We start from the raw sequence: 101,320 nt of genomic DNA on the forward strand, positions 1-101,320 counted from the left end.
GGGAGACGTGGGCCTCTCTGTGGGAGTTTGTCCCGCCTTGTATTCCGTGCCAGGGATCACGCCACGCCGGTACGGCCGTCCCCGCACCTCCGGCCGGGCCGAGGTTCACCCGAATACGAGCGCGGGCGGGGCGGGCCCCCACTGAGACACCCCCTAAGCCTTCGGGACCTGGGTGTTCTGGCAGACGGTCAGGAGCCAGCGGCCGTCGTCCTCCTTGGTCATCACGTACGTCGGGACGCCCTCGTCCCCGGGGCCGTCGGCCGAGTGGTAGAGCTGGCTGACCTTGACCGCGGCCACGTCCGGGCGGAGGAACCGGAGGTGGGTGACGGTGTAACTGACCTGGCCGTCCCAGCTCGCGCCGGGGAGGACCGCGCGGGTGAACTCGGAGATGGCGTCCAGGCCGATGAGGACCTTGCCGCCGCCGGTTGTCCACAGGGCGTCGGGGTGGAAGAGGGAGAGGAAGGCCTCGGGGTCCTTGGCCTGCTGCGAGGCCTCGACGGCGGCCACCACCTGGTGAATGGCTTCGATGTCAGCGGTCCGGGCTGCGCTTTCGGTCGTCATGTGGACCATCCTTGAACCTCAAGGAGACTTGAGGTCAAGGCCCGGCCCGGCCCGGCCCGTCACGCCGGGACGATCTCGGCGCGGTCCTCGACCGGGGCGTAACCCAGGCGCAGGTAGACGCCGTTGCTGGTGGGGTTGGCCAGGTCCGTGAAGAGCAGGACCTCGGTGGCGCCGGCCGCGTACGCCGCTTCGCTCATCGCGTGCGTGACCCCGGCGGCGTAGCCGCGGCCGCGGCGCCCGGGCGGGGTGTAGACGGGGCCGACGCGGGAGGCCCGGCCGATCGGGCGGGAGAAGCCGGCCAGCGAGACGGGAGTCCCGGCGTGCTCCCACAGCCGGATCCCGCCGTAGGAGATCCGGTCGCGCAGCACGGCCTCGGAGGCGCTGCCCGGAACGCCCGCCTCCGCCTTGAAGGCCGCGATCCACTCCAGCAGCAGCGGGACGTCCGCCGCGGTGGCGGGCCGGGCCCGCCCGGCCGGGGCGACCAGGCCGGCCAGCCGGTACGACGTCCCCCCGGCCGGTCACGGTTGCGCGAAGCGCTCCCCGGCATCGCGCAGCCGCTCGTGCAGCTCGGCGAAGACCGCCGCCGCCCGGTCGCCCGGCCAGTCCGCGGGCAGCAGATCCCGCGGCAGGCCCGGGTCGGCGTACGGGAGGCGGCGCCAGGTGTCCAGGGCGAGGAGGTAGCCCCGGTAGGCCTCCTCCGGGGTCGGCTCCGGGCCCGGCCGGAGCGCGCGCAGGACGGGTTCGTGCAGGTCGAGGAACTCCTCGTGCTGTTTGGCCAGGGCCGCCAGGTCCCACCAGCGGGCCACCGCCTCGGCGGTCGGGGCGAAACCGAGGTGGGTGCCGCGGAAGAGTTCCACGTACGGGGTCAGGTGCAGCCGCTCCAGGGTGTGCGCGGTCTCCTCGGACAGCCGGGCCGGGGCGATCCACACGCCCGGCGCCACCGCGCCGAAGCCGAGCCGGGCCAGCCGCGAGCGGAGCAGGTGCCGCTTGTCCCGCTCCTGCTCCGGGACCGAGAACACCGCCACCAGCCACTCCTCCGACAGCCGCGGGCTGCCGTAGATCCGGCGGTCGCCGTCGTCCAGCAGCTGCCGCGCCTCCTCGGAGAGCCCGTACGCCGCCGAGCCGTCCGCCGCCCGCTCGGGCAGCAGGAAGCCGCGCCGCTTCAGCCGGGACACCGACGAGCGGACCGACGGGGCGTCCACGCCGGCCGCGCCCAGCAGGCGGATCAGCGCGGCCACCGGGACCGGGCCCTCGAAGGCCCGCCCGTAGGCTCCGTAGAACGTGACGATCAGGGATCGCGGAGTGTGCTGCTCGACCACGGGTTCACTCTAGATCCTGTCGGGCGGATCGGGCCGGGCGCCGGGATCACGCAACCGGAAGCGCTGCAGTTTGCCCGTCGCGGTACGGGGGAGGGCGGGGAGGAAGACGAAGGAGCGCGGGCACTTGTGCGGGGCCAGTTCCGCCCGCATGAAGGTGCGCAGGACCTCCTCCGTCAGCACCGCGCCGTCGCGTGCCACGGTGTACGCCACCACGATCTGCCCGCGCCGCTCGTCCGGGAGGCCCACCACCGCCGCCTCCACCACGTCCGGGTGGCGCAGCAGGGCTTCCTCCACCTCGGGGCCCGCGATGTTGTAGCCCGCCGAGACGATCATGTCGTCCGCCCGGGCGACGTAGCGGAAGTAGCCCTCCGGATCGCGGACGTAGGTGTCACCGGTCAGGTTCCACCCGCCCTGTACGTACTCCCCCTGCCGGGGATCGGCCAGGTAGCGGCAGCCCACCGGGCCGCGCACGGCCAGCAGCCCCGGCTCGTTGTCCGGGACCGGGCGGCCGGCCCGGTCCACCACCCGGGCCTCCCAGCCCGGGACCACCCGGCCCGTCGTCCCGGGCCGGATGTCCTCGTCGGCGGCGGAGATGAAGATGTGCAGCAGCTCGGTCGCCCCGATGCCGTTGATGATCCGCAGGCCGGTGCGCTCGTACCAGGCCTGCCAGGTGGCGGCGGGCAGGTTTTCCCCGGCCGAGACGCAGCGGCGCAGCGCCGACAGGTCGTACATGCCCACGTCGTACGGGCCCAGCGCGTCCAGCATCGTCCGGTACGCGGTGGGCGCGGTGAACAGCACCGTCACCCGGTGCTCCGCGAGCGCGGGCAGCAGCCGGCGCGGCACCGCCTCCTCCAGCAGCAGCGCCGAGGCCCCGGCGCGCAGCGGGAAGACGACCAGTCCGCCGAGGCCGAAGGTGAAGCCGAGCGGCGGGCTGCCCGCGAAGACGTCGTCCGGGCGGGGCCGCAGCACGCTGCGGGAGAAGGTGTCGGCGACGGCGAGCAGATCGCGGTGGAAGTGCATGCAGCCCTTGGGCCGCCCGGTGGTCCCGGAGGTGAAGGCGATCAGGGCGACGTCGTCCGCGGAGGTCGGGGCGGCCGGGAACGGGTCGGGATGTCTCTCGGCCAGCCGGAGCAGGTCCCCCGGGTCCCCGCCCCCGTACACGGTGATCCGCAGCCCCGGCACCTCGGCCTTGACCAGGTCGTCCAGCACGTCCGCATGGCACAGGGCGTGCCCCACCCGGGCCATCGCGCACACCGTGGCCAGCTCCTGCGCGCGCTGCTGGGGCAGTACGGTGACGGCCACCGCTCCCGCCTTCATCACCGCGAGCCAGCAGGCGGCGAGCCAGGGGCCGGTGGGCCCGCGCAGGAGCACCCGGTTGCCGGGGACCACGCCGAGGTCGGCGGTGAGCGTGTGGGCCAGGCGGTCCACGCGCTCGCGCAGACCGCCGTACGTCCACACCTCGCCCGCGGCGCTGCGGAAGGCCGGGCGGTCGGCGCCCGCGGGACCGAACCGGGCGATGGTGGCGTCGAGCAGCTCGGCTCCGCAGTTCAGGCGGTCCGGGTAGGCCAGTTCGGGCAGATCGAAGAGGAGCTCCGGCCAGGTGTCCGCCGGTGGCAGATGGTCACGGGCGAAGGTGTCGGTGTGAGCCGAAGGCTTGAGGTCCAAGGCGGGTCGCCCCCCTTGCAGCGGTCCGGGGTGGGGTGGAGCCGGCCGTGCGGTGGTTCCTCCGGCCACGGCCGGAAGCTCCTTCCAGGAGCGTATCGTGATGGTGACGGCAGTCAACAGGACGCGATAGATGCGGGGATATTCGGATGACCGGATTCGCGCTCGGGGTGGACCAGGAGGAGTGGTGCGGGCAGTTGCGCGCACTGGCGGTGCAGCGGCTGCGGCCGCTGGCCGAGAAGGGGGAGCCGGGGCGGGTCAACCGGCCGCTGCTGGCGGCGCTGGGGGAGCTGGGCCTGCTGGAGCGGGTGTTCGCCTCGGGCGCGCTGGAACTGTGCCTGCTGCGGGAATCCCTCGCCTACGGTTGCACGGAGGCCGAGACGGCGCTCGCCCTGCAGGGGCTCGGTGCGTACCCGGTCCTGCGGGCGGGGAGCGAGGAGCAGCGGGAGCGCTGGCTGCCGCAGGTGCGCGCCGGGCGGGCGGTGGCGGCCTTCGCGCTGAGCGAGCCGGGGGCGGGCTCGGACGCGGCGGCGCTGACGCTGGCGGCGACGCCCGACCCGGCCGGCGGGGGCGGCTGGCGGCTCGGCGGTGAGAAGTGCTGGATCTCCAACGCCCCCGAGGCGGATTTCTACACCGTGTTCGCCCGAACGGGCGAGGGGCCGGGGGCGAAGGGGGTCTCGGCCTTCCTGGTCCCGGCCGACCGCCCCGGACTCTCCGGCGCACCCCTGGACATGCTCTCCCCGCACCCGATCGGCACGCTCACCTTCGACGGGGTGCCGGTCGGCCCGCGGGACCTGCTCGGCGAACCCGGGCGGGGCTTCCGCGTCGCGATGGACACCCTGAACCTCTTCCGGCCGAGCGTCGGCGCCTTCGCGGTGGGCATGGCCCGGGCCGCGCTGGACGCGACGCTCGCGTACACGGCGGACCGGACCGCGTTCGGCGGAACGCTGAGCGATCTCCAGGCGGTGGCGCACCGGGTGGCCGAGATGGCCACCCGCACGGAGGCGGCCCGGCTGCTGGTGTACGCGGCGGCCGGGGCCTACGACCGGGGCGCCGGTGACGTCCCGCGCCGGGCGGCGATGGCGAAACTGCTGGCCACAGAGACGGCCCAGTACGTGGTCGACCACGCGGTCCAGCTGCACGGCGCGGTTGCCCTCCAGCGCGGCCACCTGCTCGAACACCTCTACCGGGAGGTGCGGGCACCGCGGATCTACGAGGGGGCGAGCGAGGTGCAGCGCACGATCATCGCGAAGGAGCTGTACGGGGCGGTGACGGCGCGATGAGCCTGGACCGGATCAACCCGGCGGAGCTGTCGCCCGCGACGGGTTTCTCGCACGCGGTCGCGGCGACCGGCACCCGGCTGGTGTTCCTGGCGGGCCAGACCGCCCTGGACGGCGGGGGCAAGGTGGTGGGCGAGAGCCTGCCGGAGCAGTTCGAGGTCGCCCTCGCCAACCTCCTGGCGGCCCTCGCCGCGGCGGGTGGCACCCCGGCGGACCTGGCCCGGGTGACGGTGTACGCGGTGGACGTGGCGGCGTACCGGACCCACGCGGCCGAACTGGGCCGCATCTGGCGGCGGTCGGCGGGCCGCGACTATCCGGCGATGGCCGTCATCGGCGTGGTCCGCCTCTGGGACGACCAGGCCCTGGTGGAGCTCGACGGCGTGGCGGTCCTCCCGTAACGGCGGGGCGGCCCGGCCGTGCCGGTCCGTGGTTGCGCGCTCGTCCCGCGGGGACACCCCGCCGTGTCCCCGCCCCGGACCCCGCCCGCAGACGGCCGGCCGTCTCTTTCCGTCAGCATCCGGAAGAGACGGCCTGGTTCCGTGCGCGGATACGGCGGTACTCGTCCGTCCGGACGCCGCCCACGCCCCAGTCCTCCAGCTCCACCTCGTCGATGAGGACGAAGGTGGTGGCCGGGTCCTTGTCGAGGACCTGGACCAGCAGGTCGGTCACACCAGCGATGATCTCGGCCTTCTGGGCGGCGGTGGCGCCTTCACGGGTGATCCTGACGTTGACGTACGGCATGGTGAGGGATGTCCTTCCGGTGGGCAGGGGGGAGAGGGGCGTGCGGCTCAGGCGCGACCGGTGACGTGGCCGCCGTCCACGCGCAGGGCGTGGCCGGTGACGAAGGTGGCGCCCGCGAGGTAGAGCACCGCCTCGGAGATCTCCGCGACCTCGCCGACCCGGTTCAGCAGGGCGAGCCCGCCGAAGGAATCCACGTCGGAACCCGCGTGCAGCGGGGTGCGGATGATGCCGGGGGACACGAGGTTCACGCGGATGCCGTCGGCGGCGAGTTCGGCGGCCAGGCTGGTCGTCAGCGCGTGCACCCCCGCCTTGCTGACCACCGGTGCGGAGGACGGGAAGCCCGCCAGCGCGTGGTCCACCAGGACGGTGCCGATGTTGACGATGCTGCCGCCCCGGCCCTGCGCGCGCAGCGCCCGTACGACGGCCTGGGTGGTGAGGTAGGTGCCCTTGAGGTTGCCGGTCAGGAAGCCGTCGAGTTCTTCCTCGGTGACCTCGGTGAAGGGCTTGGGGGCGAAGGTGCCCGCGTTGTTGACCAGGACGTCGATGCGGCCGAACCGGTCGAGCGCGGTACGGACGAGGGCCTCGCCCGTCGTCGGCTCGGCGATGGCACCCGCGACCCACGCGATCCGCCCGGGGTGACCGAGGGTGGCCGCCGCCTTGGCGAGGCGGTCGGCGTCCCGGCCGTTCAGGACGACATTGGCGCCGCTCGCCAGGAAGGCGCGGGCGATGTCCAGGCCGATGCCGCTGGAGGAGCCGGTGACCAGAGCGGTGGTGGCGGTGTCGTTGATGTCCGTGTGCGTGTCGGTCATGGCGCTGTGCCTTTCGTCGGTGTCGTCCGTCGGGGTTCCGACCGGCTGACACCACGAACCTAGGAGCACCCAACTCATAACACCACGACGAAGATTGGAGCGTGTGATAATCCCTGGTTATGGATGTGGATCTGCGTGACCTGGAGCTCCTGGCCGCCACCGCCGAGGCCGGCTCGCTGACCGCCGCCGCCGAGCGGCTCTACGTGAGCCAGCCCGCCCTCAGCCAGCGGCTCACCCGGCTGGAGGCCCGCCTGGGTATGACCCTCTTCGACCGCAAGGGCCGCCTGGTCCCCAACGCCGCGGGCCGCCGACTGCTGGTCGCGGCCCACCACGTCCTCGGCGAACTGGACTCGGCGGCCCGGGACCTGCGCGAGATCCGTGACGGGCGCGACCGGCGGGTCCGCTTCACGGCGCAGTGCAGCACGACCTTCCCGTGGCTGCCGCCCGTGCTCCGCGCCTTCCGCGAGCGCGCGCCGGACATCGACGTGCGCATCGAGACCGTTGCCGACGACGCGCCGATTCCGGCACTGCTCGCCGACCTCGTCGACGTCGCGCTGGTCACCAAGCCGGACCTGCAGATGGACCGGGTCTCGCTGACCAGACTGTTCGAGGACGAGATGGTGGCGGTGGTGCCCGCCGGCCACCCGTGGGCCTCGCGCGCGCACCTGACCGCCCGTGACTTCGACGGCGCCGACCTCGTCCTCTACGACTTCTACGACCAGAAGCGGATCCCGTCGATGCCGCTGCCGATCCCCGTCGGGGCCCGGCCGGCCCGGATCACCACGATGCCGGTGGTGACCGACCTGGTGATCGAGATGGTGGCCGGCGGCCAGGGCGTGACCGTGCTGCCCAACTGGGTGGCCGCCCCCTACGCGGCCTCGCACGGCCTCGCCCTCGTCGGCATCGGCGCGCAGCCACTGACCCGTACCTGGTTCTGTGCCACCCGCACCGGACCGCGCCCACCCCACCTGGAGGCCTTCGTCGAGGAGCTGACCGCCCGGCTCACCACCCCGCACAGCGTCTAGTGCCGTGCCGGGCGTCGCAACCCGGTGAACCTTGCCGGTCGCAGCCCTACGGGACAGCCCTTAGGGGGTGTCCAGGAGCCGGCCCATCCACTCCTCGATCCCGGCCACCGTGCGTGGCAGCGCACCCGACATCAGGCGTGCGCCGTTCGCCGTGATGACCAGGTCGTCCTCGATGCGGACGCCGATGCCCCGCAGCTCCGCCGGGAGGGTCTCGTCGTCGGGCTGGAGGTAGAGGCCCGGCTCCACCGTCAGGACCTGTCCCTCCTCCAGCACGCCGTCCAGATAGGTCTCCGCCCGGGCCTTCGCGCAGTCGTGCACGTCGAGCCCCAGCATGTGGCCGCTGCTGCACAGCGTGTACCGCCGGTGCAGGTCGCCCTCCGCGTCCTTCAGGACGCCCCACTCCGCCAGGCCCTCCGCTATCACCCGCATCCCGGCCCGGTGGAAGTCCCCGAAGCTCGCCCCCGGGCGCAGTGCCGCGATGCCCGCCTCCTGGGCGGCCAGGACCAGCTCGTACACCTGGCGCTGGACGGGGGAGAAGCGGCCCGACAGCGGCAGGGTGCGGGTGATGTCGGCCGTGTAGAGGGTGTCCGTCTCCACGCCCGCGTCCAGGAGCAGCAGTTCCGCCCCGTTCAGCCGGCCGTCGTTGCGGATCCAGTGCAGGGTGCAGGCGTGGGCGCCGGACGCCGCGATCGTCTCGTACCCGGTGCCGTTGCCCTCCGCCCGGGCGCGCAGGCCGAAGACCCCCTCGATCCACCGCTCCCCGCGCGGATGCGCCAGCGCGCGCGGCAGGGCCCGTACGACGTCCTCGAAGCCCGCCGTCGTGTGGTCGACGGCCAGTTGGAGCTGCTCGACCTCCCACGCGTCCTTCACCAGGCGCAGCTCCGAGAGCGCGGAGGCGAGTCCGGCGTCGGAGGCCGCGTTGCGGCCGGCCGGTGAGCCGAGTGCGTCCAGGTGCGCGCAGCGGATGCCGGTGAGGCGCTCGGCCTCCGCGAGGTCCGGCCGGCGGCCCACCCAGAACTCCCCGTACCGGCGGTCCCGGTAGAACTCCCCGTCCCCGTGCGCGCGCGGCGAGCGCGGCCGCAGGTACAGCACGGCTTCGTGGGCGTGCGGGCCCGACGGCTCCATGACCAGGACGTGGCCCGCCTGGTCCTCGCCGGTGAGGCCGGTCAGCCAGGCGTACGCGCTGTGCGGGCGGAAGCGGTGGTCGCAGTCGTTGGAGCGGACCTTCAGCTCCCCGGCCGGGACGATCAGCCGCTCGCCCGGGAAGCGGGCCGAGAGCCGCGCCCGGCGGGCCGGGGTGACGGCGTGGCCGGGGACCCGGTCGGAGTCGGGCAGCGGGGTCGCGGCCCAATTGCCCGCCATGTACCGGGACAACTCCGGGGACACCGGGCGGTCGTGACTGCCCGTGTTGAGGCGGGCGGACGCGTCGGTCACGAGGACTCCCTCAAGAAAGATGCGAACTGGTGGGCGCACAGGTCTTGTCAGTGCAATTTCACATTACTATGTTACAGCTCACATCGCGGCACGTTGCCCCCCGTCAAACGCCGTGTGACGCAGGGCAGTTCACGCACCACCCCCCACCTCACCCTCTCCAATCAGGAGTTCTCGGTGCTCAAGCACAGAGCTGTGCGCTCTTCCCTTCTCGCCTCCGCCGTAGCCGTGACCCTCCTCGCCACCGCGGGACAGGCCACCACGCAGGCCGCCGAGTTCACGGCCCCGGCCCCGGCCACCTTCACCGGCGCACAGGCCGCCCCCGCCCCCGCCCCCGGCCCCACGGGGAACCCGTTCGACGAGGTCGACCGCCTGGCCGACGCGAAGGACAACACCCCGGCGCCGGCGCCGGCCCCCGGCGGGCAGAACATCGCCGGACAGGTCCCCGGCGCGGCCACGCCCGCCGCCGCGCCCGCCGACGACCTGCAGAAGCGCGGCAAGGCGGTCAAGGCGGCCCCCACCGCGAAGAGCGTCGCCGCGGGCGTCCCCTGCACCCTCGACGGGATCACCGGTCTCACCCCGGAGCAGTTCGCCGACTTCCTCGGCGACCAGGCCGTCCTCGCCGACGGCTGTCTGCGCGGGCTCATCTGGACCTGGGACGCCCGCCTGGCCCCGGTCATGTCGGACGCGCACGTCCAGGCCGTCTCCCGCCGGATATCCGGCCTGGCCGCCGCCCACGACGGCCGTAACTCCTCCCATCTGGAGGAGATGTTCACCTATCTGCACGCGGTCGCCTACCACGACTACTCGCGCTCCGAGATCGACGTCACCGACGCCCCCACCGTCGACGCCATGCGCCGTGCCATCGCCGACTTCGGCGCCGCCGCCCACACCTTCGACGCGACGCCCGCCAACGCCCGCACCCTGCGCGAGGCCCTCTACGCCGGCAGCGCGCCCGGCCTGCGCCAGCACCAGCTCGGCCTGATCAAGAAGGTCCTGGCCACCATGGACCCGGCCCACCCGGCCACCCACCTCGACGCCGGCTGGGCGGGCGCCGCACTGGCCGCCCTCTCCGTCACCTACCTGGGCGTCTACCCGGGCAACCAGGACGCCGCCTTCCACTCCGCGGTGGCCGCCGACGCCTCCTACCGCGACGCCTTCAAGGCCTTCTCCACCTACACGCACCTCAAGGACACGGGCAACGCCTGGGTGGTGCGCGACGCGCTGAGCGAGTACGCCCGCTTCGGCCAGGTCGAGGGCCTGCGCGACCGGGTCGTCGCCGACCTCGGCGCGATGCTCGGCCCCGTCCGCACCGCCTTCGGCGACGGCAGCGAGCCGTGGGCCAAGGTCGTCTCCTGGCTCAACTTCTACGAGGCCTGCAAGCCGTACGGGGTGTGCAAGGAGGACATCGAGAAGCAGCTCTTCCCCTACACCTACTCCTACGACAACGGCGCCATCAAGGTCCGCACCGCGCTGGACCGGGCCACCGTCGACCAGCTGTACTACGCGAGCAAGCAGGTGAAGTCCCAGTACCACCGCGTGCTCGGCACCGACCAGCCGCTCGCGGGCGACCCCAACTCCACGCTGAACATCGTGCTCTACGCCTCCCGCGCCGACTACGTGAACTACCACCCGATCCTGACCGGCTACGGCACCAACAACGGCGGCATCTACATCGAGAACGGCGCCACCTTCTACACCTACCAGCGCCGCGTCCCGCAGGACTCCTCCCTCACCCTCGAGGAGCTCTTCCGCCACGAGTACACGCACTACCTCAACGGCCGCTTCGCCGTCCCCGGCTTCTTCGGCCAGGGCCCCTGGTACGAGAGCGACCGGACGACCGCCATGGACGAGGGCACGGCCGAGTTCTTCGACGGCGCCACCCGCGACAACGGCATCGCCGTCCGCAAGTCCCTCGTCAAGAGCATCATCAGCGACACGGCCGGCGGCGGCCCGCGCATGAGCGTCGAGCAGCTGCTGAACGCCACCTACGACGGCGACGGCTTCCGCTTCTACAGCTACGCGGGCACCTTCTTCGAGTTCCTGTGGACCGAGAAGCCCACGCTGCTGCGCGAGATGTACACGCACCTGCGGGCCGACGACGTGGCGGCGTACGACGCCTGGCGCCACCGGATGGGGGCGGATACCTACCTCCAGCGCGACTACGACCGCTTCCTGGACGCGCAGATCGCCAAGGTCGACCAGCTCTACGTGCCGAACACCTCCTTCACCCCGAACGACCGGCTGCGCGACGCCGCGCTCGCCTCGGTGAAGTCCTCCTTCGCCACGGCCACCTACAACACGCCCGACTGCGTGGAGAACGGAGACCCGGGCAAGCGCCGCTTCACCTGCACCGGCCGGATCACCGCGAACCTGAAGAACTGGCGCAACGACGACCAGAACTTCAAGGACATGTCCGAGACGGTCGACTACTTCATCCTCGACCGGGCGGGCGCGGCCTCCAACAACCTCGCCGACATGAACTGTTCCTTCGGCCCGGTGGAGATCTGGACCAACAAGGTGGCGGGCAGCTCCAGTTACAGCTGTGAGGGCCCCCTCCGCAGCTGACCGGCACCGGCCCGGCACCGGCCCGGTCCCGCATCCGAGGGGGGTGCGGGACCGGGCCGGGCATCTGGGCAGGCCCTAAAGAATGTGACATATTACTGCCGTGCTCAAGAGACACTCCCTGGACGCCGTGATCATCGGCGCCGGCGTCGTCGGGGCGGCCTGCGCCTACTACGCGGCCCGCGCCGGACTCTCCGTGGCCGTGGTCGACCGGGGCCCCGTGGCGGGCGGCACCACCGGTGCCGGCGAAGGCAACCTGCTCGTCTCCGACAAGGAGGCGGGACCCGAACTCGGCCTCGCCCTGCTGTCCACCCGCCTGTGGACCGAACTCGCCGCGGTCCTCCCGCCGGACATCGAGTACGAGCCCAAGGGCGGGCTCGTCGTCGCCCCCGACGAGAGGACCGTGAAGGCCCTGCGGCACTTCGCGGAAGGCCAGCGCGCGGTCGGCGTCGACGCGGTCGAGGTGGCGGCGGACACCCTGCGCGACCTGGAGCCGCACCTGGCCCCGGGCCTGGCGGGCGGCTTCCACTATCCGCAGGACGCCCAGGTCCAGCCCGCCCAGGCGGCGGCCCGGCTCCTGGCCGCGGCGCGCGCCCCGGGTGCGGCCGGAGCCCGGGCCGCCGAGGTGTACCTCGGTGAGGAGGTGACGGAGATACTGCTGGACCGGGGAGCCGTACGCGGGGTGCGCACGCCGCACCGCGAACTCCTGGCCCCGGCCGTGGTGAACGCGGCCGGCACCTGGGGCGGCCACATCGCCTCGCTGGCCGGGGTCACCCTGCCCGTCCTCCCGCGGCGCGGCTTCGTCCTGGTGACCGAACCCCTGCCGCGGGTGGTCCGGCACAAGGTCTACGCCGCCGACTACATCGCGGACGTCGCAAGCGGCTCCGCCGCCCTGCAGTCCTCGGCGGTGGTCGAGGGCACCCCCTCCGGCCCGGTCCTCATCGGCGCCACCCGGGAGCGGGTCGGCTTCGACCGCACCCTCTCGACGGAGGCCCTGCGCCGCCTGGCCGCCCAGGCCGCGGCGCTCTTCCCCGTCCTGGCCGACGTCCGGGTGATGCGCGCCTACCACGGCTTCCGCCCCTACCTGCCCGACCACCTCCCGGCGATCGGCCCGGACCCGCGGCGCCCCGGGCTGCTGCACGCCTGCGGCCACGAGGGCGCGGGCATCGGCCTGGCGCCCGCCACCGGAGCGCTGATCGCCGCCGCCCTGACGGGGGCCGAACCGCCGCTCCCCGCCCACCCGTTCCGACCGGGCCGCTTCGCCGCGGACCCGGCCGCCACCGACACCCCCGAGGAGCGGCACTGATGCGCAGCCCCCGTTCGCTGGTCGGCGGCAGCCCGGCAGCCGCGCACGAGATCACCTTCGACGGCCGGGAACTGCCCGCCCTGCCCGGCCAGAGCATCGCCGCCGTGCTCTGGGGCGCGGGCATCCTCGCCTGGCGGACCACCCGGGAGGGCGGCGCCCCGCGCGGCGCGTTCTGCGGGATCGGCAGCTGCTACGACTGCCTCGTCACCGTCAACGGCCGGCCGAACCAGCGCGCCTGCCTGGTCCCGGCCCGGCCTGGGGACGCCGTCACCACCCAGGAGGGAACCGGCCATGCCGACCTCGCCGTCTGAGCCCGCCGGTCGCGCGGGCCGCGCGGATCCCGCAGGTCCGCCGGGTCCTGCCGCCGTGCCGGCACCGGCGTCCGCTTCCGTGCCGGCGCCGGCGTCCGCTTCCGTGCCGGCCGTCGGCCCCGCTTCCGCGCCCGCCGCCGGGCTCGCTTCCGCTTTCGCGTCCGTTTCCGGGGCCGCGCCGGCCCGTGCCGATCTCGCGATCGTCGGGGCCGGTCCGGCCGGACTGGCCGCCGCCGTCACCGCCGCCCGCCTCGGGCTGCGGGTCACGCTCCTCGACGCGGGCGACCGCCCCGGCGGGCAGTTCTACCGTCACCCCGCCCCCGGCCTGGGCGCGGCCCGCCCCGAGGCGCTGCACCACGGCTGGGCCCAGTTCGCGACCCGCGAAGCCGCCCTGCGCGCCCACGAGTCGGCCGGCCGGATCACGTACCTCCCGCTCCACCACGTGTGGACGGTCGTCCCGGGCGGGGCGGCCGGGGCCGCCGAGGTGCGCCGCGGGCCCGCCGCGCCCGCCACGCCCGCCACGGAGTGGATCCTGCACGCCGTCGCCGGTCACGCCCCCGAGGAGCGGGCCACCGTCGTCACGGCCCGGGCCGTGCTCATCGCCACCGGCGCCTACGAGCGGCAACTGCCCTTCCCCGGCTGGACCCTGCCGGGAGTGGTCGGGGCCGGCGGGGCGCAGGCCATGCTCAAGGGCGGGCTGGTGCTGCCGGGCCGGCGGGTGGTCGTCGCCGGGAGCGGGCCGCTGCTGCTGGCCGTGGCCGGGTCGCTCGCCGCCGCGGGAGCCACCGTGCCCGCCGTGGTGGAGGCCGCCGCCTACACCGCGTACGCGGGCCAGGTCCCCGCCCTGCTGCGCAACCCCGGCAAGCTCGTCGAGGCCGCCACCTACGGCGGGGCGCTGGCCCGTCACCACGTCCGGCTCCTCACCCGGCACGCCGTCACCGAGGCGCACGGCACCGACCGGGTCGAGGCCGTCACCGTGGCCCGGCTCGACGGCAACTGGCGGCCGCTGCCCGGCAGCGCCCGCCGGATCCCCTGCGACGCCCTGGCCGTCGGCCACGGACTGGTGCCCCAGCTGGAGTTGGCCACCGGCCTCGGCTGCGAGACCCGCCCCGGCCCGGACGGCACCGTCGCCCTCGTCCTCGACGCCGGGCAGCGGACCTCCGTCCCCGGCATCTGGTCGGCGGGCGAGACCGGCGGCATCGGCGGGGCCCAACTGGCCATGACCGAGGGCGAACTGGCCGCGCACTCCGTCGCGGGTACGCCGCCCGGAGCCCGCCTCACCCGCCGCCGCGCCCGGCTGCGCGCCTTCGCCGACGCGATGGCCGCGGCCCACCGCCCCGGCGAGGGGTGGACCGGCTGGCTCCGGGACGACGCCGTCGTCTGCCGCTGCGAGGAGGTGCCGGCCGGGCGGATCCGCGAGGCCGCAGGCGACCTCGGCGCGCGGGACGCCCGTACGGTCAAACTCCTCACCCGGGCCGGCATGGGCTGGTGCCAGGGCCGGATGTGCGGCCCGGCCGTCGCGGCCCTGGCCGGGGAGGAGCCCGCGCCCGACCGGCGGCCGCTGTCCTGTCCGGTTCCGCTGCGCCACCTCGCCGAACTTCCGCCCGCCGGGCACTGATCGGGGTGCCGGGGCCCTTGTGGCCACGCCGCACCCGCTAGTAAAATGTCACACACCACTCTAGGGAGCTCTCACATGACCTACGCGCACACCCCCGCGCCCCGCACCCGCCCCTGGCACGGAATCATGGTCGCCACCGCGCTCCCGCTGCGCGAGGACCTCACCGTCGACCACGACGCATACGCCGAGCACGTGGCCTGGCTGATCGCCGGCGGCTGCGACGGCGTGGTCCCCAACGGCTCCCTCGGGGAGTACCAGACCCTCACCGACGAGGAGCGGGCGCGCGTCGTGCGGACCGCCGTCGAAGCGGCGGGCGACGGCGCCCGCGTGATGCCCGGCGTCGCCGCCTACGGCAGCGCCGAGGCCCGCCGCTGGGCCGACCAGGCCGCCGAGGCCGGCGCCGGCTCCGTACTCCTGCTGCCCCCCAACGCCTTCCGGGCCGACGAGGACGCCGTACGCGCCCACTACGCCGAGGTCGCCCGCGCCGGGCTGCCCGTCGTCGCGTACAACAACCCCATCGACACCAAGGTGGACCTGACCCCGGACCTGCTCGCCCGGCTGTACGCCGACGGCTCCATCGTCGCCGTCAAGGAGTTCAGCGGCGACGTGCGCCGGGCCTACGAGATCGCCGAGCTCGCCCCCGGCCTCGACCTGCTCATCGGCGCCGACGACGTCCTCCTCGAACTCGCCCTCGCGGGCGCCGTCGGCTGGATCGCCGGCTACCCCAACGCCCTGCCGCGCTCGTGCGCCCAGCTCTACCGGGCCGCCGTCGCCGGGGACCTCGACACCGCCCTGCCGCTCTACAAGTCCCTGCACTCGCTGCTGCGCTGGGACTCCAAGACCGAGTTCGTCCAGGCCATCAAGCTCTCCATGGACCTGGCCGGGCGCCCCGGCGGCGCCACCCGGCCGCCGCGCTTCCCGCTCACCGGCGAGACCGAGGCCGCCGTCCGCGCCGCCACCGAGAAGGCCCTCGCCGAGGGCCTCAACTAGCCGTCCGGGGGACCGCACATGCGTACGCGCCACGTCTACCACGCGGTGGACTCGCACACCGAGGGCATGCCGACCCGGGTCATCACCGGGGGAGTCGGGGTGATCCCCGGCACCACCATGGCCGAGAAGCGGCTCCACTTCATCGAGCACATGGACCACGTCAGGACCCTGCTCGTGTACGAGCCGCGCGGACACTCCGCGATGAGCGGCGCCATCCTGCAGCCCCCGACCCGCCCGGACGCCGACTACGGCGTCCTCTACATCGAGGTGTCGGGCCTGCTCCCCATGTGCGGGCACGGCACCATCGGGGTCGCCACCGTCCTCGTCGAGACCGGCATGGTGCCGGTCGTCGAGCCGGTCACCACCGTCCGGCTCGACACCCCGGCCGGGCTGGTGAGCGTCGACGTCCGGGTCGAGGACGGGGCGGCCACCGCCGTCACCCTCACCAACGTGCCCTCCTTCAGCGTCGGGCTCGACCTCAAGGCCGAGGTCCCCGGCTTCGGCACCCTCACCTACGACCTGGCCTACGGCGGCAACTTCTGCGCCTTCGTCGAACTCGACGCTCTCGGCCTGCCCTTCGACCGCTCCCGCAAGGACGACCTGATCACCGCCGGGCTGGCGGTGATGGACGCGGTCAACGCCGGCCCGGACCGGCCCGTCCATCCCGAGAACGCCTCCATCGCCGGGGTCAAGCACGTCTACCTCGCCGCCCCCGGCTCCGACGCCCACCGCTCCCGGCACGCCATGGCCATCCACCCCGGCTGGTTCGACCGCTCGCCCTGCGGTACGGGAACCAGCGCGCGGATGGCCCAGCTGCACGCCCGCGGCCTGCTGGAACTCGGCACGGACTTCGTCAACGAGTCCTTCATCGGCACCGAGTTCACCGGCCGGCTGGTCGGGGAGACCACCGTCGGCGGCCTCCCGGCCGTGGTCCCCACCGTCACCGGCCGGGCCTGGATCACCGGCACCGCCCAGTACTTCCTCGACCCGACCGACCCCTTCCCCGGAGGCTTCCTCCTTTGAACACCGTCCGCACGGTGGACTACCACACCGCAGGCGAGCCCTTCCGGATCGTGGACGTCGCCGCCGAAGGCATGCCGCCGGTCCCCGGGGACACCGTCGCCGAGTGCTGCGCCACCGTCATCGGCCCGGGAGGCTCCGGAACCGCCCCGCGCCGGGGCGCGCTGGACGACGTACGGCGCCTGCTCGTGCAGGAGCCGCGCGGGCACGCCGGGATGTACGGGGGGTTCGTGGTCCCGGCCGACGACGAAGGGGCCCACTTCGGCGTGCTGTTCTGGCACAAGGACGGCTACTCCACCGCCTGCGGCCACGGCACCATGGCCCTCGGGGTCTGGGCCGTGGACACCGGCCGGGTCGCCGCCCCGGACGACGGGGACGCCCCGGTGCGCATCGACGTACCGTCCGGGCGGGTCACCGCCACCGTCCACCGCGGCGGGGGCCGCACCACCGGGGTCACCTTCCGCAACGTCCCGGCCCGGGTCGGCGCCCGCAAGGTGCCCGTCGCCACCTCGTTCGGGCTGGCCGAGGCGGACATCGCGCACGCCGGGGCCTGTTACGCCGCCGTCAGCGCGCGCGACCTCGGCCTGGACGTCTCCCGGGCGGCGCTGCCGGCCCTGGTCCGGGCCGGACAGGAGATCCGGGCGGCGCTGGCCACCCACCCCGCCACCTGGCACCCCGACGGCCCGCTGCTCTCCGGGGTCTACGGGGTGATCCTGTACGAGGAGCTGCCCGACACCCCCTTCGGGCCGCACCAGCGCAACGTCACCGTCTTCGCCGACGGGCAGATCGACCGCTCGCCCTGCGGCTCCGGAACCTCGGCGCGGCTCGCGCTGCTCGCCGAGGACGGGCGGCTCGGCGCGGGGGAGGACCTGCTGCACGAGTCGGTCACGGGCACGGTGTTCACCGGGCGGATGCTGGGCGACGGGGTCACCGAGGTCACCGGCACCGCCCACCGCACCGGCGAACACGCCTTCGTGGTGGACCCGCACGACGCGCTCGGTACCGGATTCCTCCTTTGAATCCTCCCGCTCAACGAGGAGTGGGATTCCTGGCTCACGCTGCTCCATCGCTCAGCGAACGATCGAGTCTTCTGCGATCAGCACCAGCCGGGTTGAAACCAGCCCGGATGAGACGACAAGCCTTGGGACTTCACAATGCGCGCTTGGTTCTCGCTACGCAGTCGGGAGCTTACCATCCGTCACGTTGGTTGGCTCTGCGATGCCTGAACTCCCGCAATTGTCCGGAGAGGACATGGCTGGTCTGCTCGCCCCGGCCGCGGCGGCCGATGCGCTGGCCGCCGCCTTGCTCAGCGGCCTCGACCCCGAGAATTCCCCGCAGCGTACGGCGCTCGCCGTACCCGGGGGCGAACTGCTGCTGATGCCGGCCGCGTCCGGCTCGTACGCCGGGGTGAAGATCGCCGGGGTCGCGCCCGGGAATCCCGCCCGCGGGCTGCCCCGGATCACAGGCTCCTACCTCCTCCTGGACGGGCCCACCCTGCGCCCGCTGGCCCTGCTCGACGGCGCGGCGCTGACCACCCTGCGCACCCCGGCGGTCTCCGCCCTCGCGCTGCGCCACCTGGCACCTGCCGGGAGGCCGCTGCGCCTGGTGCTCTTCGGCTCGGGGCCGCAGGCGTACGGGCATCTGCAGGCGGCCCTGGCCGTACGGGAGTTGGCCGAGGTCGTGGTGGTCGCCCGCGATCCCGGGGGCGCGGAGCGGCTCGCCGCGTACGCCCGGACCCTGGGCCCGGCCGCCCGGACCGGCACGCCGAAGGAGGTGGCCGACGCCGATCTGGTGATCTGCTGCACCACGGCCCGGGAACCCCTCTTCGACGGGCGCCTCGTCGGGCCGGGCGCCACCGTCGTCGCCGTCGGCTCGCACGAGCCGACGGCCCGGGAGACGGACACCGCCCTTGTGCGACGGGCGGCGGTGTACGTGGAGTCCCGGGCGGCGGCCCTGCGCGAGGCGGGGGACCTCCTGGTCCCGGAGGCCGAGGGGGCCATCGGGCCCGGTCATATCGCCGGCACCCTTGCCGACCTGGTGGGCGGCCGGACGCCGGCGGCCGGGCCGCGGAGTTGTCCACAGCTCTTCAAGAGTGTGGGCATGGCCTGGGAAGATCTCGCTGTGGCGGTCGCGCTGTTCGAGGCCGCCGGAGTGTGAGCAGCGCAACGTGACATTGTACGCTGTTCCCCTCCTCGTCGGTGGTGTCGGGGGTCTCGGAGGAAAAGCAATGGGTGACCTGAAGCAGCACAGTCTCATCAAGGCCCAGGAGCGCCTCCGCGACCAGGTCGGCCACGCACTCCGGGCCGCGCTGATAGCGGGTGAGCTGCGCCCCGGCAGCGTCTACTCCGCACCGGGCCTCGCGGCCGAACTCGGCGTCTCGGCCACACCCGTCCGCGAGGCCATGCTCGACCTGGCCCGGGAAGGACTGGTCGAGCCGGTCCGCAACAAGGGCTTCCGGATCACCGAGGTCAGCGAGCGCGACCTGGACCAGTTCACCGAGCTGCGCACGATGATCGAGGTACCGACCATCGGGCGGATCACGAAGATCGCCACGGCCGAGCAGCTGGAGGCGCTGCGTCCCGTCGCCGAGGAGATCGTCACCAGCGCGCGCGAGCACAACCTCATCGGCTACCTGGAGGCCGACCGCCGCTTCCACCTCTCCCTGCTGGCCCTCGCGGGCAACGACCGGCTGGTGGAGACGGTCGGCGACCTGCGCAAGCGGTCCCGGCTCTACGGCCTCACCGGCCTGGACGAGGCCGGCAAGCTGGTCTCCTCGGCGGAGGAGCACATCGAGCTGCTCGACCTGATGCTGAGCGGCGACGCCGAGGCGGCGCAGGAGTGCATGCTCCGCCACCTCGGCCACGTCCGCTCGCTGTGGGCCCAGGGCCGCGACGAACCGGTCGGCCGCGTCCCCGGAGGCCTCGGCTCCGGCCTCCAGTAGCCCCCCGGCAGCAGGCGGCCGGCAGCCGATGGCCGACGGCGGATCAGCAGGGCGGGCGCCCGCCGCCACGGGCCGGCAGCGGCCGGTCCGCCGAGATGATCGCCGCCTCCGGGCGCGGTACCGGCGTGCCGTCGGGCAGGAGCAGTACCGGCGGTTCCACCACGGCGCCCACCTCGGCCGCCCCGCTGCTCGCGTTCGCCGCCGTGACCCGCCCCCTGGGCTGCGGGGTCAGCACCGCCGTCTCCCGCACGTACGCCACGAAGCTCTCGAAGTCCCGCTGGTGCCGGTAGGGCTCCTGGAACTCGGAGAGGGCCGGATAGCCGTCGCTCGCGAGGAGCGTGTACGAGGGTGCCGCGAGCCGGTAACTGCGGCCGAGGTCCAGCGGGACGCCGTCGACGAAGACCTCCGCGGGGTCCACCCTGTCTCCGACCGGACCCCGCGCGTCGAAGCTGTAGCGGACGTTGCGGGAGACGGCGAGGGGAGCGAAGCGCAGTTCGCCGCTCTCCGTCGTCGTCCACTGCTCCTCCAGCGCGTCGTGGATCCGCTGTCCGGTCACCCACGCGCTGACGATCGGATCGCCGAACCCGATGGCCCGCCAGGCGCTGCCGAAGGTGACGGTGCCGCCCGAGGCCCGGTCGAGGACGAGGTCCCCCGCGATGACCGCCTGGCCGACCCGGGGCGCCACGGCGACCACGGCGAGCTGGGCCGGGACGTTGGGGTGGATGTTGGCGTCGTTCTCGGGATCGGTGGGCCTGCTGCCCGCCCACAGCGCCCAGTCGGCGGCCAGGTTGCCCATGGTGCTCTCGCCCGCCGTGTTCCGGGCGCGCAGGAACGAGCCGCTCTGCCGCCCGACCGCGCTCCGGTCGCGCGCGGCCGCCTGCCCCGCCCAGTAGGTGACGACCTCCTGCAGCTCCGGATGAGGGGCGATGTCACGGGTGTTGGGGTGGTTGGTGGACACGGTCAGTTCCCGGATCACCCGGCCGGTGAGCGGGTCGAGCCGCAGGTTGATCTCGTTGATGACCTGGCCGTAGCAGCCGGCCTCGACGAACGGGCGGGGGACGCCGTTCGGGTCGGGGACCATCATGTTGAACCGGGTGTGCCAGTGCCCGGTGACGATCGCGTCGATGTCCGGGGAGACCCGCAGCGCGAGGTCGAGGGCCGGCCCCGAGGGGTCGGCGCCGCCGTTGAAGTCGGCTCCCGCCACCGCCCCGTCGTGCAGGCTGAGCACGATCGCGTTCACACCCTGGCTCTTGAGCAGTGCCGCGTAGCGGTCGGCGGTGGCGACCTCGTCGAGGGTGGCGAGGCCCGGCTGGTAGGAGCCGGGGAACAGTTCGCTGCCCACGGCGGTGAGGTGGATGAACCCGATGGGCAGCTCCCGGCCGTCCGCGGTGCGTACCCGCTCGATGTTGTAGGCGGGCAGGACCGTCCGCCCGTCCTGGCCCCGGACGAGGTTGGCGCTGTAGTAGCGGAAGTCGGCGCCGTGGAAGCGCAGGCCGGAGGAGTCGGTGAAGGAGGCGTCGCGGCCCTCCACCGGGAACGGGATGCCCTGCTCCATGTGGCGCTGGAGCATGGCGGGCGATTTGTCGAACTCGTGGTTGCCGGCCGTCGCGAAGTCGAGCCCCATGCGGTTGAGGGCTTCGATCGTCGGCTCGTCGGCGAAGGCCGCGGCGTCGAACTCCCAGCCGGAGAAGGCGTCTCCCGGGGTGAAGAACAGGGAGTTGGGGTGCCCGTCGCGGAGCCGTTCGAGGTGCGCGGCCATGTACGCGACACCGCCGACGGTGTAGCTGCGGCCGCCGTTGCCGACGATGACGGAGTTGCTGCCGGGTGCACCCTGCAGATAGCCGTGCAGGTCGGTGATGTCGAGGAGCTGGACGTCGACGTACTCGGCGGCGGTGGCGGCGTCCCGGGCACCGGCGGTGGCCCGCGCGGGGACCCCGAGCGCGAAGGTCGCCGCCACAGCCCCCACCGCGGTGAGGAAGTCCCGCCGCCCCGGCTCGCGTCGTCGTCCCGGCTCCAGCGGTCCTGGCTCGCGGCGCCGTGAACTCCTGCGCGGCTGCGTGGCCTTGGCCTGCGTGATCACACCCGGCATGTTCCCGCCCGCCGGGCCGGCTGTCGCGCCGACGCGCCGCCCGGCCGTTTGGGACACGGCTGGATAACGGCGGCGCCAACCCCTTGTCAGTGCAATTTCACATTACTATGTTACCGGTCACATCCTAGAGCGCGGCCCTTCACTGGAGTGACCATGACCAAGCGCACCCAACTCGCCCTCGCCACCGCCCTGGTGGCAGCTCTCGCACTCGGCGCCTCGGGCTGCTCCGACACCAGGAAGGGCAAGGAGGGCGCCGCTTCCGGGGTGAACCCCGCCGCCGCCAACGACGGCAAGATCCTCGGCGGGACCCCGGTCAAGGGCGGCACCCTCACCGTCCTGTCCAACCAGGACTTCGCGCACCTCGACCCCGCCCGCAACTGGACCATGCCGACCATGGACTTCGGCACCCGGCTGCTCTACCGCACGCTCGTCACCTTCAAGGCCGAGCCCGGCAAGGCCGGCAGCGAGCTGGTCCCCGACCTCGCGACCGACCTCGGTACCTCCTCCAACGGCGGCCGCACCTGGACCTTCACCCTCAAGGAGGGCGTGAAGTACGAGGACGGCACGCCGGTCAAGGCCCAGGACGTCAAGTACAACGTCGAGCGCTCCTTCAGCCCCGACCTCACCGGCGGCCCCGACTACGCCGCCCAGTACCTCGCCGGGACCGAGGGCTACAAGGGCCCGCTCCAGGGGCAGCACCTGGACTCCGTCAAGACGCCCGACGACCGCACGATCGTCTTCGAACTGAAGCGCCCGGTCGCCGAGTTCTCCGCGACCGCCACCCTGCCGACCTTCGCCCCCGTGCCCCAGTCCCAGGAGAAGGGCACCCAGTACGACGCCCGCCCGTTCTCCTCCGGCCCGTACAAGATCGAGTCGTACGACCGCGACAAGAAGCTGGTCCTGGTCCGCAACGAGCACTGGGACCCGGGCACCGACACCGTCCGCAAGGCCTACCCGGACCGCTTCGTGGTGGTCATGGGCCTCAAGGGCGGCCAGATCGACGACCGGATCATCGCCGGCGAGGGCGCCGACGCCTCCACCGTCCAGTACGCCGACATGCGCCCCGAGAGCGCCCCCAAGGTGCTGCCCAAGCCGGAGATCAAGGCCCGGCTGCTCGCCGAGTCCCAGGGCTGTACGGAGATGCTCCACCTGAACAACTCCCGCGCCCCCTTCGACGACCCGAAGGTCCGCGAGGCCATGCAGTACGCCGTCGACAAGGAGGCCGTCATCACCGCGGGCGGCGGCCCGGCCCTCAACGAGATCGCCACCGCCTACCTGCCCCCGGCCCTCTCCGGCGGCAAGCAGGCCGACGTCCTGAAGATCGCCCCGGCCGGCGACCCGGCCAAGGCCAAGGAACTCCTCAAGGCCGCCGGCAAGGAGACCCTGAAGGTCTCCCTCGCCGTCTCCACGGGCGACAAGGGCAAGGCGGAGGCCATCCAGCAGGGCCTGTCCCGCGCCGGCATCGAGGTCGTCATCGACACCGTCGACCCGGGCGCCTACTACGACGTCATCGGCGACCTCTCCACCACCCCCGACATGACCCTCACCGGCTGGTGCCCCGACTACCCCTCCGGCTCCACCTGGATCCCGTTCGTCTTCGACGGACGCACCATCAAGGAGAAGGGCAACCAGGGCAACTACAGCCAGTTCCGCGACGAGGCGACCATGAAGCGGATCGACGAGATCAACGCCATGGCCGACGCCAAGGAGGCCAACCAGGCCTGGATCGACCTCGACGCCGCCCTGATGGCCAAGTCCCCGAACGTTCCGCTCCTCCTGGAGCGCAAGCCGCTCCTCGTCGGCACCAACATCGCGGGCGCCTTCGGCCACCCGGTGTGGACCGGCACCATCGACTACGGCACCGTCGGCCTCAAGGACCCCTCGAAGAGCCAGGGCTGAGGAATCCGGAGCCCTCGACACCATGACCACCACAGCGCCGGTCCCGGACGACCGGGCACCCGTGGGCCCCGACGGCCCCCCGGCCCCAGGTGCCCCCCGCGCCCCCGGCAGCGCACCGGCCCCCGGCACGGCCCCGGCCCCCGATGCCGCCACGGTCCCGCCCGCCACGGTCCTGCCCGCCACGGTCCCGCCCGCGGCAGCCCCCGGCAGCAGCCCCTGGCAGCTCGCCCGGCGGGAACTCCGCCGCCGCCCCGCCGTCCGCGTCAGCCTCTGCGTCGTCCTCCTCTTCGTCCTCATGGCCGTGACCGCCCCCTGGCTGGGCGCCCTCGGCGGCTGGTCCCCGAACGAGTTCGACAAGACCGCCATCGACCCCTACCTCGGGGGACAGCCGCTCGGCACCCTCGGCGGGATCAGCCCCGAGCACTGGCTCGGAGTCGAACCCGTCACCGGCCGCGACCTGTTCGCCCGCGTGATCAACGGCGCGCAGGTCTCCCTCCTGATCGCCTTCGCCGCCACCGCCATCGTGGTGGTCGCCGGCACCGCCGCCGGGATCGCCGCCGGCTACTTCGGCGGCCGCACCGACACGATCCTGTCCCGGCTCATGGACCTGACCATGTCCTTCCCCTCGCTGATCTTCATGATCGCGATGCTGTCCGTGGCCAAGGACGTCAACCGGATCGTCCTGATGACCACCGTCATCGGGGTCTTCGGCTGGCCCGGCGTCGCCCGCGTGGTCCGCGGCCAGACCCTCTCCCTCAAACACCGCGAGTACGTCGACGCCGCCCGCGTCGGCGGCTCCGGCCCCTGGCGGATCCTGACCCGCGACATCCTGCCGGGCGTCTCGGGCCCGGTCATCGCCTACACCACCCTGCTGATCCCCGGAATGATCAGCACCGAGGCCGCCCTCAGCTACCTCGGCGTCGGCGTCCGCCCACCCACCCCCTCCTGGGGCCAGATGATCGCCGAGTCCGTGGCCTACTACGAGACCGACCCCATGTACTTCGTCATCCCCAGCGTCTTCCTCTTCCTCGCGGTGCTCGCCTTCACCCTGCTCGGCGACGCCCTGCGCGACATCCTCGACCCGAGGGGCGGCCGCAGTTGATCCTCTACCTCGGCCGCCGGCTGCTCGCCCTCGCCGGCGTGCTCCTCGCCATCGCCGCCGTCACCTTCCTCATCTTCTACGTCCTGCCCGCCGACCCGGCCGCGGCCGCCTGCGGCAAGACCTGCAGCGCCGAACGCCTGGCCGACGTACGCACGTACCTGGGCCTCGACCAGCCCCTGTGGCGGCAGTTCACCGACTTCCTCACCGGCATCTTCACCGGCCGCACCCTCGGCACCGGCCAGTACGCCGTCGCCTGCGACTTCCCCTGCCTCGGCTACAGCTACGAGAACTCGCTGCCCGTGTGGGACCTGCTGATGGACCGGCTCCCGGTCTCCGCCTCCCTCGCCCTGGGCGCCGCCGCGCTGTGGCTGCTCCTCGGCCTCGGCGCCGGGGTCACCGCCGCCCTGCGCAAGGACACCGCCACCGACAAGGCCCTGATGGTCGGCGCCGTCGCCGCCGCCTCCCTGCCCGTGTACTTCACCTCCGTGATGCTCATCTACGGCGTCATCCGCGTCGCCGGCCTCCTGCCCTACCCCACCTACCAGGCCTTCACCGACAACCCCCTGGCCTGGGCCTCGAACCTGGCCCTGCCCTGGATCGCACTCGCCCTGCTCTACGCCGCCATGTACGCGCGCCAGAGCCGCGGCTCGATGATCGAGGCGATGGCCGAGCCGTACATCCGCACCGCCCGCGCCAAGGGCATGCCCGAGCGCACGGTCGTCGTCAAACACGGACTGCGCTCCGGCATGACCCCCATCCTCACCATCTTCGGCATGGACCTCGGCGGACTGCTCGCCGGAGCCGTCATCACCGAGTCCATCTTCGGACTCCCCGGCATCGGGCGGCTGTTCTACGGCGCCCTGGTCAACTCCGACCAGCCCGTGGTCCTCGGCGTCACCCTCCTCGCCGCCTTCTTCATCGTCGTCGCCAACCTCCTCGTCGACCTCCTGTACGCCGTCATCGACCCGAGGGTGAGGTACTGAATGGCCGCGGCCGCTCCGCTTCTCGAAGTACGCGACCTGCACGTCACCTTCACCACCGGGCGCGGGACCGTGCGGGCCGTCGACTCGATCGGCTTCACCGTCGAGGCCGGACGCACCCTCGGCATCGTCGGCGAGTCCGGCTCCGGCAAGTCCGTCACCTCGCTCGCCGTCATGGGCCTGCACCGGGGCCCGGTCGAGGTCGGCGGATCCGTCGCCCTCGCCGGACGGGAGCTGACCGGGCTGCCGGAAAGGGAACTGTCCAAGGTCCGAGGCCGCCGGATGGCCATGATCTTCCAGGACCCGCTCTCCAGCCTGCACCCCTACTACACGGTCGGCGAGCAGATCGCCGAGCACTTCCGGGTGCACTTCAAGGCCGGCCGGGCCGCCGCCCGCAGACGCGCCGTCGACATGCTCGGCGAGGTCGGCATCCCGGAACCGGCCCGCCGCGCCGGGGAGTACCCGCACCAGTTCTCCGGCGGCATGCGCCAGCGCGCCATGATCGCCATGGCCCTGGCCTGCGAGCCCGACCTGCTGATCGCCGACGAGCCGACCACCGCCCTGGACGTCACGGTCCAGGCGCAGATCCTGGAACTGATCGCCCGGCTCCAGCAGGAACGCGGACTCGGCGTCGTGATGATCACCCACGACCTGGGCGTCGTCGCCCGCGTCGCCCACGAGGTGCTCGTCATGTACGGCGGCCGGGCCGCCGAACAGGCCCCGGCGGACGAGCTGTTCGCCGACCCCGCCCACCCCTACACCCGGGGCCTGCTCGACTCGCTGCCCCGCCTCGACACCGCCGACGACGTCCCCCTGCCCTTCATCCCCGGCTCCCCGCCCTCCCTGCTCGCGCCCGCCCCCGGCTGCGCCTTCGCCCCGCGCTGCCCGGTGGCCGCCGCCGGCCCGGACGACCGCAGCGCGCGCTGCTCGGGCGAGAGGCCCGTACTCGGCCCGTACGGTGCAGCGGGCCGGCTGGCCGCGTGCCACTTCGCGGGATCCGCCGCGTCCTCACCGGGCGGCTTCGCGCCCGGATTCCCTTCGACCGCCCCGGGGGTGTCCCGATGACCGCCGGAGCCGAGCCTTCCACGAACGCCGCAGCCGAAGCGGCGGCCCGGCCGGACGCGGCCGCACCGCTGCTGTCCGTACAGGACCTCACCATGACCTTCCCCGGCCGGCGATCCGTGACCGGGCGCCGGGGGGCGCCCGTGCGCGCCGTCGACGGGGTCTCCTTCGACCTGGCGGCCGGCCAGACCCTCGGCCTCGTCGGGGAGTCGGGCTGCGGGAAGTCCACCACCGGCCGGATGCTGGTGCGGCTGCTGGAGCCCACCTCGGGCCGGGTCGCCTTCGAGGGCAAGGACATCAGCCGCCTCTCCCCGTCCGCCATGCGCCCGCTGCGCAAGCACATCCAGATGGTCTTCCAGGACCCGCACTCCTCCCTCAACCCGCGCCAGACCGTGGCCCGGATCATCTCGGACCCACTGCTGGTGCAGGGCTGGAGCGCGGGGGACGCACGGCGCCGCGCCGCCGAGCTGATGGAGCTCGTCGGCCTGATCCCCGAGCACATCGACCGCTACCCGCACGAGTTCTCCGGCGGCCAGGCCCAGCGCATCGGCATCGCCCGCTCGCTGTCCACCAGCCCCCGGCTGATCGTCGCCGACGAGCCGGTCTCCGCGCTGGACGTCTCCGTCCAGGCTCAGATCGTCAACCTGATGGAACGGCTGCGCGCGGAGCTCGGCCTCGCCTACGTGTTCATCGCGCACGACCTGTCGGTGGTCAAACGGGTCAGCGACCGGGTCGCCGTCATGTACCTCGGCAGGATCGTCGAGATCGGGGACAAGAAGTCCCTCTACGAGGACCCGCAGCACCCGTACACCCGGGCGCTGCTGTCCGCCGTACCGCTGCCCGACCCGGCGGCGGAACGGCGGCGGGAGCGGATCGTGCTGCTCGGCGACCCGCCGAGCCCGGCCGCTCCACCCCCGGGCTGCACCTTCCACCCGCGCTGCCCCAAGGCGCAGCAGATCTGCCGCACCGACCGCCCGCCGCTGCGGCCCGCCGCCGCGCGCGAGGTGGCCTGCCACTTCCCCGGTGACTGACGGGGGTCAAGGGGAGGAAAGAGGAGGACCCGGGGCCGACACGATCGGCCCCGGGTCCTTCCGTTGCCCGGGTGTTCGCACAGCGTCCCGTAGCATCATTCACCGCAAATGATCTAGGGGCGGACATGACATCGAGTAGCGACGGATATGTGGCGAACGCCGCGTCCATCAACGGAAATTCGCATCTTCTCGTGGAACTGGCGGGGCTCTTGTACGCGGGGAGGCCCGACGGCGAGATGACGGTCATGGCCCGGGTGCCCCGCTCGCACCAGGCGCTGAATGACTGAGCGGCAAGTACCGGGGCTCACCCGACGCCATCGGGTGGCGACGGCCGCGGGGGCTGTCGTCCTGCTGGCGCTGCACACCGTGGCGGGCTTCTTCCTTCTCAACGCGCTGCTCACCAAGTCCGAGGGGCCCTGGGACCGGTCGGTGACGCAGACCGTCCGTCTGATGGCCGTGCTCGGCCTGTCGGTGGAGCTCCTGGCCGTCGCGGTCACGGCGGTCTGCGTGAACACGGGCCGGCTCGGTCGCTGGTGGTACGCGCCCGTGACGGCTCTGGTCCTCACCGCGCTGATCCGGATGGTCTTCGCCCCGCAGCCCTGACCGCCCGGCCCGGCACGCCCCCGCCGGGAACGCCCCGCCGGGCACGCCCCGCCGGTGCCGAGGCCGGCGGGGCGCAGGGGACGGTGCTCAGGCCAGTTCGCGGCGGAAGAACTCCAGCTCCAGCGCCATCAGCTTCTCCCGGGTGCCGCCCGGGGTCATGTGGGTGACGCCGGGGAGGGCCAGCAGCTGGTGCGGGCGGCCCGCGTCCGTCAGTGCCTGGGAGAGGCGCAGGGTGTGGGACGGGTGGACGTTGTCGTCGGCCAGGCCCGTGATCAGCAGCAGGGGGCGGGACAGTTTCGGGGCGTCGGGGATGAGGGAGTCCCGCTCGTACGCGTCGGCAGATGGGGGCTGGTCCTGCGGGAGGCCCAGGTACCGCTCGGTGTACGCCGTGTCGTAGTGCCGGAAGTCGGTCGGCGCGGCCCCGGCGGCCGCCGCGTGGAAGACGTCCGGGCGGCGCAGCACCGCCATGGCCGAGAGGTAGCCGCCGTAGGACCAGCCGCGCACCCCGACCCGGCCGAGGTCGAGGTCGGGGTGGCGGGCGGCGAGCGCGTGGAGCGCCGCGACCTGGTCGTCGAGGGTGACCTCGGAGAAGCCGCGGTACATGGCGTGCGTGTAGGCGGGGGAGACGTACGGGGTCCCGCGGTTGTCGATGGTGACCACCGCGAAGCCCTGGTCGGCCCACCACTGGCGGTGCTGGCGGCGGCGCTGGTCGGCGGTGACGTCCTGCATGCCGGGGCCGCCGTAGCCGTCGACCAGGACGGGCAGCCGCCGGCCGGGGACGTGGTCGCGGGGCAGTACGAGGGCGGTGGGGATGCCGCGCTCGGTGACCCGCTCCAGGACGGCGTCCACCCGGTAGGGCAGCGGCTCGGACAGGTCGGCGGGGGTGAACTCCCGCCCGTCGGGGGTGCGTACGGTGCGCCGTACCCCGTCGGCGTCGGCGGTGGTCAGCAGCAGGGTCCCGGCGGACGCGGACACGGTGTGCACGCCGGGCCCGTCGGCGACCGGGGTCAGCTCCCCGGTGGCCGGGTCCAGCAGCAGCACCTGCTGCTCGGACGGGTCGCGCAGGCCCGCCTCGATCAGCAGCAGGCCCTCGTGGACCCCGGCCACCGCGCGGACCTGGATCCCGTCCCCGGTGAGCAGCTCGCCGTCCACCGCGAGGGCGCGGGCGGTGCCGCCCGGGGTGTCGGCGGAGGTCAGCATCCGCCCGTCGGCGAGGCGGGCCGGGGTGCCGGGGACCAGCGGGTCCACCCACTGCGGGTGCGTGGTGCGGGACAGCTCCCGGGTGCGGCCGGTGGCCGGGTCTGCGGAGAGCAGCAGGACGCATCGCTGGAGCCGGTCCTGGACGGTCAGCAGGATCTCGGTGTCGGACTCCCAGCCCGCGTCGGAGACGTACGGGTAGGTGCCGGCGTCCCAGTCGAGCCGTATCCGGGTCCCGCCGTCGCCGAGCACCCACAGCTGGACGTCGGCGTTGGGTCCGCCCGCCTCGGGGTAGGCGAAGTCCTCGGCCGGCCGCTCCGGGTGCGCCGGGTCGGCGAACCAGCGCCGCTGGAGGGCGGATTCGTCGACACGGGCGGCCAGCAGGGTGACCCCGTCCGGGGACCACCAGTGGCCCCGGTGTCGGCCCAGCTCCTCGGCGGCGGCGAATTCGGCGAGGCCCCAGCGGGCCCCGTCGTCCGGGCTGATCCGGCCGCCCGGGGCGACGTACAGGACGTCTTCGGCGACGTACGCGGTGCGCGAGCCGTCGGCGTTCGGCCGCGGGTCCAGCGCGGGTCCGGCGGCCGGGATCTCCTTGGGTGTTCCGGCCCCGCCCGCGGCGACCTCGAAGGCGACCTCGAAGAGCCGCCCGTACAGCGCGAAGACGGCGTGCCGGCCGTCGGCGGAGAGGGCGTACGAGCCGATGCCGGCGGCGACGAGCCGGGACCGCTCGCGCAGTCGGCGTTCGGCCGCCGGGAGGGGGCCGGGCTCAGGGCACAGTTCGCGGGGATCGGCGAGCCGGGTCTCGGCGCCGGTGGTGGTGTCGAGCACCCAGAGCGAGTCGAAGGCGTCGGTGGGGCCCGTCGACCGGAGGAACCAGAGCAGCCGGCCGTCGTCCCCGAAGGCGAAGGCGCGCGGGGCGCCGTACGTGAAGCGGGCCGTGCTCGCGGAGAGCCTGAGGAAGTCATCCATGATCGTAGTGTGACATGTGAAATGTCACCATTGCTAGGCTGTTCGAGTGGTGACCCCAGAGGCGCGGGCTTAGCGTCGAAAAGGTGGATCCGAACGCATCGCCGAGCAACAGCGGGACCGAAGGCAAGGTCCGGGGAAGCGGCAGCGGACTCGCCCTGTTCGTCATCGCCTCCTGCCAACTCATGGTGGTTCTCGACATCACGATCGTGAACATCGCGCTGCCGCACATCCAGACCGCCCTCGGCTTCTCGACCGAGAGCCTTTCCTGGGTCGTCAACGCCTACACCCTCGCCTTCGGCGGACTTCTGCTCCTCGGCGGACGCACCGGCGACATCCTCGGCCGCAAACGCGTCTTCATCTTCGGCGTCCTGCTCTTCGGGCTCGCCTCGCTGCTCGGCGGACTCGCCCAGAACGAGGGCCAGCTGATGGCCGCACGCGCCCTCCAGGGCGTCGGCGGCGCCATCGCCTCACCGACCTCCCTCGCGCTGATCACCACCACCTTCCGCGAAGGCCCGGCCCGCAACCGGGCGTTCGGCGTGTTCGCCGGCGTCTCGGCCGCCGGCGGCGCGATCGGACTCCTCGCGGGCGGCATCCTCGTCGAATGGCTCGACTGGCGCTGGGTGCTCTTCGTCAACGTCCCCATCGCCATCGTGATCGCCGTGCTGGCCTCGAAGGTCCTGCACGAGTCCGAACGCCACCCGGGACACTTCGACTTCGCGGGCGCGCTGCTGTCCACCCTGGGCATGGTCTCGCTCGTCTACGGCTTCATCAGGGCATCCCAGGAAGGCTGGCGCGACCCGGTCACCCTCGGCTCCTTCGGCGCCGCCGTGGTCCTGCTGACCCTCTTCATCCTCAACGAACGGCGCTCGCCGCAGCCGATCACCCCGCTGCACATGTTCGCCGACCGCAACCGGGCCGGGACCTACGGCATCATGCTCATGCTCGCCTGTGCGATCTTCGGCATGTTCTTCTTCCTGACCCTCTTCGTGCAGATCGTGCTGGGCTTCAGCCCGATCCAGGCCGGCCTCGCCTTCCTGCCGGTCAGCGCGGTGATCGCCGTGGGCGCCGCGATCACCGCGAAACTGCTGCCGAAGTTCGGTCCCAAGCCCTTCATGGTCACCGGCGCGCTGTCCTCGGCGGCCGGACTCGCCTGGCTGACACAGACCGACGTCAACTCGACGTACCTCGGCAGCATCCTGGGCCCGATGCTGCTCTTCGCCCTCGGCATGGGCCTGCAGTTCGTCTCGCTGACGCTGATGGCCCTGTCCAACGTCCCCGACCGGGAGTCGGGAGCGGCCTCCGGACTGCTGAACACGATGCAGCAGGTGGGCGGCTCGCTGGGCCTGTCGATCCTGGTGACCGTCTACGGCACGGCGAGCCGCAACGAGGCCAAGCAGCAGATCCCGGAGTTCCTCAGCACGGCCGGCCCGGTGCAGAAGGCCTTCTTCCAGCGCACCGGGCAGCTCCCGAAACCATGGGGAGACCAGGTCCTCACCTCGGGCATCAGCGCGGCCTTCGTCGTGGCGTCCCTGTTCACCCTGGTCGGAGCGCTGATCGCGCTGTTCGTCATCCAGGTCCGCCCCTCGGACCTGGCACGCCTGCAGGGCAACCACAAGCCGGCGGCCGACCGGACCTGAGGTCCGCGGGGCCTTCGGCCCTGCTACGCCGCGGTGACGCGGGCCGCGAAGGCGTCCAGGTTGTCGGACATACGGGCGAGCCGTTCGTCCAGCGTCAGGGACTCCTCGTACCGCCCGGCGCGCAGCTTCGGCTGGCGCTTGCCGCGTACGTACAGGGGGCAGGCGAGGTCCGCGCAGATGTACGTGCCGACCGTGTTGCCCTCGCGGCCGCGGGCGCCCGCCAGCGGCGCGGCCAGCAGGGTGACCCCGGAGGAGGCGTGACCGGTCAGGCAGATCTGGCACAGACTGGACTTCACCACGCTGGTGCGGCCGACGGCCGGTACGCGCAGCGAGATCCCCAGCGGACCGTCACCGCCCTCCCGGGGCAGCACGAGGTGGGCCCGCAGGGGCGCTCCCGGGTCCACCCACCCCAGGAAGTCCAGGTCCTTCCAGGGCAGTTCGGCGAAGTCGAGCGGCAGCCGCAGCCGCGCCGCCTCGCCCTTCGTGCAGTTCACGAAGGACGAGCGGATCTGTTTCTCGGTGAGTGGTTCCACGGGCATCGACCCTACGACCCGCCCTGACCTGCCCGCATCTCAATATCCGGCCCGGAGCGCGGCGCGCAGCCGGGCCGCGTCCGGACGGCCGTCACCCGTCCAGGCGACGGATCCGGCAGCGCGCCGGGCCGTTCGTCCGCAGGGTGATCCCGGCGCCGACCGGGATCTCGGTGTCCACGGCCTCGAACTCGTAGGCCCGCAGGATCATCGCCAGCGCCATCACCGACTCCAGCATCGAGAAATGCTGCCCGATGCAGGCGCGCGGACCGCCGCCGAAGGGGAACCAGGCGTAGCGCGGCCGCCCCGCCTCCGCCTCGGGCGTGAAGCGCTCGGGGTCGAAGCGGTCCGGGTCCGGCCAGTAGGCGGGGTGGCGGTGCGTCACCCAGGGCGCCAGGATCACGTCCGCGCCCGCGGGGACGGTGTGCTCCCCGATCCGGGTGGCGGCGACGGCCTTGCGCCCGATGACCGGCGCGGCCGGATAGAGCCGCATGGCCTCCTTGAGGACCTGGGTGAGGTACGGAAGCCGGTCCAGGTCGGCGGCTCCGGGCGTACGGCCGCCCAGCACGCGGGAGACCTCCTCGCGGGCCCGGGACTGCTCGTCGGGGTGGCGGGCCAGCAGGTGCAGGGCGAAGCAGAGGGAGGTGGCGGTCGTCTCGTGCCCGGCGAGGAGGAAGATCAGCACCTGGTCGCGCAGCTCGGCGGCGTCGAACTCCCCGTCGTCCGAGCTCCGGGCGGCGGCGAGCAGCGTCAGCAGGTCCTCGCCGGGAGTTCCGGTCCCGGCTTCGGCCCCGGCCCCGGCCCCGGCGCGCCGGCGCTCCGCGATGATCCTGTCGCACACCCCGTAGAGCTCGTCCATCGCGGCGGCCGCGCGCCGGTTGCCGGGGGTGGGCCATTCGCGCGGGACGTTGGCGGGCGAGTAGCCGCGGCGCAGCACGTAGTCGGTGATGACCGGGAAGCATTCGGTCACGACATCGGCGGTGGCCTCGACGTCGGTGCCGAAGAGGATGCGGGCGACGGCGCGCAGGGCGAGGTGCGTCATCTCGTCGGAGACGTCCACGATGCCGCCCGGGGCCTCGCCCCAGGCGGCGATCACCGATGCGGTCTCGGCGGCGATCACCTCGGCGTAGCCGTCCACCCGGCGCCGGGTGAACAGCGGCTGCACGAGCCGGCGCTGGCGCAGGTAGTCCTCGTCCTGACTGGTCAGCAGCCCGTTGCCGAAGGACTCCCGGACCTCCTGGTAGAAGTGGTTGTCCTTGCGGAAGCGGGCCGCGTCGGAGGCGAGCACCTGCTGGGCGCCCGCGGGGGAGAAGACGCAGTACAACTCGGCACGCATCCCGGGCGGACCGGCCGTGATGCGTACCAGGTCACCGTGCTGGTGCTGGGCCCGCAGATAGGTACCGAGGGAGTCGGACTTCAGGTCGAGGAGCGACCCGAGCAACGGCACCCCGGCAAGCCCGGGCACCGCCCTCCCCGTGTCCGCTCCGGAGTTCGTTCCCACTGTCATGGCCGCCCCTTCGTCCTACGGAAGGCCGATTCTGCCGCGCCCGCGCGCACCTGGCGAGGACGGCGTCCCACCAGGCCGACGAGTGGCCGGATGCCCTCCACCCCTCACCCCGCAGGCGGCGTAGGGCCCTGGGGGGCGGGCCCCGCGACGGCCGATCGGACCGTGGGCGGTCAGTAGCCCCAGCGCTGGCCCACGCTGTCGTCGTCACGGCAGTGGATCGTGCGCCCGTTGGCGTCCCGGCCGGACGTACCGACATCGGCCTTCCGGCATATCTGACCGGCCTTGTAGCAGTTGCCGGCGTTGGAGCGGGGATAGCAGTCGGTGCTCGCCTTGGTGGGCTCCGGCGCGGGTGCCTGGGTGCGGGTACGGGTGGGAGCCGGCGGGGCGGGGGCGGCCTTGGTGGGTGCCGGCGCCTGGGTGGTGGCCTCGGCGACCGGGGCCTGAGGAGTCGGTGCCGCCGTGGTGGGGTCGGCGGTCGGGGTGGCACTGGCGCTCGCACTCGGGTCGGCCGGCACCACGGAGGGGCTGGGGCTCGCACTGACGGTGACGGCGGCGCTGGTGCTCGGGGTGGTGGCCGGCGTGGCCGGGTCGCAGGCGGCGAGCGAAAGAACGGCGGCCAAGACGGTGAGGGCGCCTCTGTAGCGCTTCTTCAGCGTCATCGACGTGCTGCGGGGCGGCATGGTCATCGGGAACTCCTGGGTCGTAAGCGCTCGTTGAGCGGCGTTCAAGATACCCAGAAGGTTGAATTCGCTACTAGCGTTGACGAGGGGTGAGATGGAGGCGCGAGCGGTTCGGTGCGTCGGCTTCCGTCGCGTCGCTTCAACTCGGTTGATGGCGCGCAGGTCTCTGTAAGACGCTGGTTCACCGGCGTTCGCACGAGGCCGCGGATGCGTTCCCGCCTGCGCAACTCGACTGTCGAACGCCACGGAGCGAAGAGAGAGTGCCGCCGATGACCGACCCCCAACTGGTCCGCCCTGTTCCTGTCAGCGGATTTCCCGAATGGCTGCCTGAAATCCGTTTGGTGGAGCAGAAGTGGCTCGATCTCATTCGGTCGGGTTTCGAGAGATACGGATTCTGCTCGATCGAGACGCCCTCGGTGGAGCCCCTTTCCGTACTCACCGCCAAGGGCGAAACCTCCAACGAGGTGTATGCGCTACGGAGACTGCAGGAAGACGCTGATGACGCCAGTGACTCCCGGATCGGCCTTCACTTCGATCTGACCGTGCCGTTCGCGCGCTACACGGCCCAGCACTTCAACGAGCTCGTGTTCCCGTTCAAGCGCTATCAGATGCAGCGAGTATGGCGCGGCGAGCGGGCTCAGGACGGGCGATTCCGTGAATTCACTCAGTGTGACATCGACGTGATCAATGTCGACCAGCTGCCGCTGTACTTCGATGCCGAGCTGCCGCGCTTGATCCACGAGGTCATGACCAGCCTGGATCTGCCCGCCTGGACGATCAACATCAACAACCGGAAGGTCCTTCAGGGCTTCTACGAGGGGCTCGGCATCAGTGATCCATTGGCCGTGATCCGTGCTGTCGACAAGCTGGACAAGGTCGGTCCTGAGGGCGTTGCGAAGATCCTCTCCGGCGAAGTCGGCCTGTCCGCACGGACCGTCGATTCCTGCCTCGCGCTCGCTCGGATGCGCGGCACCGGCCCGGCCGTCGTGGACGGCATCAAGGGCCTGGGCGTGACGTCCGATCTGCTCACCGAAGGCCTCGGCGAGCTGAGCTACGTACTGGATTCCCTCGGCAACCTGCCGGCCGGAAGCGTCGTCGCCGACCTGTCGATCGCTCGCGGGCTCGACTATTACACGGGAACGGTCTACGAAGGAAAGTTCGTCGACTGGCCGGACTACGGCAGTATTTGCTCCGGCGGCCGCTACGAGAACCTGACCGGATCCTTCATCCGGCGCAGCCTTCCGGGCGTGGGAATGTCGATCGGACTGACGCGCATCTTCGCCAAGCTCCTGGCGGAGGGGCTCCTGGAGACCCGCGCGAAATGCCCGAGCGACGTTCTCGTGGTCATCCCGCGGGCCGATCGCCGGAACGAAGCCGAAACCACGGCCGCGCGCCTCCGCGGGCGGGGGATGAACGTCGAGCTCTACCACCAGGCCGACAAGGTGGCCAAGCAGGTCCGCTACGCATCCCGGAAGGGCATCCCGTTCGTCTGGTTCCCGCCTTTCGAGGAGGGGGCGGCGCACGAGGTGAAGAATCTGGCAACGGGCGAGCAGACGGCGTCAGACCCCACGACCTGGGTTCCGGCCCCGCGCTAGAGACACGCCGGTCGGCGGTGTGGGCGGAGGCACCGACGACGTCCCACGGACGGCCCGGGCGGACGGGAGACGCCCCGCCGGGTTCAGGGCCGGGGCTTGCGGTGGCGTCCGGTGCCCGGAGCCAACGGGTTGCGTCCGGTAATGGGCCCGGTCGTCTCGGGCTGGTCGGCGGGTGCGGCTTCGGGTGGGGGGCTGAGAGCCCGGCAGGCCGCCGCGTAGTCCTCCACCGTCGTCAACGCCCGCCAGGCGAAGCCGTCCCACTCCAGGATCAGATGCGGGGCCTGTGGGTCGAGGTGGGCGGCACGCTGCGGGCCGGTGCCGAGGGCGATGGCCTTCTTCTCGCCGGGCTTGCGCAGGCGGCGGCCTTCACGGCGGGCTCCCACACCGTCTCGAAGGCTGACGCGCACAGCTTCACCACGGCCGGGTCCTCGCTCCGCACCTTCGGCTCATCAGGGTGCCAGTCGCCGGTACCGAGTTGTCCAGCTGGACCAGGCGGCCGTCGAACAGCCAGAAGTCCGTGCCCGGCAACGCGATGTCGAAGGCGTGGCGGCGGGGGAGCCAGCGGACCTGTTCCCCCGCGTCGATGTTCATCTGGGTGCCGGCGTGCTCGTAGCGGATGTAGTCGCTCACCGGCTCGGAAACGATGCGGGCGCGGCGCATGACGACGCCCCGGGCGGTCGCGGCCGAGACCATGTTCAGCCAGTTGGAGCGCTCTGCCCGCTGGGCTTCCTCGCTCCACTCCCCGCGCAGGAAGGCCGCGAAGGTGTCGGCCTCGCTGGCCACCCCGTAGCTGTCACGCATCTCCAGATGGACTGCTGATGTCTGAGTCTGCTCAATGTCTGGCTGCGCCAAGGAGCCCTTTGGTCAAGCCTGTTGGCGGGGCCGCAAACGACGAAGGCCCCCGCTTGCCGGCTCGGTGCCGGGACGGGGGCGGACGCGTCCGGCGCGAGGGCCTGAATCCCTTTGAGATCCGGAAACGCGGCGGTCTAGTCTCGCCGCGTGAACCTGCACAACGCGTACCCGTCCGGCTTCCGGTAGGTACCCCAGGAAGGCCCTGGGGCGCCGCTGGAGGCTTTCATGTCCCGCACCGCCCACCACACCCCCGACAAACGCACCCCGTACAGCCGTCAGCGCCGCGAGGAGTACGACCGGCTGCCCTGGCACCGGATCCGGCACACCGGCCCCTGGCGTCGGGTCGACATCCGCACCCTGCGGTACTCCGCCGCCGAACTCCGCGCCGCCGAGAAGGAAGGCCGGCGGCCTCGGCCGCAGGAGGTCCGCCGCGCGTTCGACATCTGGCGGTACTGCTGCGCCTTCACCGGCTCCCTGTCCGAGGCGGCCAACCTGGAGGAGCGCACCGCCAGGGCCGGGCTCCGCGTCGCGGCACGGAAGGCGCTGTTCGACCCCAAGACGGTCATCGAGCCCTACCGCACCCGCTACCAGGCCCACTGGGACTCCTGGTGACACTGCTTCCGTCTTCGGAGGCCCGGACACGACGAAGCCCCCGCCTGGTCCGGATCACTCCGTTGGCGGGGGCTTCCTCGTTACGCCAATAGATCACTCAGACGATGCGAACGCGGTGCCAGGGACTTTTCCGGTCAGCTCGATGTCGTCCACGCCCAGGCTGGTCAGTATCCGCATGATCAGAGACAGGGACAGCGGGGTCCGTCCCTCGCTGGCCGCCTGAGAGCGGAGGACCGATGGCCTACCAGCAGCCGCAGATCGTCAACTGCCCTCGCTGCGGGCAAAAGATCCAGTACTGGGGCTCCTCGGTGGATCTCATGTGCAGGCGCTGCGGGCTGTGGGTGGGCTACGCGCTCGCGGCGAAGCCCAAAGGGGCGCCGTTGGACGAAGCTGAGCGGGGCTGTGTGGGGATCATCGTCGCCGTGGTCATCATCGCGTTTCTCATTGCGGTACTGCTGGCCGGGCTGGGCGGCTCCTAGCTCCGCGCCACCACAGCACTGCGCCCCGCTCTCCGGTGCTGCGGGAGGCGGGGCGCGGTGGTGCGGATCAAGGCGTGGTGGTCAGAGCGCTCGCATCCGGTGGTCGCTTTCGGCGGCCGTGTCCAACCCCATGGCGGCGCGGCGTTCGTCGAGCCGTTCGGGATTGGTGACCGGCTGGCGGCGCAGGGTCTCGCGGTCGCCTGTGTACTGGGTGCCGTAGAGCTGGGGCTGGCCCTGGGCGACCAGGACACGGTCGGTGAGGTAGGCGAGGTGTCGGGATGGTGCGTCGCCGGAGCTGACGGCGGCCTCCAGGAGTTCGAGGGCTTCGCGCTGGAAGGCGGGGTCGCGGTCGGCGTGCTGGACGAGGAGCCACGCATCATCGGCGCCCCGCTCGCCGACCAGTGCAATGCCGGGCCAGCCGTGCTCTGCGATGACCGCCTTGAGCCACACGGTGTTTTCGGCGTCGATTCGTAGGAGGTCTCCGGCCTCACCGCTGTTGAGAAGCTGCTGACGTGCTGCCTGATCAGTCGTGGCACGCCGGTGGAGCTCGGCGGCGAGGTCCCGTGAGGAGAGCTGTGCGCCCGGGCTCATGCCGTGGCCTCCACGATCATCGTTCCGATCGTCTCCTTGTCGGGCGGGCACGGTAGCCGGCGCCCGCTCGCCGCGGTAAATCCGGCGTCCAGCAGCTTCTTCTCCCACATGTACGGCCGGTAGCACCAGCGAGTGATCGGCAGCAGTTCCTCGTTGTCGGGCCCGTACATGTCGTATTCGTGCGGGCCGGGGCACTCTCCCGACGGCGGCAGGTGGGAGAAGGCGAACCGGCCGCCCGGCTTGAGCGCTCGGCGGATCAGCGGGAGCAGCACGGCCGGGTCCGTGAACCACACCGCGCCGAATACGGAGTACACGGAATCGAACTCCCCCGCACACTCGGCGAGGTACTCCTCTGCCTTGGCGTGCCGGACCTCGATCTGGTCACCGAAGCGCTCCCGGGCCGCTTCGACCTGCACGGCGGAGATGTCCACGCCGACCGCCACGGCTCCCGTACGGGCCACCTGGGCGAGATTGTCGCCCTTGCCGAAGCCCAGCTCCAGCACACGCTTGCCGGGCCCAGTGTGGAGGAGTTCCAGCCCCGGGCCGTGCTCGGAGTACTGCGTCCAGGCGAAGCGCTGCCAGGGCTCCTTGGACGCCGGCCGCAGACCGAACTTGTCCCAGGAGTCGGAGGGGACGGAGGGTAAGTCAGGCATGAAGCTCCTCAAGGGGTGAGGGGTTCAGACGAGTGAGGGCAGTGTGCCGCAGGCCCATCGCCCGAGCCAGAACGCAGCAGCTGAGGGCTGGTCTTGGCCCTCCGTGGAACCGTCGTGCAGCAGGTACTCGGTGGGGGCCATGTAGCCCTCCCCGGGCGTGAGGAGCATTCGGACGATGCGGATGGGTCGGCCGCTCGCCGCGTAGGTGCGGTAGTCGTTGGTGTGGGGGAAGCGGTGGGCTTAGTCCTCCGGGTGGACGGCCCGGCAAACCGTCTGGGCGTCGACCAGGCCCAGGATGATGTACCTGCTGCCGGGTCCGAGATTCAGACACAGCCTGCGCCGGCCGGTGTGCTTGTCTGCGTACTTGAGTTTGTCCCAGTTGTCGAGGTGCAGCCCGAGCAGCCGGCGCTGGGCATCGTTCTCCTCTCGATCGGGTTCGAGTGGTGCCCCACCCGGGGCGGTGACGCTGAACGAGGTGTCGGGCGGGGAGTCTGGGGCCGCCTACGCGGGCGGTTCGACGTCCGGGGCTGTGGCCGGAGGAGGTGAGCTCACCGGCTGGGCCAGGTCGAGGACGTGACCGCTGAGGACGACGGCGGGACCAGCGAGGCCAATGGTGAGGAGAGCGCCGATCATGCCCCAGCCGGGCTCAGGTAAGTGGCTCCGGCTCCGGTCGGTCATCGGGTATCCGCCTCGCGCAGCGCCTGGTGGTCGGCGACGACCCATTCCCGGCCCCCGCCTTCGGGGCGGAGGAACACGGCTTCGGCGATCTTCCGGCGGGTGGCGGGGTCTTCCCACTCGCCGATGAACTGGACGATCGCTTCCCGGTCGTTCGCGTCGAGGACTCGGGCACCTTCGTGCAGCCATGCGGGGAGGCTCTTCCGGCTCACCGCAGCTCACACTCGCCAGCCGACCCGAGGAAGCGCGCCATACCCCGCTCGGCGCGGGCCTGGAGGGACGGACTCGGGTCCGGGCTGTCGGCCCAGGGCGCGTACTCGGGCTGCTGTCCGGCTGCGCCGCTGGGGACGTCCTCGGGGGGCATCAGCGTGTCGACGGAGGCGTTCCACCCCTCCTCGCCGCCGCCTTCGGGCGTGAGTCGGTAGAAGGTGATCCCCGTGTCCTCGGGGACTTCTATGACCACGCCCGTACGGGAGGTGGCGGTGTCGTAGGCGAGGTCACCGCGCAGGGGCCAGCGGGGGTCACAGTCGTCCGCCTGCTGTCGTACGCGGTCATGGTCAGTGCGACGCGTCGAGGTCATGTAGCGGAACGTATGCGCCCCGCTACATACGAATATGATTCCGTGGAATACCCGCAGATCAGGCCAGCGAAAAACGTCCGGTCATGCCCCGCAGACGCTGGCGGGTGGCGACCCTCTCGGCGTAGACGATCTTCCGCAGAGTCGCCCGAGCGACGGGGTGATTGCGGACCAGTTGCGGGGCGATGCGTTCGGCGGTCTCCAGCTCGGTCAGGGCCTGGTCGCGATTGCCGTCCCACAGCCACGCGCGGGCGAGGTCCATGTGGTGGTGACCGAGCCGGGAGTTCGGCAGTACCGCGATGTGCGCCGGGTCCGCCTCCCGGTTGAGCCGGAGAGCCTTCGTCTGGTCGCTCATCTCCAGGGCGGCGCTGACGCTGTGGATGATGACGTTGCCGAGGGAGAAGGTGACGGAGTGCCGGTCATGGATCTCTGGACCGACATAGGCGTTGACCCGCTCACCCGCTGTACGGGCCAGTGCCAGCCGCTCGTCCGACGCCGCCGCGTTTCCGCTCCGCGCGCACGAGATCGCGGCCCGCAGGTGGAGGGCGCCCCACATCCGCAGTGCGAGCGGGTCACCGGCTTCATATTCCGTCTCGATGCCGGCGAGGGCCTTGTCCCCGAGGGCGAGGGCATCGTCCCAGTCGGCGGAGGCCCATGTATCCCACATCCGCATCCACAGCGCCATCGCGGGCATCACCGGGTCGCCGGAGAGCTGCGCCGACCACGTGGCCCGCTCGCACGCCATGGCCACGAGTTCGGGATGTCCGAGGGCGTGGGCGGCGGTGTGGGCGAACTTGCACGCCACCGCGTAGATCGCGAACGCCTCTTCACGCTCGTGGCCGGTGGAGACCTCGGCGAGGGCGCGGGCCTCCCTCAGCATGTCCGGCAGCTCGCTCAGCACGGCGCCGTTCGACGCCGCATCGCGCAGGCGGAGCAGGCGCTTCATGTCGTGCCACAGCACTTCGGACGGGCGCGGGGTGCCGTCGAAGACGGGGGCCAGGTCGTAGCGGCGCAACTCCCGCAGGATGGAGGCTGCGGAGACCTGCCACTTGGTCTCGGCGCCGCCGCCTGTGTACGGACGCTCGATCAGGGTGTTCGGGTGGCAGTGCAGGGCAGCGGCCACCGCGTTGATCAGCCCGGCCCGGTCCAGCTCGATCCGGCCCTTCTCCAGCTTCGACACCCAGCCCTGCGTCCGACCCAGTGCCGCGGCGAGATCGGCTTGAGTCATCCCCACAGAGAGCCTCTGTCGCCGGACTCGCTGCCCGATCCGCTCTTGCTCCTCGACGTACCCGCTCACACCCACCACCCCGATCTGCGACCGCTTCTGACGCGAAGGTACCGCCGGGACACGGTGAGGGGCGGCCTTTGGCCAATGGATCCCACACAGCGAGAAGTCAGGCTGGCATCGCCCAATAGACGGCGCCCGTCCGGCAGCGAGGACGTCGCAGCCCGTACTCCGGCTCGTCTCCGGTCCCGGCGGGATGCAGGTGCTGCCGGTTACACCAGGGGCAGCGGGCCGCGATGGTCCAGACACCACAAGCGTCTCGGTAGGCGAAGGTGAGGGCCTCGGGGGTCTCGGTCCGGCGACGTCGGCGGAAGAGGCGCTGCACGCTTCACCACCCGCCCAGCATCGACTTGATGCGGTCGTCCGCCGCGATGTAGGCGACGAATTGTTCAGCCGCCGACTTCGCACCTTCGGGCGACGTGGTGGGCATGGTTTTGGTCACGGCACCGTGGGGGTTTTGCTGCGGCCCGGTGGGCCCGTTGGGCGTGGTCACGAGCTTCGTCTCCTGGCGTTGGCATCTCGGCGCAGGACCCGGTGACAGGAGACGAATTTGGGATGATTACTGATCAAAGCCTGCTGATCAGATTCTAGTTGGTGCGGCCGGCCGTCGCCTGTGCCCGGAACGCAGAGACCCCCGCCGAGTCCGGGCTGCTGCCGGGGCGGGGGCTTCGTGTCTACAGTTACTTCGCGCGGGCCACTCGGCGGCAGGCGACCTCAAAGGCGGCGCGCTCGGCCTTCTCCGTGTAACCGTGGCCCGTCTCGCACCAGGGGTTCACATCGCCCGAACCGCTAAACGCGGCACCCTTCTTCTCACCCGACACCCGAGCGCGGAACACCGCCTCGGAGACGTCTTTTGCCGGGTCGAAGTCTCCGCCGGCGCAGCCCTGCCCGACCCCGTGATTGTGGGGTCACGAACCCCGCCACTACGGGGATGGGCAGGGTCTCTTGCGTTCCCTGCGGCCTTGAAGTTGTTGGTGACGCCGAGCCACCCGAAGGCAGGTGTGGGCATCGTGCAGCAACTCAGGTACCCCGTCTGGGGGACGCCCGTGCGGCCACGCAGGCGAACGTAAGACACACGGCGAGTGACCGTCAAACACCCTGTCAGATCCCAGGCCACAGCTCTGGCCTGGACTTTCATGGGCAAATACCCATGAAACGACTGAGGCCCCATCACCCTCCGTGAAGGATGACAGGGCCTCAGGTCGGTACTCAGAGGCTGATGAAGCGTCAGCCAATCGCCCTTCCGTTGCACATTTCTTGCACAAGGTGATGGAAAACGCTGGAAGACGTCGAGAGGTGTCGAACGGTATTTCCGCAGGTCAAGGGCCAGTTTTCAGGGCTTGAAGCTATGCCCCGAGGGTCCCCATATGCCCGACTCCCTAGATGTCGCGGAAGATCTCGATCTGGGCGCCCACCGAGTTGAGGCGCTCGGCCAGTTCCTCGTAGCCGCGGTTGATCACGTAGACGTTGCGCAGCACCGAGGTGCCCTCGGCCGCCATCATCGCCAGGAGGACGACCACCGCCGGGCGCAGGGCCGGCGGGCACATCATTTCCGCCGCGCGCCAGCGCGTGGGGCCCTCGACCAGGACGCGGTGGGGGTCGAGGAGCTGGAGGCGGCCGCCGAGGCGGTTCAGGTCCGTCAGGTAGATGGCCCGGTTGTCGTACACCCAGTCGTGGATCAGGGTCTGGCCCTGCGCCACGGCGGCGATGGCCGCGAAGAAGGGGACGTTGTCGATGTTCAGCCCGGGGAACGGCATGGGGTGGATCTTGTCGATCGGGGCTTCGAGCTTCGAGGGGCGGACCGTGAGGTCGACCAGGCGGGTGCGGCCGTTGTCGGCGGTGTACTCCGCCGAGCGGTCGTGGTCCAGGCCCATCTCCTCCAGGACCGCGAGCTCGATCTCCATGAACTCGATCGGCACCCGGCGGATGGTGAGTTCCGACTCCGTGACGACCGCGGCGGCGAGCAGGCTCATCGCCTCGACCGGGTCCTCGGAGGGGGAGTAGTCCACGTCCACGTCGATGCTCGGGACGCCGTGCACGGTGAGCGTGGTGGTGCCGACGCCGTCGACCCGGACGCCCAGGGCCTCCAGGAAGAAGCACAGGTCCTGGACCATGTAGTTGGAGGAGGCGTTGCGGATGACGGTCACGCCGTCGTAGCGGGCAGCGGCCAGCAGCGCGTTCTCGGTGACGGTGTCCCCGCGCTCGGTCAGCACGATGGGGCGGTCCGGGGAGATCCCGGGTACGACCTTCGCGTGGTAGATGCCCTCGGTCGCGGTGATGTCCAGGCCGAAGCGGCGCAGGGCGATCATGTGCGGCTCGATGGTGCGGGTGCCGAGGTCGCAGCCGCCCGCGTAGGGCAGGCGGAACGTTTCCATCCGGTGCAGCAGCGGGCCCAGGAACATGATGATGCTCCGGGTCCGGCGGGCCGCGTCCGCGTCCATGGCCTCCATGTCGAGGCGGGCCGGCGGGATCAGCTCCAGGTCCACGCCGTCGTTGATCCAGCGGGTGCGCACGCCGATGGAGTTGAGGACCTCCAGGAGGCGGTAGACCTCCTCGATGCGGGCCACCCGCCTCAGCACCGTACGGCCCTTGTTGAGCAGCGAGGCGCAGAGCAGGGCGACGCACGCGTTCTTGCTCGTCTTGACGTCGATGGCGCCGGACAGACGGCGGCCGCCCACCACGCGCAGGTGCATCGGGCCGGCGTAGCCCAGGGAGACGATCTCGCTGTCGAGCGCTTCGCCGATTCGGGCGATCATCTCAAGGCTGATGTTCTGGTTGCCGCGCTCGATCCGGTTCACTGCACTCTGGCTGGTGCCGAGGGCATCGGCGAGCTGACTCTGTGTCCAGCCCCGGTGCTGCCGGGCGTCACGGATGAGCTTGCCGATGCGTACGAGGTAGTCGTCTGCCATGGGGGCACGGTATCTCAGATATGAGATGACCCCTGCGCCGGGTGCGGCAAATGGGTGAATTGAGTGGAAGTTACCGGCCATCAGATCCCATGACGGGGTCTCCGTACGCGTGATGGTCGACGATGCGGCCCAGCAGGCGGGTGAGCTGCTCCCGTTCCCGGGTGGACAGCGGGGCCAGCAGTTCCTCCTGGGCCGCGGTGAGGATCTGTTCCAGTTTGTGCAGTTGCCGCCGGCCGGGCGGTGTGAGGGTGATGACGTTGCGCCTGCGGTCCTCGGGGTCCGGGGTCCGCTCCACCAGTCCGCGTGCGGCGAGTTCGTTGATGACGGCGACCAGGTCGCTGCGGTGGATGCCGGTGCGGGCACTGAGGGTGGCCTGGCTCGCCGGGCCGGACTCCTCCAGGGCGACCAGGGCCGCGTAGTGCCATGTGCGGGCATCCGCCCCGCTCAGGCCCTCGGTCACGAGCCGCTGCGCGTGGGTGGAGGCCTGCCCCAGCAGCCGGCTGGGCAGTTCGCGCAGTCGTGCGGGGACGAGGGGTCCGTTCTCTTCCGTGGTCATGGGGCGATGTTACCCATTGCGTTAGTCGCACTAACGATATAATTTCGTTCGTGTCGCCAACGTTAGTCAGGCCAACGACTTCCGGAAGGGGCCTCCCATGCCCACGATCGACGTACTCGACTCGACGATGTACTACGAGGACCACGGTGACGCCGGCGCCCGGTCGGGCGGTGTCCCCTTCGTGTTCCTGCACGGCAACCCGACCTCCTCCCACCTCTGGCGGGGCGTCCTGCCCCGGATCGAGGGCGGCGTCCGCGTCCTGGCCCCGGACCTCATCGGGATGGGCCGCTCCGGAAAGCCGGGCGGGGAGTACCGCTTCGAGGACCACGCCCGCTACCTGGACGCGTGGTTCGACGCCCTCGGGCTCGACGAGGTGGTGCTGGTCGGCCAGGACTGGGGCGGGGCGCTCGCCTTCGACCGGGCCGCCCGCCACCCCGGGCGGGTCCGCGGCATCGCCTTCATGGAGACGATCGTGCGGCCGCTGAGCTGGGCGCAGTACCCGCCCGCGGCGCGGGCCCGGTTCGAGGCGATCCGCACCCCGGGCGTGGGGGAGGAGATGGTCCTGGACCGGAACATCTTCATCGAGGACAGCATCCGGCAGACGGTGCTGAACCCGATGGGCGAGGCGGACCACGCCGTCTACGCCGCCCCCTACCCGACCCGCGAGAGCCGGCTGCCCATGCTGCGGTGGGCCCGCTCGCTGCCGATCGACGGCGATCCGGCCGATGTGCACGCCGTCGTCGAGCAGTACGACGCCTGGCTGTCCGACAGCCCGGACGTGCCCAAGCTGCTGCTCACCTTCGACGGCTCGCCGGCCCTGATGGCCGGCCCCGAGACGGTCGCCTGGTGCGAGGAGAACGTCTCGGCGCTGGAGACCGAGTACTGCGGCCCGGCCGCCCACCTCTGCCCAGAGGACCGGCCCGAGGAGATCGCCGCCGCCGTCAACTCCTGGGCCGCCCGCCACGGCCTCGCGGCGGGCTGAGCCCGGCCGCGGCGCCCCGCCGGCGGCGCCCGGCCGCTGAGCCCCACGGCGGCGCCCCACGGCCGCGCCCGGCCGCGGCGCCCCGCTCAGTGCTTGCAGGCGTGGTGCCGCCCCCCGGCGTGCACCGCCGTGTACGAGGCCGGGGGCGGGCCCGAGGCGGCGCCCGCCACCCGCGCCGAGGCCGCCCTGCCCGACGCCGAATCCGCGTCGTGCACCACACGGCCGCCGACCAGGGTCATCCGTACCCCCGTTCCGCTGATGTCGGCCACCGGGCAGCGCGTCACGTCCCGGTCCAGCACCACCAGGTCCGCCGCCCTGCCCGGCTCCACCGTGCCCGTCAGCCCCTCCTGGCGCAGCTGCCAGGCCGTTCCCGACGTGTGCATCCGCAGGACCGCGTCCCGGCCGAGCCCCTCCAGTTCGCGGTACAGCGGGCCCGCCCCGAAAGCGCCCTGGCGGTCGATCGCCGTCCGCAGCTGGTTCCACACCTGGAGGGCGTCCACCGGCCAGTCGGAGCCGCCCGACAGCCGCGCCCCCGCCTTCTCCAGGCTCCGCGCCGGGTACATCCACCGGTGCCGCTCGGGTCCGATGTAGGGAAGGAGCGCCTCCATCGTCCAGGTGTCCTTCGCCGCCCACTGGAGCTGCATGCACGCCGTGACCCCCAGCTGCGCGAAACGCCGCAGGTCCGCCGGGTCCACGAGCTGCAGGTGCGCCACGGCGTTGCGGGCGTCCCGCAGGCCCGTCACCCGCTTGGCGTACGCGTATCCGTCCAGAGCGGTGCGTACCGCACGGTCGCCGAGTCCGTGCGCGTGCATCTGCCAGCCCGCCTGGTTGAAGGCGGCGCTGAGCCGGCCGTAGTCCGCCGCCGAGGTGTACAGCTCGCCCCGGTTGCCGGTCGGCCGGCCCTGCCCGTCGAGGTAGGGCCTCAGCAGCGCGGCGGTCTGCGCCGGGTATTCGATGACCCCGTCCAGGAACACCTTGACCATCCCGAACCGCAGCCCCCGTACGCCCGCGAACTCCCGCCGCAGGCCCCGCGCGTACGCCAGCGACCCCGCCGGGTCCTTGGTCTGCTCCGCCTCCAGCCGGATCGCCGGGACGATCCGCTGCGGCAGCTTCCCCGCCGCCGACAGCGCCTGGTACAGCTCCAGTTCGTGCCGTCCCACCAGCGCGTCCATCATCGTCGTGACCCCGGACGCGGCCGCCAGCTCCAGCACCTTGGCGCAGGCCGCGACCAGGTCGGCCCGGGCGGGCTCCGGTATGTGCCGCCGGACCAGGCCCTGGGCGTCGTCCTTGAGTACGCCCGTCGGCCGCCCGTCCGCGCCCTTCACCACCTTGCCGCCGACCGGGTCGGGCGTGGCCGCCGTGATCCCGGCGATGTCCAGGGCCCGCTGGTTGGCCCACAGGTTGTGCCCGTCGCCGCCGACGAGGGCGATCGGCCGCCGGGTCGGGAGCGCGTCCAGCATCGTGTGGTGGGGGTTGGTGCCCACGGGGAGCAGCCCGACCGGGTTCCAGTCCTCGGCCACCAGCCAGCCGTCGGGCTCCGCGCCCGCGCCGCCCGTCTCGGCGAGGAAGCCGGTCAGGATCTCCTGGAGCTCGGCCAGGGTGGTCTCCGCGCCCTCCAGCGAGGGGGACAGAGAGCGTTCGCCCGCGCCGAGCGGGTGGACGTGGCCGTCGTGGATGCCGCTCATGACCGTGTTGCCCCGGGCGTCGACGACCTCGGTGTCCCGGCCCACGTACCGGCGCAGCGCCGCGTTCGTCCCGGTGGCCAGGATCTTGCCGTCCCGGCCGACCGCGACGGCCTCGACGGGAGCCCGGCCGCCGGTCCCGGTGAACACCGCGGCGTTGCGGACCACCAGGGCCGCCGAACCGCGCCCGCCGGAGGAAGGGGCCGAGGGCGCCGGGGAGGCCGCGGCCGGAACGGCCCCCAGCAGGCCAGCGGCCCCGGTGATCCCCGCGGCGGCGAGGAGTCCCCGGCGGGAAAGGTGCGAAGAAGACGTCATGCCCACTCCAAACGTTGGTGTGGCCAGGACACTCTTTGATTAACCGCTTAACCAGAAGCCGCCTCCGGCGACGAAATCCGTACGATGGCCGCGTGCCAGAGCACCCACCCGCGCCGGGACCGACCCTCGCCGACGTCGCGCGCGCCGCCGAGGTCTCCACCGCGACCGTCTCGCACGCGCTCAACGGCACCGGCCGCCTCGGCGCGTCCACCCGGCGACGGGTCCGCGAGGTGGCGGGCGCGCTCGGCTACGGAGCCCGCCGCGGCCCGCGCACCCGCAGCCTCGGTGTCGCGGTGACCACGTACGCGGGGGACGCCTGGGACTTCGTGCGGATCGCCTACTTCTCCCGCTGGCTCACCGCCGCGACCTCGGCCGCGCACGCGCACGGGTACGCCCTGACCACCCTGCCCGCCGACCGGGGCGCCGAGCCGCTGTGGCACACCCTCGCCGTGGACGGGATGCTGCTGCTCGACAGCCCGGCCGACGACCCGGTGCTGCGGGCCCTGCGGGCGCGGGGTCTGCCGGTGGTCTTCGACGGGCGGCCGCCCGACCCCTGGCCGGGGGACGTGTGGGTGGACAACGACCACACCGCCACCACCCGGGAGGTGCTCGACCACCTCGCGGCGTCCGGGGCCCGGCGGATCGCACTGCATTCGGGCTACGGCCGGGAGTTCTACACCGGGGCCGTCACCTCGGCCTACGAACAGTGGTGCGCGGAGCGCGGCCTGGCTCCCCTCCTGGTCCCCTTCGACCCGGACGACGCGGCGGGGCACGCCTTCGACTCCGCCTTCACCGGGCCGGACCGCCCCGACGCCGTCTACTGCGTGTACGACCCGGGGGGCCGGCAGGTGCTGGCCGCCGCCGCACGCCACGGTCTTCGTACACCCGGCGTACCTGGAGTTCCCGGAGTGCCTGGCATACCCGGCGCACCCGGCAGCCCGGGGCACGACGGGCTGCTGCTGGTCTGCGCGAGCGAGGATCCCGCGTACGCCGAGACCGAACCCGCCGTGACCACCGTCACCCTGAATCCGGAGCGGATCGCCGCTTCGGCGGTGTCTGTCCTGGTCAACCTGATCGAATCCGGGCATGCGGAATCGCCTGGTCAGCTGACGGTCCCGGCGGGACTGCGGGTGCGCGCCTCGTCCCTCCCCCCGGACATGTACTAGAGTTATCTCGACATCGAGATATCTGCCGAAGGCGTACCGCAGCCGCCCCCGCTGGTAAGGGTTACCTAACTTAGCCCTACCTTAGCGGATTGGCCAAGGGGCGTGGCGGCAGGATTGCGGTAATACGCGCGAATTCATGCATGAAGGAGACTGTCGTGTCGGCGAACAGCTTCGACGCCCGCAGCACGCTGCAGGTGGGCGACGAGTCGTACGAGATCTTCAAGCTGGACAAGGTCGAGGGCTCCGCCCGCCTTCCCTACAGCCTGAAGGTCCTGCTGGAGAACCTGCTCCGTACCGAGGACGGCGCGAACATCACCGCCGACCACATCCGGTCGCTCGGTAACTGGGACTCGCAGGCCCAGCCCAGCGAGGAGATCCAGTTCACGCCGGCCCGCGTGATCATGCAGGACTTCACCGGCGTCCCCTGCGTCGTGGACCTCGCCACCATGCGTGAGGCCGTGAAGGCCCTCGGCGGCGACCCGGCGAAGATCAACCCGCTCTCGCCCGCCGAGATGGTCATCGACCACTCGGTCATCGCCGACAAGTTCGGCACGGCCGACGCGTTCGCCCAGAACGTGGAGCTGGAGTACGGCCGCAACAAGGAGCGCTACCAGTTCCTGCGCTGGGGCCAGACCGCCTTCGACGACTTCAAGGTCGTCCCCCCGGGCACCGGCATCGTCCACCAGGTCAACATCGAGCACCTGGCCCGCACGGTCATGGTCCGTAATGGCCAGGCGTACCCCGACACCCTCGTCGGCACCGACTCGCACACCACCATGGTCAACGGCCTGGGCGTGCTGGGCTGGGGCGTCGGCGGCATCGAGGCCGAGGCCGCGATGCTCGGCCAGCCGGTCTCCATGCTGATCCCGCGCGTCGTCGGCTTCAAGCTGACCGGCGAGCTGCCCACCGGCACCACCGCCACCGACCTGGTGCTCACCATCACCGAGATGCTGCGCAAGCACGGTGTCGTCGGCAAGTTCGTCGAGTTCTACGGTGAGGGCGTCGCCGCCACCTCCCTCGCGAACCGCGCCACCATCGGCAACATGTCGCCGGAGTTCGGCTCCACCGCCGCGATCTTCCCGATCGACGACGAGACGCTGAAGTACCTGCGCCTGACCGGCCGCGACGCCCAGCAGGTCGCGCTCGTCGAGGCGTACGCCAAGGAGCAGGGTCTGTGGCTGGACCCGGCCGCCGAGCCGGACTTCTCCGAGAAGCTGGAGCTCGACCTCTCCACGGTCGTCCCCTCCATCGCCGGCCCGAAGCGCCCGCAGGACCGCATCGTCCTCGCCAACGCCGCCGAGCAGTTCGCCCAGGACGTCCGCAACTACGTCGAGGACGACGACGAGGCGGGCAAGGAGTCCTTCCCGGCCTCCGACGCCCCGGCCGCCACCGACGGCGTGCCGACCCGCCCGACCCAGGTCACCCTGGCCGACGGCACCTCCTTCGAGATCGACCACGGCGCCGTCACCGTCGCCGCGATCACCTCCTGCACCAACACCTCGAACCCCTACGTCATGGTCGCCGCGGCGCTCGTGGCCAAGAAGGCGGTCGAGAAGGGCCTGACCCGCAAGCCGTGGGTCAAGACCACCCTGGCCCCGGGCTCGAAGGTCGTCACCGACTACTTCGACAAGGCCGGCCTGACCCCGTACCTCGACAAGATGGGCTTCAACCTCGTCGGGTACGGCTGCACCACCTGCATCGGCAACTCCGGTCCGCTGGACGAGGAGATCTCGAAGGCGATCAACGAGCACGACCTCGCGGTCACCTCGGTGCTCTCCGGCAACCGCAACTTCGAGGGCCGGATCAACCCCGACGTCAAGATGAACTACCTGGCCTCCCCGCCGCTGGTCGTCGCGTACGCCATCGCGGGCTCCATGAAGGTGGACGTCACCACCGAGGCCATCGGCATCGACACCGAGGGCAACCCGGTCTTCCTCAAGGACATCTGGCCCTCCGAGGCCGAGGTCAACGACGTCGTGGCGAACGCCATCGGCGAGGACATGTTCAGCAAGTCCTACCAGGACGTCTTCGCGGGCGACGCCCAGTGGCAGGCGCTGTCGATCCCGACCGGCAACACCTTCGAGTGGGACCCGCAGTCCACCTACGTCCGCAAGCCCCCTTACTTCGAGGGCATGACGATGGAGACCACCCCGGTCTCCGACATCGCCGGCGCCCGCGTGCTGGCGAAGCTGGGCGACTCGGTCACCACCGACCACATCTCCCCGGCCGGTGCGATCAAGGCCGACACCCCGGCCGGCAAGTACCTCACCGAGCACGGCGTCGAGCGCCGCGACTTCAACTCGTACGGTTCCCGCCGTGGCAACCACGAGGTCATGATCCGCGGTACCTTCGCCAACATCCGCCTGCGCAACCAGATCGCGCCGGGCACCGAGGGCGGCTTCACCCGCGACTTCACCGTCCCGGACGCGCCGGTCTCCTTCATCTACGACGCCTCGCAGAACTACCAGGCCGCCGGCATCCCGCTGGTCATCCTGGCGGGCAAGGAGTACGGCTCCGGCTCGTCCCGTGACTGGGCCGCCAAGGGCACCGCGCTGCTCGGCGTCAAGGCCGTCATCGCCGAGTCCTACGAGCGCATCCACCGCTCCAACCTGATCGGCATGGGCGTCCTGCCGCTGCAGTTCCCGGAGGGTGCCACCGCGGCCTCCCTGGGGCTGACCGGCGAGGAGACCTTCTCCTTCACCGGTGTGGAGGAGCTGAACAACGGCACCACCCCGCGCACGGTCAAGGTGACCACCGACACCGGTGTGGAGTTCGACGCGGTCGTCCGCATCGACACGCCGGGCGAGGCGGACTACTACCGCAACGGCGGAATCATGCAGTTCGTGCTCCGGAACCTCATCCGGGGTTAAGGGCGCGCCAAGCGGAGCCCTTCTCCGCTGAATCGGCACCATAGGGCCGTATCCCCGTCAGGGGGATACGGCCCTTCCGCATTTTCGTCACGGCGGTGCCAGATGACGGAGAGGTCTCAACTCGGAAAAACTGGTGGCCATAAATGTGCATGATCTTGCTCACACGAGCGGAAGTGGACTATACCTGTGCCCGTCCGGATCACCGCGAGACAAGTGGCTCCGGGCCGGGGGACGGGCGGGGACCTGTGGTGATGTCCGCATGCACGGCGACCACCGTGAATCTCCGGCCTCCTTCCCACTTCTGACGAAGGCGAGGACATGAGCATGGGATCCACTGGTGAGGGCCTCGGACGCCGCGACCTGATCAAGCGCTCCGCCGCACTCGGACTGATCACGGTGCCGACGATGAGCTTCCTGTCCGCCTGCGCCTCCGGCGGTGCGGAGAACTCCACGAAGGGCCCGGCCAAGGCCCCGGTGACCAAGGAGAACCCCTTCGGCGTCGCGAAGGGCGGCAAGCTGGACGTCGTCGTCTTCAAGGGCGGGTTCGGCGACGACTACGCGAAGGCCTGGGAGGCCGCCTTCGACAAGAAGTGGGGCACCACCAGCTCCCACCTGGGCACCCAGGAGATCACCGCCAAGCTGCAGCCCCGCTTCAACGGCGGGAACCCGCCGGACGTCGTCGACGACTCCGGTGCCCAGAAGATCCCGCTGGACGTGCTCGGCAAGGGCGGCCAGCTCGCCGACCTCAACGCCGTGCTCGACGCGCCCTCGCTCGACGACCCGGGCAAGAAGGTGCGCGACACCCTCGTGGAGGGGGCCGTTGAACAGGGCATGCTGGGCGGCAAGTACCTCGTCCTGAAGTACGTGTACGCCGTGTCCGGCTTCTGGTACTCGGGCAAGCTCTTCAAGGAGAAGGGCTGGACGGCACCCAAGACCTGGGACGAGTTCCTCGCCGTCTGCACCAAGGCCAAGGAGGCGGGCATCGGCGGCCTCGCCCACCAGGGCAAGTACCCGTACTACATCAACGTCGTCATCATGGACCTGATCGCCAAGAAGGGTGGTCTGGATGCGGTGAAGGCGATCGACAACCTCGAACCGAACGCCTTCGAGGGCAGCGCGGCCGCTCTCGCCGCGGTCGAGGCGGTCTACGAGGTGGTCGAGAAGGGGCTGCTGATGCCGGGCACCAACGGCCTCACCCACACGGAGTCCCAGACGGCCTGGAACCAGTACAAGGCCGCCTTCATCCCCTCCGGCTCCTGGCTGGAGAACGAGCAGCTCAAGCAGACCCCGGAGGACTTCGACATGAAGTTCCTGCCGGTGCCCCTGCTCGCCGACAGCAAGATGCCCCTGGAGGCCATCCGGGCCGGCGTCGACGAGCCGTTCATCGTCCCGGAGAAGGCCGCCAACAAGGCCGCGGGCCTGGAGTTCCTCCGTTCGATGCTGTCCCGGGAATGGTCGACGATCTTCGCCCAGCAGGCCAACTCGCTCACGGTGGTCAAGGACGGCGTGGATCCGAGTGTCAAGCTGCGGCCCGGCACCCAGTCGGCGGTCGAGGCGCTCAAGGCCGCGGGAAGCAACACCTTCAGCTACCGCTACCCCGACTGGTACAGCGAGATGGACACGGAGATCCAGAACGCTTCCAATGAGCTCATGGCGCAGCGGATCCAGCCCAAGGAGTGGATCAAGCGGGCCCAGGCGGCGGTGAACAAGGCGGCCCAGGACCCGAACGCCAAGAACAACAAGCGCAGCTGACCACTGCGGGGACGGACACCATGAGCCATGTAGCCCAGGGGAGAGGGAAGTACGGCTTCATCGCCGGCTTCCTCTTCGCGCCCCTCGCGCTGTACCTGACCTTCGTCATCTGGCCGTACGTGCAGACGTTCGGTTACTCCTTCACCAACTGGACCGGGCAGTCACCGACGTTCGACTTCGTCGGCACGGACAACTACGCGGCCCTGCTGAAGGACGAGGTCTTCCGCGGCGCGCTCTGGCACAACCTGCTGCTCCTGGTGTTCGTCCCGCTCGTCACCATCCTGCTCGCCCTCTTCTTCGCCTTCATGGTGAACGCGGGCGGGCGCGGCGGGGCCGGCGGAGTGCAGGGAGTCGGCGGATCGCGCTTCTACAAGGTCGTCTACTTCTTCCCGCAGGTCCTCTCCCTCGCCATCCTCTCCGTGCTCTTCGGCGCGATCTACCGCAGCGACGAGGGCGGCCTGCTCAACGGCTTCCTGACCCAGCTCGGCCTGATCGACGCGAACCACCCGGTCGAATGGCTCAACGAGCCGAACCTCGTCCTCTGGTGCCTGCTCCTCGTCGTCGTCTGGCACGGCGTCGGCTTCTACCTCGTCCTCTTCTCCGCGGCCATGCAGTCCGTCCCCAAGGACATCTACGAGGCCGCGCTGCTCGACGGTGCCGGGCGCGCCCAGACCTTCTTCAAGGTCACGCTGCCCCTGCTGTGGGACTCTGTGCAGACCTCCGCGGTCTATCTGGGCATCGCCGCGATGGACATGTTCGTCCTGGTGTCGACCATGACCTCGGGCCAGTTCGGCGGCGGACCCGACCACCACAGCGAGGTCATGTCGACGGTGCTGATGCGCAACTTCCTCTACTTCGGCAAGAGCGGATACGCCTGCGCCATGGGTGTGGTCATGCTCGCCCTGACCATGATCCTCTCCGTCATCACGCTGCGCGCCACCCGCCGCGAGCGCATCGAGTTCTGAGGGGAGTTCCACGATGACTGCACAGTCCACAGTGATCAAGGCTCCGGGCGAAAAGGCCGCGGAGCAGCCGGGCGGCGCCGGGCGGACGGGGAAGCGGGACGGGCGCCGCTCCGAGGGCATGGCCCTCAACGTCTTCTCGCACGGCTTCCTCGTCGTCTGGGCGGTAATGATCGTGCTGCCGCTGATCTGGCTCGCGCTCGGCGCCTTCAAGACCGACGCGCAGATCGGCGGCTCGGCCCTGAGCTGGCCCTCCAACTGGCACTTCGACGCCTTCGGGCGGGCCTGGACGAAGGGCATCGGAGGCTACTTCGCCAACACCCTCATCGTGCTGGTGTTCTCGGTCCCGCTGACCATGCTGTTCGGCTCCATGGCCGCGTACGTGCTGGCCCGCTACCCCTTCACGGGCAACCGGCTCATCTACTACTTCTTCGTCAGCGGGGCGATGTTCCCCGTGTTCCTGGCGCTCGTACCGCTCTTCTTCATGGTCAAGCGCTTCGACATGCTGAACACCTACCAGGGCCTGATCCTGGTGTACGTCGCCTACTCGATGCCCTTCACGGTCTTCTTCATGCACTCCTTCTTCCGGACGCTGCCGACGGCGATCCACGAGGCGGCGGTCATCGACGGGGCCTCCGACACCCGGATCTTCTTCCAGGTGATGCTGCCGATGGCCAAGCCCGGCCTGATCAGCGTCGGGATCTTCAACGTCCTGGGCCAGTGGAACCAGTACATCCTGCCCGCCGTGCTGATGCAGCCGCAGACGAGCGCCGACCCCGAGCGGTACATGCTCACCCAGGGGCTCATCCAGCTCCAGTACCAGATGGGCTACGAGACGGACCTGCCGGTGCTGTTCGCCGGTGCCACCATCGCGATGGTCCCGATGCTGGTCGTCTACCTCTCCTTCCAGCGCCAGATCCAGGCGGGTCTCACCTCGGCGACGCTGAAGTAGCCTTCCGCAGCTTGTAGAGCTCTCCGGAACCCGGGTCGCCGATGTTCTGGTGGATCCGGGGCTCCCGGGCGGTGCCGCCGACGCCCCAAGCGGGCCAGCCGCACCCCGGGATGTCTATACGGACCTTCTGCGTCCAGACGTCCCGGCCGGGCTCGTACGACCAGGTTCCCGAGCCCGAGCAGCTCGGCGACGGGTCGCTGGGGTAGTCGTTGGCCAGGCGCCCGCCGACGCCGGAGGCGGTGACCCCGCCGTCCGAGGCGAAGACCAGGGTTCCGCCCGTGTGGTCGACCCAGCTGCCAGGCATGGTCTGCGGACCGATCGCCGGCGGCTCGTACGCGGGCGGCAGGCCGACGGCGAGCCCGAGTGTGCCGAGCAGCCCCGTCCCCGCCACCACCGCCGTGCCCCACAGCGCCACCCGCCGCAGCAGCCCCTCGCCCCGGGGCAGGGCGATCAGCGCGCCCAGCGAGAGCGAGGCCGTGGCCGAGGCCCAGAAGACGAACACGGACCGCGGCTCCACGTCGTTGTACGCCACGAAGCACATCAGGGGCGGTGCCAGCAGGGCCGCCACCACCAGCGGCGCCGGCCACCACGCCGCGCGGCCGCCGAACCGGCGGCCGAGGAGGTCGGTCAGCGCGACCGCCGGCAGTACGAAGACCAGCGACAGCAGGAACGAGATGAAGCCGATGAGGGGTGTGAGGGCGACCAGGCTCCCCCCGATCCTGGTGTAGTCGGGGGGTTCGTCCGGCGGCGGCTGCGTCTGCACGTACAGCAGGACCACCACGACGGCGAGCGCGACCTCCAGGCATCCCACCAGCGTCGAGACCACCAGCACGACTCCGTACGACCGTTTCTGATGCACGATCATTCCCCCTCGTGGCACGGCGAACCCACGGGTCCACCCGGCCGGCGACGTCCTGGATCCATAGTGCCAGCCGGGCTGAACGCGTTCAATTCATTCTTCGCGCCCCGTCCCGCGGGCACGACCGACCAGCTGACCGCCGACACCGACGGATCCGGCGAGAGGTTGCTGACCGCCTCCTCCAGCGTCCGGTCCACCTCGCCCTCGGCGGTCAGCAGTGCGGACACCGTCACCCGGCCGGGCACCGGGCCGTCCTGGCTGCGGATCGAGCGCAGCCGGCAGCCCGGCCGGCCTCCGGGGCCGCGCCGAGGAAGCCGCACTGCGAGAGCAGCACGAACAGCGCGGCCCCGCCCGCCACCAGGGCGTTCGTACGCAGCCCCGCGAGGCGGGCCCGCCACTGCCGCTCCAGGCCGATGGCCGCTCCGAGTCCGAGCGCGGCGGCCGGGTGTGCGGCCATCTGCCATTCGGTGAGCAGCACCGGCCCTCCCTCCTTCGCCGTGGCCGCTACAGCCAGGTGTTGAACCGGCGGATGTACCAGGTCTTCACGATCTGGGTGAGCGTGCAGTACGCGAGGAGTACGCCGATCAGCCACGGGAAGTAGCTCGCCGGCAGGGCCACGAAGCCCAGCGAGGGAGCCAGCGGCGAGAAGGGCAGCCAGAGACCGGTCAGCACGGCGAGGACGGTCATCACCATCACCGGCCAGGAGGCGCGGGACTGGATGAAGGGGATCTTCCGGGTGCGGATCATGTGGACGGGCGCGGAGCCGCTGCCGGCCCGGCGCTGCACCGCGCACGTGGTGGTGACGAGCTTCTTCAGTGCGTCGGCGGCGCGGCCCGAGCGGAACTCCTGCCAGAAGCGCAGCAGACCGCTGATCCCCACCATCACGGAGAGGATGACGACGCCCGGGTCCGCGGGGTCCTGCCAGTACATGACCGTCGCCAGGAAGACCAGGACGGCGATGAAGGGGTTCCAGTAGGCCTTCGCCAGCTGGAGGTACCAGCGGGGGGGCACGCTCGTGGGCGACGGTGTTGGAGCCGTGCCGCTCCAGGCGCAGCGAGGCCTCGGCATGGGTGAGGCCGGCCGGGCAGGTGTCCACCTCCTGCAGGACCTGGACGCCCGGGCGGGCGCTGATCCCGGCGAGACGCTCGCCGACGAGCCGGGTACGGGCCTGGAGCTCGGCGGCCTTGCGCTCGCGGCGGGACCGGCCCGGCGGTGCGAGCGTGGCCGGGGTACGGGGGGTGAGCATGGTCATGACGAATACCTCCCTCCACGGTGTCCGGGCAGCGCGAAGCCGGGCGGTCACGTGGAGTGATCATGGGTCGGCGCGCAGTGGCCATGACGGGCCCCGGCGCGCCGATGGGCATGGATGACGCACGCCCGGCGGAGTTGGCAGGGCATGCGGAAGGAAGGGAATGTGGAAGGAAGGAACGCGATGGAACGCGAACGGAACGCGAGCTCGCACGGGGACAGCGGTCCACCGCTGCCGTGCGTACCCGGAGAGAGATCAGCCGGTCAGAAGATCAGCCGACGAGAGCGCTGCAAGGACTTCGATCGGGACTCATCCCGAACACCTCCTTGCGTAGCGCGGTCGTTGCACGACGCCAGGTCCGGCCGGAAGGGCCGCAGAGGACCGGCGTCTCAGCGACCGTAGCACGATCCAACGGCCGCTTCTCTCCCCCTTTAGGTCAGTACCAGCCGTTTCATGCCGTGTCAGCCTCTTGACGTGTGGATGCGTAAAGGCTCGACTTAAGGTTCACAAGTTGGAGAGATGCCGGGGTCTCGGAGCGTGAAGCCGTGACGTGTCCCGGCCGGGGGGCGACGGCTGGCCGTCGCTAATGGGCAGGAGTGGATGAGTCGTGCAGACTCCCGGATCGCAGTCGTCGCTGCATCGCGCGAATCTCGAACGGGTCGTGCGGGCGGTGCGGCTCGCGGGATCGCTGACCCAGGCGGAGATCGCCCGCGCCACCGGACTGTCGGCGGCCACGGTCTCCAACATCGTCCGGGAGCTGAAGGACGGCGGGACCGTCGAGGTCACCGACACCTCGGCCGGCGGCCGCCGGGCGCGCAGCGTCTCGCTCAGCGGCGACGCGGGGATCGTCATCGGCGTCGACTTCGGCCATACCCACCTGCGGGTGGCGGTGGGGAACCTGGCCCACCAGGTGCTGGCCGAGGAGTCCGAGCCGCTGGACGTCGACGCGTCCTGGGCGGACGGCTTCGACCGGGCGGAAGCCCTGGTCGGACGGCTGATCGCGGACATCGGCGTGGGGCTGGAGAAGGTGATCGGCGTCGGGCTCGGCGTGCCCGGCCCGATCGACGTGGAGTCCGGGACCCTGGGCTCGACCGCGATCCTGCCGGGCTGGGCGGGCATCAATCCCCGCCAGGAGCTCTCGCAGCGCCTCGGGGTGCCCGTGTACGTGGACAACGACGCGAACCTCGGCGCCCTCGGCGAACTCGTTTGGGGGAGCGGGCGGGGAGTAAAGGACCTGGCCTACATCAAGGTGGCCAGCGGCGTCGGCGCGGGCCTGGTGATCAACGGCCAGATCTACCGCGGACCCGGCGGCACGGCGGGCGAGATCGGGCACATCACCCTGGACGAATCGGGCCCGGTCTGCCGCTGCGGCAACCGTGGCTGCCTGGAGACCTTCGCGGCCGCCCGGTACGTACTGCCCCTGCTCCAGGGCACGCACGGCCCGGAGTTGACGATGGAGCGGGTGGTCGAACTGGCCCGTGAGGGGGACCCGGGCTGCCGCCGGGTGATCACGGACGTGGGCCGGCACATCGGCAGCGGCGTGGCCAGTCTGTGCAACCTCCTGAACCCCAGCCGGGTGGTGCTGGGCGGCTCGCTGGCGGAGGCCGGTGAACTCGTCCTCGCTCCCATCCGTGAATCGGTGGGCAGGTACGCGATTCCCAGTGCGGCCCGGCAGTTGTCGGTGCTGACGGGGAACCTGGGCGGGCGGGCCGAGGTGTTGGGCGCACTGGCGCTCGTCCTCAGCGAGATGGGCGATTCGACACTTTTGTCAGATCATGGAAGTGGAGTGCGAGCTCCAGCCGTCTTGTCTTCAGGTAGATAACGAATGGCACCGTTGTCATCTCGTTAAGAATTCACTCCTTGACGGCAAAACGCGGCCGGGGTTGACTCACATCCACCTCGGCCGCGCCGCTGCGGCCTCGTCAGGGAGGTTCAAGTAATGAACACGCGTATGCGCAGAGCCGCCGTAGCTGTAGCCGCTGGTGCCATGGCCGTTTCGCTCGCCGCTTGTGGCAGTGCGAAGGAGGCCGGCGACACGACGAAGGCGTCCTCCGGCGCTGCCAAGGGCGATGAGATCAAGGTCGGTCTGCTCCTGCCGGAGAACCAGACCGCGCGTTACGAGAAGTTCGACAAGCCGCTGATCGAGAAGAAGGTCGCCGAGCTCACCGGTGGCAAGGGCAAGGTCGTCTACGCCAACGCCAAGCAGGACGCGACCACGCAGAACTCCCAGGTCGACACGATGATCACCAACAAGGTGGACGTCCTGATCATCGACGCGGTGGACTCCAAGGCCATCGCAGGCTCGGTCAAGAAGGCCAAGGACGCCGGCATCCCGGTCGTCGCCTACGACCGCCTGGCCGAGGGCCCGATCGACGCATACACCTCCTTCGACAACGAAGAGGTCGGCAAGGTCCAGGGCAAGGCCCTGCTGGAGGCGCTGGGCGACAAGGCCAAGGACGGCCAGGTCGTCATGATGAACGGTTCGGTCACCGACCCGAACGCCAAGCTCTTCAAGTCCGGCGCGCACTCCGAGCTCGACGGCAAGGTGAACGTCGGCAAGGAGTACGACACCGTCGAGTGGAAGCCGGAGAACGCCAACACCAACATGGCGGCCGCGCTCTCCGCGCTCGGCAAGGACAAGGTCATCGGCGTCTACTCCGCCAACGACGGCATGGCCGGCGGCATCATCACCGCCCTCAAGGCCGCCGGCGTCTCCCCCCTGCCGCCGGTCACCGGCCAGGACGCAGAACTCGCCGGTGTGCAGCGGATCGTCGCGGGCGAGCAGTTCATGAGCGTCTACAAGCCGTACGCCCCCGAGGCCGAGGCCGCGGCGAAGATGGCCGTCTCCCTCGCCAAGGGCGGAAAGGCCGAGGGCACCACGTCCACGGTCGACAGCCCGACCACCAAGGGTGTCGCGTCCGTCCTGATCCCGGTCGTCTCGCTGACCAAGGGCAACATCAAGGACACCGTCGTCAAGGACGGCGTCTACACGGTGGACGAGATCTGCACCGACAAGTACGCGGCGGCCTGCGCCGCCGCCGGCCTGAAGTAGCGGCCCCCGTCGCCTCCCCGCGAGGCGGCCCCCCGTGCCTGACCGGCGTCCCGCCACTCTCTCCCCGCCACCCGGCGGGGCGCCGGGCAGAAACGTTCCCCCATTCGCCCCGCTCCTGCTCTTCTGCACGACATCCCCGCCGGTCAGGCGGCGAAGGAGATGGTTCATGTGTCCGCTGCGCCCGTGCTGGCGTTGCGAGGGGTCTCGAAGCGGTTCGGCGCCGTTCAGGCCCTGACCGACGTAGAACTCGAGATCCACTCCGGTGAAGTGGTCGCCCTCGTCGGCGACAACGGCGCCGGAAAGTCCACGCTGGTCAAGACGATCGCCGGCGTGCACCCCATCGATGAAGGTGTCATCGAGTGGGAAGGCCGTCCGGTCTCCATCGGCAAGCCCCACGACGCCCAGAACCTGGGCATCGCGACGGTCTACCAGGACCTGGCGCTGTGCGACAACATCGATGTCGTCGGCAACCTCTTCCTCGGCCGCGAGCTCAAGAGTTACGGCATCCTCGACGAGGTGGAGATGGAGCGGCGCGCCCGCGAGCTCCTGACCACCCTGTCCATCCGGATCCCCAGTGTCCGGATTCCCATCGCGTCACTCTCCGGCGGTCAGCGCCAGACCGTGGCCATCGCCCGTTCCATGCTGGGCGAGCCCCAGCTCGTCATCCTCGACGAGCCCACCGCCGCCCTCGGTGTCGAGCAGACCGCACAGGTTCTCGACCTGGTGGAGCGGCTGCGCGAGCGCGGCCACGCCGTCATCCTCATCAGCCACAACATGGCCGATGTGAAGGCCGTCGCCGACAAGGTGGCGGTCCTGCGGCTGGGCCGCAACAACGGTGTCTTCAACGTCGCCGACACCTCGCAGGAAGAGATCATCTCCGCCATCACCGGTGCCACGGACAACGCCGTGACCCGCCGGGCGGCCCGCACCTCGGAGGCCGGCAAGTGAGCACCCAGAACCCTGCCACCGGTCCACTGGACAAGGGCTCGGTCGACCAGCACGAGCACATCGACCCGGTCAACCCCGCGGCCGCGCACGACGCGATCCCGGCCGTCGACCCCCGCCTGCTCGTCAGGGAGGAGGGGCTCGCCGGGTACGTGGGCGAGTTCAAGCGCAAGATGAAGGCGGGCGACCTGGGTTCCCTCCCGGTCGTCATCGGCCTGATCGTGATCTGGTCCATCTTCCAGGGGCTGAACTCGAACTTCCTCTCCCCGGAGAACCTGACCAACATCGCGATCACGATGACCGGCACCGGCATGATCGCCATCGGCATCATCTTCGTGCTGCTGCTCGGCGAGATCGACCTCTCGGTCGGCTCGGTCAGCGGTGTCTCGGGTGCGATCGTCGCCGTCCTCGCCGTCACCCACGGCGTGAACGAATGGCTGGCCATCCTCGCGGCCATCGTCGGAGGCGCCCTGATCGGCTGCATCCACGGCTTCTTCTTCGCCAAGATCGGCGCCCCGGCCTTCGCCGTCACCCTGTCGGGCCTGCTCTTCTGGCTCGGCGCGATGCTGCAGATCCTCGGCAGCAACGGCACGATCAACATCGACTCCGACGGCGTGGTCGGCCAGCTGACCACGTACTTCTTCTCGGACGTGGCCGTCGCCTACGGGCTGGCCGCGCTCGCGGTGGCCGGCTACTTCCTCGCGGCCTTCCTCGACGCGAGGCGCCGCGAGGCGGCCGGGATGCCCTCCAGGCCGCTCGTCGAGATCCTGCTGCGCACCGGCCTGCTCGCGCTGTGCACCTTCGGTCCCGCCGTGCTGTTCAACCAGTACAAGGGCCTGCCGCTCGCGGTGGTGCTCTTCCTGCTGGCCCTGGTCGTCACGGACTTCCTGCTGCGCCGCACGACCTTCGGGCGAAACGTTTTCGCACTGGGTGGCAGCGTCGAGGCCTCCCGCCGTGCGGGCATCAACGTCACCCGGATCCGGATCACGGTCTTCGCGATCTCCAGCACCTTCGCCGCCGTCGGCGGCCTGTTCTGGGCATCCAAGATCGCGGCGGCCAACCAGAGCGCCGGCGCCGGCGACCTGCTGATGAACGTGATCGCGGCGGCCGTCATCGGCGGCACCAGCCTCTTCGGCGGCCGGGGCCGGACCTGGAACGCCCTCCTCGGCGTCATGGTCATCGTCTCGATCCAGTACGGTCTGGCCCTGGAAGGCATTGCGACGCCGATCCAGTACATGATCACCGGCGCGGTGCTGCTGGCGACCGTGGTGATCGACTCGGTGACGCGCAAGACCCAGAAGACGGCCGGACGCGCCTGACCGCGCGTCCGACTGCCCGCCGGACCGAGGTCCGGCGGTAAGACCGGTCACAGTGCCCGGCGCCACTTCTCGTGGCGCCGGGCATCTGTGCGTGCATGTACGAGGTACTCATGTGCGGGTATACGCCCGTATGTGATGTGTGGCCGTCAGGTCGTGCGTACATGTATGACAAAGCTGTGACTCCCTCGGGACGGCCCGATGACCGTGGCCGGGGGCGGAACATTAGACTCGACAGACCAGCTAGCAACTGCAAGGAGGCACGGGTGCTGCTGCCCCGCATCAAGGGACCGCGCGATCTGGACCGGCTCAGCCAGGAGGAGCTCGACCAGCTCGCGGCAGAGATCAGGTCCTTCCTCGTCGACGCCGTCTCCAAGACCGGCGGGCACCTCGGCCCCAACCTCGGCGTGGTCGAACTGACGATCGCCCTGCACCGGGTCTTCGAATCGCCCAAGGACAAGGTCCTCTTCGACACCGGCCACCAGGCCTACGTCCACAAGCTGCTCACGGGCCGCCAGGACTTCGCCGGCCTGCGCACCAAGAACGGCCTGTCCGGCTACCCCTCGCGCGCCGAGTCCGACCACGACGTGATCGAGAACTCGCACGCCTCCACCGTGCTCGGCTGGGCCGACGGCCTGGCCAAGGCCAACGAGGTGCTGGGCCGCGAGGACCACCACGTCGCCGCCGTCATCGGCGACGGCGCGCTGACCGGTGGCATGGCCTGGGAGGCGCTGAACAACATCGCCGCCGCCAAGGACCGCCCGCTGGTCATCGTCGTCAACGACAACGAGCGCTCGTACGGCCCCACCATCGGCGGCCTCGCGAACCACCTGGCGACCCTGCGCACCACGGACGGCTACGAGCGTTTCCTGGCCCGCGGCAAGGAGATCCTGGAGCGCACCCCGGTCGTCGGGAAGCCGCTCTTCGAGACCCTGCACGGCGCCAAGAAGGGCCTCAAGGACTTCATCGCCCCGCAGGGCATGTTCGAGGACCTCGGGCTCAAGTACATCGGTCCCATCGACGGCCACGACATCGAGGCCCTGGAGTCCGCCCTGCAGCGCGCCAAGCGCTTCAGCGGCCCGGTCATCGTGCACTGCCTCACCCAGAAGGGCCGCGGCTACACCCCGGCCCTGGAGCACGAGGCGGACCGTTTCCACGCGGTCGGCGTGATCCACCCGGATACCGGCCTGCCGGTCAGCACCGACGCCGCCAGCTGGACCTCCGTCTTCGCCGACGAGATGGTCAAGCTCGGCAAGGAGCGCAAGGACATCGTCGGCATCACCGCGGCCATGCTCCAGCCGGTCGGCCTGAAGAAGTTCGCGGACGCCTTCCCGGACCGGATCTACGACGTCGGCATCGCCGAGCAGCACGGCGCCACCTCGGCGGCGGGCCTCGCCACCGGCGGCGCCCACCCGGTCTTCGCGGTGTACGCCACCTTCCTCAACCGCGCCTTCGACCAGGTCCTGATGGACGTGGCCCTGCACAAGTGCGGGGTCACCTTCGTCCTGGACCGCGCCGGTATCACCGGCACCGACGGCGCCTCCCACAACGGCATGTGGGACATGTCCATCCTCCAGGTCGTCCCGGGCCTGCGGCTCGCCGCTCCGCGCGACGCCGAGCAGCTGCGCGCCCAGCTCCGTGAGGCCGTCGAGGTCAAGGACGCGCCGACCGTGGTGCGCTTCTCCAAGGGCGTCGTCGGCCCGGCCGTCCCGGCCGTCGGCCGGATCGGCGGCATGGACGTCCTGCGCGCCCCGGGCGCCGAGGTCACCCGTCCGGACGTACTGCTCGTCTCGGTCGGTGCGCTCGCCCCGATGTGCCTGGAGATCGCCGACCTGCTGGACAAGCAGGGCATCTCCACGACCGTGGTCGACCCCCGCTGGGTCAAGCCCGTGGACGAGGCCCTGGCCCCGCTCGCGGACCGCCACCGCGTGGTCGTCACCGTCGAGGACAACGGCCGTACCGGCGGTGTGGGCGCCGCCGTGTCGCAGGCCCTGCGGGACGCGGGTGTCGACGTACCGCTGCGCGACTTCGGTATCCCGCAGCGCTTCCTCGACCACGCCCTCCGCAAGGAGATCATGGCCGAGATCGGCCTGACCGCGCCGGACATCGCCCGGCAGGTCACCGGCCTGGTCGCCAAGCTGGACGGCCGCTACGACAGCGAGCCGGCCGCCGCCGTCGACTAGCCGGAATTCGCCGCTGCGCCGTTCGTAGATCGACGCGCGGTTGCACGTCACGGGCCGGGAGATCACTCTTGAAGGGTGGGCCTCCCGGCCCGTTCGTGCGTCGTCACCTCTCGGAGGCGTCGGTGAGCAAGGATCTGAACAGCCCATTCCGTACCAAGACGGTGGAGCAGTCCATCCGCGACACGGAGGAGCCGGAACACGCGCTCCGCAAGTCGCTCTCCGCCTGGGACCTCACGGTCTTCGGTGTGGGCGTCATCATCGGCACCGGCATCTTCGTCCTCACGGGCATCGCCGCCCGGAACAATGCCGGTCCCGCCACAGCCCTCGCCTTCGTGGCGGCGGGCATCGTCTGCGCCCTTGCGGCTCTCTGCTACGCCGAGTTCGCGTCCACCGTCCCGGTGGCCGGGTCGGCGTACACGTTCTCGTACGCATCGATCGGTGAGCTGCCCGCCTGGATCATCGGCTGGGACCTGGTGCTGGAGTTCGCACTCGGCACGGCCGTCGTCGCCGTCGGCTGGTCCGGGTACGTGCGCCACCTCATGGACACCAACCTCGGCTGGACCCTGCCGACCTCCCTGTCCGGCCCCGATGCCGGGGGCCACTTCGACCTGCTGGCGTTCCTGCTGGTCCTGGTGCTGACCTGGATCCTGGTCGTCGGGACGAAGCTCTCGGCCCGCATCACCGCGGTCGTCGTCGCCATCAAGGTCACGGTCGTGCTGCTGGTCATCGTCGCGGGCCTGTTCTTCATCAAGGCCGACAACTACTCGCCGTTCATCCCGCCGGCCCAGCCACAGGCCGAGGGCGTCAGCGGCTGGCACTCGCCCCTGGTCCAGTTGATGTTCGGCTACGAGCCCACGAACTTCGGCGTCATGGGCATCTTCACGGCGGCCTCGCTCATCTTCTTCGCCTTCATCGGCTTCGACGTGGTGGCGACGGCGGCCGAGGAGACCAAGAACCCCCAGCGGGACATGCCGCGCGGCATCCTCGGCTCGCTGCTGGTCTGCACAGTGCTCTACGTCGCCGTGACCCTGGTGGTCACCGGTATGCAGAAGTACTCGGAGATGTCCCCGACCGCGCCGCTCGCCGAAGCCTTCAAATCGGTGAACCAGCCGTTCTTCTCGGGCGCCATCAGCCTCGGCGCGGCCGTCGGTCTGATCACCGTGTGCATGATCCTGCTGCTCGGCCAGACCCGCGTGTTCTTCGCGATGAGCCGTGACGGACTGCTGCCGCGGGTCTTCTCCGTGACGCACCCGACGTACCGCACCCCCTACCGGGCGACCATGCTGCTCGGCGGGATCATCGCGGTCGTCGCGGGCTTCACCAGCCTGGAGACCCTCGCGGAACTGGTGAACATCGGCACCCTGTTCGCCTTCGTGGTGGTCGCGCTGGGCGTGATCGTCCTGCGCAAGACCCGCCCCGACCTGCACCGGTCCTTCCGGACCCCGTGGGTGCCGTTCGTCCCGATCCTGTCGATCGCGGCCTCGTTCTGGCTGATGCTCAACCTGCCGGCCGAGACCTGGCTGCGCTTCGGCATCTGGATGGCCATCGGCATCATCGTCTACTTCCTCTACGGCTACCGCAACAGCCGGCTGCACAAGGTCGGCCAGAACGCGGAGTTCTGACGGGCGACCGGTCCGCCGCGGCGGACCGGCGAGGGCCGTACGGGCAACCCGTACGGCCCTCGCGGCCGTACCCGCGGCCGACGGGTCCGGGACCCGTGTGGGGACGCCCATGACGCACAGGGAAGAGCACCGGTACGACGTGTGGACGGCCGGGGCCGGCTACGAGCGCTACATGGGCCGGTGGAGCCGCCCCGTCGCGGAGCGGTTCACGGCGTGGCTCGGCCGTCCCGGCCGGCTGCGGTGGCTCGACGTCGGATGCGGCACCGGCGGCCTGTCGGCCGCGGTGGCCGCCCGGTGCCGGCCCCGTGAGGTCCTGGCGATCGACCGCTCACCGGGGTACGCCGCCTGGGCCCGGGACGCGGCCACGGCCGGGACGCACGTCGTCGTGGCGGACGCGACGGCCCTGCCGGTGCGCGACGGCGCGTGCGACGCGGTGGTCAGCGGCCTGACCCTGAACTTCCTCGCGCCGCCCGCCGCGGCCGTCGCCGAGATGGTCCGCACGGTCCGCCCGGGCGGCCTGGTCGCGGCATACGTGTGGGACTACGCGGAAGGCATGGACCTGCTGCGGCTCTTCTGGGGCGCGGCCGCCCTGGCGGACCCGTCCGCGGCCGCGCTGGACGAGCGCCGGCGCTTCCCCCTGTGCCGTCCGGACGCACTGCGCGCGCTGTGGACGCGGGCGGGACTCGGCGAGGTGTCGGTCGCCCCGATCGAGGTCCCCACGGTGTTCGCCGACTTCGCGGACCTGTGGGAACCGTTCCTGACGGGGCAGGGACCGGCCCCCGGATACCTCGCCGCCCTGTCCGCGGCGGACCGGGAGCGGGTACGGGACGCGCTCCGCGGGGCCGTCCCCTACGGGCCGGGCGGATCCGTCGCGCTCACAGCCCGGGCCTGGGCGGTCCGGGGGCGGCGCGACGGGTGAGGGCGGACCGCGGCCGCGACGGGTGAGGGCGGACCGCGGCCGCGACGGCGGAAGCGGGCTCATCCCCCTGGCTCTGCTCAGCCCTTGGCGGGGGAGTTCTTCGCCGAGGCCGGGATCTGCTGGTCCTTGCGTATGGCGTCCCACAGCTGCGTGGCCTGCGGCTCGGCCACGATCACGCGGTTGGGGTCCACCTTGTCGTAGGCGACCGGCAGCATGATCGTCTCCATCGTCTCCGGGTTCACGCCCTTCATGCTCTGCGCGAAGTCGGCGAGCGCCGTGAGCGAGCCGAGGTCGGAGTCGGTGGTCAGCGACTTGGTGCCGGCGTCCGCGAGCTTGTAGAGCCGCGCCGGGTTGCCGAGGGCGTCCTGCTTCTTGATCTCGGACAGCATCGCCAGCATGAACTGCTGCTGGAGGCCTATGCGTCCGAGGTCGCTGCCGTCGCCGTAGCCGTAGCGGGTACGGACGAACTTCAGCGAGTCGGTGCCGTCCAGCCGGTGCGTGCCCGCGTCGAGCTTCAGGCCGCCCTTGGCGCCGCTCATCGGCTTGTCCAGCGTGACGGTGACCCCGCCCAGCGCGTCGACCAGGCCCTTGAAGCCGGCGAAGTCGACCTCGACGAAGTGGTCCACGCGGACGCCGGACAGCTGCTCCACCGTGTTGACCACACAGGCAGGGCCGGCGAGCGAGTAGACGGAGTTGAACATGACCCGCTTGGCGGACGGCAGCGTCTTGCCGTTCCCGTCCTTGCACTCGGGCCGGGTGACCAGGGTGTCGCGGGGGATGCTCACCGCGGTGGCCTTGGCCCGGCCCTCGGGTATGTGCACCAGCATCGCGGTGTCCGAGCGGGCACCGCTGACATCGCCGTGGTCGAGATCGGCATTGGCCCCGGCGCGCGAGTCGGAGCCGAGCACCAGGATGTTCTGGGCGTTCGCGACGACCTTCGCGGGCCGGTTGTCGCCGATCGCCTGGTCCAGGTCGACGCTGTCGATGTTGGAGTTGAGGTGGCTGTACGTCCACCAGCCGGCCCCGGCCGCGCCCAGGATCAGCACGGCGACCAGCAGCAGGGTGATCCGCAGGATGCGGCGGCGGCGCCTGGGCCGCGCGTGCTTTTCCGTCATGGGGGTGAATCTTAGACAGGTATTCGAACGGCGATGGCCCGCCCCCCGGAAGGGGCGGGCCGAGCCGTCGAACAGCCCTCCGAGACCCGGACTAGGCCGGGATGCTCGCGAGGCCGGGGGCGAGGAACTTCTTGCCGTTCACGCGCTCCGAGACGCCTTCACGGTCCAGGTACGGCGTCACGCCGCCCAGGTGGAAGGGCCAGCCGGCGCCCGTGATCAGGCAGAGGTCGATGTCCTGGGCCTCGGCCACGACACCCTCCTCCAGCATCAGGCCGATCTCCTGCGCGACCGCGTCCAGGACGCGGTCGCGGACCTGCTCCTCGGTCAGGACGACATCGCCCTGGACCAGGAGCGCGGCGACCTCGGGGTCCAGCTCCGGCTTGCCGGAGTCATAGACGTAGAAGCCGCGCTTGCCGGCCTTGACGACCGCCGCGAGGTTCGGGGAGACGGTGAAGCGCTCCGGGAAGGCGCGGTTCAGGGTCTCGGAGACGTGCAGACCGATCGCCGGGCCCACGAGCTCCAGGAGCACCAGCGGGGACATCGGCAGGCCGAGCGGCTCGATGGCCTTCTCCGCCGTGACGACCGGGGTGCCCTCGTCGATGACGTTCTGGATCTCGCCCATGAAGCGGGTGAGGATGCGGTTCACGACGAACGCCGGGGCGTCCTTGGTGAGGACCGCGGTCTTCTTCAGCTTCCTGGCGACACCGAAGGCCGTGGCCAGCGAGGCGTCGTCGGTCTGCTCACCGCGGACGATCTCCAGCAGCGGGAGGATCGCGACCGGGTTGAAGAAGTGGAAGCCGACCACGCGCTCCGGGTGCTGGAGCTTGGAGGCCATCTCCGACACCGACAGCGAGGAGGTGTTGGTGGCGAGGATCGCGTGCGCCGGGGCGACCGCCTCGACCTCCGCGAACACCTTCTGCTTGACGGACATCTCCTCGAACACGGCCTCGATGATGAAGTCCGCGTCCGCGAAGCCCTCGGCCTTGTCCAGGACGCCGGTCACCAGGGCGGTCAGGCGGTTGGCCTTGTCCTGGTTGATGCGGCCCTTGCCGAGCAGCTTCTGGATCTCGGCGTGGACGTAGCCCACACCCTTGTCCACGCGCTCCTGGTCGATGTCGGTGAGGACCACCGGCACCTCCAGGCGGCGCAGGAAGAGCAGCGCCAGCTGCGAGGCCATCAGGCCCGCGCCGACGACGCCGACCTTGGTGACCGGACGGGCCAGGGACTTGTCCGGGGCACCGGCCGGGCGCTTGGCGCGCTTCTGCACCAGGTTGAAGGCGTAGATGCCCGAGCGCAGCTCGCCGCCCATGATGAGGTCGGCCAGCGCCGTGTCCTCGGCGTCGAAGCCGGCCTGGAGGTCGCCGTCCTTGGCCGCGGCGATGATGTCCAGCGCGCGGTAGGCGGCGGGAGCGGCGCCGTGCACCTTGGAGTCCGCGATGAAGCGGCCCTTGGCGACGGCCGCGTCCCAGGCCTCGCCGCGGTCGATCTCGTCGCGGACGACCTCGGTGGTGCCGTTCAGGACGTTCGCGGTCCACAGGAGCGACTGCTCCAGGAAGTCCGCGCCCTCGAACAGCGCGTCGGCGATGCCCAGGTCGAAGACCTGCTTGCCGCGCAGCTGCTTGTTCTGGTTGAGCGAGTTCTCGATGATCACCGAGACCGCGCGCTCGGCGCCGATCAGGTTCGGCAGGATGGCGCAGCCGCCCCAGCCGGGAACCAGGCCGAGGAAGACCTCGGGCAGCGAGAAGGCCGGGATGGCCTTCGAGACGGTGCGGTAGGAGCAGTGCAGACCGACCTCGACGCCGCCGCCCATGGCCGCGCCGTTGTAGTACGAGAAGGTCGGGACCGCCAGCGCCGAGAGCCGCTTGAAGACGTCGTGGCCGCCCTTGCCGATGGCGAGCGCCTCGTCGTGCTTCTTCAGCAGCTCGACACCCTTGAGGTCGGCGCCGACCGCGAAGATGAACGGCTTGCCGGTGATGCCCGCGCCGACGATGGAGCCAGCGAGGGCCTCCTGCTCGACCTGGTCGATCGCCGCGTTCAGGTTGGCGAGGGACTGCGGGCCGAAGGTGGTCGGCTTGGTGTGGTCGAAGCCGTTGTCCAGCGTGATGAGCGCGAAGCGCCCGGCGCCGAACGGCAGGTCCAGGTGGCGGACGTGCGCGGACGTGACGACCTCGTCCGGGAACAGGTCGGCCGCGCCCTTCAGGAGCTCAGCGGTGGTGCTCACTTGGAGTCTCCCTCGGCGTTGAAGTTCGGGTTCTCCCAGATGACCGTGGCGCCCATGCCGAAGCCGACGCACATGGTGGTCAGGCCGTAGCGGACGTGCGGCTGCTCCTCGAACTGCCGGGCCAGCTGCGTCATCAGGCGCACGCCCGAGGAGGCGAGCGGGTGGCCGAAGGCGATGGCGCCGCCGTACTGGTTCACGCGGGCGTCGTCGTCGGCGATGCCGTAGTGCTCCAGGAACGCGAGGACCTGGACCGCGAAGGCCTCGTTGACCTCGAAGAGACCGATGTCCTCGATGGTCAGGCCGGCCTGGGCCAGGGCCTTCTCGGTGGCCGGGATCGGGCCGTAGCCCATGACCTCGGGCTCGACACCCGCGAAGGAGTACGAGACCAGGCGCATCTTGACCGGGAGGTTGTTCTCCCGGGCGAAGTCCTCGGACGCGATGATCGCGGCGGTGGCGCCGTCGTTGAGACCGGCGGCGTTGCCCGCGGTGACCCGGCCGTGCGTACGGAACGGGGTCTTCAGGCCGGCCAGGTTCTCCAGCGTGGTGCCCGGGCGCATCGGCTCGTCGGTGGTGACCAGGCCCCAGCCCGTCTCACCGGCCGCCTCGTTGGTGTTGCGCACCGAGATCGGGACCAGGTCCTGCTGGATTTTGCCGTCGGCGTACGCCTTGGCGGCCTTCTCCTGCGAGCGCACGGCGTACTCGTCGGCGCGGAGCTTGGTGATCGTCGGGTACCGGTCGTGCAGGTTCTCGGCGGTCATGCCCATGAACAGGGCGGACTCGTCGACCAGCTTCTCGGAGACGAAGCGCGGGTTCGGGTCCACGCCCTCGCCCATGGGGTGACGGCCCATGTGCTCGACACCGCCGGCGAGGGCGACGTCGTAGGCACCGAAGGCCACACCGCCCGCGACGGCGGTCACGGCGGTCAGCGCGCCGGCGCACATGCGGTCGATGGAGTAGCCCGGGACGGACTGCGGCAGGCCCGCGAGGATGCCGGCCGTACGGCCCAGCGTGAGGCCCTGGTCGCCGATCTGCGTGGTCGCGGCGATGGCGACCTCGTCGATCTTCGCGGGGTCCAGGTCCGGGTTGCGGCGCAGCAGCTCCCGGATCGCCTTCACGACGAGGTCGTCGGCGCGGGTCTCGTGGTAGATGCCCTTCGGGCCCGCCTTGCCGAACGGGGTGCGGACGCCGTCGACGAAGACGACGTCCCTGACGGTACGAGGCACGTTGGCTCTCCTCCAGGTGCGGGTGTGCACTGCTGCGCGCGGGGGCGTTCGGCGTACGTCGCTGAGCGCCCGCTCACCCGACCATGCTACTTGCGGGTAACCAATGTGCACACCCCCTCCCGGAGGAGCGGCGAAGGTCACACTCGGGCGGCGGCGCCGCGGCCCTCCGCCCCGACCGATCGGACCCGTCCGGCCAACCCGTTCAGGTCACGTGCACCCGGCCCCCGGCCGTGATCGTGGCGCCGCCCCCGGGCAGTCCCGATCCTGACCGGGCCGGAGCGTCCCCTCCGGCCCGGTCGACGGAGGATGCGAGCAATGGCCACCACCCCACCCATCAAGCACCAGGTCGAGCACGTCTCTGCGGTGCCCGCCAACGCGGGACAGACCGTCCATCTGTACGTGCGGGAGTACGACGGCACCCCACCCGGCGCCAACGCGCAGCGCAAGGCCGTCCTGATGCTGCACGGCCGGAGCGTTCCCTCGGTCGTGGCCTTCGACCTCCAGCACGACAACGGCAAGTACAGCTGGGCGCAGCACCTGGCCAAGGCCGGGTTCGACGTGTTCCTCATGGAGCTCACGGGCTCCGGCCTGTCGCCGCGTCCGGAGATGGACAAGCCCTGCAACGCCAACCCGCAGCACCAGGAGATCCTGAACCCGAACCCGCTGACGTACACCTGTACCCCGCCCTACCCGCACGAGCTCGGCAACTCCGCGAGCGAGTGGGGCGAGGTCGACGCGGTCGTCGAGTACATCAAGGCCACGAAGGGCGTCACCAAGGTCGCCCTCGTCGGGCAGTCCGCCGCCGCCTTCGTCTTCGGGCCGTACGCGATCCAGAACCCGGGGAAGGTCGAGAGCCTGCTCCTCCTGGCGCCGGTCTACCCGCCCGCGGGGCGGGCAAGCGCGCCGCCGAAGAGCTTCGGCGCGCCGGTGGCGTCGTTCCCCGTGTCGACCCCGGCCTCCCTGTTCGGCTTCCCGATGAACCTGTCCAGCAGGACGGGCCTGGAAAGCGCCTGGGACAAGGAGGTGCGGTCCCCGAAACAGCGGGCGGCGGGCATGGTCGACGCGGTGTGGAAGGAGCTCATGGCCGTCGACCCCGTCGGCAGGACCTGGGGCGGCCCGACGGCCGGAGCACCCGAGGGCGTGCTGCGGTTCCGCAACTCCTACTGGTGGGGCTGGAACCAGGACACCGTCCCGATCGGCGGCGTGCTCGGCGACAAGGTTCCCGTGATGATCGTCTACGGCGAGCACGACGCGACGGCGAACTCGCCGACCTTCTCGGTCCCCGCCTTCTACGACGCGGTCCCCGGGGTCCGCAAACTGATGTTCCGGGTGTCCTGCGCCGGCCACTCCATGGTCTGGGAGCGCCAGTCCAAGGTCCTGCACCGGCTGTCCAAGCAGTGGCTGAAGCACGGGAAGGTCGACGACCTGGAGAAGGGCAGCTACTACGTGGACGAGGACGGCGCCTACACGGACACCCTCTAGGCGTACCGGCCGGGGAGGCCCCCGCTCGCAGCGGCGGGCGGGGGCCTCCGACGGCCGCAGAACCACTTCGATCCGGTCCGCGGCGACACGTGTGCTCGTTCAGGCCTCGCGCATACGGCGGAAGACGACGCAGCCGACGGCTCCCGACGCGGCCAGGACCCCGGCCGCACCCAGCAGCCAGGGAGCCGCCTGCCGGACCGCGCCCGCCCGGGGCGCGGCCTCCGGGTCCTGGCAGTGGTCCCCCACGGCTGGGGTCACGGGCCGGTGCGCGGCCGCGGCGGTCGATGAACAGCCGGAGCCCCCGGCACCGGGCCGGGGGCTCCTACGGGTGGGACGGGATCGAGGTCCGCCGGTTCAGGCGGTCGCGGCCAGGGCCGTGACCAGCGCCGGGGTCACCAGTTCGATCTGCCAGGGCCGGGCGCCGTAGCCCGCCAGGACCTCCGCCACCGCGTCCGCGTGCAGCCCCTGCGGCGGCTCCCAGCACAGCCGGCGGACCGTGTCCGGGGTGATCAGGTTCTCCTGGGGCAGGTTCAGCGCCTCCGCCAGCGCCGAGACGGCGGTACGGGCCGCCGAGAGCCGGGCCGCGGCCGCCGGGTCCTTGTCCACCCAGGAGCGCGGCGGCGGGGGACCGGCCGGGGTCGCCCCGGGCTGCGGCAGCTCGTTCTCGGGCAGGGCCTTCGCCCGGTCCACGGCGGCCATCCACTGGTCCAGCTGGCGCCGGCCCATCCGCTGCCCGTAGCCGGGCAGGGCGGACAGGGTGTGCACGTTCGCCGGCAGGGCGAGGGCGGCCTCGACGATCGCGGCGTCGCCCAGCACCTTGCCCGGCGACACGTCACGCCGCTGCGCGATCCGGTCCCGGGACTCCCACAGCTCCCGTACGACCGCCATCTGCCGGCGCCGGCGCACCTTGTGCATGCCGGACGTACGGCGCCACGGGTCCTTGCGCGGCGGGGCGGGCGGGGCGGAGGCGATGGCGTCGAATTCCTGGTGGGCCCATTCCAGCTTGCCCTGCCGGTCCAGTTCCTTCTCCAGCGCGTCCCGCAGGTCCACCAGCAGCTCCACGTCCAGGGCGGCGTAGCGCAGCCACGGCTCGGGGAGCGGGCGGGTGGACCAGTCGACGGCGGAGTGGCCCTTCTCCAGCGCGTAGCCGAGCACGCTCTCGACCATCGCGCCGAGTCCGACCCGGGGGAAGCCGGCGAGGCGGCCGGCCAGCTCGGTGTCGAACAGGGAGGTGGGCACCATGCCTATTTCGCGCAGGCACGGCAGGTCCTGGGTGGCGGCGTGCAGGATCCATTCGGTGCCGGACAGGGCTTCGCCCAGTGCGGACAGGTCGGGGCAGCCCACCGGGTCGATCAGCGCGGACCCGGCACCCTCACGGCGCAGCTGCACCAGGTAGGCGCGCTGGCCGTAGCGGTATCCGGAGGCCCGTTCGGCGTCGACGGCGACGGGGCCGGTGCCCGCGGCGAAGGCCGCGACCACTTCGGCGAGGGCGTCCGCGTCGGCGACCACCGGAGGAATCCCCTCACGGGGCTCCAGCAAGGGAGTCGGCAGCCCACCGGGCGGAACAACGACGTCGTCCGGGGGGCCGCCCCCGGTGGTGGTGCGCAGGTCTGCTGCGGGATCTTGGGCGTCGGTCACCGGTCAAGGGTATCCGTGTATACGACGCGCCCGTCGCCGGAACGTTCCGTCGACGGGCGCGAGCGGTATGCGGGGAGTTTTCCCGGGGTATTCCGGGGGTCTCCGGGCAGGTTCCCCGGCAGCGGCTCCCGAGGCGGATATCCGGGGGCTCCGGCCCGCGGTCAGTGGATGATCCCGGTGCGCAGCGCCACGGCGACCATTCCGGCGCGGTCACCGGTGCCCAGCTTGCGGGCGATCCGGGCGAGGTGGGACTTGACGGTCAGGGCGGACAGGCCCATCGAGACGCCGATGGCCTTGTTGGACTGGCCCTCCGCGACGAGGCGCAGGACCTCGACCTCGCGGCCGGAGAGCTCTCGGTAGCCGCCCGGGTGGCTCGGGGCACCCGGGGGGCGGCGGTGCATACGGGCGGCGGCAGCGCCGATGGGAGCGGCGCCGGGCCGGGTGGGGAGCCCGATGTTGGTCCGCGTACCGGTGACGACGTAGCCCTTGACGCCGCCCGCGAGGGCGTTGCGCACGGCGCCGATGTCATCGGCGGCGGACAGGGCCAGGCCGTTGGGCCAGCCGGCGGCCCGGGTCTCGGAGAGCAGGGTGAGACCGGAGCCGTCGGGCAGGTGTACGTCGGCCACGCAGATGTCGCGCGGGCTGCCGACGCGGGGGCGGGCCTCCGCGATGGACGACGCCTCGATCACGTCACGTACTCCGAGGGCCCACAGATGGCGGGTCACGGTGGAGCGGACGCGCGGGTCGGCCACGACGACCATGGCCGTCGGCTTGTTCGGGCGGTAGGCGACCAGGCTTGCGGGCTGCTCGAGAAGAACGGACACCTAGGCCTCCTGGGGGAGTGGCGGGACGGCCGGCTCGGGGAAGGAAGCCGGTGCGAACCGTGCGGATGGTCACCCACTCCTTCGGCACGTCACCCGCCCGGCTTTAGGGAATGATCACGATTTGGTGAGTAACAATTCGGGCAATTCGGACACACGATCGATCATCGGTTGATCAGAAGCCCGCAAAGGACGCCGCGTTTCGACCGTCCGCCCAGTTCTTCGGTCAGCCGTTCTGCGTCGCGCGCCGATTCCGGCGGCCGTCCGGCCCTGTGGCTACGGGTGGTGCGGACCGCGACGCTGTGGCAGGGAGACCACACCCGTCGCCGTGTCCGTCGGACCCACCGGCGGCAGCCCGGCGATCTGGCACAGCAGTTCGCACCACGCCGACAGGTGCGCCGAGGTGTCCGGCACCCCGCCCACGCCCTCGCGCGGCGTCCACGAGGCCCTGATCTCGATCTGCGTGGCCGGGCGCCGCTCCGCGAGCCCGCCGAAGTAGTGCGAGCCCGCCATGGTCACGGTGCCGCTCGCCTCCCCGTACGCCAGCCCGCGCGCCTCCAGCGCCCCCGTCAGCCAGGACCAGCACACCTCGGGCAGCAGCGGGTCCGCGGCCATCTCCGGCTCCAGCTCCGCGCGCACCAGCGTCACCAGCCGGAAGGTCCCCTGCCAGGCGTCGTGCCCGGACGGATCGTGGAGCAGGATGAGCCGGCCGTCGGCCAGGTCGTCCTCGCCGTCCACCACCGCGGCCTCCAGCGCGTAGGCGTGCGGCGCCAGTCTCTGGGGCGGTTTGGTGGGGTCGATCTCGATCCCCGGACGCAGCCGGGCCTTCTTCAAGCCGTCGACCGCCCGCCGGAACGGGAGCGGGACGGAGCTCTCCTTCGCGCTGTCCGTACCCTCGGCGCCATCTGAAAATCGTCCCTGAGCCGCAGCCATGCGGGGAAGACTAGGCGGAACGAGCGCCCGTACGGCGCAGGGACACCCTCGCCGGGTCGGACACTTCTTCATACGTGCGAAGATTTGGGTCGTGAGCGCCAACACCCGCCCCACGGGCCAGCCGAGTCAGACGTACGATTCCGCCTTCCTGAAGGCGTGCCGGCGGGAGCCGGTGCCGCACACCCCGGTGTGGTTCATGCGGCAGGCGGGGCGCTCACTGCCGGAGTACCGCAAGCTGCGCGAGGGCACGCAGATGCTGGAGTCCTGCATGCGGCCCGACCTGGTCACCGAGATCACGCTGCAGCCGGTGCGCCGCCACAAGGTGGACGCGGCGATCTTCTTCTCCGACATCGTGGTCCCGCTGAAGGCCATCGGCGTCGACCTGGACATCAAGCCGGGCATCGGCCCGGTCGTCGCCCAGCCGATCCGCCGCCGCGAGGACCTCGCACAGCTGCGCGACCTCACCCCGGAGGACGTCTCGTACGTCACCGAGGCGATCGGCATGCTCACGGGTGAACTGGGCTCCACGCCGTTGATCGGATTCGCGGGTGCGCCTTTCACCCTCGCGAGCTACCTGGTCGAGGGCGGTCCCTCCAAGAACCACGAGCACACCAAGGCCCTCATGTACGGGGACCCCCAGCTGTGGGCCGACCTCCTGGACCGCCTCGCGGAGATCACCTCCGCCTTCCTGAAGGTCCAGATCGAGGCCGGCGCCTCCGCCGTCCAGCTCTTCGACTCCTGGGTCGGCGCCCTCGCCCCGGCGGACTACCGCCGCTCGGTGATGCCCGCGTCCGCGAAGGTCCTGGAGTCCGTCGCCTCCTACGGGGTCCCGCGGATCCACTTCGGCGTGGGCACGGGCGAGCTCCTCGGCCTCATGGGCGAGGCCGGCGCGGACGTCATGGGCGTCGACTACCGGGTCCCGCTGGACGAGGCCGTACGCCGGGTCGGCCCCGGCAGGGCGCTCCAGGGCAACCTGGACCCGGCCGTGCTCTTCTCCACCACGGAGGCGGTCGAGGCCAAGACGGACGAGGTCCTCGCGGCGGCCGCCGGCCTGGAGGGCCACGTCTTCAACCTGGGCCACGGCGTCCTCCCGACGACCGACCCGGACGCGCTGACCCGCCTGGTGGACTACGTCCACACCAAGACGGCCCGCTGATCCGGACAGGCCCGACGAGATCGAGAACGTCGGTACCGTACTCCGCCGTACTCCGGGCCGCCCGGCGGCCTTGACGGTGACCACGTCCGCTAGCCGGTGCTCCGGACCCACGGCGCTGCCCGGACCGGCCGGGCGGGGAACGGGCCGGGCGGCCGCAGCATCCAGGACGTGAGGAAGTGCGCCCGGCCCACGGGGAACGGCGGGACGTCCTCGTGCCAGGCCGCGGCCTCGGCGGCGGTGTCGAAGCAGCGCACCGCCGTACTCTCCCCGACGCCGCGCGGGTCCCAGCTGACGATGTCGAAGCGGTCTTTCAGCTCCTGCGGAAACTTGCCGTACAGCTCGGGCAGTCCGAGGGTCCCGGGGCCACCGGGCCCACCGGGGTTGAAGAACAGCGACCCGGCGCGCCGCCGTGGGGCGGCCGCCCCGTGGCGGATCATCGCCAGGTCGATCGTCCGGCCCGAAGGGGCGGCGTGGTCCAGCGGCACCTTCGCCACCGCGCACTCGAATCCCGCCTGCGCCGGCCCGGAGCACGGCCGCCAGCGCAACACGCCGTCGCCGCCGCCCGGACCGCCCGCCGACGCCACACCGGCCGCCGCCGTCAGCGCCAGAAGGGCTCCTGCCGCCACCCCCGCAGCGCCTCGCAGCGGTGTCGATATGCCGGTGCTGCGCATCGCCGGGCCTCTCCGTACGGGGGACGGGCCCACGCGTGCTGACAGACCCTGCCTGTCATGACACCGGCGGCCGGTGCGCCGGGCAACCGGCGGGCGTCCGAACGGGTAGGCCTCGCACGCCGACCGGCCCGAAGATCACCTCGAACGCCGGCGGGGTGGATCCGGCTGATGCCGCCCCTCAGACCCCCGCCGAGCGGACCGCGGAGACCGCCTTGCGGGCCGCCACCAGGATCGGGTCCCAGACCGGGGAGAACGGCGGGGCGTAGCCCAGGTCGAGGGACACCATCCGGTCCACGGTCATGCCCGCGGTGAGGGCGACCGCCGCGATGTCCACCCGCTTCGCGGCGCCCGCGCCGCCGACGATCTGGACCCCGAGGAGGCGGCCCGTACGGCGTTCCGCCAGCATCTTCACCGTCATCTCCGCCGCGCCCGGGTAGTAGCCCGCCGTGTTGGTGGAGGTGATGGTGGCCGTCACGAACCGCAGGCCCGCCTCCAGCGCGTCCCGCTCGCGCAGCCCCGTACGGGCGATCTCCAGGTCGCAGACCTTGCTGACCGCCGTCCCGACCACCCCGGGGAAGGTCGCGTAGCCGCCGCCCACGCCCGAGCCGATGACCTGGCCGTGCTTGTTGGCGTGCGTGCCCAGCGGGAGGTGCCGGGTGCGGCCCGCGACCAGGTCCAGGACCTCCACGCAGTCGCCGCCCGACCAGATGTTCTCGTGGCCCCGGACCCGCATCGACAGGTCGGTGAGGATGCCGCCCGAAGGGCCGAGCGGGAGCCCGGCCGCGCGGGCGAGCGCGGTGCGGGGCTCCACGCCGATGCCGAGCACGACCACGTCCGCCTCGTACTCCTCGCCCGCCGAGGTGGCCACCGCCCGGGCCCGGCCCTCCTCGTCGGTGAGGATCTTCGTCACCTCGGCGCGGGAGACCGTACGGATCCCCATCCGGTTCATCGCGCCGTGCACCAGGCCGCCCATGTCCGGGTCCAGCGTGGCCATAGGCTGCTCGCCCCGGTGCAGGACGGTGACCTCGTACCCCCGCGCCACCAGGGCCTCCGCCATCTCCACACCGATGTAGCCGGCGCCGACCACGACGGCCCGGCGGCCCTCGGTGCGCCGCAGGGTGTCCATCAGGCGCTGGCCGTCGTCCAGGCTCTGGATGCCGTGGACCCCGTGCGCGCCGATGCCGGGGAGCCGGGGGCGGACGGGGCGGGCGCCCGTCGCCAGGACCAGCTTGTCGTAGCCCGTCCAGGATTCGGATCCGGTGTCCAGATCGCGGGCGCGGACCCGGGACCCGGGGAGGTCGAGCTCCACGACCTCCGTGCGCGTGCGCAGGTCGATGTCCCGGGCCCGGTGCTCCTCGGGGGTACGGGCGATCAGGTCGTCGCGCTCGGCGACCTGACCGCCGACCCAGTACGGGATCCCGCACGCCGAGTAGGAGGTGAAGTGCCCGCGCTCGAAGGCGAGGATCTCCAGTTCCGCCGGGCCCTTCAGCCTGCGGGCCTGTGACGCGGCGGACATCCCCGCCGCGTCACCGCCCACCACCACCAGTCGTTCCGTCGCCATCGTCCGTACCGCCCCTTCACCACCGTCGGATGGTGAACACGCTACGGCCGAACGCGCGTTCAGTCCTGTACGCCGGCCTCGGTGTCCGGAGCCTTCCGGGCCGCCGGTACCGTCGTCCGCCACGGCGCCGGGGCCGTCTTCGGCGGCGCCGGACGCCACCGCCGGTACAGCCGGAACAGCAGCAGTCCCGCCAGGGCCGTCAGCGCGAACGGCAGCACCGCACCCACTGCCACCGTCAGGTAGCGCACGACCTTGGTGAAGACGTCCCAGCCTCCGCCCAGAGCCCCCAGGAACGTGGGTTCCTTCTTCTTCTCCTTCTTCTCGGCCTCCGGCTTCGCGGCCGGCTCCGAGACCTCCAGCGTGATCGTGCCCAGCGAGGTCTGGTCCTTCAGCGCCGTCTGCTGCGCCAGCAGCGACTCCAGGTCGGACTGGCGGCGCGACAGCTCGCTCTCCAGCATCACCACCTCGCTCAGCGCCGAGGCCTTGCCCATCATTTCCCGCACCCGCGCCACGCTGGCCTGCTGCGAGGAGACGCGGCTGCCGATGTCGGCGACCTTCTCCGTGACGTCCTGCGCGTCGACCTTGCGGTGCAGGAGCTTCCCGCTGCCCTCCATGGCGCCGAGCACGGCGTCGTAGCGCTCGCCCGGCACCCGCAGCGTCAGCGTCGAGGTCATCCGGCCGTCCTCGCCGCGCTTGGTGGACTCGTTGCCGACGTAGCCGCCCGCCTCGTCGGCGGCCGTGCGGGCCGCGGCGAGGGTCTTCTGGACGTCCGCCGTCTCGATGCCGAGCGTCGCCGTCCGGATGACGTTCGGGCGGACCACGGCCGGCGGCGCGGCGTTCTTGTTGGCGGCGGAGCCCGCGGCGCCCGCGGACCCGGCCGGCGCCGGGGCCGCCGCGGCGCCCTCCGGGGCCTTGCCCTCGGCGGCGGGCGCCACCGCCGCCTTGTCGCTCGCGGAGCCCTGGCCGCTCGCGCCGCAGCCGGTGAGCGCGAGCGCCCCGGCCAGCGCGAGGGCGGCCAGGGCCGCCGCGGAACGGTGTCTGTCGAAACTGCGCATCGCTGTAAACCCCCGAGGATCGGCTGGTGTTGCCGGTTCGACGTCCAGAGTCCCGTCGCGGGTTTCGAATCCACGGTCCCGGGGTGATCCCGATGCGGTCACGGTCCGGCCTCGGAGATCGGTCTGAGACGATGTGTCCATGCACGAAGCGGACATGCGTACGGATCGGCCGGGCGGCTCCCCCCGGTCCGCCGGCTCCCAGGGCCACGCCGTCGTCATCGGGGGCGGTATCGCGGGCCTCGCGGCAGCCCACCGGCTGCTCGCCGAAGGCGTCCGCGTCACCCTGCTGGAGGCCGGACCGCGGCTCGGCGGCAAGCTGTACGCCGGTGAGCTCGCCGGGGCCCGCGTCGACCTCGGCGCCGAATCCATGCTCGCCCGCCGCCCCGAAGCCGTGGCGCTGGCCGAGGCCGTGGGCCTCGGCGAGTCCGTGCAGGCACCCGCCACCGCCACCGCCCACCTGTGGACCCGCGGCGCGCTGCGGCCGATGCCGCGCGGCCACGTCATGGGCGTCCCCGGCGACCTGGGACCGCTCGCCGCCTCCGGGGTGCTCTCCGCCGAGGGACTGGCCCGCATTGAGGCCGAGCGGACGCTGCCGCCCACCGAGATCGGCGACGACGTCGCCGTCGGCGCGTACGTCGCGGCCCGCCTCGGCCGCGAGGTCGTCGACCGGCTGGTGGAACCGCTGCTCGGCGGGGTCTACGCGGGCGACGCCTACCGCATCTCCATGCGGGCCGCCGTCCCCCAGCTCTTCGAGGCCGCCCGCACGCACGCCCTCCTCGGCGACGGCGTACGCGAGCTGCAGCGCCGGGCGGAGTCCGCGCCCCAGCCGGCCGGCCCGGTCTTCGCCGGCATCGACGGCGGCATCGGACGGCTCCCGCTCGCCGTGGCCGAGGCCTGCCGCGCCGCGGGGGCCCGGCTCGTCACGGGCACCCCCGTCCGCGAGGTCGTCCGCACGGCCGGGGGCTGGCGGGTGGTGGCCGGCGCCGAGGTCGTCGAGGCCGACGCCGTGATCCTGGCCACCCCGGCCGGGGCCGCCGCACGGCTGCTGGACGGGCTCGCCCCGGCCGCCGCGGCCGAGCTGCGCGGGGTCGAGTACGCCTCGATGGCCCTGATCACGATGGCCTTCCGCCGCTCCGAGCTGCCGGCCGCCGTCTCCGGCGGCGGCGCCAGCGGATTCCTCGTACCGCCCGTCGACGGCCGGACCATCAAGGCCTCCACCTTCTCCAGCAACAAGTGGGCCTGGGCCGGGTCGGATCCGGACCTCTTCCTGCTGCGCACCTCGGTCGGCCGCTACGCCGACGAGAGCGACCTGCAGCGCGAGGACGGCGAGCTCGTCGAGGTCTCCCTCGCCGACCTCGGCGAGGCCGTGGGCCTCGCGGCCCGGCCGGTCGCCTCCACCGTCACCCGGTGGGACGGCGGACTGCCCCAGTACCCGGTCGGCCACCTCGACCGGGTCGCCCGGATCCGCACCGCCGTCGCGGCCCTGCCGGGCCTCGCGGTGTGCGGCGCGGTCTACGACGGCGTGGGCATTCCGGCCTGCATCGCGAGCGCCGGCAAGGCCGCGGACGCGGTGATCGCCGCGCTCGGTGCGCGTACGGCACCCCTGGCACCGACCACTGATCAGCGCACGGGACAATAGGCACATGACTGCACCAGAGAAGATTCCCAACGCGGGGAAGAAGGCGAAGGACCTCAACGAGGTCATCCGCTACACCCTGTGGTCCGTCTTCAAGCTGAAGGACGTTCTTCCCGAGGACCGGAGCGGCTACGCCGACGAGGTCCAGGAGCTCTTCGACCAGCTGGGCGCCAAGGACATCACCGTCCGCGGCACCTACGACGTCTCCGGCCTGCGCGCCGACGCCGACGTCATGATCTGGTGGCACGCCGAGACGGCGGACGAGCTGCAGACCGCCTACAACCTGTTCCGCCGCACCAGGCTGGGCCGCGCGCTGGAGCCGGTGTGGTCGAACATGGCCCTGCACCGCCCGGCCGAGTTCAACAAGTCGCACATCCCGGCCTTCCTGGCCGACGAGGTCGCGCGCGAGTACGTCAGTGTGTACCCCTTCGTGCGCAGTTACGACTGGTACCTGCTGCCCGACGAGGACCGCCGCCGCATGCTCGCCGACCACGGCAAGATGGCCCGCGGTTACCCGGACGTGCGCGCCAACACCGTCGCCTCCTTCTCGCTGGGCGACTACGAGTGGCTGCTGGCCTTCGAGGCGGACGAGCTGTACCGCATCGTCGACCTCATGCGTCACCTGCGCGCCTCCGAGGCCCGTATGCACGTCCGTGAAGAGGTGCCCTTCTACACCGGGCGCCGCAAGTCCGTCGCCGATCTGGTGGCCGGGCTCGCCTGATACCTCCCCTGGGGGGAAGGACCGGAGGACGACCACACCGTCAGGTGAGTTCCTCCGGTGGATCGGGAGGCTGGTCCGAAAGACGGCCCCTGCCCCCGAAACGACGCAGCCGGAGATCCCGCCCGGAAGTTCAGACGACTGGCGGCAGCGGTGCCCTGTGGGCGCTCGCTGCCCGGTCGTCCAGCGACACCGGTGCGGGCTCCGGATGCGGCGCACATGTGACACGCCACCCCGGGGTGGCGCCCGTCAGCAGATACCGCTCCACGTGACGGTCCACGCAGCCATTGCGTCCGCCGACCACTCCGTGGGAGCCGGCCCCCTTCTCCGTCACCAGCGAAGCCCCGGCGCCGAGCCGCCGCTGGAGTTCCAGCGCACCCGGGTACGGGGTCGCCCCGTCCCGCTCCGCCGCGACCACCAGGGTCTGTGGCAGCCGCTCCGGCTGGGCCCCGACCGCCACCGGACGCTGCCGCTCGCGCACCGGCCAGGAGGCACACGGGAGGTTCAGGAAGGCATTGGCCCAGGTCTCGAAGGGGGCCCTGCGCGCCAGCGCGGTGTTGTCGCGGTCCCAGGTCTCCCAGTTCGCGGGCCAGGAGGCGTCGTTGCACAGCACCGCCGTGTACACCGCCGTCGCGTTCTCCGCCTCGGCCGTCGATTCCGGGTCGGGGGCGGCCTGGGCGGTCAGCCGCGCCGGATCGCCGCGCAGGAAGGCCGCGAGGGCCGCCGCCCGGTCCGGCCACACGTCGTCGTAGTACGCGGCCTGGAGGTAGGCGGCCCGGAGTTCGCCGGTGCCGACGACCCCGCCCGCCGGAGTACGGGCCACCGCGTCCCGGACGCGCGCGTAGCTCGCCTGCACGGCCGCCGGGGTGGCGCCGAGGCCGTACGTGCCGTGGTGCCGGGCCGCCCAGGCACGGAAGTCGTGCCAACGGCGCTCGAAGCCGGGTGACTGGTCGAGGTTGTTGCGGTACCAGACGCGGCGCGGGCCGGGGTCGACCGCCGAGTCCAGGACCATCCGGCGGACGCGGCCCGGGTGCAGGGTGGCGTACACGGCGCCGAGGTAGGTGCCGTACGAGGCGCCCATGAAGCTCAGTTTCCGCTCGCCGAGCGCGGCCCGCAGGACGTCCAGATCGCGGACGTTGTTGAGCGTCGTGTAGTACGGCAGGGCCGCGCCGGCCCGCCGCGCGCAGCCGCGGGCGTAGGCCCGGGCGGCCGCGAGGCGCTGCCTCTTGTACGCCGGGGAGGGGTCGCCCGGGTCCTGGGTGGGGCCCTTGACCCGGGCGGCGGGGTCCTGGCAGGACAGCGGGGCGGAACGGCCGACGCCGCGCGGGGCGTAGCCGACGAGGTCGTAGGCGGCGGCGATCCGCTCCCAGCCGGGGAGGCCGGCGAAGAGCGGGAAGTACATGCCGGAGGCTCCGGGGCCGCCGGGGTTGTTGACGAGCGCGCCCTGGCGGACGGTGCCGCGGGCCCCGGTGGCGGCGACCCAGCTGACGGTGAGGGAGATCTGCGGGCCGTCGGGCCGGGCGTAGTCGAGCGGGACGCGCAGGGTGGCGCACCGGACCGGGCCGGGTAGCTCCTCGGCCTCGGGGCAGCGGCGGAAGTCGAGTCCGCCGCTGCCTTCGGACGTGGCCAAGGCCGCCGCGCGGCGGGCGGCGAGGGCGGCGCCGGCGGCCTCGGCGGCCGTCCCGCCGAGGGGGCCGGGCGAGGCCGGCCGCGCGGCGTGGGCCGGGACGCAGAGGAGGAGGGAGAGCGCCCCCAGGGCAGCCGCACAGCCTGCCGGTCCCGTCCGCATGGCGACCCCTTCCTCTCATCCGATGAGAGGGCCGGACGGCAGCCTTGTAAAGGATCACCGGCCGGTGTCGGCGCCGATGGCCCCGTTGCCGCGGATTCCGCCCCCGGTTGCCGTACGTCCGGCCGTCAGGAGCTGCTGCCGCAGCTGGAGCTGGACGAACTGCCGCAGCTCGACGAACTGCCGCAGCTGGAACTGCTGGTCGAACAGCTGGAACTGCTGGAGCCGCCGCCCGAGGACCCGCAGCCGCTCCCCGAGGACCCGCAGCCCGAACCGCCGCCGCAGCCCGAACCGCCGCCACCGCCCCCGTCGCTCCCGGCGCACCAGACGATCGGCAGCACCTCGGTCCCCGACCAGTGCGAGGAGCTGTCCGTGCCGTGGGAGCGCGTGCGCGACTGGGCCGCGGCCAGCCGGGTACCGCGCACGGCGGGCACCATCTGCTGACGCAGATAGGGGTCCCGCAGACCGCGCAGCCCGAACAGCGCGGTCTGTACGTGCGGGGTCCGGTCGTTCAGATGGGCGGAGCGCACGGCGCGCAGCGCCCGCGCTCCGGCCCCGGTGACCCGGCTCTTGGCCCGGGCCGCGCAGACGAGGCCCACGACGAAGCCGCCCACCAGGACGAACAGCACCTTCACGATGAACGGCACCGCGGAGCCGGAGTCGACGGCGAGCGCGACGAAGGTCAGCACCATCGACACCGGGAACAGCAGCGCGCACACCAGGGCCTGGATCAGCCCCCAGCGACGCCAGCGCCGCAGCCCGGACCCGGGCGGTGTGATCAGCCCGCGGGCGGCCAGCGCGTCCCCGATCTCCTGGACGGCCGGGTCGCACATGGCGGCGTAGCGCACCTGGTAGAGCCATCCCGAGGACGCCCCTTGGTGGGCCTGGAGGACGGCCCGCTCGGCGGGGTCGGTGGCCCGCGCCCCGGGGCGTACCTGGACGATGCCCGGACCGCCGGCCACCAGCCGGCCGTCGCCGAGCATCGAGACGAGCGCGGCGTCCACGACGGTGCCGGGGCCGCCCACCACGAAGGCGGCCTCGGAGAGGTCGTGCAGGGCGGGCACGGATCCCGCGGGCGCGGACCGGGACCTGCGGAGCCCGGCCATCAGCAGGACGGAGGAGAGGAGGACGGCGATCCAGATCGCCACGGCGAGGAGGTTCATGCCGCTCTCCCCGCCAGCGTCCGGGCCCAGCGCACGATCCGGCGGGGCGGCCTGGCCCCGGCCCGGTCCCGCCACCAGGCGGTGAGCCGGCGCCGGGCGGCCGGATCGGCCGGCAGGTCCCGGATCAGCAGGTCCTCGGCGAAGTCCAGCGCGTCCCGGCGGTACCCGGAAGTCATGGGGCGGCCCTTGGCGTAGGAGAGGAAGGCTTCGCGGTACGGATCCGGGCCGCCCAGGATCACGGGCAGCTCGGGAGCCAGCTTCGCCACCACGTCGGCCCGCTTGGCGGCCAGCGCCCGGGCCTGCACCCGGATGCGCCGGCGGTCGAAGCCCTCGGGTACGGGGGTCCCGGCCACCAGCGCCGACAGCAGCGCGGCCTGTCCCAGCGCCACCCGGGTCCGGGCCGACTCCTCGACCGGGCGCGGTCCGGTACCGGCCTCGGTGCCGGGTCCGGCGCTCGGTTCGTCGCCCCGTCCGGTGCCCGGTCCGGTGCCCGGTCCGGTGCCCGGTCCGGTGCCCGGTCCGGTGCCCGGTCCGGTGCCCGGTCCGGTGCCCGCCGGGCCGGACCCGGCGGTGACCGTCTTCCCGGGTGCGGCCGGTCCCGCCGTCACCACGGCGCGGATCGCGGCCAGCTCGCCCGCGAGCTCGGCCTCCGGCGGGAAGTCGTCGTCCCGCTCCAGCAGGACGCCCGCCGGTTCCACCCGGGAGCGCAGCTCGGCCAGCAGGTCGAGCACCACGGGCGGGACCGGGTGCGCGTGGGTGTCGTGCCAGACACCGTTCCGCTCGATGCCGCCCGCCACGTGCACGTACGCCAGTGCCTCCAGCGGGATCGCGTCCAGCACGGCGGCCGGGTCCTCGCCCCGGTTGACCCGGTTGGTGTGCAGGTTGGCCACGTCGATGAGCAGCCGGACACCGGTCCGCTCGACCAGCTCCGTGAGGAACTGCCCTTCCGTCAGCTCCTCGCCCGGCCACGAGAACAGCGCGGCGATGTTCTCCAGCGCCAGCGGGACCGGCAGGGCATCCTGCGCGATCCGCACGTTCTCGCACAGCACGTCCAGCGCGTCGCGGGTGCGCGGCACCGGCAGCAGGTGCCCCGCCTCCAGCACCGGCGAGGAGGTCCGTACGAACGCGATGTGCTCGGTGACGAGCGGCGCCCCCAGCGCCACCGCCCGCTCGCCGAGCGCCGCCAGCTTCGCGGGATCGGGGCGGTCCGCGCCGCCGAGGCCGAGCGAGACCCCGTGCGGCACGACGCGCGTGCCCCGCTCGCGCAGCCGCAGCAGGGACTCGGGCAGGTGGCCCGGGCATACGTTCTCGGCCACCACCTCGACCCAGTCCAGGCCGGAAAGCCGCTCGACGGCGTCCGCGATCTCCGGCCGCCAGCCGATGCCCACCCCCAGGTGTGCCATGGGCTTCATGTCCCCTCGCCCCCTCTCGTCGCACTGTGTGCCGATGTCATGGCCCCGACGGAGTCGCGCCAATCGCAGGAGGGGACGTTCAGAGGAACATTTGAGGTTCCCGCCGGCCGGGGAACCGCGTCAGAGCCGGGCCCGCAGCGCCGGATGGTCGGCGACCACCGTCGCGCTGCCCGGCGCGATCTCGGTGAATCCGGCGTCCCGGACCACCGGCAGACCGCTGCCGCCCAGCTCGGCCCACCGCTCGCGCGGGGCCGTCCGCACCGCCAGCCGGAAACCGGAATCCTGCCAGGCGGCCCGCTCCGCCCCCGTCAGCTCCCACCACGCCAGCTGTGCCGCGTGCCCGGCCTGGGCCATGGCCTTGCCGGCCGACATGCCGAGGCCGGGGTTGAGCCACAGCACCGGCAGACCCGGCTCCGCGGTCGCGGCGACCGGCGCCGGGTCGTCCAGATCGGTGCCCGACACCTGGAGCTTGACCAGCTCCTTCGGCCAGCCGTCGAGGGGCACCGGCGGGAAGACCCGTACCTGCGCGCCGTCCCCGTGCACCGTGACGCCCGGCAGGGTCTCCGCCTTGCGCCACTCCGCCCCGCGCGCCCGCCGGACCACCTTGCGGATCCGGGCGTCCTGCCAGTCGCGGACGGCCTGGGCCCACTCGCCCTCGCCGTGCGCCCGTTCGTCGGTGAGCAGGACCAGCACGGCGCGGGCCGCCGTCTCCAGGGCGTCCGTCCGGGCGGGCGGCTCGGCCTTCTCGATCCGCACCACCAGCGGCAGCACGAACTGCGGGGCCTCGTCGCGCAGTACGTGCTCCTGCCGGAAGGGGCTGTCCGCCCCGACCGCGGGGACGCCGGAGATGTCGTTGGTGTGCTGGCTGCTCATCCTGCCAAGGATGCCAGCCTCCGCCTCCAGGATGATGCCCCGGGTGGTCGGCCCGGGTGAGGATCGAAGCCATGAAGAGTGATCTTTTCGCGTCCGAGAACCTGGCCCAGGCGGCCGTCGCCCCCGGCATGACCCTGCAGAACGCCAAGTCCGTGAAGTACAACGTCAACGGTGAAATGCTGGCCCGGCAGGGCTCGATGGTCGCCTTCCGCGGCAACCTCCAGTTCGAGCGCAAGGGACAGGGCATAGGCGGCATGCTCAAGCGCGCCGTGACGGGCGAGGGCCTCGCGCTCATGTCCGTACGCGGCCAGGGCGAGGCCTGGTTCGCCCACCGGGCGGGCAACTGCTTCATCATCGACTTCGAGCCCGGTGACGCCCTCACCATCAACGGCCGCAACGTGCTCTGCTTCGACCCGACCCTGTCCTACGAGATCAAGATGGTGAAGGGCGCCGGCATGACCGGCGGCGGCCTCTTCAACAGCCTCTTCACCGGCACCGGCAAGCTCGCCGTCGTCTGCGACGGCCACCCGGTCATCATCCCGGTCACCGCCCAGGCCCCGGTCTACGTGGACACGGACGCGGTGGTCGGCTGGAGCGCCCGGCTGGAGACCGGCCTGCACCGCTCCCAGTCGGTCGGCTCGATGATCCGCGGCGGCTCCGGCGAGGCCGTCCAGCTGAAGCTGAGCGGCGAGGGCTTCGTCATCGTCCGCCCCAGCGAGGCCGTCGAGACGGTGACGGCGCACTGAAACTGACCGATGTGGGCCGCCGTCACGGACGGCGCCGACCCTGGGTGCTGCGCGGGATCACGCTGGAACTCCCGCGCGGCGCCCTCGTCCGCGTCGAAGGCGGCAACGGCGGCGGCAAGTCCACCCTGCTACGGCTCGTCGCCGGCATCGAGGCCCCGACCGAGGGGCGCGTCAGCGGCCGCCCGCCCCGCACCGGCTACGTGCCCGAACGCTTCCCGGCGGCGCTGCCGCTCACGGCCGCCGACTACCTGACCCATCTGGGCCGGGTACACGGGCTGCCGCGCGCCGAGGCGGCCCGCCGTGCGGCCGACCGGCTGGAGCGGTTCGGCGCCGCCGCGTACGCCCGCACCCCGATGGCCGAACTGTCCAAGGGCAGCAGCCAGAAGGTCGCCGTCGCGCGGCGGCGCTAGTGCTGTGGCCGGCAAGGTTCACCGGGTTGCGACGCCCGGCACGGCACCTCGCCGCGTTGTCGGACCGCGCACGTACGTCCAGTACGAGCCCGGGCTCGCGGTGGCCGGCCTGACCGGCAAGGCACCCCCTAGCGCACGTTCGCGGGGGAGGAGCCGCCCGGGACGAGGAGGGCGGGTTCGCCCGTGCCGTCCGCCCGGGCCGACCAGATGTCGCTCGTGCGGCCGTCCTGGCCCGGCAGGGCGTAGGCGAGGGTCGCGTCGTCCAGCCAGGCGGCCTGGTCGTCGACGCTGTGCGGCTCGGCCAGCGGGTGTTCGCGCATCGTCGCCAGGTCGAGGACGTACAGCCGCCAGGGTGCCCGGGGGTCGTCGGAGACCTTCTTCTTGAAGGCGACGCGGGTGCCGTCCGGAGACAGCGAGGGGCATTCGGCGTTCTCCCGCAGGCCCTTCGCCGACCAGGCGCGCAGGTCGCCCTCGACGAGGTGGGTGGCGCCCCGGGTGGAGACGGTGGCGTAGAAGCGGTTGTCGTCGGCGGCGAAGGTCACGCCCCAGTAGTTGACGTCCGGGTCGTGGTGGCGGGCCCCGCCGAGGGTCAGCGGGATCTGTTCGACCGACTTGATCAGATAGCCGGTGCGCAGGTCCAGGATCGCCGTCCGGGTCGAGAACGCGGCGGTGTTGTAGGAGTCGCCGGTCGTGAAGGTGGTCCAGGACAGGACCTGGCCCGAGGGCGAGACACGGGCCCGGTTCGGGATGCCGGGCACCGTCACCTTGCGGACCTCCCGCATGCGCCGGTCGAGTACGAGGGCCTCCGTGCGGACCGGGACCCCGGGCAGCTTGCGCAGGCACAGGGCGTGGTCCCCGGCGGTGTGGAAGCGGTCGCAGGACGGGCCGCCGGTCACCCGCGGCAGGCCCGGGCCGCCCTGGCGCGCGATCCGCCCGCCGGCCGTGTCCCGGAAGTAGAGGCCCGGCTCCAGGGTGCCGAAGGAGGCGTCGGCCTGCTGCCCGGGCGGCCGTTCGCGGTGCCGCGCGTGCAGGACGTAGCCCAGCGAGCCGCCCGCCAGCAGCAGGACCGCGGTGACGACGAGGGCGAGGCGCAGCCGGCGGGACGGGGGATTCACGGAGCCTCCGGGGCGGTCGGGGCAGTCGGGGCGGTCGGGGGAGCGGCGGGCAGGATGCGCGAGGCGGCCGCGAGAGCCCCGGCCAGCGCGAGGGCCGCGGCCCAGAGGGCGGGCCGCGGCCCCCAGAGGGTCCACGCCGCCCCGAAGCCGGCGGCGCCCAGCAGCCGGGCCAGCGCCTGGCCGGTCTGCAGCACCGCGAGCCCGCCCGCCCGGCCGGCCGCGGGCAGCGCGGGAGCGGCGAGCGCCATCAGGACCCCGTCGGTGGCCGCGTAGAAGACGCCCAGCAGGGCGAGCACCCCCACGACGGTCGGCGCGGAGACGGGGGCGAGCAGCAGGGCGTACGCGCCGAGCAGGGCGCAGTGCCCGAGCAGGAAGGCCGTCCGGCGCCCGGCCCGGCCGGCGGTACGGTCGGCGATCCGGCCCGCGGGGACGGCGAGCAGTAGGTAGACGGCGGCGGCCCCGAGCGGCAGCAGCGTGAACAGGGCGGGCGGCAGGTCGAGTCCGCGCAGGAGCAGCAGGTAGAGGAAGGCGTCGCCGATGGTGGTGGCGCCGAGCAGAGCCGAGGCGCAGAGCACGCGGCGGAACGCGGGGTCGCGCAGGACCGGCCGGCGCGCCGGCCGGGGCCCGGCCGGGAGGGCGGCGGCCGGCCCGGGCGCCGCCGGGACGTACACGACGAGCAGCAGCACACCGAGCAGGCCGGTGCAGAAACTGACGGCGAACACCGCGTCGTAGGCGTCGGCGGTCGCCCACAGCACGGCGAACGCGGCGAGCGGTCCGAGCAGTGCTCCCGTCGTGTCCATGGCGCGGTGCACGCCGAAGGACCGGCCGAGGCTCTCCGGGGGCCCGCTGAGCGAGATGAGGGCGTCGCGCGGGGCGGTACGGATGCCCTTGCCCAGCCGGTCGGCGGCGAGCGCGGCGGCGATCCCGCCCGTGGCGCCCCCGGCGAGGAGCAGTCCGAGCCGGGAGAGCGCGGAGAGCAGGTAGCCGGCGCCGGCGACCCGCTTGTGGTGGCCGCGGCGGTCGGCGAGCCGCCCGCCGAGCAGCCGGACGAGGGCGGTGGCCCCGTTGAACATGCCGTCCAGGAAGCCGAACTGGAGGGGAGTCAGGCCCAGGCCGAGGACGAGGTAGAGCGGCAGTACCGCCGTGACCATCTCGGAGGAGATGTCGGTGACGAGGCTGACCGCGCCGAGCGCGAGGACGGCGGCGGGGACGCGCCGCCGAACCCCTGGGGGGCGGGGCGGCGCGTCCGGGCGGCCGTTGGCGGCCAGGTACATCAGTGGCAGCTGTACTTCGGGCTCGTGTCCTTGACCTGGCCGTCGGTGGCCACGTAGGTCCACCCGTAGCCGGAGTCGGTGAAGTCGAGCTTCACCACGCCGTACGGTCCGCTGATCCGCTTCTGGCTGTTGGGCTGGACCTCCTCGATCGGGTAGGGCTCGGCGCCGCCCATCCCGCCGACGATCTCCACGATCCCGTCGGCGGTCGCCCGGCCCTCGGGGTCCTGCGGGGCGAACCGCTCGTAGTGGTGGTCGTGCCCGTTCAGGACCAGGTCGGCCCTGGCGGCGTAGAGGATCTTCCACACCGGTTTGGAGACGGGGTCGTTGCCGTGCCCGCCGGAGGAGTACAGCGGGTGGTGCCAGTAGGCGGCGACGCACGGCCTGGTGTTGGCGGCGAGGTCGGCCTTCAGCCAGTTGAGCTGGGCGGCCTGGTCGAAGGAGTTGGAGTCGAGGGCGACGAAGTGCCAGTTGCCCTCGTCGAAGCTGTAGTAGCTCTTGCCCTGCGGGAAGGCGATGCTGCCGAAGTACGACTTGTACCCGGCGAGCGGGCCGGCCGGGTCGTACGTCTCGTGGTTGCCCGGGACCGGCCTGGTCCGGGCCTTGAAGGCGCCCCAGCTCTTGTCGTAGTAGGCGCGGTAGTCGGAGAGCCGGGCGTCGTCGTACTGGTTGTCGCCCATCGTCAGGTAGAACTTCGGGTCGATCCGCTGGGCGAGCGCGGCCGTTTTGGGGTGCGCGCAGCCGCTGTCGGACGCCGTGCACTGCGCGGCGATGTCACCGGCGGCGACGACCGTGAAGGAGCCGCCCGGCGGCGGCCCGTCCCCGACGGTGCCGTACACCTCGGCCTCGAAGAGCGAGTAGCCGTACGAGGTGCCGCGCGCGGTGCCCTGGACGCGCAGGTAGCGGCCCTTGCCGGACAGGCCGGTCCAGTCGTCGGTGCCGCCGTTGCCAGCGGTCTCGGTGGCGAGCGCGGTCCAGGCGGCGCCGTCGGCGGAGATCTCGACGCGGTACGCCTTGGCGTAGGCCGCCTCCCAGGTGAGCCGTACCCGCGAGACGGTGGCCCCGGAGCCGAGGTCGACCCGGATCCACTGCGGGTCCTTGCCCTCGGCGCTGGCCCAGCGGGTCGCCGGGTCGCCGTCGAAGGCGTTCTTCGCGCCCAGCGAGGAGGACTCGGTGGACGAGGCGGTGGCGGGCTTCCCGCGGGATATGAGGGGGTCGGCGGCGGCCCCGGCCCGTCCGGGCCAGGCCAGGAGGAGCCCGCCGACGAGGGTGAGCGCGGCCAGGCCGGTGAGGGCGGTGAGGAGGAGGGTGCGAAGCCTGCCGCGTAACAGAGGGGGGTGAGCGGAGGCGTTCAGGCGGTTCAGGCGCATACCTGGAACTCCCTGCCTTGAGGGGCGGTGAGAGCTGGACACTGGCGCGGGGCCCCGCACCCGCCCGCGCGGGGCGGGCGGGGGGCGGCACCACGGCGGCCGGGTCAGAGCTCTCACTGAGCGCGTCATGCCCGTGGGGGTGGGCACCGCGCCAAGCCGCCGCCCGGGACACTAACAGGAAGGAAAGTTTCCTACCAGTACTCCGGCGGCAGTTGTCCGCAAGCCGTCCGCCGCTAGGCTCGACGTATGGACCCGTCGCAGCAGACCCCCTTGCAGCAGACCCCGTCGTACTGCCCCGCACCCGCCGCCCCGGCCGGCCGGGTGGCGGGACCGCCGTACGCGGACTGCCTGGAGTGCGGAAAGCCCACCGAGTACGGGGTCGCCACCCCCGGCGTGGTGCTCTGCCCGGTGTGCGAGTGGCAGGAAGCCCAGCGCACCGCCTGCTCCGGCTAGAGACGGCCCGGAAGCGGCCCGGAAGCGGCCCGGGGCCCGCGCTACTTGCCGATCAGCTCGGAGACCTTCACGAACCGGTAGCCGCGCTTGCGCAGCTCCGGGACGATCCGCTGGATGGCCTCCTCGGTGACCGGGGCGGCGCTGCGCGTGCAGTGCATGACCACGACCGAGCCGGGCTTCACGCCGGCGAGCACCTGCTCGGCCACGGCGCCCGGGTCCTTGGCGAAGGCGTCCCCGCTGACCACGTCCCACTGGACGGCCGTGACCTTGGCCGTGGACAGCGCCCGCAGCGCCTGGTCGTCGTAACAGCCGCCGGGGAAGCGGAAGTACGGGACGGTGTTGACCGCGCCCGCCTGCCGGAAGGCGGCGAAGGCGCGGTCCACGTCGGCGCGGGCGGCCGCGGCGTCGAGCGCGGGCAGCCCGTAGCAGGGGGACTTGAAGGCGTGGTGGCTGTACGAGTGGTTCGCGATCTCGAAGTTCGGGTCGGTGCCGATCGACTTGGCCTGGTCCGGGTACTCCTCGGCCCAGCGGCCCGTCATGAAGATCGTCGAGGGCACCTTGAGGGTGCGCAGGGCCGAGATCAGCGCGGGGTTGTCGAAGTGCTCCCCGTCCGCGGCGCGCGGCCCCTGGTCGGAGGTCATGTCGGCGTCGAAGGTCAGCGCCACTGTCTTGTCCGTCTGCTGCTCCGCCCGTTCGAAGACGGGGGTCAGGCCGTTCGGGCCCGGCGCCATGGTCGGGGGCTTGGCGGGCGCACCGGCCTGCGGGGACGCGGCGGGCGATCCGGAGGCGGAGGCGGAGGCGGAGCCCGAGGCCGAGGCGGACGCCGAGGCGGCGGGGGTGCCCATACGGGCCTCGCGGCCGGTGTCCGGCGCGCCGGCGCCGCCCCCGCATCCCGCGAGCGCGGCGCCGAGCACCGCCGTGACAGCTGCGGCAGCTACTTTTCGTACGGAATTGGTCACGTACGCAAACTATATGACTAACCGATGATAGGAATGAACGACAGGCGGTCGGGCGGAACTCACCCCGCCAGCAGCCTCCTGCGGCACTCCTCGACATCGAAGTCCCCCTTCGGACACTGCGGACCGATCTCCTCCAGGTGCTCCCGCAGCAGCGTGCTGATGGCCCAGTTGCGGTACCGCGAGGACAGTACGAGGTCAGCGCGAGGTCAGTGCCAGGGCCCTGTCACCGCGAACGTGGTCCCCGGCGCGTAGGCGTTCACGTACATCGTCCGCCCGTCGGGGGAGAAGGTGACCCCGGCGAACTCCCCCCACTCCGGGGCCCCCGGCCGGCCGATGTCCTCGGCGTTGCGGGCCATCGGGTAGACCTCACCGCCCACCGTCACCCCGAAGACGTACTGCGCGCCGCCGCCGTCCTCGCACACCATCAGTCCGCCGTCCGGGGCCAGACAGATGTTGTCGGGGGAGTCCCCGGGCAGCGCGATGTCGGCGGCCGGGCCGAAGAGCACGTCCAGGCGCAGCAGGGCGCGCCGCGGATCGTAGAACCACACCTGCCCGTGGTGGTCGGCGGCCGCGCCCTCGCCGCTGCGCGCGAAGCTGGACACGAAGTGCACCCCGCCGTCGCCCCAGTAGCAGCCCTCCAGCTTCTGCGCGTGGGTGATCCCGCCCGGCCCGAAGTCCTGGAGCCGGATCGGCGTTCCGGCCGCCGACGGGTCCGGTACGGGCACCCACTCCACCGGGAACACCGCCCCGGGCTCGTCCACCACCGCCAGGTCCGCGAGCCCCGCCACCCGCAGGGCCTCCAGCCGGCCCCCGGCCCGCAGCGAGCCGAGCCCGCCGAGCGGCCGCTCCGGCAGGAACCGGTAGAACAGCCCGAACGGCCGGACGAAGGCGTCCTCGGTCTCGTAGACGACCCCGCGGTACGGGTCCACGGCGACGGCCTCGTGCGCGAAGCGGCCCATCGCGGTGAGCGGGACCGCGCCCGAGCGGTGCGGGTCGGCCGGGTCCACCTCGAAGACGTAGCCGTGGTCGCGGGTGTAGCCGGAGGTGCCCGCGCGGTCCTCGGTCTCCTCGCAGCTCAGCCAGGTGTTCCAGGGGGTACGGCCGCCCGCGCAGTTGACGGCGGTGCCCGCGAGGGCGACGCGCTCACCGGTGACCCGCCCGGCCGCGTCCAGTTCCAGGGCGGTGCAGCCGCCGAGGGCCTGGGGGTCGTAGGTCAGTCCCGGGACGGCGGGGACGCGCAGGGCGGCGGTGGTGCGGTTCTCGTGGTTGCGGACGAGGCGCGCACGGCCGCCGCCGGCCTCGAAGGCGGCCATGCCGTCGCAGTTGGCGGGCACGGGCCCCTCGCCGGAGCGCAGCGGCTCGCCGGCCCGGGAGAGCACCCGGTAGGTGAACCCGGCGGGCAGGTCGAGCAGCCCGCGCGGGTCGGCCACCAGCGGCCCGTACCCGCGGTCGGTGCGGGGGGTCCGCGGGGCCCGGGCGGCGGCCCGGGAGCCACCACCGGCGAACAGTGCGCCGAGCGCCCCGCTGAAGGCGATCCCGCCCGCGGCGAGCAGGCTGCGCCGGGTGACGGGCATGGGTGGCTCCCCGGGCGGCATCAGACGGACGGCTTGGGGCGGGTGGTGCCCGGAAGGCAGGTCACCGCCCGGTTGAAGGTCTCGAACAGGCCGTCGGGGTTCTTCTTCCAGAGCCACAGGTGCAGGGCGTAGTGCACCGGCTGACCGGGGAAGTTGCCGGGCTTGGGGCCCTTGAAGGGGGTGCCGAACATCGTGGGGCGGTCGTCGTCCGTCGTGAGCTTCTGGTCGCGGTCGTAGAGCAGCCACTGCACCGCGACGAGTCGTTTGCCGCCGCGCCCGTCGTCCTCGTAGAACAGCGCGGCGGGCTTCGCCGGGTCGAGGGAGTTGTCGTACTTGTGATTGAAGTGCGGGTAACCGAGCGCGCCCGGGCCCGCCTTGTCGACGACGCAGTACTGGTCGGGCTTGTAGCCGTCCGCCACGGCGTTGGCGTGCACCTGGTATCTGGCGGTCGCCGCGTACGTGCGGGCAAGGTCGCCCTGGGCCCGGCCGGGGCCCGTGCCCGCGGCGGCGAGGGGAGCGGTGACGGCCGCCAGGGTGAGCGAGGCGGCTGCGGTGAGGGCCAGGGCGAGACTGCGGGCCATGCGCGGGCTCCTTGTGACGGGCTGGCTGGGGCACCTGCAGCCCTTCCCCGGGCCGCCGGGCCCGCCACACACTCGGCCCGGACGGGCGACCGCCGATCGGCTGACGGTCGGCCGGACCCGCACCCGGACCCGCCCCGGCCCCCGGCACCGCCGGCTCACTCGAACGGGAAAGGCGCCGTTTCGCGACGCATCCGCACGGGGAACCGGTGTTGTCCCCAGCAGGCGAGTGCGACGGAGGGTACGGACCATGGCGCAGCAGGATGCGGCACCGGACGGCGGCGGCGAGCTGCACGACATCGTGTCGGCCGTGTCCAGGGGCGCGCCGGAGTACCGGCAGTGCCCCCATCCGATGTACGCCGCCCTGCGCGAGCAGGCCCCGGTGTGCCGGCTGACCCCTCCCCACGGGATCGAGACGTACCTCATCACCCGTCACGACGACGCCCGCGACGCCCTGTCGGACCCCCGGTTCAGCAAGAACATGCACGGCGCCATCGACACCTACCACGCCGTGTACGGCAGCTTCTTCGACGCGCTCGACGACAACGTGCTCTTCTCGGACCCGCCCCGGCACACGCGGCTGCGCCGCGTCCTGCGGAGCGCCTTCACCCCCCGGCGGGTGGAGCAGATGCGCCCGAGGATCACCGAGATCGCCGAGGACATCCTGCGCGAATGCCGGAAGGCGGGCACGGTCGACCTCATGGCCTCGTTCGCGTTCCCGCTGCCCGTCGCGGTCCTGTGCGAACTGATGGGCATCCCGCAGGGGGACCGCCCGGAGATCCTGGAGCAGTTCGCGGTGGTGACCCGCTCCCGGTTCGACCCCAGCAAGAAGGCGGAGCTGAAGGCGGCCGAGGAGCGCCTGCAGCACCGGTTGGAGCGGCTCATCTCGGACACGCGCGCGCACCCGTCGGACTCCTTCCTCGGCGACCTCCTCCAGGCGGAGGAACGGCTGGAGGATCCCGAACTGGTCGCGTCGCTGTGGGTCCTGTTCTTCGCCGGCCACAAGACCACCGCCTACCAGATCGGCAATTCCGTCCTCAGCCTGCTGCTCCGCCCCGACCAGGCGGCGCTGCTGCGCAAGGACCCCGCGCTCATCCCGCGGGCGGTCGAGGAGATGCTGCGCTTCGAGGGATCGGTGGAGACGTCGACCTTCCGGTACGCGGCGCGGGACGCCGAGATCCGGGGCACCCTGATCCCCGAGGGCTCCCTCGTGCAGATCGCGATCTCCTCGGCCAACCGGGACCCCGAGAAGTTCGACCTCCCCGACGAGCTGGACGTGACGCGCGAGGGACTCCAGGGCACGCACCTGGGCTTCGGGCACGGAACCCACTACTGCCTGGGGGCACCGCTCGCGCGGCTCGAACTCGAGATCGCGCTCGCCACCCTCCTGCGGGAGTTCCCGGACATGGAGCTCGCGGACGCGCAGGAGACCGGCAGGGCGTGGCTCAAGGGTCCGGTGCCGGCTTTCCGGGGCCTCGAACACCTCCGGCTGGTCCTGGAGCCGTCCCGCCCCGGCGCGGACCCGGACGAGCCGTCCCTGGCCTCCGTGGCCTCCGGCCGGTAACCCAGACCCGATGGGCGGTGGATTGGCATGACGGATTCCGTGAGTACCTCCGCACTGCGCCTCCTGGGGACGCCGGCGGACGAACTGCGGATCGCCGCGGTGGGCACCAGCGAGGTCATCCGGGTCGCGCGGGGTCACTCCGCACCGGGTACGGACGCGGCGCGCGCGGTCCATTCGAAGATCGACATGCATCATCACTTCTGCGCGCCGCAGTGGCGCGACTGGGCCGCGCACCACGAACTGATCAAGCCGGAACGGCTGCCCCCGTGGAGCCGGCTCGACACCGACGCGGCGATCCGCTTCATGGACGGCGCGGGCATCACGACCGCCGTCCTGAAGCCGATGCTGCCGGCGCGCTACCGGTCGTCGGCGCAGCTGCGCGAGGCCATCAACATCACGCTGCAGTCGATGACCGAGGTGGCGCAGGCGCATCCGGGAAGGTTCTCGTACTACGTGCCGCTGTTCCTGGACGACCCGGAGGCCTCGTCCTGGGCCGTGCGCCGCGGGCTCGGGCAGCTCGGGGCCGTCGGGGTGAACGTGACGGCCAACTACGGGGGCGTCTACCTCGGTGATCCCGCCTACGACCGGCTGTTCCACGAGCTGAACGAGTTCTCCGCCGTGGTGGACACCCACCCGCACAACCTTCCGGACGGCCCGCCCGGTGCCTCCGGTCCGCCCGGTGCGTCCGGTCCGCCCGGTGCGTCCGGTCCGCCCGGTGCCTCCGGCCCGCCGGGTGCGTCCGGTCCGCCCGGTGGGTCGACGGTTCCGGGGATCCCGAACTTCATGTGCGACTTCCTGCTGGACACCACGCGGGCCGCCGTGAACATGATCAGCCGGAGGACGCTGGACCGCTTCCCGGACCTCTCCGTGGTCCTGCCGCACGCCGGAGGCTTCCTGCCGTACATCGCGACGCGCCTGCAGGCCCTCGGACGGTTCTGCGAACCTGCCGTCGAACCCGCCGCCGTCCGTGACCACCTGAGCCGCTTCTACTACGACACGGCAGGCCCCATGGCGCCCGCCGCGACCCTGCTGGAGCACGTACCGGCCGACCACATCCTCTTCGGCACGGACTGGCCCGCCGCCCCCGCCGACACGGTCATGGACCTGGCACTCCCCGCCCTCGAAGCCGACCCGGCCTTCACCCCGGAGCAGCTGCGGGGGATCTACCACGACAACGCGATGCGCCTGATCCCGCAGCTGGCGACCGCCTGACGGGGGTGGGGGGCGCGGGGGGCGGGCCCCCCCCCCCCCCGGGGGGGGGCGGGGGGGGGGAGAGGAGGGTGGCGCGGAGGGTGTTAGTGGTTGCCGTCAGCGCCGGGGAGGCCCGGCAGTTAGCCGTGG

General features: G+C 72.0%; 90 protein-coding genes and 3 pseudogenes. 45 read left to right on the forward strand and 48 right to left on the reverse strand.

Annotation, left to right across the window (positions count from 1 at the left end):
• Window positions 1–153: 153 nt before the first annotated feature.
• The 4 genes from ACFY04_RS21820 to ACFY04_RS21835 form a co-directional block, all read right to left on the reverse strand.
• Window positions 154–570, reverse strand: a complete 417-nt coding sequence (locus ACFY04_RS21820; protein WP_389118875.1) for an SgcJ/EcaC family oxidoreductase — start codon at window positions 568–570, stop codon at window positions 154–156.
• 50 nt (window positions 571–620) lie between these two features.
• Entirely contained in the window at window positions 621–929 is a 309-nt protein-coding gene (locus ACFY04_RS21825) for a GNAT family N-acetyltransferase (RefSeq protein ID WP_389118876.1), read from the reverse strand.
• A gap of 150 nt (window positions 930–1,079) precedes the next feature.
• The gene (locus tag ACFY04_RS21830) at window positions 1,080–1,880 is read right to left on the reverse strand and encodes a PaaX family transcriptional regulator C-terminal domain-containing protein (RefSeq protein ID WP_389118878.1); all 801 of its coding nucleotides are present in this window, start codon (window positions 1,878–1,880) and stop codon (window positions 1,080–1,082) included.
• Window positions 1,881–1,889: 9 nt separating this feature from the next.
• Entirely contained in the window at window positions 1,890–3,545 is a 1,656-nt protein-coding gene (locus ACFY04_RS21835) for an AMP-binding protein (RefSeq protein ID WP_389118879.1), read from the reverse strand.
• Window positions 3,546–3,691: 146 nt separating this feature from the next.
• On the opposite strand from ACFY04_RS21835, the gene ACFY04_RS21840 reads away from it, so the two are divergent.
• A complete protein-coding gene (locus ACFY04_RS21840; RefSeq protein ID WP_389118881.1) occupies window positions 3,692–4,825 on the forward strand; it encodes an acyl-CoA dehydrogenase family protein in 1,134 nt (377 codons plus the stop codon).
• Window positions 4,822–5,220, forward strand: a complete 399-nt coding sequence (locus tag ACFY04_RS21845) for a RidA family protein (protein ID WP_389118883.1) — start codon at window positions 4,822–4,824, stop codon at window positions 5,218–5,220. Before ACFY04_RS21840 ends, ACFY04_RS21845 begins: the two co-directional genes overlap by 4 nt.
• Before the next feature lie 112 nt (window positions 5,221–5,332).
• Here the strand turns inward: ACFY04_RS21845 and ACFY04_RS21850 are convergent, their stop codons facing one another.
• Complete coding sequence (locus ACFY04_RS21850; protein ID WP_389118885.1) at window positions 5,333–5,563, reverse strand: 4-oxalocrotonate tautomerase family protein; 231 nt, start codon at window positions 5,561–5,563, stop codon at window positions 5,333–5,335.
• Between the two features lie 47 nt (window positions 5,564–5,610).
• Window positions 5,611–6,372: an SDR family NAD(P)-dependent oxidoreductase gene (locus ACFY04_RS21855; protein WP_389118887.1), complete on the reverse strand. Its 762-nt coding sequence runs from the start codon at window positions 6,370–6,372 to the stop codon at window positions 5,611–5,613.
• A 119-nt stretch (window positions 6,373–6,491) separates the two neighbouring features.
• Here ACFY04_RS21855 and ACFY04_RS21860 point away from each other — a divergent pair, with 119 nt between their 5' ends.
• Window positions 6,492–7,397: a LysR family transcriptional regulator gene (locus ACFY04_RS21860; protein WP_389118888.1), complete on the forward strand. Its 906-nt coding sequence runs from the start codon at window positions 6,492–6,494 to the stop codon at window positions 7,395–7,397.
• Between the two features lie 60 nt (window positions 7,398–7,457).
• Here ACFY04_RS21860 and ACFY04_RS21865 read toward each other — a convergent pair whose 3' ends face one another.
• The gene (locus ACFY04_RS21865; RefSeq protein ID WP_389118890.1) at window positions 7,458–8,831 is read right to left on the reverse strand and encodes an aminopeptidase P family protein; all 1,374 of its coding nucleotides are present in this window, start codon (window positions 8,829–8,831) and stop codon (window positions 7,458–7,460) included.
• Window positions 8,832–9,005: 174 nt separating this feature from the next.
• Here ACFY04_RS21865 and ACFY04_RS21870 point away from each other — a divergent pair, with 174 nt between their 5' ends.
• The 9 genes from ACFY04_RS21870 to ACFY04_RS21910 all read left to right on the forward strand — a co-directional run bounded on the left by ACFY04_RS21870 (window position 9,006) and on the right by ACFY04_RS21910 (window position 19,579).
• Window positions 9,006–11,396, forward strand: a complete 2,391-nt coding sequence (locus ACFY04_RS21870; RefSeq protein WP_389118892.1) for a collagenase — start codon at window positions 9,006–9,008, stop codon at window positions 11,394–11,396.
• Between the two features lie 100 nt (window positions 11,397–11,496).
• On the forward strand, window positions 11,497–12,699 hold the full coding sequence (locus ACFY04_RS21875) for an NAD(P)/FAD-dependent oxidoreductase (protein ID WP_389118894.1): 1,203 nt from the start codon (window positions 11,497–11,499) through the stop codon (window positions 12,697–12,699).
• A complete protein-coding gene (locus ACFY04_RS21880; protein ID WP_373038393.1) occupies window positions 12,699–13,010 on the forward strand; it encodes a (2Fe-2S)-binding protein in 312 nt (103 codons plus the stop codon). The genes ACFY04_RS21875 and ACFY04_RS21880 overlap by 1 nt, the downstream gene beginning before the upstream one ends.
• 199 nt (window positions 13,011–13,209) lie before the next feature.
• Window positions 13,210–14,628 (forward strand): NAD(P)/FAD-dependent oxidoreductase, encoded by a 1,419-nt coding sequence (locus ACFY04_RS21885; RefSeq protein WP_389119093.1) that lies wholly within the window; start codon window positions 13,210–13,212, stop codon window positions 14,626–14,628.
• Window positions 14,629–14,703: 75 nt separating this feature from the next.
• Entirely contained in the window at window positions 14,704–15,618 is a 915-nt protein-coding gene (locus ACFY04_RS21890) for a dihydrodipicolinate synthase family protein (RefSeq protein ID WP_389118896.1), read from the forward strand.
• 18 nt (window positions 15,619–15,636) lie between these two features.
• Entirely contained in the window at window positions 15,637–16,641 is a 1,005-nt protein-coding gene (locus tag ACFY04_RS21895; protein WP_389118897.1) for a proline racemase family protein, read from the forward strand.
• Complete coding sequence (locus tag ACFY04_RS21900) at window positions 16,638–17,657, forward strand: proline racemase family protein (RefSeq protein WP_389118898.1); 1,020 nt, start codon at window positions 16,638–16,640, stop codon at window positions 17,655–17,657. The genes ACFY04_RS21895 and ACFY04_RS21900 overlap by 4 nt, the downstream gene beginning before the upstream one ends.
• A gap of 232 nt (window positions 17,658–17,889) precedes the next feature.
• The gene (locus ACFY04_RS21905) at window positions 17,890–18,795 is read left to right on the forward strand and encodes an ornithine cyclodeaminase family protein (RefSeq protein WP_389118900.1); all 906 of its coding nucleotides are present in this window, start codon (window positions 17,890–17,892) and stop codon (window positions 18,793–18,795) included.
• 70 nt (window positions 18,796–18,865) lie between these two features.
• Entirely contained in the window at window positions 18,866–19,579 is a 714-nt protein-coding gene (locus ACFY04_RS21910; RefSeq protein WP_030719658.1) for a GntR family transcriptional regulator, read from the forward strand.
• 43 nt (window positions 19,580–19,622) lie between these two features.
• On the opposite strand, the gene ACFY04_RS21915 is transcribed toward ACFY04_RS21910, so the two are convergent.
• Window positions 19,623–21,596, reverse strand: coding sequence for a bifunctional metallophosphatase/5'-nucleotidase (locus ACFY04_RS21915; RefSeq protein ID WP_389119095.1), 1,974 nt, complete (start codon window positions 21,594–21,596; stop codon window positions 19,623–19,625).
• Between the two features lie 225 nt (window positions 21,597–21,821).
• Between ACFY04_RS21915 and ACFY04_RS21920 the strand changes: the two genes are divergently transcribed.
• From ACFY04_RS21920 to ACFY04_RS21950, 7 genes are all read left to right on the forward strand, one after another.
• Complete coding sequence (locus ACFY04_RS21920) at window positions 21,822–23,567, forward strand: ABC transporter substrate-binding protein (protein ID WP_389118902.1); 1,746 nt, start codon at window positions 21,822–21,824, stop codon at window positions 23,565–23,567.
• 22 nt (window positions 23,568–23,589) lie between these two features.
• Complete coding sequence (locus tag ACFY04_RS21925; protein WP_389118904.1) at window positions 23,590–24,669, forward strand: ABC transporter permease; 1,080 nt, start codon at window positions 23,590–23,592, stop codon at window positions 24,667–24,669.
• Window positions 24,666–25,652 carry an ABC transporter permease gene (locus ACFY04_RS21930; protein WP_389118906.1) on the forward strand — a complete coding sequence of 329 codons (987 nt, stop codon included), beginning with the start codon at window positions 24,666–24,668 and terminating at the stop codon, window positions 25,650–25,652. Before ACFY04_RS21925 ends, ACFY04_RS21930 begins: the two co-directional genes overlap by 4 nt.
• Window positions 25,653–26,714: an ABC transporter ATP-binding protein gene (locus ACFY04_RS21935; protein ID WP_389118908.1), complete on the forward strand. Its 1,062-nt coding sequence runs from the start codon at window positions 25,653–25,655 to the stop codon at window positions 26,712–26,714.
• The gene (locus ACFY04_RS21940) at window positions 26,711–27,742 is read left to right on the forward strand and encodes an ABC transporter ATP-binding protein (protein WP_389118909.1); all 1,032 of its coding nucleotides are present in this window, start codon (window positions 26,711–26,713) and stop codon (window positions 27,740–27,742) included. The genes ACFY04_RS21935 and ACFY04_RS21940 overlap by 4 nt, the downstream gene beginning before the upstream one ends.
• 125 nt (window positions 27,743–27,867) lie before the next feature.
• Window positions 27,868–28,029 (forward strand): hypothetical protein, encoded by a 162-nt coding sequence (locus ACFY04_RS21945; protein ID WP_389118911.1) that lies wholly within the window; start codon window positions 27,868–27,870, stop codon window positions 28,027–28,029.
• Window positions 28,022–28,345: a hypothetical protein gene (locus ACFY04_RS21950; protein ID WP_389118912.1), complete on the forward strand. Its 324-nt coding sequence runs from the start codon at window positions 28,022–28,024 to the stop codon at window positions 28,343–28,345. The genes ACFY04_RS21945 and ACFY04_RS21950 overlap by 8 nt, the downstream gene beginning before the upstream one ends.
• An 87-nt stretch (window positions 28,346–28,432) precedes the next feature.
• Here the strand turns inward: ACFY04_RS21950 and ACFY04_RS21955 are convergent, their stop codons facing one another.
• Window positions 28,433–30,511: a prolyl oligopeptidase family serine peptidase gene (locus ACFY04_RS21955; protein ID WP_389118914.1), complete on the reverse strand. Its 2,079-nt coding sequence runs from the start codon at window positions 30,509–30,511 to the stop codon at window positions 28,433–28,435.
• 83 nt (window positions 30,512–30,594) lie between these two features.
• Here ACFY04_RS21955 and ACFY04_RS21960 point away from each other — a divergent pair, with 83 nt between their 5' ends.
• Window positions 30,595–32,148 carry an MFS transporter gene (locus tag ACFY04_RS21960; RefSeq protein ID WP_389118915.1) on the forward strand — a complete coding sequence of 518 codons (1,554 nt, stop codon included), beginning with the start codon at window positions 30,595–30,597 and terminating at the stop codon, window positions 32,146–32,148.
• 23 nt (window positions 32,149–32,171) lie between these two features.
• On the opposite strand, the gene ACFY04_RS21965 is transcribed toward ACFY04_RS21960, so the two are convergent.
• From ACFY04_RS21965 to ACFY04_RS21975, 3 genes are all read right to left on the reverse strand, one after another.
• Window positions 32,172–32,681, reverse strand: coding sequence for an FBP domain-containing protein (locus ACFY04_RS21965; protein ID WP_373038369.1), 510 nt, complete (start codon window positions 32,679–32,681; stop codon window positions 32,172–32,174).
• Between the two features lie 91 nt (window positions 32,682–32,772).
• Window positions 32,773–34,185, reverse strand: coding sequence for a cytochrome P450 (locus ACFY04_RS21970; protein ID WP_389118917.1), 1,413 nt, complete (start codon window positions 34,183–34,185; stop codon window positions 32,773–32,775).
• 170 nt (window positions 34,186–34,355) lie between these two features.
• A complete protein-coding gene (locus ACFY04_RS21975; RefSeq protein ID WP_389118919.1) occupies window positions 34,356–34,871 on the reverse strand; it encodes a hypothetical protein in 516 nt (171 codons plus the stop codon).
• Between the two features lie 263 nt (window positions 34,872–35,134).
• Here ACFY04_RS21975 and hisS point away from each other — a divergent pair, with 263 nt between their 5' ends.
• Complete coding sequence (hisS, locus tag ACFY04_RS21980; RefSeq protein ID WP_389118921.1) at window positions 35,135–36,460, forward strand: histidine--tRNA ligase; 1,326 nt, start codon at window positions 35,135–35,137, stop codon at window positions 36,458–36,460.
• An 83-nt stretch (window positions 36,461–36,543) separates the two neighbouring features.
• Here the strand turns inward: hisS and ACFY04_RS21985 are convergent, their stop codons facing one another.
• Window positions 36,544–36,843 carry a DUF6087 family protein gene (locus tag ACFY04_RS21985; protein ID WP_389118922.1) on the reverse strand — a complete coding sequence of 100 codons (300 nt, stop codon included), beginning with the start codon at window positions 36,841–36,843 and terminating at the stop codon, window positions 36,544–36,546.
• Window positions 36,828–37,261, reverse strand: a pseudogene (locus tag ACFY04_RS21990) (DUF6879 family protein); the annotation flags it as partial. The gene ACFY04_RS21985 and the pseudogene ACFY04_RS21990, both read right to left, overlap by 16 nt.
• Before the next feature lie 276 nt (window positions 37,262–37,537).
• On the opposite strand from ACFY04_RS21990, the gene ACFY04_RS21995 reads away from it, so the two are divergent.
• Together ACFY04_RS21995 and ACFY04_RS22000 are read left to right on the forward strand one after the other, a co-directional pair.
• Window positions 37,538–37,924: a hypothetical protein gene (locus ACFY04_RS21995; RefSeq protein ID WP_389118924.1), complete on the forward strand. Its 387-nt coding sequence runs from the start codon at window positions 37,538–37,540 to the stop codon at window positions 37,922–37,924.
• A 236-nt stretch (window positions 37,925–38,160) separates the two neighbouring features.
• The gene (locus tag ACFY04_RS22000; RefSeq protein WP_389118925.1) at window positions 38,161–38,403 is read left to right on the forward strand and encodes a hypothetical protein; all 243 of its coding nucleotides are present in this window, start codon (window positions 38,161–38,163) and stop codon (window positions 38,401–38,403) included.
• An 81-nt stretch (window positions 38,404–38,484) separates the two neighbouring features.
• On the opposite strand, the gene ACFY04_RS22005 is transcribed toward ACFY04_RS22000, so the two are convergent.
• The 8 genes from ACFY04_RS22005 to ACFY04_RS22040 form a co-directional block, all read right to left on the reverse strand.
• Entirely contained in the window at window positions 38,485–38,994 is a 510-nt protein-coding gene (locus ACFY04_RS22005) for a DUF6624 domain-containing protein (RefSeq protein WP_389118927.1), read from the reverse strand.
• A complete protein-coding gene (locus ACFY04_RS22010; RefSeq protein WP_389118928.1) occupies window positions 38,991–39,647 on the reverse strand; it encodes a class I SAM-dependent methyltransferase in 657 nt (218 codons plus the stop codon). The genes ACFY04_RS22005 and ACFY04_RS22010 overlap by 4 nt, the downstream gene beginning before the upstream one ends.
• Window positions 39,648–40,321: 674 nt before the next feature.
• Window positions 40,322–40,534, reverse strand: coding sequence for a hypothetical protein (locus ACFY04_RS22015; RefSeq protein ID WP_389118930.1), 213 nt, complete (start codon window positions 40,532–40,534; stop codon window positions 40,322–40,324).
• Window positions 40,531–40,902: a hypothetical protein gene (locus ACFY04_RS22020; RefSeq protein ID WP_389118932.1), complete on the reverse strand. Its 372-nt coding sequence runs from the start codon at window positions 40,900–40,902 to the stop codon at window positions 40,531–40,533. The genes ACFY04_RS22015 and ACFY04_RS22020 overlap by 4 nt, the downstream gene beginning before the upstream one ends.
• 58 nt (window positions 40,903–40,960) lie before the next feature.
• Complete coding sequence (locus tag ACFY04_RS22025; RefSeq protein WP_389118934.1) at window positions 40,961–42,196, reverse strand: helix-turn-helix domain-containing protein; 1,236 nt, start codon at window positions 42,194–42,196, stop codon at window positions 40,961–40,963.
• Between the two features lie 316 nt (window positions 42,197–42,512).
• Window positions 42,513–42,677, reverse strand: coding sequence for a hypothetical protein (locus tag ACFY04_RS22030; RefSeq protein WP_389118936.1), 165 nt, complete (start codon window positions 42,675–42,677; stop codon window positions 42,513–42,515).
• 886 nt (window positions 42,678–43,563) lie between these two features.
• Window positions 43,564–45,093 carry a helix-turn-helix domain-containing protein gene (locus ACFY04_RS22035; protein ID WP_389118938.1) on the reverse strand — a complete coding sequence of 510 codons (1,530 nt, stop codon included), beginning with the start codon at window positions 45,091–45,093 and terminating at the stop codon, window positions 43,564–43,566.
• A 70-nt stretch (window positions 45,094–45,163) separates the two neighbouring features.
• Window positions 45,164–45,649 carry a MarR family winged helix-turn-helix transcriptional regulator gene (locus ACFY04_RS22040; protein ID WP_389118940.1) on the reverse strand — a complete coding sequence of 162 codons (486 nt, stop codon included), beginning with the start codon at window positions 45,647–45,649 and terminating at the stop codon, window positions 45,164–45,166.
• A gap of 97 nt (window positions 45,650–45,746) precedes the next feature.
• Between ACFY04_RS22040 and ACFY04_RS22045 the strand changes: the two genes are divergently transcribed.
• The gene (locus ACFY04_RS22045) at window positions 45,747–46,631 is read left to right on the forward strand and encodes a haloalkane dehalogenase (protein ID WP_389118942.1); all 885 of its coding nucleotides are present in this window, start codon (window positions 45,747–45,749) and stop codon (window positions 46,629–46,631) included.
• Between the two features lie 86 nt (window positions 46,632–46,717).
• On the opposite strand, the gene ACFY04_RS22050 is transcribed toward ACFY04_RS22045, so the two are convergent.
• Entirely contained in the window at window positions 46,718–48,628 is a 1,911-nt protein-coding gene (locus tag ACFY04_RS22050) for an amidohydrolase (protein ID WP_389118943.1), read from the reverse strand.
• 92 nt (window positions 48,629–48,720) lie between these two features.
• Between ACFY04_RS22050 and ACFY04_RS22055 the strand changes: the two genes are divergently transcribed.
• The 5 genes from ACFY04_RS22055 (at window position 48,721) to ACFY04_RS22075 (ending at window position 56,330) form a co-directional block, all read left to right on the forward strand.
• Entirely contained in the window at window positions 48,721–49,794 is a 1,074-nt protein-coding gene (locus tag ACFY04_RS22055; protein WP_389118945.1) for a LacI family DNA-binding transcriptional regulator, read from the forward strand.
• A 140-nt stretch (window positions 49,795–49,934) separates the two neighbouring features.
• Window positions 49,935–52,664, forward strand: a complete 2,730-nt coding sequence (gene acnA, locus ACFY04_RS22060; protein ID WP_389118947.1) for an aconitate hydratase AcnA — start codon at window positions 49,935–49,937, stop codon at window positions 52,662–52,664.
• Between the two features lie 324 nt (window positions 52,665–52,988).
• The gene (gene ngcE, locus ACFY04_RS22065; protein WP_389118948.1) at window positions 52,989–54,416 is read left to right on the forward strand and encodes an N-acetylglucosamine/diacetylchitobiose ABC transporter substrate-binding protein; all 1,428 of its coding nucleotides are present in this window, start codon (window positions 52,989–52,991) and stop codon (window positions 54,414–54,416) included.
• A gap of 20 nt (window positions 54,417–54,436) precedes the next feature.
• Window positions 54,437–55,381 (forward strand): carbohydrate ABC transporter permease, encoded by a 945-nt coding sequence (locus ACFY04_RS22070; protein ID WP_373038333.1) that lies wholly within the window; start codon window positions 54,437–54,439, stop codon window positions 55,379–55,381.
• Between the two features lie 13 nt (window positions 55,382–55,394).
• A complete protein-coding gene (locus ACFY04_RS22075) occupies window positions 55,395–56,330 on the forward strand; it encodes a carbohydrate ABC transporter permease (protein ID WP_389118950.1) in 936 nt (311 codons plus the stop codon).
• On the opposite strand, the gene ACFY04_RS22080 is transcribed toward ACFY04_RS22075, so the two are convergent.
• The 5 genes and pseudogenes from ACFY04_RS22080 to ACFY04_RS22100 form a co-directional block, all read right to left on the reverse strand.
• Complete coding sequence (locus tag ACFY04_RS22080; RefSeq protein WP_389118952.1) at window positions 56,308–57,189, reverse strand: hypothetical protein; 882 nt, start codon at window positions 57,187–57,189, stop codon at window positions 56,308–56,310. The two genes, ACFY04_RS22075 and ACFY04_RS22080, sit on opposite strands and share 23 nt — an antisense overlap.
• Window positions 57,190–57,191: 2 nt before the next feature.
• Entirely contained in the window at window positions 57,192–57,509 is a 318-nt protein-coding gene (locus ACFY04_RS22085; protein WP_389118953.1) for a hypothetical protein, read from the reverse strand.
• Window positions 57,419–57,667: an MgtC/SapB family protein gene (locus ACFY04_RS22090; RefSeq protein WP_389119097.1), complete on the reverse strand. Its 249-nt coding sequence runs from the start codon at window positions 57,665–57,667 to the stop codon at window positions 57,419–57,421. Before ACFY04_RS22090 ends, ACFY04_RS22085 begins: the two co-directional genes overlap by 91 nt.
• A 26-nt stretch (window positions 57,668–57,693) precedes the next feature.
• Window positions 57,694–58,200, reverse strand: coding sequence for a hypothetical protein (locus tag ACFY04_RS22095; protein ID WP_389118954.1), 507 nt, complete (start codon window positions 58,198–58,200; stop codon window positions 57,694–57,696).
• 43 nt (window positions 58,201–58,243) lie between these two features.
• Window positions 58,244–58,441: pseudogene (locus ACFY04_RS22100) on the reverse strand (hypothetical protein); the annotation flags it as partial.
• Window positions 58,442–59,045: 604 nt separating this feature from the next.
• Between ACFY04_RS22100 and ACFY04_RS22105 the strand changes: the two are divergent.
• The 7 genes from ACFY04_RS22105 (at window position 59,046) to ACFY04_RS22135 (ending at window position 68,475) form a co-directional block, all read left to right on the forward strand.
• Entirely contained in the window at window positions 59,046–60,260 is a 1,215-nt protein-coding gene (locus ACFY04_RS22105; RefSeq protein WP_030008678.1) for an ROK family transcriptional regulator, read from the forward strand.
• A gap of 117 nt (window positions 60,261–60,377) precedes the next feature.
• Entirely contained in the window at window positions 60,378–61,490 is a 1,113-nt protein-coding gene (locus ACFY04_RS22110) for a sugar ABC transporter substrate-binding protein (protein ID WP_389118956.1), read from the forward strand.
• Between the two features lie 159 nt (window positions 61,491–61,649).
• On the forward strand, window positions 61,650–62,438 hold the full coding sequence (locus ACFY04_RS22115) for an ATP-binding cassette domain-containing protein (protein WP_301365550.1): 789 nt from the start codon (window positions 61,650–61,652) through the stop codon (window positions 62,436–62,438).
• 26 nt (window positions 62,439–62,464) lie between these two features.
• Window positions 62,465–63,754 carry a sugar ABC transporter permease gene (locus ACFY04_RS22120; RefSeq protein WP_389119099.1) on the forward strand — a complete coding sequence of 430 codons (1,290 nt, stop codon included), beginning with the start codon at window positions 62,465–62,467 and terminating at the stop codon, window positions 63,752–63,754.
• Window positions 63,755–64,017: 263 nt separating this feature from the next.
• Window positions 64,018–65,934, forward strand: a complete 1,917-nt coding sequence (dxs, locus tag ACFY04_RS22125; protein WP_389118957.1) for a 1-deoxy-D-xylulose-5-phosphate synthase — start codon at window positions 64,018–64,020, stop codon at window positions 65,932–65,934.
• Between the two features lie 122 nt (window positions 65,935–66,056).
• Window positions 66,057–67,556 carry an amino acid permease gene (locus ACFY04_RS22130; protein ID WP_389118959.1) on the forward strand — a complete coding sequence of 500 codons (1,500 nt, stop codon included), beginning with the start codon at window positions 66,057–66,059 and terminating at the stop codon, window positions 67,554–67,556.
• Window positions 67,557–67,665: 109 nt separating this feature from the next.
• On the forward strand, window positions 67,666–68,475 hold the full coding sequence (locus ACFY04_RS22135; RefSeq protein WP_389118961.1) for a class I SAM-dependent methyltransferase: 810 nt from the start codon (window positions 67,666–67,668) through the stop codon (window positions 68,473–68,475).
• A gap of 77 nt (window positions 68,476–68,552) precedes the next feature.
• Here the strand turns inward: ACFY04_RS22135 and ACFY04_RS22140 are convergent, their stop codons facing one another.
• The 3 genes from ACFY04_RS22140 to ACFY04_RS22150 form a co-directional block, all read right to left on the reverse strand.
• The gene (locus ACFY04_RS22140) at window positions 68,553–69,590 is read right to left on the reverse strand and encodes an LCP family protein (RefSeq protein WP_389118963.1); all 1,038 of its coding nucleotides are present in this window, start codon (window positions 69,588–69,590) and stop codon (window positions 68,553–68,555) included.
• Between the two features lie 91 nt (window positions 69,591–69,681).
• Entirely contained in the window at window positions 69,682–71,811 is a 2,130-nt protein-coding gene (locus tag ACFY04_RS22145) for a 3-hydroxyacyl-CoA dehydrogenase NAD-binding domain-containing protein (RefSeq protein WP_389118965.1), read from the reverse strand.
• A complete protein-coding gene (locus tag ACFY04_RS22150) occupies window positions 71,808–73,034 on the reverse strand; it encodes an acetyl-CoA C-acyltransferase (RefSeq protein ID WP_030010872.1) in 1,227 nt (408 codons plus the stop codon). The genes ACFY04_RS22145 and ACFY04_RS22150 overlap by 4 nt, the downstream gene beginning before the upstream one ends.
• Before the next feature lie 315 nt (window positions 73,035–73,349).
• Between ACFY04_RS22150 and ACFY04_RS22155 the strand changes: the two genes are divergently transcribed.
• On the forward strand, window positions 73,350–74,516 hold the full coding sequence (locus tag ACFY04_RS22155; RefSeq protein ID WP_389118967.1) for an alpha/beta hydrolase: 1,167 nt from the start codon (window positions 73,350–73,352) through the stop codon (window positions 74,514–74,516).
• A 99-nt stretch (window positions 74,517–74,615) separates the two neighbouring features.
• Here ACFY04_RS22155 and ACFY04_RS22160 read toward each other — a convergent pair whose 3' ends face one another.
• From ACFY04_RS22160 to ACFY04_RS22175, 4 genes are all read right to left on the reverse strand, one after another.
• Window positions 74,616–74,774: a hypothetical protein gene (locus ACFY04_RS22160; RefSeq protein WP_389118969.1), complete on the reverse strand. Its 159-nt coding sequence runs from the start codon at window positions 74,772–74,774 to the stop codon at window positions 74,616–74,618.
• Window positions 74,775–74,870: 96 nt separating this feature from the next.
• Window positions 74,871–76,154 carry an HRDC domain-containing protein gene (locus tag ACFY04_RS22165; protein ID WP_389118971.1) on the reverse strand — a complete coding sequence of 428 codons (1,284 nt, stop codon included), beginning with the start codon at window positions 76,152–76,154 and terminating at the stop codon, window positions 74,871–74,873.
• 161 nt (window positions 76,155–76,315) lie between these two features.
• Window positions 76,316–76,978: a response regulator transcription factor gene (locus tag ACFY04_RS22170; protein ID WP_007267191.1), complete on the reverse strand. Its 663-nt coding sequence runs from the start codon at window positions 76,976–76,978 to the stop codon at window positions 76,316–76,318.
• 273 nt (window positions 76,979–77,251) lie between these two features.
• Window positions 77,252–77,908, reverse strand: coding sequence for a DUF3000 domain-containing protein (locus ACFY04_RS22175; RefSeq protein ID WP_030011435.1), 657 nt, complete (start codon window positions 77,906–77,908; stop codon window positions 77,252–77,254).
• Window positions 77,909–77,999: 91 nt separating this feature from the next.
• On the opposite strand from ACFY04_RS22175, the gene hemE reads away from it, so the two are divergent.
• Complete coding sequence (gene hemE / locus ACFY04_RS22180; protein ID WP_389118973.1) at window positions 78,000–79,064, forward strand: uroporphyrinogen decarboxylase; 1,065 nt, start codon at window positions 78,000–78,002, stop codon at window positions 79,062–79,064.
• An 89-nt stretch (window positions 79,065–79,153) separates the two neighbouring features.
• Here hemE and ACFY04_RS22185 read toward each other — a convergent pair whose 3' ends face one another.
• The 3 genes from ACFY04_RS22185 to ACFY04_RS22195 form a co-directional block, all read right to left on the reverse strand.
• The gene (locus tag ACFY04_RS22185) at window positions 79,154–79,735 is read right to left on the reverse strand and encodes a hypothetical protein (protein WP_389118974.1); all 582 of its coding nucleotides are present in this window, start codon (window positions 79,733–79,735) and stop codon (window positions 79,154–79,156) included.
• A 178-nt stretch (window positions 79,736–79,913) separates the two neighbouring features.
• Complete coding sequence (locus tag ACFY04_RS22190; RefSeq protein WP_389118976.1) at window positions 79,914–81,296, reverse strand: FAD-dependent oxidoreductase; 1,383 nt, start codon at window positions 81,294–81,296, stop codon at window positions 79,914–79,916.
• Window positions 81,297–81,355: 59 nt separating this feature from the next.
• A complete protein-coding gene (locus tag ACFY04_RS22195) occupies window positions 81,356–82,351 on the reverse strand; it encodes a DUF4349 domain-containing protein (protein WP_389118978.1) in 996 nt (331 codons plus the stop codon).
• A gap of 154 nt (window positions 82,352–82,505) precedes the next feature.
• On the opposite strand from ACFY04_RS22195, the gene hemG reads away from it, so the two are divergent.
• Window positions 82,506–83,990 carry a protoporphyrinogen oxidase gene (gene hemG / locus ACFY04_RS22200; protein ID WP_389119101.1) on the forward strand — a complete coding sequence of 495 codons (1,485 nt, stop codon included), beginning with the start codon at window positions 82,506–82,508 and terminating at the stop codon, window positions 83,988–83,990.
• 4 nt (window positions 83,991–83,994) lie between these two features.
• Window positions 83,995–84,708 carry a hydrogen peroxide-dependent heme synthase gene (gene hemQ, locus ACFY04_RS22205; protein ID WP_389118980.1) on the forward strand — a complete coding sequence of 238 codons (714 nt, stop codon included), beginning with the start codon at window positions 83,995–83,997 and terminating at the stop codon, window positions 84,706–84,708.
• A 130-nt stretch (window positions 84,709–84,838) separates the two neighbouring features.
• Here the strand turns inward: hemQ and ACFY04_RS22210 are convergent, their stop codons facing one another.
• The 4 genes from ACFY04_RS22210 to ACFY04_RS22225 form a co-directional block, all read right to left on the reverse strand.
• On the reverse strand, window positions 84,839–86,494 hold the full coding sequence (locus tag ACFY04_RS22210) for an alpha/beta hydrolase (protein WP_389118981.1): 1,656 nt from the start codon (window positions 86,492–86,494) through the stop codon (window positions 84,839–84,841).
• Window positions 86,495–86,619: 125 nt separating this feature from the next.
• Complete coding sequence (locus tag ACFY04_RS22215; RefSeq protein WP_389118983.1) at window positions 86,620–87,654, reverse strand: TIGR04222 domain-containing membrane protein; 1,035 nt, start codon at window positions 87,652–87,654, stop codon at window positions 86,620–86,622.
• Entirely contained in the window at window positions 87,651–89,066 is a 1,416-nt protein-coding gene (locus ACFY04_RS22220) for a DUF692 domain-containing protein (protein ID WP_389118985.1), read from the reverse strand. Before ACFY04_RS22220 ends, ACFY04_RS22215 begins: the two co-directional genes overlap by 4 nt.
• Window positions 89,067–89,186: 120 nt before the next feature.
• The gene (locus ACFY04_RS22225; protein WP_389118986.1) at window positions 89,187–89,939 is read right to left on the reverse strand and encodes an aminoacyl-tRNA hydrolase; all 753 of its coding nucleotides are present in this window, start codon (window positions 89,937–89,939) and stop codon (window positions 89,187–89,189) included.
• A 71-nt stretch (window positions 89,940–90,010) separates the two neighbouring features.
• Here ACFY04_RS22225 and ACFY04_RS22230 point away from each other — a divergent pair, with 71 nt between their 5' ends.
• Together ACFY04_RS22230 and ACFY04_RS22235 are read left to right on the forward strand one after the other, a co-directional pair.
• Window positions 90,011–90,685 (forward strand): AIM24 family protein, encoded by a 675-nt coding sequence (locus ACFY04_RS22230; RefSeq protein ID WP_389118988.1) that lies wholly within the window; start codon window positions 90,011–90,013, stop codon window positions 90,683–90,685.
• Window positions 90,682–91,086, forward strand: a pseudogene (locus ACFY04_RS22235) (ATP-binding cassette domain-containing protein); the annotation flags it as partial. The gene ACFY04_RS22230 and the pseudogene ACFY04_RS22235, both read left to right, overlap by 4 nt.
• Before the next feature lie 137 nt (window positions 91,087–91,223).
• Here ACFY04_RS22235 and ACFY04_RS22240 read toward each other — a convergent pair.
• From ACFY04_RS22240 to ACFY04_RS22250, 3 genes are read right to left on the reverse strand one after another with little or no spacing between them, the layout of a single operon-like run.
• Entirely contained in the window at window positions 91,224–92,210 is a 987-nt protein-coding gene (locus ACFY04_RS22240) for a TolB family protein (RefSeq protein WP_389118990.1), read from the reverse strand.
• Window positions 92,207–93,484: an MFS transporter gene (locus tag ACFY04_RS22245; RefSeq protein ID WP_389118991.1), complete on the reverse strand. Its 1,278-nt coding sequence runs from the start codon at window positions 93,482–93,484 to the stop codon at window positions 92,207–92,209. The genes ACFY04_RS22240 and ACFY04_RS22245 overlap by 4 nt, the downstream gene beginning before the upstream one ends.
• The gene (locus ACFY04_RS22250; protein ID WP_389118992.1) at window positions 93,484–94,851 is read right to left on the reverse strand and encodes a discoidin domain-containing protein; all 1,368 of its coding nucleotides are present in this window, start codon (window positions 94,849–94,851) and stop codon (window positions 93,484–93,486) included. Before ACFY04_RS22250 ends, ACFY04_RS22245 begins: the two co-directional genes overlap by 1 nt.
• A 246-nt stretch (window positions 94,852–95,097) precedes the next feature.
• Between ACFY04_RS22250 and ACFY04_RS22255 the strand changes: the two genes are divergently transcribed.
• Window positions 95,098–95,304, forward strand: coding sequence for a hypothetical protein (locus ACFY04_RS22255; protein ID WP_389118994.1), 207 nt, complete (start codon window positions 95,098–95,100; stop codon window positions 95,302–95,304).
• 41 nt (window positions 95,305–95,345) lie between these two features.
• Here the strand turns inward: ACFY04_RS22255 and ACFY04_RS22260 are convergent, their stop codons facing one another.
• The 3 genes from ACFY04_RS22260 to ACFY04_RS22270 form a co-directional block, all read right to left on the reverse strand.
• Complete coding sequence (locus ACFY04_RS22260; protein ID WP_389118996.1) at window positions 95,346–96,263, reverse strand: polysaccharide deacetylase family protein; 918 nt, start codon at window positions 96,261–96,263, stop codon at window positions 95,346–95,348.
• A 206-nt stretch (window positions 96,264–96,469) separates the two neighbouring features.
• Window positions 96,470–97,837: an alkaline phosphatase PhoX gene (locus ACFY04_RS22265; protein WP_389118998.1), complete on the reverse strand. Its 1,368-nt coding sequence runs from the start codon at window positions 97,835–97,837 to the stop codon at window positions 96,470–96,472.
• A 20-nt stretch (window positions 97,838–97,857) separates the two neighbouring features.
• Window positions 97,858–98,418, reverse strand: coding sequence for a hypothetical protein (locus tag ACFY04_RS22270; RefSeq protein ID WP_389119000.1), 561 nt, complete (start codon window positions 98,416–98,418; stop codon window positions 97,858–97,860).
• Window positions 98,419–98,665: 247 nt separating this feature from the next.
• Between ACFY04_RS22270 and ACFY04_RS22275 the strand changes: the two genes are divergently transcribed.
• Window positions 98,666–99,979 (forward strand): cytochrome P450, encoded by a 1,314-nt coding sequence (locus ACFY04_RS22275; RefSeq protein ID WP_389119001.1) that lies wholly within the window; start codon window positions 98,666–98,668, stop codon window positions 99,977–99,979.
• A gap of 39 nt (window positions 99,980–100,018) precedes the next feature.
• Window positions 100,019–101,191, forward strand: coding sequence for an amidohydrolase family protein (locus tag ACFY04_RS22280; RefSeq protein ID WP_389119003.1), 1,173 nt, complete (start codon window positions 100,019–100,021; stop codon window positions 101,189–101,191).
• The last annotated feature ends 129 nt before the right edge of the window (window positions 101,192–101,320 follow it).

Source organism: Streptomyces sp. NPDC001549 (assembly GCF_042894025.1).
Classification (GTDB): domain Bacteria; phylum Actinomycetota; class Actinomycetes; order Streptomycetales; family Streptomycetaceae; genus Streptomyces; species Streptomyces kutzneri.

Excerpts from the sequence above, each read along its gene's own strand:
- ACFY04_RS21820 (WP_389118875.1), bottom strand. The coding sequence starts at position 570 with ATGGTCCACATGACGACCGAAAGCGCAGCCCGGACCGCTGACATCGAA.
- ACFY04_RS21840 (WP_389118881.1), top strand. The coding sequence starts at position 3,692 with ATGACCGGATTCGCGCTCGGGGTGGACCAGGAGGAGTGGTGCGGGCAG.
- ACFY04_RS21845 (WP_389118883.1), top strand. The coding sequence starts at position 4,822 with ATGAGCCTGGACCGGATCAACCCGGCGGAGCTGTCGCCCGCGACGGGT.
- ACFY04_RS21850 (WP_389118885.1), bottom strand. The coding sequence starts at position 5,563 with ATGCCGTACGTCAACGTCAGGATCACCCGTGAAGGCGCCACCGCCGCC.
- ACFY04_RS21855 (WP_389118887.1), bottom strand. The coding sequence starts at position 6,372 with ATGACCGACACGCACACGGACATCAACGACACCGCCACCACCGCTCTG.
- ACFY04_RS21860 (WP_389118888.1), top strand. The coding sequence starts at position 6,492 with ATGGATGTGGATCTGCGTGACCTGGAGCTCCTGGCCGCCACCGCCGAG.
- ACFY04_RS21880 (WP_373038393.1), top strand. The coding sequence starts at position 12,699 with ATGCGCAGCCCCCGTTCGCTGGTCGGCGGCAGCCCGGCAGCCGCGCAC.
- ACFY04_RS21890 (WP_389118896.1), top strand. The coding sequence starts at position 14,704 with ATGACCTACGCGCACACCCCCGCGCCCCGCACCCGCCCCTGGCACGGA.
- ACFY04_RS21895 (WP_389118897.1), top strand. The coding sequence starts at position 15,637 with ATGCGTACGCGCCACGTCTACCACGCGGTGGACTCGCACACCGAGGGC.
- ACFY04_RS21905 (WP_389118900.1), top strand. The coding sequence starts at position 17,890 with ATGGCTGGTCTGCTCGCCCCGGCCGCGGCGGCCGATGCGCTGGCCGCC.
- ACFY04_RS21910 (WP_030719658.1), top strand. The coding sequence starts at position 18,866 with ATGGGTGACCTGAAGCAGCACAGTCTCATCAAGGCCCAGGAGCGCCTC.
- ACFY04_RS21920 (WP_389118902.1), top strand. The coding sequence starts at position 21,822 with ATGACCAAGCGCACCCAACTCGCCCTCGCCACCGCCCTGGTGGCAGCT.
- ACFY04_RS21925 (WP_389118904.1), top strand. The coding sequence starts at position 23,590 with ATGACCACCACAGCGCCGGTCCCGGACGACCGGGCACCCGTGGGCCCC.
- ACFY04_RS21935 (WP_389118908.1), top strand. The coding sequence starts at position 25,653 with ATGGCCGCGGCCGCTCCGCTTCTCGAAGTACGCGACCTGCACGTCACC.
- ACFY04_RS21940 (WP_389118909.1), top strand. The coding sequence starts at position 26,711 with ATGACCGCCGGAGCCGAGCCTTCCACGAACGCCGCAGCCGAAGCGGCG.
- ACFY04_RS21945 (WP_389118911.1), top strand. The coding sequence starts at position 27,868 with ATGACATCGAGTAGCGACGGATATGTGGCGAACGCCGCGTCCATCAAC.
- ACFY04_RS21950 (WP_389118912.1), top strand. The coding sequence starts at position 28,022 with ATGACTGAGCGGCAAGTACCGGGGCTCACCCGACGCCATCGGGTGGCG.
- ACFY04_RS21955 (WP_389118914.1), bottom strand. The coding sequence starts at position 30,511 with ATGGATGACTTCCTCAGGCTCTCCGCGAGCACGGCCCGCTTCACGTAC.
- ACFY04_RS21970 (WP_389118917.1), bottom strand. The coding sequence starts at position 34,185 with ATGACAGTGGGAACGAACTCCGGAGCGGACACGGGGAGGGCGGTGCCC.
- ACFY04_RS21975 (WP_389118919.1), bottom strand. The coding sequence starts at position 34,871 with ATGACCATGCCGCCCCGCAGCACGTCGATGACGCTGAAGAAGCGCTAC.
- hisS (WP_389118921.1), top strand. The coding sequence starts at position 35,135 with ATGACCGACCCCCAACTGGTCCGCCCTGTTCCTGTCAGCGGATTTCCC.
- ACFY04_RS21995 (WP_389118924.1), top strand. The coding sequence starts at position 37,538 with ATGTCCCGCACCGCCCACCACACCCCCGACAAACGCACCCCGTACAGC.
- ACFY04_RS22000 (WP_389118925.1), top strand. The coding sequence starts at position 38,161 with ATGGCCTACCAGCAGCCGCAGATCGTCAACTGCCCTCGCTGCGGGCAA.
- ACFY04_RS22005 (WP_389118927.1), bottom strand. The coding sequence starts at position 38,994 with ATGAGCCCGGGCGCACAGCTCTCCTCACGGGACCTCGCCGCCGAGCTC.
- ACFY04_RS22010 (WP_389118928.1), bottom strand. The coding sequence starts at position 39,647 with ATGCCTGACTTACCCTCCGTCCCCTCCGACTCCTGGGACAAGTTCGGT.
- ACFY04_RS22020 (WP_389118932.1), bottom strand. The coding sequence starts at position 40,902 with ATGACCTCGACGCGTCGCACTGACCATGACCGCGTACGACAGCAGGCG.
- ACFY04_RS22035 (WP_389118938.1), bottom strand. The coding sequence starts at position 45,093 with ATGGCAGACGACTACCTCGTACGCATCGGCAAGCTCATCCGTGACGCC.
- ACFY04_RS22040 (WP_389118940.1), bottom strand. The coding sequence starts at position 45,649 with ATGACCACGGAAGAGAACGGACCCCTCGTCCCCGCACGACTGCGCGAA.
- ACFY04_RS22045 (WP_389118942.1), top strand. The coding sequence starts at position 45,747 with ATGCCCACGATCGACGTACTCGACTCGACGATGTACTACGAGGACCAC.
- ACFY04_RS22050 (WP_389118943.1), bottom strand. The coding sequence starts at position 48,628 with ATGACGTCTTCTTCGCACCTTTCCCGCCGGGGACTCCTCGCCGCCGCG.
- acnA (WP_389118947.1), top strand. The coding sequence starts at position 49,935 with ATGAAGGAGACTGTCGTGTCGGCGAACAGCTTCGACGCCCGCAGCACG.
- ngcE (WP_389118948.1), top strand. The coding sequence starts at position 52,989 with ATGGGATCCACTGGTGAGGGCCTCGGACGCCGCGACCTGATCAAGCGC.
- ACFY04_RS22070 (WP_373038333.1), top strand. The coding sequence starts at position 54,437 with ATGAGCCATGTAGCCCAGGGGAGAGGGAAGTACGGCTTCATCGCCGGC.
- ACFY04_RS22075 (WP_389118950.1), top strand. The coding sequence starts at position 55,395 with ATGACTGCACAGTCCACAGTGATCAAGGCTCCGGGCGAAAAGGCCGCG.
- ACFY04_RS22110 (WP_389118956.1), top strand. The coding sequence starts at position 60,378 with ATGAACACGCGTATGCGCAGAGCCGCCGTAGCTGTAGCCGCTGGTGCC.
- ACFY04_RS22115 (WP_301365550.1), top strand. The coding sequence starts at position 61,650 with ATGGTTCATGTGTCCGCTGCGCCCGTGCTGGCGTTGCGAGGGGTCTCG.
- ACFY04_RS22135 (WP_389118961.1), top strand. The coding sequence starts at position 67,666 with ATGACGCACAGGGAAGAGCACCGGTACGACGTGTGGACGGCCGGGGCC.
- ACFY04_RS22140 (WP_389118963.1), bottom strand. The coding sequence starts at position 69,590 with ATGACGGAAAAGCACGCGCGGCCCAGGCGCCGCCGCCGCATCCTGCGG.
- ACFY04_RS22155 (WP_389118967.1), top strand. The coding sequence starts at position 73,350 with ATGGCCACCACCCCACCCATCAAGCACCAGGTCGAGCACGTCTCTGCG.
- ACFY04_RS22175 (WP_030011435.1), bottom strand. The coding sequence starts at position 77,908 with ATGGCTGCGGCTCAGGGACGATTTTCAGATGGCGCCGAGGGTACGGAC.
- ACFY04_RS22185 (WP_389118974.1), bottom strand. The coding sequence starts at position 79,735 with ATGCGCAGCACCGGCATATCGACACCGCTGCGAGGCGCTGCGGGGGTG.
- ACFY04_RS22190 (WP_389118976.1), bottom strand. The coding sequence starts at position 81,296 with ATGGCGACGGAACGACTGGTGGTGGTGGGCGGTGACGCGGCGGGGATG.
- ACFY04_RS22195 (WP_389118978.1), bottom strand. The coding sequence starts at position 82,351 with ATGCGCAGTTTCGACAGACACCGTTCCGCGGCGGCCCTGGCCGCCCTC.
- hemG (WP_389119101.1), top strand. The coding sequence starts at position 82,506 with ATGCGTACGGATCGGCCGGGCGGCTCCCCCCGGTCCGCCGGCTCCCAG.
- hemQ (WP_389118980.1), top strand. The coding sequence starts at position 83,995 with ATGACTGCACCAGAGAAGATTCCCAACGCGGGGAAGAAGGCGAAGGAC.
- ACFY04_RS22210 (WP_389118981.1), bottom strand. The coding sequence starts at position 86,494 with ATGCGGACGGGACCGGCAGGCTGTGCGGCTGCCCTGGGGGCGCTCTCC.
- ACFY04_RS22215 (WP_389118983.1), bottom strand. The coding sequence starts at position 87,654 with ATGAACCTCCTCGCCGTGGCGATCTGGATCGCCGTCCTCCTCTCCTCC.
- ACFY04_RS22220 (WP_389118985.1), bottom strand. The coding sequence starts at position 89,066 with ATGAAGCCCATGGCACACCTGGGGGTGGGCATCGGCTGGCGGCCGGAG.
- ACFY04_RS22225 (WP_389118986.1), bottom strand. The coding sequence starts at position 89,939 with ATGAGCAGCCAGCACACCAACGACATCTCCGGCGTCCCCGCGGTCGGG.
- ACFY04_RS22230 (WP_389118988.1), top strand. The coding sequence starts at position 90,011 with ATGAAGAGTGATCTTTTCGCGTCCGAGAACCTGGCCCAGGCGGCCGTC.
- ACFY04_RS22245 (WP_389118991.1), bottom strand. The coding sequence starts at position 93,484 with ATGTACCTGGCCGCCAACGGCCGCCCGGACGCGCCGCCCCGCCCCCCA.
- ACFY04_RS22250 (WP_389118992.1), bottom strand. The coding sequence starts at position 94,851 with ATGCGCCTGAACCGCCTGAACGCCTCCGCTCACCCCCCTCTGTTACGC.
- ACFY04_RS22255 (WP_389118994.1), top strand. The coding sequence starts at position 95,098 with ATGGACCCGTCGCAGCAGACCCCCTTGCAGCAGACCCCGTCGTACTGC.
- ACFY04_RS22265 (WP_389118998.1), bottom strand. The coding sequence starts at position 97,837 with ATGCCCGTCACCCGGCGCAGCCTGCTCGCCGCGGGCGGGATCGCCTTC.
- ACFY04_RS22270 (WP_389119000.1), bottom strand. The coding sequence starts at position 98,418 with ATGGCCCGCAGTCTCGCCCTGGCCCTCACCGCAGCCGCCTCGCTCACC.
- ACFY04_RS22275 (WP_389119001.1), top strand. The coding sequence starts at position 98,666 with ATGGCGCAGCAGGATGCGGCACCGGACGGCGGCGGCGAGCTGCACGAC.